Annotated in this window: 92 protein-coding genes, 1 tRNA gene and 1 riboswitch; of the genes, 46 read left to right on the top strand and 47 right to left on the bottom strand. The window is 73.9% G+C overall.

The genetic code is table 11. The features are described 5' to 3' along the window. Positions 1-73: 73 nt before the first annotated feature. The 6 genes from ACLWS4_RS30810 to ACLWS4_RS30785 form a co-directional block, all read right to left on the bottom strand. A complete protein-coding gene (locus ACLWS4_RS30810) occupies positions 74-2,530 on the bottom strand; it encodes a DUF4132 domain-containing protein (protein WP_416875850.1) in 2,457 nt (818 codons plus the stop codon). A gap of 5 nt (positions 2,531-2,535) precedes the next feature. After that, the gene (locus ACLWS4_RS30805; RefSeq protein ID WP_380777072.1) at positions 2,536-2,928 is read right to left on the bottom strand and encodes a hypothetical protein; all 393 of its coding nucleotides are present in this window, start codon (positions 2,926-2,928) and stop codon (positions 2,536-2,538) included. Positions 2,929-3,072: 144 nt separating this feature from the next. Beyond that, positions 3,073-4,269 (bottom strand): ABC transporter permease, encoded by a 1,197-nt coding sequence (locus ACLWS4_RS30800; protein ID WP_416875845.1) that lies wholly within the window; start codon positions 4,267-4,269, stop codon positions 3,073-3,075. Next, a complete protein-coding gene (locus ACLWS4_RS30795) occupies positions 4,266-4,976 on the bottom strand; it encodes an ABC transporter ATP-binding protein (RefSeq protein ID WP_416875844.1) in 711 nt (236 codons plus the stop codon). The genes ACLWS4_RS30800 and ACLWS4_RS30795 overlap by 4 nt, the downstream gene beginning before the upstream one ends. Then, entirely contained in the window at positions 4,973-6,064 is a 1,092-nt protein-coding gene (locus tag ACLWS4_RS30790; RefSeq protein WP_416875843.1) for a peptidoglycan-binding protein, read from the bottom strand. Before ACLWS4_RS30790 ends, ACLWS4_RS30795 begins: the two co-directional genes overlap by 4 nt. Next, the gene (locus ACLWS4_RS30785; protein WP_074003548.1) at positions 6,054-6,557 is read right to left on the bottom strand and encodes a hypothetical protein; all 504 of its coding nucleotides are present in this window, start codon (positions 6,555-6,557) and stop codon (positions 6,054-6,056) included. The genes ACLWS4_RS30790 and ACLWS4_RS30785 overlap by 11 nt, the downstream gene beginning before the upstream one ends. A 162-nt stretch (positions 6,558-6,719) precedes the next feature. On the opposite strand from ACLWS4_RS30785, the gene ACLWS4_RS30780 reads away from it, so the two are divergent. Continuing rightward, a complete protein-coding gene (locus ACLWS4_RS30780; protein WP_049650922.1) occupies positions 6,720-7,385 on the top strand; it encodes a response regulator transcription factor in 666 nt (221 codons plus the stop codon). A gap of 122 nt (positions 7,386-7,507) precedes the next feature. Beyond that, positions 7,508-8,698: an ATP-binding protein gene (locus ACLWS4_RS30775; protein WP_416875842.1), complete on the top strand. Its 1,191-nt coding sequence runs from the start codon at positions 7,508-7,510 to the stop codon at positions 8,696-8,698. A gap of 58 nt (positions 8,699-8,756) precedes the next feature. Here ACLWS4_RS30775 and ACLWS4_RS30770 read toward each other — a convergent pair whose 3' ends face one another. Continuing rightward, a complete protein-coding gene (locus ACLWS4_RS30770) occupies positions 8,757-10,529 on the bottom strand; it encodes a DUF4157 domain-containing protein (protein ID WP_416875841.1) in 1,773 nt (590 codons plus the stop codon). Between the two features lie 315 nt (positions 10,530-10,844). Between ACLWS4_RS30770 and ACLWS4_RS30765 the strand changes: the two genes are divergently transcribed. The 4 genes from ACLWS4_RS30765 (at position 10,845) to ACLWS4_RS30750 (ending at position 14,710) form a co-directional block, all read left to right on the top strand. Continuing rightward, positions 10,845-11,252 carry an archease gene (locus tag ACLWS4_RS30765; protein WP_234348327.1) on the top strand — a complete coding sequence of 136 codons (408 nt, stop codon included), beginning with the start codon at positions 10,845-10,847 and terminating at the stop codon, positions 11,250-11,252. Between the two features lie 49 nt (positions 11,253-11,301). Beyond that, positions 11,302-12,729, top strand: coding sequence for an RtcB family protein (locus tag ACLWS4_RS30760; RefSeq protein ID WP_416875840.1), 1,428 nt, complete (start codon positions 11,302-11,304; stop codon positions 12,727-12,729). Between the two features lie 155 nt (positions 12,730-12,884). Next, positions 12,885-13,880, top strand: a complete 996-nt coding sequence (locus tag ACLWS4_RS30755) for an ABC transporter ATP-binding protein (protein ID WP_181970457.1) — start codon at positions 12,885-12,887, stop codon at positions 13,878-13,880. After that, positions 13,877-14,710, top strand: a complete 834-nt coding sequence (locus ACLWS4_RS30750; protein WP_380741677.1) for an ABC transporter permease subunit — start codon at positions 13,877-13,879, stop codon at positions 14,708-14,710. The genes ACLWS4_RS30755 and ACLWS4_RS30750 overlap by 4 nt, the downstream gene beginning before the upstream one ends. Positions 14,711-14,764: 54 nt before the next feature. Here ACLWS4_RS30750 and ACLWS4_RS30745 read toward each other — a convergent pair whose 3' ends face one another. Then, entirely contained in the window at positions 14,765-15,676 is a 912-nt protein-coding gene (locus ACLWS4_RS30745) for a LysR family transcriptional regulator (protein WP_074003542.1), read from the bottom strand. Between the two features lie 238 nt (positions 15,677-15,914). On the opposite strand from ACLWS4_RS30745, the gene ACLWS4_RS30740 reads away from it, so the two are divergent. After that, positions 15,915-16,595 carry a type 1 glutamine amidotransferase domain-containing protein gene (locus ACLWS4_RS30740; RefSeq protein ID WP_416875839.1) on the top strand — a complete coding sequence of 227 codons (681 nt, stop codon included), beginning with the start codon at positions 15,915-15,917 and terminating at the stop codon, positions 16,593-16,595. A 168-nt stretch (positions 16,596-16,763) separates the two neighbouring features. Here the strand turns inward: ACLWS4_RS30740 and ACLWS4_RS30735 are convergent, their stop codons facing one another. Further along, complete coding sequence (locus tag ACLWS4_RS30735) at positions 16,764-18,305, bottom strand: carboxylesterase/lipase family protein (RefSeq protein ID WP_049652502.1); 1,542 nt, start codon at positions 18,303-18,305, stop codon at positions 16,764-16,766. Between the two features lie 128 nt (positions 18,306-18,433). Between ACLWS4_RS30735 and ACLWS4_RS30730 the strand changes: the two genes are divergently transcribed. From ACLWS4_RS30730 to ACLWS4_RS30700, 7 genes are all read left to right on the top strand, one after another. Continuing rightward, positions 18,434-19,072 (top strand): TetR/AcrR family transcriptional regulator, encoded by a 639-nt coding sequence (locus tag ACLWS4_RS30730; RefSeq protein ID WP_387971324.1) that lies wholly within the window; start codon positions 18,434-18,436, stop codon positions 19,070-19,072. Between the two features lie 91 nt (positions 19,073-19,163). After that, positions 19,164-20,261 carry a TIGR03617 family F420-dependent LLM class oxidoreductase gene (locus ACLWS4_RS30725; protein WP_416875838.1) on the top strand — a complete coding sequence of 366 codons (1,098 nt, stop codon included), beginning with the start codon at positions 19,164-19,166 and terminating at the stop codon, positions 20,259-20,261. 233 nt (positions 20,262-20,494) lie between these two features. After that, positions 20,495-20,989 (top strand): hypothetical protein, encoded by a 495-nt coding sequence (locus ACLWS4_RS30720; RefSeq protein ID WP_388049743.1) that lies wholly within the window; start codon positions 20,495-20,497, stop codon positions 20,987-20,989. Next, entirely contained in the window at positions 20,986-22,821 is a 1,836-nt protein-coding gene (locus ACLWS4_RS30715) for a GMC family oxidoreductase (protein ID WP_416875837.1), read from the top strand. Before ACLWS4_RS30720 ends, ACLWS4_RS30715 begins: the two co-directional genes overlap by 4 nt. Beyond that, positions 22,818-23,660, top strand: coding sequence for a hypothetical protein (locus tag ACLWS4_RS30710; RefSeq protein ID WP_049652491.1), 843 nt, complete (start codon positions 22,818-22,820; stop codon positions 23,658-23,660). The genes ACLWS4_RS30715 and ACLWS4_RS30710 overlap by 4 nt, the downstream gene beginning before the upstream one ends. Next, positions 23,657-24,358, top strand: a complete 702-nt coding sequence (locus ACLWS4_RS30705; RefSeq protein WP_416875836.1) for a DUF402 domain-containing protein — start codon at positions 23,657-23,659, stop codon at positions 24,356-24,358. Before ACLWS4_RS30710 ends, ACLWS4_RS30705 begins: the two co-directional genes overlap by 4 nt. Positions 24,359-24,426: 68 nt before the next feature. Then, positions 24,427-24,864: a hypothetical protein gene (locus ACLWS4_RS30700; protein ID WP_416875835.1), complete on the top strand. Its 438-nt coding sequence runs from the start codon at positions 24,427-24,429 to the stop codon at positions 24,862-24,864. On the opposite strand, the gene ACLWS4_RS30695 is transcribed toward ACLWS4_RS30700, so the two are convergent. From ACLWS4_RS30695 to ACLWS4_RS30670, 6 genes are all read right to left on the bottom strand, one after another. Further along, the gene (locus tag ACLWS4_RS30695) at positions 24,830-25,879 is read right to left on the bottom strand and encodes a bile acid:sodium symporter family protein (protein WP_416875834.1); all 1,050 of its coding nucleotides are present in this window, start codon (positions 25,877-25,879) and stop codon (positions 24,830-24,832) included. The two genes, ACLWS4_RS30700 and ACLWS4_RS30695, sit on opposite strands and share 35 nt — an antisense overlap. Before the next feature lie 92 nt (positions 25,880-25,971). Then, complete coding sequence (locus ACLWS4_RS30690) at positions 25,972-26,319, bottom strand: hypothetical protein (RefSeq protein WP_416875833.1); 348 nt, start codon at positions 26,317-26,319, stop codon at positions 25,972-25,974. After that, the gene (locus ACLWS4_RS30685; RefSeq protein WP_416875849.1) at positions 26,316-27,131 is read right to left on the bottom strand and encodes an isocitrate lyase/PEP mutase family protein; all 816 of its coding nucleotides are present in this window, start codon (positions 27,129-27,131) and stop codon (positions 26,316-26,318) included. Before ACLWS4_RS30685 ends, ACLWS4_RS30690 begins: the two co-directional genes overlap by 4 nt. 343 nt (positions 27,132-27,474) lie before the next feature. After that, the gene (locus ACLWS4_RS30680) at positions 27,475-28,431 is read right to left on the bottom strand and encodes a PhzF family phenazine biosynthesis protein (protein ID WP_416875832.1); all 957 of its coding nucleotides are present in this window, start codon (positions 28,429-28,431) and stop codon (positions 27,475-27,477) included. 807 nt (positions 28,432-29,238) lie between these two features. Further along, the gene (locus tag ACLWS4_RS30675; RefSeq protein ID WP_416875831.1) at positions 29,239-30,111 is read right to left on the bottom strand and encodes a class I SAM-dependent methyltransferase; all 873 of its coding nucleotides are present in this window, start codon (positions 30,109-30,111) and stop codon (positions 29,239-29,241) included. 364 nt (positions 30,112-30,475) lie between these two features. Then, positions 30,476-31,030 (bottom strand): PadR family transcriptional regulator, encoded by a 555-nt coding sequence (locus tag ACLWS4_RS30670; RefSeq protein ID WP_416875830.1) that lies wholly within the window; start codon positions 31,028-31,030, stop codon positions 30,476-30,478. A gap of 183 nt (positions 31,031-31,213) precedes the next feature. Between ACLWS4_RS30670 and ACLWS4_RS30665 the strand changes: the two genes are divergently transcribed. Together ACLWS4_RS30665 and ACLWS4_RS30660 are read left to right on the top strand one after the other, a co-directional pair. Further along, positions 31,214-32,620, top strand: a complete 1,407-nt coding sequence (locus tag ACLWS4_RS30665) for an MATE family efflux transporter (RefSeq protein ID WP_416875829.1) — start codon at positions 31,214-31,216, stop codon at positions 32,618-32,620. Continuing rightward, positions 32,571-33,098, top strand: a complete 528-nt coding sequence (locus ACLWS4_RS30660) for a DinB family protein (RefSeq protein WP_416875828.1) — start codon at positions 32,571-32,573, stop codon at positions 33,096-33,098. The genes ACLWS4_RS30665 and ACLWS4_RS30660 overlap by 50 nt, the downstream gene beginning before the upstream one ends. Before the next feature lie 32 nt (positions 33,099-33,130). On the opposite strand, the gene ACLWS4_RS30655 is transcribed toward ACLWS4_RS30660, so the two are convergent. Then, positions 33,131-34,621: an MFS transporter gene (locus tag ACLWS4_RS30655; protein ID WP_416875827.1), complete on the bottom strand. Its 1,491-nt coding sequence runs from the start codon at positions 34,619-34,621 to the stop codon at positions 33,131-33,133. Continuing rightward, entirely contained in the window at positions 34,618-35,208 is a 591-nt protein-coding gene (locus tag ACLWS4_RS30650) for a TetR/AcrR family transcriptional regulator (RefSeq protein WP_416875826.1), read from the bottom strand. The genes ACLWS4_RS30655 and ACLWS4_RS30650 overlap by 4 nt, the downstream gene beginning before the upstream one ends. A 75-nt stretch (positions 35,209-35,283) precedes the next feature. On the opposite strand from ACLWS4_RS30650, the gene ACLWS4_RS30645 reads away from it, so the two are divergent. Next, positions 35,284-35,448 (top strand): hypothetical protein, encoded by a 165-nt coding sequence (locus tag ACLWS4_RS30645; protein ID WP_416875825.1) that lies wholly within the window; start codon positions 35,284-35,286, stop codon positions 35,446-35,448. 54 nt (positions 35,449-35,502) lie between these two features. Here the strand turns inward: ACLWS4_RS30645 and ACLWS4_RS30640 are convergent, their stop codons facing one another. After that, positions 35,503-35,679 carry an antitoxin gene (locus ACLWS4_RS30640; protein WP_049656309.1) on the bottom strand — a complete coding sequence of 59 codons (177 nt, stop codon included), beginning with the start codon at positions 35,677-35,679 and terminating at the stop codon, positions 35,503-35,505. 153 nt (positions 35,680-35,832) lie between these two features. On the opposite strand from ACLWS4_RS30640, the gene ACLWS4_RS30635 reads away from it, so the two are divergent. Continuing rightward, positions 35,833-37,488: a M28 family peptidase gene (locus ACLWS4_RS30635; RefSeq protein WP_416875824.1), complete on the top strand. Its 1,656-nt coding sequence runs from the start codon at positions 35,833-35,835 to the stop codon at positions 37,486-37,488. Between the two features lie 266 nt (positions 37,489-37,754). After that, positions 37,755-39,161 carry a dihydrolipoyl dehydrogenase gene (lpdA, locus tag ACLWS4_RS30630; RefSeq protein WP_074003526.1) on the top strand — a complete coding sequence of 469 codons (1,407 nt, stop codon included), beginning with the start codon at positions 37,755-37,757 and terminating at the stop codon, positions 39,159-39,161. Positions 39,162-39,268: 107 nt separating this feature from the next. Here the strand turns inward: lpdA and ACLWS4_RS30625 are convergent, their stop codons facing one another. Together ACLWS4_RS30625 and ACLWS4_RS30620 are read right to left on the bottom strand one after the other, a co-directional pair. Then, the gene (locus ACLWS4_RS30625; protein ID WP_416875823.1) at positions 39,269-40,018 is read right to left on the bottom strand and encodes a sigma 54 modulation/S30EA ribosomal C-terminal domain-containing protein; all 750 of its coding nucleotides are present in this window, start codon (positions 40,016-40,018) and stop codon (positions 39,269-39,271) included. Between the two features lie 282 nt (positions 40,019-40,300). After that, positions 40,301-41,566, bottom strand: coding sequence for an AI-2E family transporter (locus ACLWS4_RS30620; RefSeq protein WP_416875822.1), 1,266 nt, complete (start codon positions 41,564-41,566; stop codon positions 40,301-40,303). Positions 41,567-41,824: 258 nt separating this feature from the next. On the opposite strand from ACLWS4_RS30620, the gene ACLWS4_RS30615 reads away from it, so the two are divergent. Next, a complete protein-coding gene (locus tag ACLWS4_RS30615; protein ID WP_074003523.1) occupies positions 41,825-42,061 on the top strand; it encodes a DUF6296 family protein in 237 nt (78 codons plus the stop codon). Between the two features lie 146 nt (positions 42,062-42,207). Here ACLWS4_RS30615 and ACLWS4_RS30610 read toward each other — a convergent pair whose 3' ends face one another. Together ACLWS4_RS30610 and ACLWS4_RS30605 are read right to left on the bottom strand one after the other, a co-directional pair. Further along, positions 42,208-42,432: a hypothetical protein gene (locus ACLWS4_RS30610; protein ID WP_049656887.1), complete on the bottom strand. Its 225-nt coding sequence runs from the start codon at positions 42,430-42,432 to the stop codon at positions 42,208-42,210. A gap of 137 nt (positions 42,433-42,569) precedes the next feature. Next, complete coding sequence (locus ACLWS4_RS30605; protein WP_416875821.1) at positions 42,570-43,055, bottom strand: DUF6343 family protein; 486 nt, start codon at positions 43,053-43,055, stop codon at positions 42,570-42,572. Between the two features lie 250 nt (positions 43,056-43,305). On the opposite strand from ACLWS4_RS30605, the gene ACLWS4_RS30600 reads away from it, so the two are divergent. Next, positions 43,306-45,297: a LamG-like jellyroll fold domain-containing protein gene (locus tag ACLWS4_RS30600; RefSeq protein ID WP_416875820.1), complete on the top strand. Its 1,992-nt coding sequence runs from the start codon at positions 43,306-43,308 to the stop codon at positions 45,295-45,297. A gap of 147 nt (positions 45,298-45,444) precedes the next feature. Here ACLWS4_RS30600 and ACLWS4_RS30595 read toward each other — a convergent pair whose 3' ends face one another. Beyond that, the gene (locus ACLWS4_RS30595; protein WP_049656883.1) at positions 45,445-46,155 is read right to left on the bottom strand and encodes a TetR/AcrR family transcriptional regulator C-terminal domain-containing protein; all 711 of its coding nucleotides are present in this window, start codon (positions 46,153-46,155) and stop codon (positions 45,445-45,447) included. 85 nt (positions 46,156-46,240) lie between these two features. Here ACLWS4_RS30595 and ACLWS4_RS30590 point away from each other — a divergent pair, with 85 nt between their 5' ends. Then, entirely contained in the window at positions 46,241-47,644 is a 1,404-nt protein-coding gene (locus ACLWS4_RS30590) for an FAD-dependent monooxygenase (protein WP_416875848.1), read from the top strand. Between the two features lie 108 nt (positions 47,645-47,752). Here the strand turns inward: ACLWS4_RS30590 and ACLWS4_RS30585 are convergent, their stop codons facing one another. Together ACLWS4_RS30585 and ACLWS4_RS30580 are read right to left on the bottom strand one after the other, a co-directional pair. Next, the gene (locus ACLWS4_RS30585; protein WP_388046683.1) at positions 47,753-47,926 is read right to left on the bottom strand and encodes a CsbD family protein; all 174 of its coding nucleotides are present in this window, start codon (positions 47,924-47,926) and stop codon (positions 47,753-47,755) included. Between the two features lie 131 nt (positions 47,927-48,057). Next, positions 48,058-48,696, bottom strand: a complete 639-nt coding sequence (locus ACLWS4_RS30580; RefSeq protein ID WP_416875819.1) for an SRPBCC family protein — start codon at positions 48,694-48,696, stop codon at positions 48,058-48,060. Positions 48,697-48,873: 177 nt separating this feature from the next. Between ACLWS4_RS30580 and ACLWS4_RS30575 the strand changes: the two genes are divergently transcribed. The 3 genes from ACLWS4_RS30575 (at position 48,874) to ACLWS4_RS30565 (ending at position 51,633) form a co-directional block, all read left to right on the top strand. Next, the gene (locus tag ACLWS4_RS30575) at positions 48,874-49,536 is read left to right on the top strand and encodes a TetR/AcrR family transcriptional regulator (RefSeq protein ID WP_416875818.1); all 663 of its coding nucleotides are present in this window, start codon (positions 48,874-48,876) and stop codon (positions 49,534-49,536) included. A gap of 250 nt (positions 49,537-49,786) precedes the next feature. Continuing rightward, the gene (locus tag ACLWS4_RS30570; protein ID WP_074003516.1) at positions 49,787-51,310 is read left to right on the top strand and encodes a threonine/serine ThrE exporter family protein; all 1,524 of its coding nucleotides are present in this window, start codon (positions 49,787-49,789) and stop codon (positions 51,308-51,310) included. Positions 51,311-51,477: 167 nt separating this feature from the next. Next, positions 51,478-51,633: a DUF6131 family protein gene (locus tag ACLWS4_RS30565; protein ID WP_143204583.1), complete on the top strand. Its 156-nt coding sequence runs from the start codon at positions 51,478-51,480 to the stop codon at positions 51,631-51,633. Between the two features lie 75 nt (positions 51,634-51,708). Here the strand turns inward: ACLWS4_RS30565 and ACLWS4_RS30560 are convergent, their stop codons facing one another. Beyond that, positions 51,709-52,050, bottom strand: a complete 342-nt coding sequence (locus ACLWS4_RS30560) for a hypothetical protein (RefSeq protein ID WP_416875817.1) — start codon at positions 52,048-52,050, stop codon at positions 51,709-51,711. A 229-nt stretch (positions 52,051-52,279) separates the two neighbouring features. Between ACLWS4_RS30560 and ACLWS4_RS30555 the strand changes: the two genes are divergently transcribed. Next, complete coding sequence (locus ACLWS4_RS30555) at positions 52,280-52,921, top strand: L-threonylcarbamoyladenylate synthase (RefSeq protein ID WP_049660133.1); 642 nt, start codon at positions 52,280-52,282, stop codon at positions 52,919-52,921. Between the two features lie 314 nt (positions 52,922-53,235). Here the strand turns inward: ACLWS4_RS30555 and ACLWS4_RS30550 are convergent, their stop codons facing one another. Together ACLWS4_RS30550 and ACLWS4_RS30545 are read right to left on the bottom strand one after the other, a co-directional pair. After that, a complete protein-coding gene (locus tag ACLWS4_RS30550; RefSeq protein ID WP_416875816.1) occupies positions 53,236-55,722 on the bottom strand; it encodes a trypsin-like peptidase domain-containing protein in 2,487 nt (828 codons plus the stop codon). Between the two features lie 4 nt (positions 55,723-55,726). Then, on the bottom strand, positions 55,727-56,104 hold the full coding sequence (locus tag ACLWS4_RS30545; RefSeq protein WP_388046689.1) for a CU044_2847 family protein: 378 nt from the start codon (positions 56,102-56,104) through the stop codon (positions 55,727-55,729). Positions 56,105-56,526: 422 nt separating this feature from the next. On the opposite strand from ACLWS4_RS30545, the gene ctaD reads away from it, so the two are divergent. After that, positions 56,527-58,242, top strand: coding sequence for a cytochrome c oxidase subunit I (gene ctaD, locus ACLWS4_RS30540; RefSeq protein ID WP_416875815.1), 1,716 nt, complete (start codon positions 56,527-56,529; stop codon positions 58,240-58,242). After that, positions 58,239-58,634 (top strand): cytochrome c oxidase subunit 4, encoded by a 396-nt coding sequence (locus tag ACLWS4_RS30535; RefSeq protein ID WP_049660513.1) that lies wholly within the window; start codon positions 58,239-58,241, stop codon positions 58,632-58,634. Before ctaD ends, ACLWS4_RS30535 begins: the two co-directional genes overlap by 4 nt. On the opposite strand, the gene ACLWS4_RS30530 is transcribed toward ACLWS4_RS30535, so the two are convergent. Beyond that, complete coding sequence (locus ACLWS4_RS30530; RefSeq protein WP_416875814.1) at positions 58,600-60,309, bottom strand: cytochrome b; 1,710 nt, start codon at positions 60,307-60,309, stop codon at positions 58,600-58,602. The two genes, ACLWS4_RS30535 and ACLWS4_RS30530, sit on opposite strands and share 35 nt — an antisense overlap. A 360-nt stretch (positions 60,310-60,669) precedes the next feature. Here ACLWS4_RS30530 and ACLWS4_RS30525 point away from each other — a divergent pair, with 360 nt between their 5' ends. Continuing rightward, positions 60,670-61,869 carry an enoyl-[acyl-carrier-protein] reductase FabV gene (locus tag ACLWS4_RS30525; protein WP_416875813.1) on the top strand — a complete coding sequence of 400 codons (1,200 nt, stop codon included), beginning with the start codon at positions 60,670-60,672 and terminating at the stop codon, positions 61,867-61,869. A 41-nt stretch (positions 61,870-61,910) separates the two neighbouring features. Here ACLWS4_RS30525 and ACLWS4_RS30520 read toward each other — a convergent pair whose 3' ends face one another. The 6 genes from ACLWS4_RS30520 to ACLWS4_RS30495 all read right to left on the bottom strand — a co-directional run bounded on the left by ACLWS4_RS30520 (position 61,911) and on the right by ACLWS4_RS30495 (position 67,798). Further along, a complete protein-coding gene (locus tag ACLWS4_RS30520; protein WP_380777122.1) occupies positions 61,911-62,360 on the bottom strand; it encodes a MarR family winged helix-turn-helix transcriptional regulator in 450 nt (149 codons plus the stop codon). Then, positions 62,357-64,204 carry an MFS transporter gene (locus tag ACLWS4_RS30515; protein WP_416875812.1) on the bottom strand — a complete coding sequence of 616 codons (1,848 nt, stop codon included), beginning with the start codon at positions 64,202-64,204 and terminating at the stop codon, positions 62,357-62,359. The genes ACLWS4_RS30520 and ACLWS4_RS30515 overlap by 4 nt, the downstream gene beginning before the upstream one ends. 161 nt (positions 64,205-64,365) lie before the next feature. Then, positions 64,366-64,953, bottom strand: coding sequence for a hypothetical protein (locus ACLWS4_RS30510; RefSeq protein ID WP_416875811.1), 588 nt, complete (start codon positions 64,951-64,953; stop codon positions 64,366-64,368). Positions 64,954-65,102: 149 nt separating this feature from the next. Next, positions 65,103-66,311: an NAD(P)/FAD-dependent oxidoreductase gene (locus ACLWS4_RS30505; RefSeq protein WP_416875810.1), complete on the bottom strand. Its 1,209-nt coding sequence runs from the start codon at positions 66,309-66,311 to the stop codon at positions 65,103-65,105. After that, positions 66,308-66,505: a ferredoxin gene (locus ACLWS4_RS30500; protein ID WP_049654383.1), complete on the bottom strand. Its 198-nt coding sequence runs from the start codon at positions 66,503-66,505 to the stop codon at positions 66,308-66,310. Before ACLWS4_RS30500 ends, ACLWS4_RS30505 begins: the two co-directional genes overlap by 4 nt. A gap of 93 nt (positions 66,506-66,598) precedes the next feature. After that, positions 66,599-67,798 carry a cytochrome P450 gene (locus ACLWS4_RS30495; protein WP_416875809.1) on the bottom strand — a complete coding sequence of 400 codons (1,200 nt, stop codon included), beginning with the start codon at positions 67,796-67,798 and terminating at the stop codon, positions 66,599-66,601. Between the two features lie 190 nt (positions 67,799-67,988). Here ACLWS4_RS30495 and ACLWS4_RS30490 point away from each other — a divergent pair, with 190 nt between their 5' ends. Both ACLWS4_RS30490 and ACLWS4_RS30485 read left to right on the top strand, forming a co-directional pair. Next, positions 67,989-68,594: a MarR family winged helix-turn-helix transcriptional regulator gene (locus ACLWS4_RS30490; protein WP_380742468.1), complete on the top strand. Its 606-nt coding sequence runs from the start codon at positions 67,989-67,991 to the stop codon at positions 68,592-68,594. Positions 68,595-68,625: 31 nt separating this feature from the next. Next, positions 68,626-70,059, top strand: coding sequence for a PTS transporter subunit EIIC (locus ACLWS4_RS30485; protein ID WP_416875808.1), 1,434 nt, complete (start codon positions 68,626-68,628; stop codon positions 70,057-70,059). 42 nt (positions 70,060-70,101) lie between these two features. Here the strand turns inward: ACLWS4_RS30485 and ACLWS4_RS30480 are convergent, their stop codons facing one another. Together ACLWS4_RS30480 and hcp are read right to left on the bottom strand one after the other, a co-directional pair. After that, positions 70,102-71,133 carry an FAD-binding oxidoreductase gene (locus ACLWS4_RS30480; protein ID WP_416875807.1) on the bottom strand — a complete coding sequence of 344 codons (1,032 nt, stop codon included), beginning with the start codon at positions 71,131-71,133 and terminating at the stop codon, positions 70,102-70,104. After that, positions 71,130-72,800 (bottom strand): hydroxylamine reductase, encoded by a 1,671-nt coding sequence (hcp, locus tag ACLWS4_RS30475; RefSeq protein ID WP_416875806.1) that lies wholly within the window; start codon positions 72,798-72,800, stop codon positions 71,130-71,132. The genes ACLWS4_RS30480 and hcp overlap by 4 nt, the downstream gene beginning before the upstream one ends. A gap of 330 nt (positions 72,801-73,130) precedes the next feature. Between hcp and ACLWS4_RS30470 the strand changes: the two genes are divergently transcribed. The 4 genes from ACLWS4_RS30470 (at position 73,131) to ACLWS4_RS30455 (ending at position 79,955) form a co-directional block, all read left to right on the top strand. Then, the gene (locus tag ACLWS4_RS30470) at positions 73,131-76,232 is read left to right on the top strand and encodes a SpaA isopeptide-forming pilin-related protein (protein WP_416875805.1); all 3,102 of its coding nucleotides are present in this window, start codon (positions 73,131-73,133) and stop codon (positions 76,230-76,232) included. Positions 76,233-76,331: 99 nt separating this feature from the next. Continuing rightward, positions 76,332-76,688: an ArsR/SmtB family transcription factor gene (locus tag ACLWS4_RS30465; protein WP_049654374.1), complete on the top strand. Its 357-nt coding sequence runs from the start codon at positions 76,332-76,334 to the stop codon at positions 76,686-76,688. Between the two features lie 168 nt (positions 76,689-76,856). Then, positions 76,857-78,146 carry an MFS transporter gene (locus tag ACLWS4_RS30460; RefSeq protein ID WP_416875804.1) on the top strand — a complete coding sequence of 430 codons (1,290 nt, stop codon included), beginning with the start codon at positions 76,857-76,859 and terminating at the stop codon, positions 78,144-78,146. Positions 78,147-78,302: 156 nt separating this feature from the next. Further along, positions 78,303-79,955 carry a phospholipase D-like domain-containing protein gene (locus ACLWS4_RS30455; protein WP_416875803.1) on the top strand — a complete coding sequence of 551 codons (1,653 nt, stop codon included), beginning with the start codon at positions 78,303-78,305 and terminating at the stop codon, positions 79,953-79,955. A 148-nt stretch (positions 79,956-80,103) separates the two neighbouring features. Here ACLWS4_RS30455 and ACLWS4_RS30450 read toward each other — a convergent pair whose 3' ends face one another. The 3 genes from ACLWS4_RS30450 to ACLWS4_RS30440 all read right to left on the bottom strand — a co-directional run bounded on the left by ACLWS4_RS30450 (position 80,104) and on the right by ACLWS4_RS30440 (position 81,968). Further along, a complete protein-coding gene (locus ACLWS4_RS30450) occupies positions 80,104-80,457 on the bottom strand; it encodes an antibiotic biosynthesis monooxygenase family protein (protein ID WP_380781778.1) in 354 nt (117 codons plus the stop codon). A gap of 131 nt (positions 80,458-80,588) precedes the next feature. After that, complete coding sequence (locus tag ACLWS4_RS30445) at positions 80,589-80,894, bottom strand: GNAT family N-acetyltransferase (RefSeq protein ID WP_049653355.1); 306 nt, start codon at positions 80,892-80,894, stop codon at positions 80,589-80,591. A 129-nt stretch (positions 80,895-81,023) separates the two neighbouring features. After that, positions 81,024-81,968, bottom strand: a complete 945-nt coding sequence (locus tag ACLWS4_RS30440) for an alpha/beta fold hydrolase (RefSeq protein ID WP_416875802.1) — start codon at positions 81,966-81,968, stop codon at positions 81,024-81,026. Between the two features lie 144 nt (positions 81,969-82,112). On the opposite strand from ACLWS4_RS30440, the gene ACLWS4_RS30435 reads away from it, so the two are divergent. Next, positions 82,113-82,724 (top strand): TetR/AcrR family transcriptional regulator, encoded by a 612-nt coding sequence (locus ACLWS4_RS30435; protein ID WP_416875801.1) that lies wholly within the window; start codon positions 82,113-82,115, stop codon positions 82,722-82,724. Positions 82,725-82,799: 75 nt separating this feature from the next. Here ACLWS4_RS30435 and ACLWS4_RS30430 read toward each other — a convergent pair whose 3' ends face one another. From ACLWS4_RS30430 to ACLWS4_RS30405, 6 genes are all read right to left on the bottom strand, one after another. Further along, positions 82,800-83,624: a carbohydrate ABC transporter permease gene (locus tag ACLWS4_RS30430; RefSeq protein WP_053112138.1), complete on the bottom strand. Its 825-nt coding sequence runs from the start codon at positions 83,622-83,624 to the stop codon at positions 82,800-82,802. Next, complete coding sequence (locus tag ACLWS4_RS30425; protein WP_416875800.1) at positions 83,621-84,532, bottom strand: carbohydrate ABC transporter permease; 912 nt, start codon at positions 84,530-84,532, stop codon at positions 83,621-83,623. Before ACLWS4_RS30425 ends, ACLWS4_RS30430 begins: the two co-directional genes overlap by 4 nt. Continuing rightward, the gene (locus tag ACLWS4_RS30420; protein WP_416875799.1) at positions 84,522-85,814 is read right to left on the bottom strand and encodes an extracellular solute-binding protein; all 1,293 of its coding nucleotides are present in this window, start codon (positions 85,812-85,814) and stop codon (positions 84,522-84,524) included. Before ACLWS4_RS30420 ends, ACLWS4_RS30425 begins: the two co-directional genes overlap by 11 nt. A 274-nt stretch (positions 85,815-86,088) precedes the next feature. Next, entirely contained in the window at positions 86,089-86,955 is an 867-nt protein-coding gene (locus tag ACLWS4_RS30415; RefSeq protein WP_416875798.1) for an alpha/beta fold hydrolase, read from the bottom strand. 20 nt (positions 86,956-86,975) lie between these two features. Continuing rightward, positions 86,976-88,139, bottom strand: a complete 1,164-nt coding sequence (locus tag ACLWS4_RS30410) for a glycosyltransferase family 4 protein (protein ID WP_416875847.1) — start codon at positions 88,137-88,139, stop codon at positions 86,976-86,978. A 62-nt stretch (positions 88,140-88,201) separates the two neighbouring features. Then, positions 88,202-89,293 carry a fatty acid desaturase family protein gene (locus tag ACLWS4_RS30405; RefSeq protein ID WP_416875797.1) on the bottom strand — a complete coding sequence of 364 codons (1,092 nt, stop codon included), beginning with the start codon at positions 89,291-89,293 and terminating at the stop codon, positions 88,202-88,204. Between the two features lie 370 nt (positions 89,294-89,663). Here ACLWS4_RS30405 and ACLWS4_RS30400 point away from each other — a divergent pair, with 370 nt between their 5' ends. From ACLWS4_RS30400 to ACLWS4_RS30390, 3 genes are all read left to right on the top strand, one after another. Continuing rightward, positions 89,664-90,818: an inorganic phosphate transporter gene (locus tag ACLWS4_RS30400; RefSeq protein WP_380742430.1), complete on the top strand. Its 1,155-nt coding sequence runs from the start codon at positions 89,664-89,666 to the stop codon at positions 90,816-90,818. Then, positions 90,815-91,087: a hypothetical protein gene (locus tag ACLWS4_RS30395; RefSeq protein ID WP_416875796.1), complete on the top strand. Its 273-nt coding sequence runs from the start codon at positions 90,815-90,817 to the stop codon at positions 91,085-91,087. Before ACLWS4_RS30400 ends, ACLWS4_RS30395 begins: the two co-directional genes overlap by 4 nt. 261 nt (positions 91,088-91,348) lie before the next feature. Then, on the top strand, positions 91,349-92,008 hold the full coding sequence (locus tag ACLWS4_RS30390) for a polysaccharide deacetylase family protein (RefSeq protein ID WP_380776043.1): 660 nt from the start codon (positions 91,349-91,351) through the stop codon (positions 92,006-92,008). A 7-nt stretch (positions 92,009-92,015) separates the two neighbouring features. Here the strand turns inward: ACLWS4_RS30390 and ACLWS4_RS30385 are convergent, their stop codons facing one another. Then, positions 92,016-92,828, bottom strand: a complete 813-nt coding sequence (locus ACLWS4_RS30385) for a hypothetical protein (protein WP_375877506.1) — start codon at positions 92,826-92,828, stop codon at positions 92,016-92,018. Positions 92,829-93,034: 206 nt separating this feature from the next. On the opposite strand from ACLWS4_RS30385, the gene ACLWS4_RS30380 reads away from it, so the two are divergent. The 7 genes from ACLWS4_RS30380 to ACLWS4_RS30350 all read left to right on the top strand — a co-directional run. Beyond that, positions 93,035-93,105 (top strand) — tRNA-Cys (locus tag ACLWS4_RS30380). A 117-nt stretch (positions 93,106-93,222) separates the two neighbouring features. Beyond that, positions 93,223-94,266, top strand: a complete 1,044-nt coding sequence (locus ACLWS4_RS30375) for an alcohol dehydrogenase catalytic domain-containing protein (protein ID WP_416875795.1) — start codon at positions 93,223-93,225, stop codon at positions 94,264-94,266. Between the two features lie 126 nt (positions 94,267-94,392). After that, positions 94,393-94,584, top strand: a riboswitch (cobalamin riboswitch). 209 nt (positions 94,585-94,793) lie between these two features. Beyond that, on the top strand, positions 94,794-96,293 hold the full coding sequence (locus ACLWS4_RS30370) for a CoA-acylating methylmalonate-semialdehyde dehydrogenase (protein ID WP_074003487.1): 1,500 nt from the start codon (positions 94,794-94,796) through the stop codon (positions 96,291-96,293). Between the two features lie 8 nt (positions 96,294-96,301). Next, on the top strand, positions 96,302-97,444 hold the full coding sequence (locus ACLWS4_RS30365; protein ID WP_117486425.1) for an acyl-CoA dehydrogenase family protein: 1,143 nt from the start codon (positions 96,302-96,304) through the stop codon (positions 97,442-97,444). Then, complete coding sequence (locus ACLWS4_RS30360) at positions 97,444-98,508, top strand: enoyl-CoA hydratase/isomerase family protein (protein WP_416875846.1); 1,065 nt, start codon at positions 97,444-97,446, stop codon at positions 98,506-98,508. The genes ACLWS4_RS30365 and ACLWS4_RS30360 overlap by 1 nt, the downstream gene beginning before the upstream one ends. Then, a complete protein-coding gene (gene mmsB / locus ACLWS4_RS30355) occupies positions 98,505-99,392 on the top strand; it encodes a 3-hydroxyisobutyrate dehydrogenase (protein ID WP_416875794.1) in 888 nt (295 codons plus the stop codon). The genes ACLWS4_RS30360 and mmsB overlap by 4 nt, the downstream gene beginning before the upstream one ends. Beyond that, positions 99,389-99,799, top strand: a 411-nt coding sequence (locus ACLWS4_RS30350) for an enoyl-CoA hydratase-related protein (protein WP_416875793.1), incomplete at its 3' end; no start/stop codon positions are given. The genes mmsB and ACLWS4_RS30350, both read left to right, overlap by 4 nt.

Below are 99,799 nucleotides of genomic sequence, written 5' to 3'. Positions count from 1 at the left end.
CACCTCCGCGCCTCGATGATCTGGGTCGACGACCTCCTGCGAGACGCCGACTGATCGCAACCTCACACAGGCCCTAGAGCTGGCTCAGGATCGTCGGGTCCGTGATCTTCGTGTCCTCGGCCAGCATCATCGCCTTGCTGAGGATCACGGCCAGCAGGCGGTCGCCCTCGAAGGGGAGGTAGCCGGTCTGCGGGGCGGCCGCGGCGGACTTCGGGACGATGCACAGGTACTGGTCGTTCGGCGTCATCAGGATGTTCCCCGAGCCGAGGTGGATCTTGTACGTGTGGCGCTCGCCCTTCACGTGGAGGAAGCGGCCCTCAAGGGTGCAGCGGTCGGCTATCGCCAGCCGGGGCACGAGCCGCTCCAGCAGCATGCGGCGCGTCTCGGCACCCTGGCCGAGCTCACCGAAGCCGTACGACCTCCAGTAGTCCCTGAAGCGGCCCTCCGGTCCGCCGTCCTGCCAGGCCGGGTCGTTGCCGATGCTGGCCACGCCCACGAACAGGTCCACGTCGCGCAGGACTTCGGACAGCACGAGCGGCGGGACCTCGGCGAGCTGGACGGGCTTCACCGGCCCGGCGCCGGCCTCCGGCCACATGCGGTACTCACTGCCGTAGCAGTCCGCCGCGTTCTCCGGCGCGTCGATCGGGTAGAAGCGGACCTGGTCGGTGGCCAGACGCAGGTAACTGCCCGACTCGGTGGTGTCGTCCCCGTACTCGTCGCCTTCCCCGTGGATCCAGTACTCGGCGCGCAACCCCCACTGCGGCAGCGCACGGGTGGCGGGCGGGGCCGAGTCGTCGACCATCAGGCGCAGCTTGTTGCGCCACCCCCGGGCCGACGTCAGGGAGTGGAACTGGTGCTGGCGCAGGACGTGCGCGGCGAAACGGTTGGAGTACGTCCCTGTCGCGCGCTCGGCGTCGGTCAGCAGGTACACCTCGCGGTGGGCCTGCTTGAACGGCTGGGTGATCTCGTGCCGCTCCAGCCAGTCACGCCAGGCCACGACCTGGGCGGGCTCGTGGCCCACCGGGTGCCAGAGCCGGACCTCGGCCCCTTCGCGCACCGGGTCGTCGGTGAGGGTGCGCAGCTCGCCGTCCGCGAATCCGACGGTCGTGCCGTCGACCGTCCACAGCAGCCGTCGGGCCAGGGTGCCGACCAGGGGGTGGTCGAGGTACCGCTCGCGCCAGGCGGTGTACGGCCAGGTGCGGCGGCCGAGGAACTGCCGGTCCAGACGCTCGCTCTGGGCGGAGAGCATCTTGTCGATGTCCTTGACCGCTGTCTTCAGCTCCTTGAGCTGCTCGGCGTGGTCGCGCTTGACGGCGGCGGGCACGCTCTTGACCTCCTTGCCCGCGGCGTTGCGCCAGCCGAGGAACACCCTGGTGCCCCGGACCTCCAGGACCGCCGTGGCCTCGCCCAGACGCGGCTCGGCCCGGCCGACCCCGGTCAGCCCGTAGGCGGGGACGGCGATCTCCTCGACCTCCTCGCGGGACAGGCCCAGCGCCTCGGCCCGGGTCCGGAGCGCGGTGTCGAGCAGCTTGAGCGTGCCCTTGTACGTCACGCGGGTGGCCAGGCGGGCGAGTTCGGCGAGGGCCGCTTCGCCGTCGATGCGGGAGAGCGCGGTCGTGGCGGCGTTGGCGACCTTCGGGTTGCGCGGGCCGAGCCCGGGGATCTTCCTGAGGGAGGTCTCGACCAGCGCGCCGAGGGCGCGGGCGGTGTCCGGATGGGCCGGCAGCAGGGCGAGCATCCAGGTCAGTCCGCGCAGGGCGTTGGCGTTGTACGGGTCGTAGGCGCTGTGTCCGTCGGACCCGAGGAGTTCATGGTTCAGCGCGAAGGTGCGGCGGCCGACGAGGGCGAGCCAGGGCAGCAGGGTGGTCCGGACGCGGTCGGCACCGAGGGGGAGGATCAGGCGTTCGGCCCGCTGCTCCCACGGGCGGGAGGGCTTGGCGGCTGTGGCGGTCGTCGCGTGCCGCAGGAGTGCCTGCCAGTCGGGGTCGTCCAGGGTGTCCCGCAGGGCCTGCTCGGCCCATTCCTCACCGACGTTGAGGACGGGCTCGGTGAGCGTGCCGGCGAACTCGACGAGCGGCTTCCTGCCGTAGGTGTCCAGGGCCGAGCGCCGGTAGACGGCCACGACCTCGGGAGTGAGGGGGCGGCCGGCCCCGAGCTCGGCCTTGGCGAGGAGCAGGTGACGGCCGCTGTGCACCACGGAGTTCTCGTGGCCGAGCTCGTCGAGCTTCTCCGTGCGCTCCGCCGTGAGCCGGTCGCCGGGCAGACCGTGCGCGACGACAGCCAGCAGGATGAGAACGTTCCCGCGGGCGACCGGGCCGGCCTCGGCCGAGTGGTACTGCCCGACCAGCGCGTCGGCGAGCGCGGTCCGGGCCTCGGACGGCAGCGCGCGCAACTCGGCGAAGGCGCCGTCCCACCGTCCCTCCCAGTAGCCGCTGTGCCTCCCTGTTCCCAGCTTCAGCAGCTCGACGGCGAGGTCATCCGCCTCTCCTGCGTACTGCCGGACCAGCTCCGTGATCTCCTGGAAGTCCATCACCGTCATCCCCCCACCAGCGGAACGAGCTTCAGGAACGTGACCTCGGTGCCGAGGCCGAGCTCGACCTCCTCCTCCGCGTCGGTGACCTGGCGTTCCCCCACCAGCACCAGGAAGCCGTTGCCCGCGAACGCCCGGAGCGCCAGCTCGCTCTGCGCCTCCGGATCGATCCGGCGCGGTGTGCGCAGCGCGTACCCGTTCAGCACCCGCTCGGCATCGTGCGGCCGCACCAGCCCCTGGAACACCTGCGGTGCCTTCGCGTTGTACTCGGCGACCTCCTGGAACACCCTGCGCCGGATCAGCTCACGCACGGTGAGCCTCTCCTCGAGAACCTCCAGCCCCCACCCGTCGCTCCGGTCCCCAGCCGTCGTCTCGTCGACGAACATCACGATTGCCATGCCGTGAACAGTACGGGCCCACCCTGACACTGACGTCCGGCAGAGTGGCGCGGGATTGCTGGAGCCGGGCCACCCGTGCCCTGGCCGGCAGGCCGTGGACCGGCGGGTGGGGCGCCCGGAGGGGTGCCCCACCCGTGCGGCCCGCTAGGCGGCGTGGAGGGCGAGGGTCGGGGAGAGGCGGGCGGCCCGGACGGCCGGGTAGAGGCCGGCGACCGTGCCGATGAGCAGGGTGGCGGCGAAGCCCCCGGTGACGGCCCACGGGGGGACCACCCAGGGCAGGCCGCCCGAGGCGGCGAAGGCGTAGGTGGCGGCCGCGCCCAGGGCCACGCCGGCCAGTCCGCCCAGTCCGGAGAGCAGGAGGGACTCGGTCACGAACTGGAGGCGGATCTGGCCCCTGGTGGCGCCCAGGGAGCGGCGCAGTCCGATCTCGTGGCGCCTCTCCAGCACCGAGATGATCATCGTGTTGGCGACCCCGACGCCGCCGACCAGGAGCGCCACCCCGCCCAGCCCGAGCAGGAGGTCGGTGAACGCCCCCTCGGTGGCGGCCTTGGCCTGGAGCGCCGAGGAGGGGTCGGTGACCTGCACGTTGTGCGGGTTCTGCGGATCGACGGTGCGGGGGATCAGCTCGCGGACCGCGCTGACCGTCCGGTCCGTCGACCGTTCGTAGATCTGGGTCGGGTGGCCGTCGAAGCCCAGCAGCGTGCCGGCGCCGTCCCAGCCGACCAGGGCGGCCCGCTCGATCTCGGGAGCCAGCGGCAGCGGGTCGAGGATGCCGATGACGGTGAAGTACCGGCCGCCGATGTGGACCTGCTGGCCGGGGGCGGTGATGCCCAGGCGCTGGGCCGCGACGTGTCCGAGCACCGTCGACGGGTAGCGCCCGTTGGCCTCGTTGAGCCAGGTGCCCGAGCCGACCGCGCCGCGTACGACGTCCAGCAGTCCTTCGGTGGCGGCCTTCACGGTGATGCCGCCGGTCTCGTCGTCGGGGATCTTCTCGCTGCGCCGGACGGACTGCGCCAGGTCACCGGTCGCGCCGACCTGTTCGACCCCGGGGACGCGGCTCAGCATGCCGACCGACTCCTCGGGCAGCTTCACCTTCTCGCCGAACAGCCCCTGGCCGGGGGAGGCCACCAGCAGGTTGGTCCCCAACCGGTCGAGCTGCCGCAGGAGTTGGGCCTTGCTGGAGGAGGAGATGCCGACCACCGCGATCATGGTGGCGATGCCGATGGCGATGCCCAGCGCGGACAGCACCACCCGCAGCGGCCGGGTGCGCAGGCCGGCCGAGCCGACGTGGAGGACGTCACGGGGGCCGAGCCGGGCCGGGGAGAGCCGTGTGCGGCTCATCGCTCCTCACCCCGATCGGCCGGGACGGCGGCGCCGGTGCGCAGGTCCGCCACGACGCGGCCGTCGCGGATCCGGACCTGGCGGGGCAGGCTGTCGGCGATCTCGCCGTCGTGGGTGATCACCGCGATGGTGGCACCGTCGGCGTTGAGGTCGTGCAGCAGCTCCATCACCGCTTCGCTCGAGGCGGAGTCCAGCGCGCCGGTCGGCTCGTCGGCCAGCAGCAGGTCCGGCTCGCCGACCACCGCCCGGGCGATCGCCACCCGCTGCCGCTGGCCGCCCGACAGCTCGTGCGGCCGGTGGTGCATGCGGTCCGCGAGCCCGACCCGTTCCAGGGCCAGGGCCGCGCGCCTGCGGCGCTGGGCGCGCGGCAGGCCCGAGTAGAGCAGGCCCTCGGCGACGTTGTCCCGGGCGCTGACCCCGGCCACCAGGTGGAATGACTGGAAGACGAAGCCGATGTGCCGGGCGCGCAGGGCGGACAGCCGGCGGTCGGAGAGGGCGGCGACGTCGTGGCCCGCCAGGGTGACGGATCCGGCGCTGGGCCGGTCCAGGGTGCCGACGATGTGCAGCAGGGTGGACTTGCCCGACCCCGAAGGGCCGACGATGGCGAGCAGTTCGCCGCTTCCGATGCGCAGGTCCACCCCCTGCAGCGCCACGACCCCGCCCGGATACTCCTTGGTGACCTGGTTCAACTCGACCACCGCGCTCATGACGTGGGCACCCCGACCTTCATTCCCTCGGCCAGGCCGGTCCCGCTGACCTCGACCCGGCCCTGTCCGAACATGCCGAGCTCGACCGGGACTTCGCGCACCTTCCCGTTCTCCACGACCTGGATGCCGAAGCCCCCGCCGGTCAGCGCGAGCAGGGCGTTGACCGGTACCGTCAGCACGCCCTCGCGGACCTCGCCCTCGAGCTCGACGGTGACCGGCGCCTGGTCGAAGCCCTCGGCCTGCCCCGGGTCGTCGAAGACCACCCGGGCGGTGATCTTGGCGGGCTTGTCCTGGGAGCCCTGCTCCTTGCCGTCCTCACCGATGGTGCGGTCGACGGAGGCGACCTTGCCCTTGGCCCTGCCGCCGCCGGGCAGAGCGACCTCGACCCGGGTACCGGGCTTGGCGAGGTCGGCCCGGGAGACCTCGATCCTGATCTGCACCTGCCGTTCGGAGCCGGTGGTGGTGAGGACCGGCTTGCCGGGAGCGGCCTGGTCGCCGACGGCCGCGTCGTTCTTCTTGATCCGCACCGGACCGGGCGAGAAGGCGATCTGCTCGGGGCCGATCTCGCCGGTCTGGGCCAGACCGTGGGCCTTCTGCCAGCGCTTGACCGCCTCCACGGTGCCGGGGGTGAACTCCTCGTCCGCGGCCAGCCCCTTGCCGTGGCCCAGGGCGCGGAGGTTCTCCTTCAGCTGTCTGACGTCCGGCCCCTTGTCGCCGGCCTTCAGCGTCCGGTACACGGGGCGCTCGCCGACCATGAGCCGGACCTTCCGGCCGTCGACCTCGTAGAGGACCCCGTCGCGTTCCACCACCGCGCCGGCCTCCGGGAGCCAGGTGAGGGTGCCCGTCACACCGGCGTTGAACCGGCGCTCCTCGGCGTACCCGAGGGTCCCGTCCACCTGGGTCCGGCTGCTCAGGTCCTGTCGTTCCACCGAGCCCGTGCTCGGCGGCAGCCCGTCCGTGCGGTCCGTGCCGGCGCTCGCGCCGCCGCCGGTCTGCGAGAGGGCCGTGACCCCGCCCACCAGCGAGACCGAGGTGACCAGCGCGGCGATCAGGTACGTTCGGCGGCTCCGCCCGCGCTCACTCCGCATTCTGACCACTGCACGCCTTGTTCGCCTTGTCGAACCTGTCCTTGTCGGGGCCCTCCGGGACCTTCATCGCCTGTCCCGACATCGCCGAGTCGCCGTCGAACTTCGGGTCCGGCATGTCCACACCGTTACCGCGCATGCACTGGGCGAACTTGAGCGCCCTGTCCTTGTCGGCCTGGGACATCTTCGCGCCGCCCGCGCCACCGGCTCCACCGCAGGCCTTGAGGGCTTCCGCCATCTTGTCCTGGCCGCCCTCGAGGACCAGGCCCCGCGGGTCCTGGCCCGGCTCCGGCTCCTTCACCTGGGCGCCGTGTTCGCGCAGGCACTTACGGTGCTCGTAGGCCTGGTCCGCCGCCGCGCCCCTGCCCGACGAGTCCGAGCCGGCGCCCCCGCCGGAGCCCGTGGCGCCTCCGCCACAGGCCGCGGTGAACAGCGCCATCCCCGCCACCAGCACGGCCGCCGCGCCGTACCTGTGGTTCCGCATGTGGTTCCGCATGGAATTCCTCCGTGTCCGATTGCGAGTGGCCGGCCACCGCGTCCGATACGTCTCCGATGCCGGGTGACCGACGACGCAGAGGCTGGCACGCACCCGCGTTTCGCCGCTGTCAGCCGAGACCTTTACGGCGACGAAAGGTGGCTTTCAGGTACACCTGATGTCATGCGTGTACTGATCGTGGAGGACGAGGAATTCCTGGCGGACATGATCGCCGAGGGATTGCGGCGCGACGCCCTGGCCGTCGACGTCGTGTACAACGGCGCCGACGCGCTGGAACGGCTTCGCCTCACCGACTACGACGTGCTCGTACTCGACCGCGACCTGCCCGGAGCGCACGGCGACGAGGTGTGCCGGAGCGTCGTCGAGCAGCGGCTGCTGACCCGGGTGCTGATGCTCACCGCCGCCGGCACCGTCCGCGACCGCGTCGACGGCCTGGACCTGGGCGCGGACGACTACCTCACCAAGCCGTTCGCCTACGAGGAACTGCTGGCCCGGGTCCTGGCCCTCGGCCGCCGCACCCACCCCGCCCTTCCGCCGGTCATCGAACGTGCCGGCATCACCCTCGACACCGCCCGCCGCCAGGCCTTCCGGGAGGGCCGCTACCTCGCCCTGTCCCGCAAGGAGTTCGGCGTCCTGGAGGTGCTGATGCAGGCCGAGGGCGCCGTGGTCAGCGGTGAGGACCTGATCGACCAGGTGTGGGAGCGGAACATGGGATACCGCACCAACGCGGTCCGGGTCGCCCTCAGCAAGCTCCGCGCCAAGCTCGGCGAGCCCTCGGTCATCGACACCGTGCCCGGCCACGGCTACCGCATCGGCGTCCCGGCGTGAGGCGCTCCGCCCCGGTCGGCCCGAACCGCCTTCCGCTGCTTCCGCTGCCGGGCAGAGCACGTCGGCGGCTACCGGGCAGAGCACGCCCGCGGCTGCCGGGCGGGGAGCGGGGCCGGCTGACCATGCTCTACGGCGGGCTGCTCGTCCTCGCCGGGGCCATGCTCATCGTCCTGGTCAACTTCCTGGTCCGGGAGGGGCTGTACACCTCGATCAGCACGGCCGTCGCCGTCGAACCGCGACTGGCCACACTGGCGACCCCGGACCCCGCCGCGGCGGCGAAGACCCTCACGGTGGGGACCGCCGCACCCGCGAACGCCCCACCCGGGAGCGCCCCCGCCGGAGCCGACCCCGCCGACGGCGGACAGTCCCACTTCCAGGCCGTCAAGGTCGTCACCCAGGCCGCCGAGCAGGCCGCCCAGAACCAGCTGCTGACCGTCTCCCTGATCGCCCTGGCCGCCTTCGCCGTCATCTCGATGGCACTGGCCTGGTGGATGTCGGGACGGGTGCTGCGCCCGGTGGCGGTGATCACCAACACGGCGCGGCGGCTCTCGGGCGAGAACCTGCACGAGCGGATCGCCCTCGACGCACCCCCGGGCGAACTCAAACAGCTCGCCGACACCTTCGACGACATGCTCGACCGCATGGAGCAACTGGTCGGTGCGCAGCAGCGGTTCGCGGCCAACGCCGCACACGAACTGCGCACTCCGCTCGCGGTGCAGCGGGCCGCGGCCGAGATCGGGCTGGCCACCGGGGACCCGGCCGCCGTCGCCCGGGTCCGCCGCAAACTGATCGAGGTCTCCGAGAGCAGTGAACGGCTCATCGAGGGCCTGCTGTTGCTGTCCGTCTCCGACCAGAGGCTGGACCACCGCGAACCGGTCGCACTGGACCGGCTGGCCCGCGCGGTGGCCGCCGAGTGCGCCGCCCCGGAGGAAGCCCGGGCGAACGGCGTCACCGTCCGGACCGACACCGCCCCCGTGTCCGTCGACGGTGATCCGGTGCTGCTGGCACACCTGGTACGCAACCTGGTCGGCAACGCCCTGCGCTACAACCACGACGGCGGCCGGGTCGACGTCGACGTGCGCGACGGCGTCCTGGAGGTCGCCAACACCGGCCCCCAGGTGCCGCCGGAGACGGTCCCCTACCTCTTCGAGCCCTTCCGCCGCCTCCAGGAGCGTCGGCACAGCCCGCGTGAGGGCGCGGGCCTGGGCCTGTCCATCGTCGCCTCCATCGCGCGCGCCCACCACGCCACCGTCACCGCCGACCCCGGCAGCACGGGCGGACTGCGCGTCCGGGTCGAGTTCCCCACGGCCTGACCCGGCGGCCAGGGGCACCCGCAGGGCACGCGATCGGCCTCGCCCACCGCCCCGGCGCCTACTGGGCGGTGGGTTCCCGGGTCGCCGTGCGGTAGAAGTTCAGCGAGACCGGTCCCTTCGTGCTGGTCGCCTCCGGGCTCTTGCCCGTCATCTTCCGCTTCTCGGCAGCGTGGTACCGGAGGTCCTCGACGCTGTCCGCCGGCGGGACCGGATTGTCGGCCTCGAAGAGCTGGGAATGTCCCGAGTCGGCCACGACGAAGGTGTCCCCGTGCATGTTGGCCTGGCTCTCGCCCGCGTCGCCGAAGTTCGCTGCCACCAGGATGTGGACGCCTTCGTACGGTTCGTTCCAGAGGCTCTCCGCGGCGTTGTCCGAGCATATTTGGAGGCGGACCTGAACGCCCTTCACCGTGGTCTCGAAGTTCTCCTGCCCGATGGCGAAGAAGCCTTGCTCCATCTCCTCCGGTGAACGGTCCGGAGCTCCTCCCCAGTCCGGCGCCTCGAAACGCTTCGTGTAGGTCTTCGGATCCTGGCCGCCCTGGAAGACACGCGCGTAGTTGTCGAACACGGTCACGTTGCCCGACCCGTCGGGGTCAGGTCCTTGCTCCCAGATCTCCTCCAGCTCCGCTACCGAGTCCTTCGCGTATCCGTTGTCGGCACCCATGTTCTCCTTGAGCCGCTTCCGGCCCTCCTGCTGTTCGGCGCGCGCCTGGTCCGATTCGTGCGCGTCGAGGGAACGTCGGCGGCCGATGGTTCCCGGCACCACCAGGTAGTTGCTGGGCAGGATCGCCAGGCGGTCGGCGAGCCACTCGTCCACGCCGGCCGCCTGGTCCCCGCTCAGGAAGTGGGTGCCCTGGCCGCTGAAGTAGTACTCCGGCGCGGTGAAGATGTACACCTGCTCCGGGTCGTACCGCTTGCTCCATTCGAGGAACGCGGTGTCCAGCGCCTCGCCCAGGAGCTTCTTCTTCTTATCCAGCTCGACGGCCGACCACTGCGCACCCGCTTTCATCACCTTGTCCGTGGGGGCCTGGACACTGGCGATGTGGACACCGGTCCTGTCCGCGCCGATCTCCGTGTCATGGGGATCGAACGTCTCGCGCGCCCACGGCTCGGTGCTCCCGAGGCGCCCGCCGGCGGCCTCCGCGAGGTTCGCCGCGACCTCGCGGTCCTCCTCCGCCGACGCGCGCTGCACCGCTACGTCGGTACGGGTGCCGACGGCGGCTCCGCCCTCGGCCCGCGCCGGCGGATGCACCGACCGCCGCATGACGCGAACGGCGTTGGCCTCGGCCTCGCGTTCGAAGCGGTCGGAGGGGTCGGAGACCTTCACCCCGGTGCCGTCGTCCGTTCCGGCGACGGGGCCTTGGCGCTGCTGGATGACGTGGGTGAGTTCGTGGGCGAGGGTGTGCTTGTCGCCTCCGCCCTCGCCGATGACGACGTGGTGGCCGGAGGTGTAGGCGCGGGCGCCCACGTCCACTGCCGAGGCCCGCGCGGCCGCGTCCGTGTGGATGCGGACGTCCGAGAAGTCCGCGCCGAGCCGGCCTTCCATCTCGGCGCGCGTGCCGTGGTCGAGCGGACGCCCCGGGGAGCGCAGCACGTCCTGGACGGTGGAGCGCTGAACGGCGTGTTCGGTCTGCCCGTGGTCGAATTCGTCGCCCTGCCTGGGCTCTTCCTGAGCCCCTGGCCGTCCGGTCCGGCGGAGCATCCGGACGACCGCCGCGTTGCCGACGCTGCGCTGGAGGGCCAGGAGAGGCGGCGCGCCCCCGATCGCGGGCTTGCTCGCCGGTGGACGGCTGCGCTCGGCCTCATCGGTCTTCGCGCTGTGCTGGGCGTGCATGGTCTCCCTCTCGCACGGCAGGCGGTCACCCTCCTGACTAACAGACGGGCAGGGGCTCCACCAGAGGCGCGAAGGCAGTCCGGGCTGCCTGATCGGGCACGACGCGCTGCCCGTCGCGCAGACACGGCCACCGTTCGGCCGTACGCCATCGCCCTGCGCGAGGGCCTGCTACGGCACCCGGCCTCCGGTGCGGGCCGCACTTGCCCCCGGGTGGGCTGCGGGACGAGGCTGGAGGGGAGAGGGAGACGGGTGCGGGAGGCGTCGTTCGTGGACGGAGACGAGCCTGCCGGCCGGTCCGCCAGCGGGCACCGGAGTGTGCCGCACACGGCCGACCTGCGGGTCGAGGCCTGGGCGCCGACGGCGGAGGGCTGTATCGGCGAGCTGGTGCACGGCGTCGTCGGCAGTTTCGCCGACCTGGCCGGCGCGCGGATCGTCGGCGAGCGCGGCTGCACGGTCCTCGCGGTGAGCGATCCGGACCTGCTGGCGGGCGTCCTGGAGGAGGTCGTCTACCGGATGGACGTCGACGGCGAGCTGCCGGTGGCGGTGGCGGTCGGTCCGATCGAGGGCCTGGACGGCGCCCGTCGGGTGGCGGTCCGGTTCCGGATGGCCGATGCCGCCACGGCCGCCCTGGTCGGCGCCGTGCCGAAGGCCGTCTCACTGCACGACCTGGACCTGAGCGCCGGGCCGGACGGCTGGACCTGCCAGGCCACGGTGGACGTCTGAGACCGGTCCCGGCGCGGTGGGCCGGAGCCGCGGGAGCGGGGTGAGCGAGGTGGAGATCGCACTGACCGAGGCCGGCCGGTACCGCTGGCGGATCGAGCCGCGCCCGCCGATGCGGGTGCCCGGGGTGGTGTTCGCGAGCGCCGCGCTGCTGCCGCAGGCCGCCGGGGACAAGGCGCTGGAGCAGGTGGCGAACGTGGCGACGCTGCCCGGGATCGTCCGCGCCTCCTTCGCGATGCCGGACGTGCACTGGGGCTACGGCTTCCCGATCGGCGGGGTCGCCGCGACCGACGTCGAGCGGGGCGGGGTGGTCTCGCCGGGCGGGGTGGGCTTCGACATCTCCTGCGGGGTCCGGCTGCTGGCGGCCGGGGTCGGCCGGGACGAACTCGACCCGGAGCGGATCGGCCGACTGATGGACCTGCTGGACCGCACCGTCCCGCGCGGCCTGGGCCGGGGCGGCCTGTGGCGGCTCGGCGGACCGGAGGAGCTGGACGAGCTGCTGATCGGCGGCGCCCGCTACGCCGTCGAGCACGGCCACGGCGTGCCGCGCGACCTGGAACGCTGCGAGGACCGTGGCGTGCTGGCCGGCGCGGCTCCCGGGGAGGTGAGCACCCGGGCCGTCGAGCGCGGGCTGCAGCAGGTCGGCAGCCTCGGATCGGCCAACCACTTCCTGGAGGTGCAGGCCGTCGACCGGGTGCACGACCCGCGGACCGCCGCCGCCTTCGGACTGCGGCCGGGCCAGGTCTGCGTCATGATCCACTGCGGTTCGCGCGGCCTCGGCCACCAGATCTGCACCGACCACGTCCGCGCCATGGACCGCGAACTGCACCGCTACCGGATCGAGCTCCCGGACCGCCAGCTCGCCTGCACCCCGGTCGACTCCCCGCGCGGCCGCGCCTACCTGGGCGCCATGACCGCGGCCGCCAACTACGGCCGGGCCAACCGGCAGCTGCTCGCCGAGGCGGCCCGCCGCGCCTTCGCCACCGTGCTCGGCGTCGGGCTGGAGCTGGTCTACGACGTCTCGCACAACCTCGCCAAGCTGGAGACCCACGAGGTCGACGGCGAGTTCCGGACGCTGTGCGTGCACCGCAAGGGCGCCACCCGGGCGCTGCCGCCGGGCGACCCCGACCTGCCCGCCGACCTGGTGGAGGCCGGGCAGCCGGTGCTGGTGCCGGGCACCATGGGCACCGCCTCGTACGTCATGGTCGGCTTGCCCGGCAACGAGGCCTTCCGCTCCGCCTGCCACGGCGCCGGGCGGGTGCTGAGCCGCCACCAGGCGCTGCGCACCGTGCGCGGCGAGCGGTTGAAGTGCGAGCTGGAGGCGCGGGGGATCGCGGTGCGGCCGGCCTCCTGGCGGGCGCTGGCCGAGGAGACCCCCGAGGCGTACAAGGACGTCGACGCGGTGGCCGCCGTGACCGAGGCCGCGGGGCTCGCCCGGCAGGTCGCCCGGCTGGTGCCGCTGGGGGTGTGCAAGGGGTGAGACACCCTCCGTTTCGGCCGCGTCCCTCGACTCGCCCGGCCGGGCGCGCTTGGATGTCGGACGCGTCCGTCACCGGGGCGCGTCCGGCGACGGATCGCATCCCGTCGCTGGAGCCCGTCCGGCACCGTCGGGCGCGTCCCTCACAGGAGGTGGTCATGCCGGGAAGCCCGGATCCAGCCGTCGACCGCCGGGGCACCGGAGGCGGTCCGGTGATCGAACTGCGGGCGCTCACCAAGCGCTACGGCAGTACGGTCGGCATCGAACAGCTGGACGTGTCGGTCGAGGCCGGCGAGGTGTTCGGCCTGCTTGGCCCCAACGGCGCCGGCAAGACCACCACGCTGCGCTGCCTGGTCGGCCTGCTCGGCCCCAGCGACGGGCAGGTGCGGGTGCTCGGCCTGGACCCGGTGGCCGACCACGGCCGGCTCGCCCCCTCGATCGGCTACCTGCCCGGCGAACTGCGGCTCTACCCCGAGCTCACCGGGCAGCAGACCCTCGACCTGCTCGCCGCCCTCCAGGGCGCCCCGGTCCCGCGCCAGCGCGAGCTGTGCGAGCGGTTGAAGCTCTCCCGGGCCGACCTGGCCCGGCCGGTGGGGCAGTACTCGCGCGGCATGAAGCAGAAGCTCGGACTCGTCCAGTCGCTCCAGCACCGGCCGCCGGTGGTGGTGCTGGACGAGCCGAGCGAGGGGCTCGACCCGCTCGTCCAAGAGACCTTCTACGAACTGCTCGCCGAGGAGGCCGCGGCCGGACGGACCGTCCTGCTCTCCAGCCACGTGCTGCCCGAGGTGCAGCGGACCTGCGGCCGGGTCGCCATCGTCCGCCACGGCCGGCTGGTCACCGTCCGCTCGGTGGCCGAGCTGCGCCAGGCCCGGGCCCGCCGGGTCCGGCTGCTCCTCGACGACGGGCGGGGCGCCCGGCCGCTGGGCGCCGCCGAGCGGTGGTCGCCGCGCTGGGACGGCCCGCGGGTGGAGCTGCTGGTGCCGCCGGACGAGGTGGTCGCGGCGGTGCGCAGCCTGCTCGCCGAACTGCCGGTCGCCGACCTGACGGTGGAGGAGGCGGGCCTGGACGAGGCCTTCCTCGACCTCTACCGGTCCGTCGGGGCCGAGGAGCCTTCGACCGGCGGCAGCCGGCCGGAGCGGGAGGAGCGGCCGTGAACCCGGGCACCGTCAACCGCCGCCTCCCGCTGGTCTGGCTCGCCCTGCACCGGCGGCGCCGGATGCTGCTCTCCCTGCTGTTCGGCATGGTCGTCTTCGAGGCCCTGATCGTGGTGATCGCCGGGACCATCCCGCCCGGCGACCTGTTCGGCGGCGGCCGCACCCCGCCCGGCGCGTTCAAGGCCTTCAGCGGTTCCAACGGCGACGTCTCCATCGCCAGTTACCCCGGCCTGCTCGGCGCCGGGCTCACCCACCCGTTCTGGATCGCCCTCCAGCTGACCGTGATCGGCTCGCTCGGCGCCGCCGCCGTCGCGGCCGACGTCGAGTCCGGCACCATCGAGCTGCTGATGACCCGCCCGGTCTCCCGCCGCCGGCTGCTCGCCGAGCGGACCGGCGCCCTGGTCGCCGCCTCGGTGCTGCTCAACGCCGCCGCCACGCTGACCCTCGCGCTCGGGGTGGCCGCCTCCGCGCCGCTGCGCGAGGCCGTCCCGGAGGGCGCGGTGTTCACCGCCGGACTGCTCGGCTGCGCCCTCGCGTTCTGCCTGACCGGACCGGTGCTGGCGGTCTCAGCGGTCAGCCGGCGGCGGGCCCATGTGGTCGGCGCGGCCGTCGCCTTCGGCGCGGTCGGCTTCGCGCTCAACTTCGTCGCGCTGGCCTGGTCCCCGGCCCGGCCGTTGCGCTACCTCAGCCCGTTCCACTACTACGCGCCGGGCGACGTGCTCGGCCACGGCGGGGTGCCGTGGGCGGCGTTCGGCGTGCTGCTCGGGGTGGGGCTGCTCGGGCTGGTGGCGGCCTTCCGGCTGCTGGAACGGCGGGACCTGGCGGTCTGATCCCGGGGCGCGGTGTGGGGCTGGTGGGCGGCCGGTCGGCGGGGGTGCGGCCGGTCAGCCCCAGGTGCGGGCCGCGGCCAGCAGGTGTTCGCGGACCAGGGCCACGTGCGGGTTGGCCGAGCCGGCCGGGCGGCGCACCAGGTAGGCGGTGTTGATCGGCGGATCGGCCGGCTCGTGCAGCAACCGCAGGGCCCCGGAGGCGAGTTCGGCCCGGCACAGGTAGCCGGGCAGCACGCTCCAGCCCGCGCCCGCGGTCACCGCCGAGAGCAGCGCCCGCAGGTCCGGCACGGTGACCGCGGCCCGGGCGTGCAGCCGCCGGTCGAAGACGTGCCGCCAGTAGCGGCGGGCGATCGGCAGGTCCTCGGCGTAGCTGAGCAGCGGTGCCTCGGCCAGCGCGTCGGGCAGCTCCCGGCCGGCCAGCCGCTCGGCCCAGACCGGGGCCGCGACCAGAACGAACTCCTCGTCGGCGAGCGGTTCGGCGAGCAGCGTCCGGCCGCGCGGACGCCGGGTGGCGACCACCAGGTCGTGCTGCCCGGCGCGCAGTTCCGCCAGCAGCGGGTCGGTGAGCCCGCCGGTCACCCGCAGCTGGACGCCCTGCGCGACCAGCGGGGCCAGCTCGGCCAGCAGGACGGTGCCGAGGAACTCGGCCGGCCCGGCCAGGTGCACCGGCTCCGGCGCGCCGCCGCCGCGCCCGTCGGCGAGGCCCGCGAGCCGGTCCAGGGGCCCGGCCAGGCGGGCGGCGAGGTCGTCGGCGTACGGCAGCGGGCTGACCCCGCGGGCCCGGCGTTCGAACAGCTCCCGGCCGAGCCGCTGCTCCAGTGCCCGGATCTGCGCGGTCACCGTGGACTGGGACAGGCCCAGCAGGTGCGCGGCCGCGGTGAAGGAGCCCGCCCGGTGCACGGCGAGGAAGGTCCGCAGCTGGTTGAGGTCCAGCGGGCCGGAGCCGGTGGCCGGGCGATCGCTCATGCCCGTGAGCGTACGGGATTCCGATGGCTCGGCGGTGGGCCCGATGGTGGCCCCGATGGTGGGTTCGGTGCTGAGCTCGGCGACCGGCTCGACGGTCCGGGTGAGGTATCGGAATCCCGATGCCTCGTATCGCGTGGCCCATTGGTTCCCGCGGGCCGGGCGCGTCTAGCGTCGACCGCGTGAGCGCCGCGGCGGACCGTCGTGGCGGAGACCGCGGCACCCCCGGAGGCACACCCCCATGGCCGACATCCTGTTCGTCCTGACCGGTTCGAAGGTCTGGACCCTGAACGACGGCACCGAGCACCCGACCGGCTTCTGGGCGGAGGAGGCGGTCGTCCCGTACCGGGCCTTCGCCGAGGCCGGCCACCGGGTCGCCGTCGCCACCCCCGGCGGTGTCGTCCCGGTCGCGGACCGGGCCAGTCTGACCGACCCGGCGATGGCCGAGGAACTGGCGGGGATCGCCGAGTTCCGGCAGCCGCTGGTGCTGGCCGAGGTCGACCCGGCCGACTACGACGCCGTGTTCTACCCCGGCGGCCACGGCCCGATGGAGGACCTGGCGGTCGACGCCGACTCCGGCCGGCTGCTCACCCGGGTGCTCGCCTCCGGGCGCCCGCTCGGAGTGGTCTGCCACGGCCCGGCCGCGCTGCTCGCCGCGCGGACCGAGGACGGCGGCTCGCCCTTCGCCGGGTACCGGGTGACCGGCTTCACCAACGCCGAGGAGACCCAGGCCGGCCTGGCGGACCGCGCGCCGTGGCTGCTCCAGGACCGGCTGGTCGGGCTCGGCGTGGACTTCGAGGAGGGCGAGCCCTGGGCGCCGCACGCGGTGGTCGACCGCAACCTGGTGACCGGTCAGAACCCGGCCTCCTCGGCCCTGGTGGCGACCGGGCTGCTGCGGCTGCTGAAGGACACGGGGAAGTAGGGGAAGTAGGGGAAGTAGCGGCGGAACGGCCGGTCCGTGCGGTCGCCCGTGCACGGGAGCTGCCTGAACGGGTGAGGAGCCCACGGCGGGTACGGCGCGGGCGGGTGCCCGCGCCGTACGGCCGTCCTCGGTGCCCGCCCTCGGGCTCCCCGCCCGGCCGGGCCGCCGTCAGTGCAGGTCGTAGGCGGTGAGGGGGTGCCCCGCCCAGATCCGGCGGGCGGCCTGTTCCGGGTAGCGGACGGTCTCCGAGCGGGCGTCCAGGACGCGGGTGAGCTGCTGGTCCGGATCGAAGGCGGGCCACCCCGGGTCGCCGGTGGTGGCGAACCGGACCCAGGCCCGGCGCAGCTCCGCCGACACCCGGACGGCCTCCGGCGGGGGCGGGTCGCCGAGCGACTGCCGCGCCGTCGGGCTGTCCAGGCTGCCGAACGCGAGCGGTACGTCCAGGCCGTGGCAGGCGCCGAGGACGCCGCCGAGGGCGGGGGCGGGCAGGGCGAGCTCGAAGAGGTACGAGGTGCCGCCGGCGGCCGCGTTGGCCTCGGCCAGCCGGAGGGACGGCACCCGGAACAGGGCGTCGGAGCCGACGGCTTCGAGGAGTTCGGAGGGCGTCGCGCCGGGGAGGGCGGACCGGTAGGCGTCCGGGCCGCCCGGCGTCGGCGCGAACGCCTTCAGCATGCGCCGCGCCTCCTCCTCGGTGAAGCCGCCGTGTCGGCCGCTGAGGACGCTGAACAGCCGGAACTCGTCCCGGGTGTGACCGACCAGCAGGTCCACGCCGGCGGTCAGCGCCGACCACGGGGAGCCCGGCAGGACCTCGCCGTCGACCACCGGGACGGTGGCGATGCCGCTCCGTGCCAGTCGGCCCCAGCGTGCGACGTGGTCCGGCAGCGCGGCATTCAGCTCGGTGACCGCCGAGGCCAGGCGCCAGGGGTGCACCTCGGCCAGCGCGGCGGCGGTGGGGACGGTGCCGAGCAGTTTCGCGAGCTCGGCGGTGACCTCGGCGGCCAGCGCGGGGGTGCAGTGGTTGCCCGGCACCGAGTGGGCGACGGCCCGCCGGAACAGGCCGCGGGCCGGGTCCATCGCCAGCAGGGCGGCGACCGAGCCGGCGCCCGCGGACTGCCCGGCGACGGTCACCCGGGCCGGGTCCCCGCCGAACCGGGCGATGTTGCGCCGCACCCAGTGCAGGGCGGCGATCTGGTCGAGGAAGGCCCGGTTGGCCGGGGCGCCCTCCAGCAGGGCGAAGCCCTCGGCGCCCACGCGGTAGTTGACGGCCACCACGACCAGCCCGGCGGAGGCCAGGGCGGTCGGGTCGTACAGCGGGTCGCCGGCGGTGCCGGACATGAACCCGCCGCCGTGGATCCAGACCAGGACCGGCAGCCCGGCCGCGCCCGGATCGGGCGTGCAGACGTCGAGCGTCAGCCAGTCGGTGTCCTCGGACGACTCGCCGGACCCGGCGGGCATCGGCCCGGACTGGGGGACGACGGGGCCGAAGGCGACGGCCTCGCGGACGCCGTCCCACGGCTCGGGGGCGGCGGGGGCGGCGAAGCGGAGGGCTCCGACGGGCGGCTGGGCGTAGCGGATGCCGCGGAAGACGGCGAGTTCCCGGCCGCCCCGCTGCTCGTGGTGCTGCTCCGAGTGCTGTTCCGGCTCGCGCCGCGGCTCCCAGCGGCCGCGGACGAGTCCTTCGGTGGTGCGGATGACGGGCTGCTCCGACATGTGGACGCTCCTCCCTCGGAAGGCTTCCCACGTTATAGGTCAGATGTATTATGTCAAGCGTATGGAAAAGATCCCGCAGGGTCCGCGGCCTCCGCAGCCCGCGGGGAGAATCCGAGGAGCCGCCGCCTATGCCCAAGCAGGTCGACCACCGGGAACGCCGCGAGACGATCGCCCGCGCGCTGTGGCGGGTCGTGGAGCGGCGCGGCGCCACGCACCTGACGATGCGCGAGGTCGCCCAGGAGGCGGGCATCTCGCTCGGGCAGCTCCAGCACTACTTCGGCTCCCGGGCGCAGATGCTCACCTTCGCGATGGACTTCGCCGGCGAGCAGAGCGGGCTGCGGGTCGGCCGGGCACTGGCGGAGCTCGGCGAGCGGCCGCACCCGCGCGACGTGCTGCGGGCGATGCTGGTCGAGCTGCTGCCCCTGCACGCCGACGCGCGGGCGACCAGCCGGATGAGCGCCGCCTACGTGCTGGAGGCGCTGCACGACGAGGAGGTCCACGCGCGGGCGCGCGGCGGACTGCTCCAGGGGCGGGCGATGGTCGAGCGGATCGTCCGGCAGGCGATCGCCGACGGGCAGCTCGCGGCCGACCGCGACCCGGTGGTGGAGACGGACCTGCTGCTCGCGCTCACCGGGTTCACCACGCTGCTGGAGCTGGACGTGGTCGAGCCCGCCGCCGTGCTCACGGCCGTCGACCGGCACCTGGACCGGCTGTTCGCGGCGCCGGGTGGTGCGGGCGGTGCGGGCGGTGCCGTCGGCGGTCGGTGAGGGGGCGGCGGTCGGTCCGGGCCCGGGGGCCCGGGGCGGGGCGTGGCAGGCTACCCGGGTAGCACCGCCGCCCGCGACCAGGAGCACCGCCATGGACCGACCCGCCGCCCTCCGACCCGCCGCCCTCCGACCCGCCGCCCTGCGCCTCGACGCCACCGCCTCCGGACACCCGGCGGGCATCCTGGACGCCGCCGAGCGGGCCGAACGCCGGGGCATGGACCGGCTGGTGGTCGCCGAGACCGCGTACGACCCGTTCCTCCAGCTCGCCCGGGCGGCGGACCGGACCGAGTCGATCGAGCTGGCCACCGGCATCGCGGTGGCCTTCGCGCGGACCCCGATGACGCTCGCCTACCAGGCCTGGGGGCTGCACGCGGCCTCCGGCGGACGGGCCGTCATCGGGCTGGGCTCGCAGGTCAAGCCGCACATCGAGAAGCGCTTCGGGATGCCCTGGGACCGCCCGGCCGCCCGGATGCGCGAGTACGTGCACGCGGTGCGGGCGATCTGGCACAGCTGGCAGACCGGCGAACGGCTGCGCTTCCGGGGCGAGTTCTACACCCACACGGTGATGACGCCGGTGTTCTCGCCGGATCCGGTCCCGTCCGGGGTGCCGCGCATCCTGTTGGCGGGCGTCGGGCCGCTGATGACCCGGACCGCCGGGGCGGTGGCCGACGGCTTCCTGAGCCACCCGTTCTCCTCCACCGCCTACCTGGCCGAGCAGGTGCTGCCGGGCCTGACCGAGGAACGGGCCCGGGCCGAGGCGGAGGGCGCTGCGTGGACGGAGCGGCCGTTCGAGATCGTCGGCAACGTGCTCACCGCCACCGGCCGCACCGAGGAGGAGCTGGCGGCCAACCGGGCCGCCACCCGCGAGCGGCTCGCGTTCTACGCCTCCACGCCGGCCTACCGCCCGGTGCTGGCGCAGCACGGCTGGGAGGGGCTCCAGGAGGAGCTGCACACCCACTCGGTTCGCGGGCGCTGGGCGGAGATGGCCGCGCTGATCGACGACGAGGTGTTCGACGCCTTCGCGGTCTGCGGTCCGGTCGAGGAGGTCGCGGGGGAGATCCACCGCCGCTACGCGGGGCTGGTCACCCGGCTGTCCGTCAGCCTCCCCGAGGACGCCGACCCGGAGCTGGGCCTGGACGTCCTGGCGGCGGTGCGGGCGCTGGGCCGACCGGAAGCGGACGCCGGATGATCGGGATGGACGGCCGACCGGGCACAGGGTGATGAAGTCCGGGCAGATTCGTGCAACGCGTTTCCGGTGGTGAGGGCGGGCGGCAGGATCGCGGTGGCAGGCAGGGCCGTCCCCGCGAGGACCGGCGGCCCCGGACCTGCCGCGTTGTGCGGGGCCTGTCGTGCCGTACGGACCGTTGCGCCGTACGGCCTGTCATGCCTCGGCCACCCGTTGCCGATCGTGGGGGTGTCCGCGTGTCCGTGTCCGACAACCGTCCGGCCGACTACGACCTGGCGGAGCGCTGGGACCCGGGAGCGAAGGCGTACGTCGACGCCCTGGCAGACCCGGACGAGTTCCTCCGCGTCTGCGCCGAGCTGACCGGCTTCGACGTGCCCGAGCTGCGCTCCACCGGCATGGCGGACGAGCACCACCGCACCACGCTGGCCCACCGGGTCCGCGACGAGCACGCCCTGGTCCACCTCTGGTACGTCGGCGCCTGGCCCGGCGAGGCGCCCTCCTCCGCCCGCGCCCACGACCAGGGGCTGGTCTGGCGGACCTTCCACGCCGTCCCGCCCGGCGCCGCCGCCCCCGGGCACGGCAGCTGGGCCGGCGCGCCCCGGGGCGCCGAGGTTCCGGGCCCCGAGGTCCGGGGAGGGGCGGAGATCCTGGGCGGGGCCGGGACATCGGGAGGCACCGCATCGCGGGGCACCGGGGCAGTGGCACCGGAGAACGGCGGTGAGGGCCGGTGACCGCCCGTTGGGACGCCGTCGTGGTCGGCGCGGGCTTCGCCGGGACACTGGTCGCCCACCGCCTGGGCGCACAGGGCTGGCGGGTCCTCGTCCTGGAGGCCGGACGGGCCGCGCCCACCGGCGCCGAGGCCGCCACCGCCCACCGCGCGGCCGGCGGCGGACCGCCCACCTCGCCCTACCCGCACAGCCCCGAGGCGCCGTCACCCGACGTCACCGACCTCACCGGGAACCCGGACGGCGGCTTCACCGCCACCGGCCACCTCCGCCAGTACGGGCCGCTGCCCTACGCCAGCGGCTACCTGCGCGCCAACGGCGGCACCGGGCTGCTCTGGACCGGACTCACCCCGCGCATGCACCCCGAGGACTTCCGCACCGGCGACCTCGGCCACGGCCGCAACTGGCCGATCGGCTACCACGACCTGGAACCCCACTACCGCGAGGCCGAACGGGAACTCGGCGTCGCCGCCGACGCCGAGGAGCAGCGCCGTGCCGTCGGACTGCCCATCCCGGACGGCTACGACTTCCCGATGCGGGCCATCCCGGCCAGCTACCTCGACCGGCAGCTGGCCCGGGCCCTCGACGGCCGGACCGTCCGCGACCCCGCCGTACGCGGCCCCGCCCGGCTCGCTGTCACCGCCACCCCGCACGCCCGCAACGGTGTGCCGACCAGGCCCGGCTCCGCCGACGGGCCGCTCTGCGCGGGCAGTTCCAGCTGTGTCCCGGCCTGCCCGAGCGGCGCCAAGTACACCCCGATGCGTACCCAGGCCCGCTGGGCGGCCGGGGTCGAACTGCGCACGGAGGCCGTCGTCAGCCGGGTGCTGGCCGACCCGGAGACCGGGCGGGCCCGGGAAGTCGAGTACCTCGCGGGCGGCATGACCCACCGGGTGACGGCGGACCTGGTCGTCCTCGCCGCGCACGCGATCGAGAACGCCCGGCTGCTGCTCCTCTCCGGTCTGGCCGACCGCAGCGACCAGGTCGGCCGGAACCTGATGGACCACCCGGCCCTGCTCACCTGGGGGCTGATGCCCCGACCGGTCGGCCCCTACCGGGGGCCCGGCTCCACCAGCGGCCTGGAGGCGTTCCGCTTCGGGCCCGGGCGGGACCGCCGGGCACCGTTCCGGATCGAGATCGGCAACTGGGGCTGGTCCTGGGCGGGCGGCGCGCCGGAGGCCGAGGCGGCGTCGCTGCTCGCGGCGGGCCTCCGGGGCAAGGAGCTCCGGGAGCGGCTCGGCGACCGGCTGGGCCGTCAGTTCTCGCTCCAGTTCGAGCTGGAGCAGCCCGCCGACCCGGCCAACCGGGTCACCCTCGACCGGGACCGGCGCGACCCGCTCGGCCTGCCGAGCCCGGCCATCCGCTACGACGTCTCCGAGTACGTCCGCGAGGGCATGGCCTCGGCCCGGGCCGTCTCCGACCAGCTGTTCGCGCTGCTCGGCGCCGAGGACCACACCGCCTACCCGGCGGCCGGATGGCCGGGACGGCTCGAACACCGGGGAACCGTCCACGGCTACCGGGGCGCCGGCCACGCCGGTGGCACCCACATCATGGGCGACTCGCCCGCCAACTCGGTGGTCGACCACTGGCAGCGGTGCTGGGAGCACCCCAACCTGTACGCCGTCGGCTGCGGGTCGATGCCCTCCCTCGGCACTTCCAACCCCTCGCTCACCATGGCCGCCCTCGCGCTGCGCAGCGCCGAGCGGATGCACCGCGACCTGCTGGAGCTGCACCGCCCGGCGGCGGTGGCGCCCCCGGCCGCCAGCCGTGTCCCCGTACCGCCCGTGTTCTCACCCGCGTCGTCCCCTTCGCCGTCCTCCTCGTCCTCGGAGCCCTCATGACCGGCCTGCCGCTGCCGCCCGTACCGGAGCCGTACCACCTGCCCTTCCACTACGGTGCGTTGCACAACGTCGGTGTCGACTACCTGGTCGACCGTGCGCGGGCGAGTGAACTGCTCGCCAAGCGCCACCCCGGGCTGAGCGTCGCCGCCTTCGACGGCGGGGCCTGCGTCTCGCTCAACTTCCAGCTCTACTTCGCCCAGTATCCGAACGGCGGCGGCATCACCCAGGAGCTGGAGATCAACCTGATCGCCCACCCGGTCTTCGCCGAGGAGCGGATGCCGGTGGTCAACTACGGCCAGTACGCCCGGGGTTACGACCAGACCAAGCTGCTCGGCATCGCGCGGCTGCACGTGCTCTGCGACAACCCGCTCGCCATCGACGCCGGGCGCCGGCTGTACGCCGAGCCCAAGCACCCGGGCTGGTTCGAGACCACCCTGCCCTCCCTCAACGCGCCCGACGTGCGCGAACGCTGGTCGGTCTCCTGCCGTCGGGCCGCCCTCGGGCCGGACGGGCTGAGCCGCCACGACGAGGAACTCCTCGCCCTGGACGTGAACCTGGTCGGCCTCACCCCCGAGTCCGTCAACAACACCCCGATCACCGGCTACGGCACCGACGACGAGGGCAAGCTGCTGGCCGGACCGCTCAACGTCTACCAGCCCTACCGCTACTACGCGCTGGACGACCGCACCGCCGACCGCGTCCGGCTCGACCTCGGCAACCCCGCCGAGGAGTCCGCCCGCGACCTCGCCCACCTGATCGCCGACGCCCCGGCGGCCGGGGTCTGGACCTACCAGTCCCCGCCGGTCGCCGCCCACAACCGCGCCTACTACGTCCGGTGACGGCCCCGGGCTCGGCTCCCGTCTTCGCCCCGGGCAGCACCGCCGTACGGCGGGACGTCGCCCACGGCCGGGTCTGGTCGGCCATGCCCTACACCGTGCTCGCGGACGACGGCGACGTCTTGACCCTCACCGCCCGCCCGGGGACGGAGAGCCTGGCCCCGGCCAGCTGGACCGTCGCCGCGCACGCCGGAGACGACGCCCTGCGCCTGGACTGCGTCCACGACCTTGCCTCCGGCCGGTGGGAACTCGACCACTGGACCTGGCGCGACACCGTGGTGCTCAGCCGCTTCACCGCCGGAGTGCCGTTCAGCGTGCACCGTTTCCTGACCCCCGACGGCCGGCCGCTGCGCTGGTACGTCAACTTCGAGCGCCCGTACCGCCGGACGGCCATCGGCATCGACACCCTCGACCTCTTCCTGGACCTCGTGATCACCCCCGATCTGTCGTCGTACAGCTGGAAGGACGAGGACGAGTACGCCCAGGCCCGGCGCCTCGGCGTCGTTGACGAGGCCACCCACCGGCAACTGGACCGGGCCCGGGAGCTCGCCCTCGCCCAGCTCCGGGACCGCAGCGGCCCGTTCGCCGCCGACCCGGACGCCTGGACGCTCCCGCCGGAGGGACCGCTGCCCACCCTCCCGGCCACCGCCCTCAGCACCCCCGCCGGCAAGTGGGATGAGGGCGGATCGGCGGACGGTTAGGGTCGCGCCCCTGCACGAAGGACGGCGAGGGGGCAGACACGACGGACACGACGGACACGACGGACGACATGGAGGCGCTCAAGCACCTGCAGGACGGCGGCGACTACCGGCGGCTCGCCGAACGGACCTCGAATCCCGACGTCCTGCGCCGACTGGCCATTGGCGAGTACCCGTTCGTCTGGCACGCGATCGCCGACAACCCGGCCGCCCCCACCGACCTGCTGGCGGCCTTGGCCGGGCGCCGGCAGCAGGTGTGGAACGACAATCGCCTCCTTCGCTTGCTCGCGGCTCACCCCGCCCTCACGGGCGAGGCGTTGGACGGCCTGGTCGATCTCGTCGGGGACCGCCTGCGGGAGGGCGACCGCCCGTACGCGGCCGTCCTGGAGCTGGCCCGCCGACCGGAGCTGTCGGCCGAGCGGCTGCGCCCGCTCGGCCGACAGCCCGGGGCCTCGGCCAGGCTGCGCCGGGGGATCACCCGGGCGCTGGCGGAGCGCCCGGACCGGTGAGCGCGGGCGGGACCGAGCCGGGCGCCGCGCCGCCCGCCGCCGCCCGCGACCAGCGACCGGCGAGGACCGTGCCGACGATCAGCTGGAGCTGGTGGTAGAGCATCAGCGGCAGCACCATCAGCCCGGCTTGCGCTCCGAACAGGACGGTGGCCATCGGCAGGCCGTTGGCCAGGCTCTTCTGCGAACCGCAGAGCACCGCCGCCACGGTGGCCGACCGGTCGAGCCCCAGCAGCCGGGCACCGAGCCCGGTGGCCGCCAGGGCGGCGGCGAGCAGGGCGAGCAGTACCGCGAGGAGCCCGAGCAGTGCCAGCGGGGTGGCCAGGCCCCAGATGCCCTGGGACACCGCCGCGCTGAACGCCGTGTAGACGACCAGCAGGATCGAGCCGCGATCCACCGGCGTGAGCACCCGTTTGTGCCGGGACAGCGGACCGCCGAGCCACGGCCGCAGCACCTGCCCGAGCAGGAAGGGCGCGAGCAGCTGCAGCCCGATCCGCAGCAGCCCGTCGGCGGACAGCTCGGTGTGCGAACCCAGCAGCCAGGCCGCCAGCACCGGCGTCAGCACCAGGCCCGCCAGGCTGGAGTAGGTGCCGGCACAGATCGCCGCCGGGACGTTGCCTCCGGCGGCGCCGGTGAGCGCCACCGAGGACTGCACCGTCGAGGGCACCAGACAGAGGAACAGCACCCCGGTCTGCAACGGCCCGGTGAGCGGGACGGGCGTGAGCAGCGCGGTGGCCACGCCGAGCAGCGGGAAGAGGACGAAGGTGGTGGCCAGCACCAGCCCGTGCAGCCGCAGGTGGCGCAGCCCGGCCAGGGTCTCGCGGGTGGAGAGCCGGGCGCCGTAGAGGAAGAACAGCAGCGCCACCGCGAGGTCGCAGGCCACTTCGGCGACCCGTGCCGAGGCACCGGAGGCCGGGAACAGCGCGGCCAGCCCGACCGTCCCGGCCAGCGCCGCCATGTACGGGTCCAGCCAGCGCGGCAGAAGCCTTCGGGAGCGGGGCCCGGAGCCGCGTTGCATCTGCGCCCGTACCTCGAGCGCCTTTGCCCCGCGGGGCCGCTCCCCGCGCGCCCGGAGCCCTGGTGGCTGCTCCGGGCGCGCCAGGCCGTCGGTCACGGGCCGCCTCCCGTCACCGGGCGGAGGGCGGGCCCGGAGGAGGATCCCGGGCCGAGCAGGCCGCCCACCAGCGAGCCGGCGCCGTCGTGGTCGCTGCCCGCGGAGCCGCTGCCGTTCTGGAGGTTGGCCGTCCGGTCGATCTCCAGCCAGGAGTCGGCGTTCGAGTTGTCCACGACCGTGATCAGCCCGCCGCCGGCGGCCGCGGGCGCCGCGGCCCCCGCGAGCAGGGCGCAGGCCCCGGCCAGCCCCAGCGCGGTGGCCCGCAGGGCGGCGGCCGCCGAGGGTTGGGCCGACGAGGGCCGGGCGGGCGAGGGCCGGGCCGGCCTGAGCTGCCCGGCCCTCATGCCGTCACCGCCATCAGCCCCCTGGGGCGCGCGATGTTCCGCTCCAGCAGCTCGGTGGACTCCCGCACGCCGACCTGCTCACGCCCCCCGGACGGGGTGGGCAGCCGCCCGTCGGCGCTCTTCAGCTCGGACAGCGCCTCGTCCATCGCCCGGTGCGCGGCGAACAGGCACGGGGTGCTGTAGATGGCCACGTCCACCCCCAGGGCCGACAGCTCCGAGAGCGACAGCCGGGGCGACTTGCCGCCCGCGATCTGGTTGAACAGCAGCGGCTTGTCGCCGACCACCCGGCGGATCCGGCGGATCCACTCCTCGCTGCGCACGCCGTCCACGAGCACCACATCGGCGTCGGTGGCGGCGAGCGCCCGGGCCCGGCGCAGGATGTCGGCCTCCTCGGTGGCGTCGGTGCGCGCGACCACCACCAAGTCCGTCCGGTTGGCGAGGACGAGCTCCAGCTTCTCCAGGTACTCCTCCAGCGGGAGCACCAGCTTGCCGTCCGCGTGCCCGCAGCGGCGCGGCCGCTTCTGGTCTTCCAGGATCACGCCCGACGCGCCGATCCGTTCGAGCTTGCGCACGACGTGGCAGGCCACCTCCGGATCGACGTAGCCGTCGTCGATGTCGACCAGCAGGTGGTGCCGGGGGAAGGCCCCGCGCAGCCGTTCGACGAAGCCCACCATGTCGGGCCAGGCGATGAAACCGATGTCCGGCAGCCCGTAGTAGGAGGCCGCGAAGCCGAAGCCGGAGACGAACATGCCGTCGTAGTGCTCGGCCGCGATGGAGGCCGAGTACATGTCGTAGACGCCGATCAGCGGCATCGCCCCCGGGCCCGCGATCTCCGCGCGCAGCCGCTGCCCGGGGCTGTCCGTTGCCGTGTTTCCGTGGAACAAGGTCTTCTCCTCACTGGGGATGACTTTGCCTGAACTTGGTGCTTACCAGACCGAACTGAGGTGTCATCACTATGCGCTCTTTAAGGTTCCGTGGGCAAATCTTTAAGTGAGATTCACTCGCGAGAGTGAAGAAATGTCGAAGATATGAAAGATGCTGATATGCATATCGGCTAAATGCTGTGACGCTCCAGCAGGGTGGCCGGGGTCGGCGCCCCGGAGGCAGGGCTGTCGGAGTCGACTGCCGTCACGTGAATCGCCGGGCGAGCGGTTCTCAGGCCCGGTCGACCATTTTGCCTGTCATGAGCTGCCCTTTCAGCAAGGTGCGTACCCCGCCGCCGACGCTTGCGAATATGCCCCCATCGGCATTCCTGCGGACTTCCACCCGCAATCTGGAGAAGCCGAGTTCGGTGGTGCCCTGGACGATGTCGAACACCAGGGGCTTGTCGATCGGCCCCGTGTGCGCCAGCCATCCGGCCATTGCCAGTGCGGCCGAGCCTGTGGCGGGATCTTCCGCGCAAACCGGCTCGGGAACGAAGACCCGAGCGCGGACTTCGGGCAGTTGCGGAACGAACACTGCCACCCCGAAGACGCCGGCCAGTCCGGGCATCCTCTCGGCGAGCGCCGCAACCCTGTGCGGCAGGGCCTCGGCCGACTCCAGATCGGCGGCGCTCACCGGGAGGCAGGCGAACCCGAGCCCGGCCGATGCCAATCTCACGGGCCCTGCTGCCGCGTCCGGAGCGAGCCCAACCGCTTCGCATACGAGATCCGGAACGACGGGCGGACCCACCTGGCAGGCCCGTTCCTCCAGTACGGCACTTTCCCCTGTCGGCCCCACCTGCGCGTGAACGATTCCGCCCCGAGTGCGCAGCGCCACCCGGCCGGGCTGGGCCAGGCCCTGCCGCACCGCCACTGCGGCTGCTCCCACGAGGGGATGACCTGCGAAGTCCAGCTCGACGTAGGGGGTGAAGATCCGCACCTCCACCTCTCCTTCGTCATCCCGGCGCAGGAAGACGGTTTCGGGCATGGCCAGGCGGGCCGCCAGGCGTTGCATCAGCGCATCGTCACATGAGGCAGCGCACGTGACCACTCCGAGTGGCCCTCCGGTCAGCGGCTCATTCCCGAATACTTCGACCAGTTCGAATTTCACGCACCCGTCATCGCCGGAGACGGTCGAGTTGTCGCTCGCGAGTGTGGGGAGCGCAGGGGTGCCGGCGGAGTGGGTCGTCATCGCGGTTCTCTTTTCGAGTGGCTCTGCTGTCGTCGGCTGGGCTGTCGTCCGTGGCTGCCGGGGTCGACATTGAGCATGGTGATCATCGGACCGGCGGGGTCGGTTCGTGGAGGACGGCCGAGGCGAGTGCCGAGTCCAGGGCGCCCAGGTCTGCACGCGCGGATCCGTGCGTGCGTCAGGGCTCCTCATGGATTGGACGTTATATCCAGCCTGGACTAAGTGTCCACCAGAGTTGCCTTCTCGCGAACGGTCCAGTGCGAGAGCAGGATCGATCACGGGGTGCCGGACCCCTGCCGGCAAGCCCCTCCGAAGTGCGCCGACCGATCCGGACCCGCCGAGCGCGGACGTCCGCACCGCCCACTCCGCGCGTCCACCCTCGAAGGGCACACCGTGGCCCGCAAGGGCAAGGACAGCGGTCGACCGCCCGTCATCACCGACGACACGGTGCACACCGTCCTGCGGCGCCGCGCGGGCGGCGGTCGGTCGAACAGATCCAGCCCGGCCTGATCATCCCCGCCAGCAAGCGGAAGGGGCGGAACCCCTCCGTCGCGAGCATCTACCGGGCGCCGGCCGAGCACGCCAAGCGCGAGGTGTGCCCCGAAGCCGTCGAACAGGCCCACATCGACTTCGCCGTCCTCCAGGTCGGCCAAGTCCCCGGTGCCCGCCTCGCTGTCCCGGGCCGAGTGCCGCTTTGACTGCAGAGCACTGTTTCTCGCTTCGCCGTGGCTTCGGGGGAACAGGGCCGTGTACGGGGCGAAGCCGGCGCCGGGGCCCGGCCGGTGAGGTGCGGGCCCCGGCGCGTGAGGGTCAGGCGCGCGGGAGCGGGGGTGCGGCGCGGCGTTCGCGCAGTGTCCGGAGCATCCGGCGGGTGGCCTTGGTCGCGACCGGGGGCAGGAGCTCCAGGGCGAGCCGCCGTGAGGTGGAGCGCTGGATCGGGCCCTTGACCTGGTAGTTGAGGCGCATCACCCGGGCGCCGGCGATGGTGTCCTCGTCGACGGTGTACCCCTCGGCCGGCCAGTCGCGCTCCCGCAGGACGGCCTGGGCGGCCGCCGCGTCGCCCCAGGTGCCGTAGAACTTCATCGGGGTGAGCAGGACCGGCCGTAGTCCGCCGGTGAAGACCGCCTCCCAGACCGCGGCGGAGACGCCCGGGGTGTGCTCGGAGCGGTAGTCGTCCAGGGCGACCACGCCGTTCTCGCCGAGCGCGGCCCGGGCCACCGCGATGTCCCCGGCGACGTGCTCGTAGAGGTGGGAGGCGTCGACGTGGACGAAGCGGCAGCTGTCCGCCCGGACGCGGCCGTCGGCCAGCACCGAGGTCGGGGCCTGCACTATCTCGGGCAGCTCGCCGTGGAAGGCGAGGTAGTTGGCCTCGAAGGCGCTGCGGGTGAGGGTCTTGCGGTAGGACATGTTCATCTCGGCGGCGTTGTCGGCGTCGCCCGCCTCGGAGTCGAACAAGTCGCAGACCGTCAGCTGCTCACCCGGCTGCAGGTGGTCGCCGAGCAGGACGGCGCTGCGGCCGAGGTAGCTGCCGAGCTCCAGGATGTCGCCGGTGACGCCGGCCGCGGTCTGGGCGGACAGCAGGTGGCTGAAGGCGGCCCGGTCGAGGCTGAAGAACCAGCCGGGAATGTCGTCCCGCTTCAGCGGCGCGGAGTGGACTGCGGCCTCGACCGCGGTCTCGGACATGGGCACGGCGGCCTCCAGGGGGACGGCGGGGCGCGGTGGCGGGTCACGCCCGCGGAGGGGGACGCCGAGGACGTGAGGCGGATCATCATAGCGACGCCGGGGCGGGGGAGAGCCAGATGCGGAACGGCCTAAATCCGGCTCTTCGCTCTGCCGTTCGGCAGGGGTTCACGCCTTCGTTTCGCTCCCGAATCGCCTGGTCGGCCTGGGCCCTCTCTTTCGGATCATGCCGGGCGCACGACGTCGGAGCACGCACCTCGCCGCGTTGTCGTCGGTCGCCGATGCTCCGCATGGACTCCCTCCTCCGCCTTGCGATGCACGCACTCCGACGCCGCACGCTGATCCGACGTGATCCGAAAGAGAGGACCTAGCCTTCCGAGAGCTCCGCCCCGCCCGGCCGTTCCAGCTCCGCGACGGTCTCGGACAGCCAGGCCCGCTCGGCCGCCGTGGAGGCCCGGGCGACGAGCAGCATCCCGCGCCGGAAGGGGTTCGGCTCGCGCTCGGCGGTCACCGGCTGCCCCGTCCCGTCGTAGAAGAAGCTGCTCGGGGCGTTCAGGAAGGCCAGTCGGCGGCGGAGCACGGCGGCCTGCCGGGTCGGGTCGGCGAGATGGTGCAGGAACGTGGTGACGGTGAAGAAGCGGATCTGGTCGGTGATCTCGGCCTGCTCCGGGTCGGCCAGTCGGCGCAGCAGTTCGGCCCGCCCTTGCGCCGTCAGCTCCAGCGTCTGCCGCGGTGCGGCGCCGCTGCCCGGTTCGGTGCGGCGGTGCAGCAGTCCGGCCTTCTCCAGCCGGGCGATGGCGGGGTAGAGCGCGCCGTCGCTCACCGGTCGGACATGACCGGTCAGTCCGGTGATCCGGGACTTGAGCTCGTAGCCGTGAAGCGGCTGGTCGTACAGGAAACCGAGGATCGCGAGCGTCAACACGGCTGGAGCCCTTCGGTCGGAGTGCGCCCTGTGGAGTCGTCATGTTACCTCTTGTCGATGTGCCTCGAAACGATGTATCTCTATTCGAGGCGGGTCGAGAGGGCCGCAGCCGATCGAGGAGAGCCGAGGCGGGCCGGGGCTGGCCCGGTCACGTACGAGCACCACAGGGGAAGGGGAAAGGGCATGCGCGGCCAGTTGCGCCGACTCAGGGCATTGGCGGTACCCGTCTACGCGGAACTGCTGTCCGGGGTGATCGCCTCGGTGATCGGGGCCCTCTGGGTGGCCGGTCTCGGCGGGGCCGCGGTCGCCGCCGTCACCCTGGCCGGCACCGTCGAGAACCTGCTGCTCGGCCTGGTCCTGGTGGTCGCCTCCGGCACCAGCGTCAGGCTCTCCCACGCCCTCGGTGCCGGCGACCACGCCGAAGCCGCCCGGACCACCCGCGCGGCCTGGCGGCTCTGTGCCGCTGTCAGTGTGGCGCTCGCCGTCCCCGGCTTCCTGCTGCGCGACCGGCTGGCAGGCGCCTTCCTGGACGGCGAAGCCGCCGAACAGGCCGCCGGTTACCTCGCCGTCGCGTTCCCGGCCTTCGCGCTCTTCGTCGGCCAGCGCGTCGCCGACGAGCTGTTCAAGGGCGCGGGCGACACCCGCACCCCGATGCGGATCGCCCTGCTCTCCAACGCGCTGCTGCTCCTCCTCGACCCCCTGCTGATCCTCGGCCCGGGGCCGCTGCCCGCCCTCGGCGTGCCGGGCGCCGCCCTGGCCCTGGTCCTCTCCCGGGCGATCGCCCTCGCCGTCACCCTGCGAGTGCGGCGCGGGCGGCGACTGCGGAAGCCGGTGAGACGCGAGGAACCGCGGCCGCAGGACCCCGGCGGCACCGGGGGAGCGGGCGCGGCGGCGGTACGGATCCTGCGCGCGGGCGCACCGTTCGGTCTGGACTTCACCGCCCGGATGGCCGTCGGAACCGCCCAACTCGGCCTGGTCGCGGGCTTCGGCGTCGCGGCGGTGGCCGGCTACGGCCTCGGCTACCGCGTCCTGCTCGTCGCCACCATGGCCTTCTACGCGCTGCGCCAGGCCGCCGCGATCGAGGCGGCACGGCTGACCGGTGCGGGAGAGGTCGCCGCGCTGCACACCCTGCGCCGCGCCACCGGACGCCTCGCCGCGCTGCTCGGTGGGGTGGCGGCGGTGCTCGCCGTCACGCTCGCCGTGCCGCTGACCGCGCTCTTCACCGAGGACCGGGCGGTGGCCGCGGAGTCCGTCGGCTTCCTGCGCTCGGCGGCCCTCTACCTGCTGCCGTACGCGTTGGTGGTGGCGGTCGGCGGAGTGCACCAGGCGGCGGGCGCCGGGCGCCCGCTGGTGGTCTCCGTCCTGCTCGGTCTCGGGACCCAACTCGCCGCCTCGGCGGCCCTGTCCGGGCCGCTGGGGGTGTCGGGGGTGTGGCTCGGGCCTGCGGTGGGCGCGGCCGTGCAGCTCGCGCTGCTCGCCACACTGACACGGTCGCGGAGTCCGCGCGGGACTGTCGGTGGTGTGTGCCAGGGTGGGGGCCATGGCACACACCCCGGACGGGCGGCCGATCCCGCCCCCGCACACCGATGAACGCACCACGCTGGAGAACTGGTTGGACTTCCAGCGGGCCACGCTCGCCCGGAAGGCCGACGGCCTCGACGACCACCAGGTGCGGCTGGCGTCCGTCCCACCGTCCACGATGACCCTGCTGGGCCTGGTTCAGCACCTCGCCGAGGTCGAACGCACCTGGTACCAGCGGGTGTTCGCCGGGCAGGACGTCCCGCCGGTGTACGGCGCGGACAACGCCGACGGCTACGGGCTGGACCCGGCGCGCGGGATGGCCGAGGCGCTGCGGGACTGGCAGACGGAGGTCGACCGGGGCCGGGAGCTGACTGCGGACAAGCCGCTGGAGGCGGCCGGCCCGCTCTCCCCGCAGATCGCCGCGGTGATCGGCGCGGACAGCGTCTCGCTGCGCTGGATCCTGGTGCACCTGATCGAGGAGTACGCCCGCCACAACGGCCACGCCGACCTGCTCAGGGAGTCCGTCGACGGCGCCACCGGGGTGTGAACCAAACCGGGGTCTGACGGCACGGGCGTTGCTCAGCGCCGGCCGGCGGACTCCGGCCGCGCGCCCGACGCCGGACCGGCGGCCCGGCCGACAGCCCCACCGGCCGTCGGTCCGGCCGCCCGTCCGGTCAGCCGCGCGGCGACCAGCGTCCCCGCGCCGGCCACCGCCGCCATGGTCAGCGCGGACGGCGCGAGCGCCGCGCCGGGGTCCGTACGGCCGGCGGCGGCGGTGGCCAGGGCGATGCCCAGCGCCGGGCCGATGTTCAGCACGGTCTGCTGCAGGCCGCCCGCGACCCCGGCCCGGGCGGCGGCCGCGCCCCGGACCACCATCGTGGTGGCGGTGGCCATCACCGCACCGAAGCCGGTGCCGAGCAGCGCGAAGCAGCCGCCGATCGCGAGCGTCCCGGTGCCGGTGCCGGTGCCGAGAAGTGCCGTGAGCAGCGCTCCCGTGGTGATCAGGGCCATTCCCGGCAGCACCACCGCCCGCTCGCCGTGACGTTTCGCCAGCCAGGCGGAACCGGGCGCCGCGAGGATCATCGTCACCACGAGCGGCACCGCCCGCAGGGCGCTCCGCAGGGGGTCGAGCCCGAGCACGTCCTGGAGGTAGTAGGTGGCCGGGAAGAGCGTTCCCTGGAGCGCGGCGGAGGCGGCGAGCAGGACGACCAGGGGTGGCGCGACGGCCGTAGAGCGGAGCAGCGCGGGCGGCAGCAGAGGGTTGGTGGTCCGGCGTTCGTGGCGTACCAGGACGAGGGCGAGGACTCCGGCCACGGTGAGGCCGAGCAGCGGAACGAGCGGTCGGCCGGTGTCCGGCAGCGTCACCAGGCTCTGCACCAGAAGGGCCAGCGCGAGTGCGAGCAGGGCCGCGCCGGGCAGGTCGAGCCGGCTGCCGTGCGGGCCGTCGTGCTCGCTGCCGTGCCGGTTGCCGCGCCCGGCGGCCGGGGAGCGGGTGCCGGGCGATCCGGCTCCGGCCGGTACCGCGAGGGCCGCGAGGAGGGCGGCCGCGGCGGGCAGCAGGCCCAGCAGGAAGACCGACCGCCAGCCGAGGTGCGCGGTCAGTGCGCCGCCGACCAGCGGTCCGGCCGCCGCCGCGAGCCCGATGGCGGCGGTGCGGATCGCGATCGGGCCGGCCAGGCGGTCGGCGGGCCAGGCGGCCCGCAGCATGCCCAGGGTGGCCGGTTGCAGCAGCGCGCCGGCCGCGCCCTGCAGGACGCGCAGCGCGACGACCCAGCCGATGCCGGGGGCGACGGCGATCCCGAGCGAGGCGGCGGCGAAGCCGGTCACGCCGAGCGCGAAGACCCGCCGGTGCCCGTACCGGTCGCCGAGGCGGCCGGCGAAGACCAGCAGGGCGGCGACGGTGACCAGATAGCCGGTGCTGGCCCACTGGACGGCGGCGACGGAGGCGTGCAGGTCGTGCTGGAGGGCCGGCCGGGCGACGGTCAGCGCGGTGCCGTCGACGGCGACCAGGACGGCGCCAGTGATGCTCGCGGCCAGGATGAGCCCCCGGTGGTGCCGTGGCGGGTTCACCGGGCGGAGGGGCCGAGGTGGGCGTCCAGCGTGGCGCGCAGCAGTGGCTCGACGGAGTCGTCGCCGGTGATGAGGCGCAGGCTGCCCCAGGTGCGCAGTTGGGCGAGGCCGTGCAGGTTGGACCAGAGGGCGGCGGTGGCGGCGGCAGGATCGTCGGACTGCGGGTGCACCTCGGTGACCAGGCCGACGAAGGTGAGGAACAGCGGCAGGGTGGTGCGGCGGAGTTCGATGCCGCTGCCCTCCAGCAGGTCGTGACGGAACATCAGCTCGAACATGCCGGGGTTGGCGGCCGCGAAGCCGAGGTAGGCGCGGGCGAGCGCGTCGAGGCGGGTGCGAGCGACGGCGCCGGTGGCGGCGGTGAGGGCGTCGGCGCCCGCGAGGGTGTCGGTGAGCCTGCCGAAGCCCTGCTGGGCGATGGCGGCGAGGAGTTCGCGGTGGGTGGGGAAGTAGCGGCGGGGCGCGCCGTGCGAGACCCCGGCGCGGCGGGCGATCTCGCGCAGGCCGAGCGCCTGGACGCCGCCCTCGGCCACCAACTCGACGCCGGCGGCCACCAGTCGGGCCCGCAGGTCCTGCTCCTGTTCGGTCATGAGGACACTGTCTACCAGCTGCGCGTAGACAGTGTCTACTCGCGGCCGCACCGATGCCCGGGCAGAATCGATCGCGTGACCGATCACGTGGACGAAGGCGGCGAGCCGGCCTGCTGGCTGGACCGGGTGTGCCCGGAGTGCGGACGGCTGCGCGAGCGGACCGGCCCGGGCAGCTGCGAGAACTGCGGCGCGGACGGCACGGACGGTGCGGACGCGCAGGACGACGGGTCAGGCAACTGAGACCGACCCCGGCCCGGCCGGGGTCAGCCGGGCCGGCGCCCCGCGGAGCCGCCGCTACTGGGGCGGCTGGTCGCGGAACTGGTTCTTGAGCTGCTCCTGGGCGGCGTCGACCTGCCCGCTGTACTTGCCCTCGGTGCGCTGGTCGACGGCGTCGCCCGCCTTGTCGACGGCCTTGTCGGCCTGGTCCTCGTGGCCCTTCAGCAGGCTCTTGAGCTTATCCATCATGGACATCTGGTCACACTCCTGGATGAGACGCCCCCACCCCTCCAATATCGCCGCGTGCGCTGCGGTCCGCATCCCGCAAGGTGTGCGTAAAGGCTTGGCAACGGGATTCCGATCATGTCCAATCATGACCCTCACGGCCCGTCGGAAGGAGTCGCCCTGATGCTGCGCACCCGTCGCTCCACCTCGCCGCTCGACCGTTCCACCCCGCTCGACCGTTCCACCCCGTACGACCGCACCACCTCCCCAGGACGCCCGCGAACCGCCGTCACCCGGCGGAGTGCGGGCGCCGCCCTGACCGTCGCCGCCCTGGTCGCCCCGCTGCTGCTGGCCGGCGCCGGCAGCGCCTCGGCCGACCCGGACCCGGCGCGCAAGGGCGCCAAGCTGGCCTCCCGGCTGGTCGAGGCGAGCAGCGCCCGGGACGCCCGGGCCACGCTGGCCGCGCTCCAGCTGATCGCGGACCGCAACGGCGGTACCCGGCCGGCCGGTTCGAAGGGGCACGACCAGTCCGCGCAGTACGTCTACGAGCAGGCGCGGCGGGCCGGACTCAACGTGTCCAAGCAGGAGTTCGTCTACACCTACTTCGAGGCCCGCTCCGAGCACCTCGACGTGGTCTCCCCGAAGGCCGAGTCGGTGCCGGTGATCGCCATGACGTACTCGGTGAGCGGTCCGGAGGCGGGCCTGACCGCGGACCTGGCGGTCGCTCCGGTCGGTGCCACCACCGGCTGCACGCCCGCCGACTACCCGGCGGGCGCCTTCACCGGCAAGATCGCCCTGATCCGGCGCGGCGGGTGTAGTTTCGCCGAGAAGCAGGCCGCCGCGGCCGGCGCGGGGGCGGCCGGGGCGATCATCTACAACAACACCGAGGGCAGCCTCAACGGGACGCTCAGCGAGCCGACGGCGGGAAGGATCCCGACCGGCGGGATCACCGAGGCCGCGGGCGAGGCGCTGGCCGCCCAGGCCGCCGCCGGGCCCGTCCGGGTGACCCTGGACATCCGCACCTTCATGGAGCAGCGCAAGACCTGGAACGTCATCGCCGAGACCCGCGGCGGCGACCCGAACCACACCGTGATGGTCGGCGCGCACCTCGACTCCGTCCCCGAGGGGCCGGGCATCAACGACAACGGCTCCGGCACGGCCGGAATCCTGGAGGTCGCGAAGAACCTCAGCGTCCACCCGGTGAAGAACAAGGTCAGGTTCGCCTGGTGGTCGGCCGAGGAGTTCGGCCTCAAGGGCGCCGAGAAGTACGTGACCTCCCTCTCCGACGCGGAGAAGAAGAAGATCAGCCTCTACCTCAACTTCGACATGATCGCGTCCCCCAACTACGCGCAGTTCGTCTACAACGGCTCCGGCAGCGCCGGCGGGGACGCGGGCCCCGAGGGCTCGGCCCAGCTGGAGCGGGACATCAACGGCTACCTGGAGGGCCGGGGCCTGCCGCACGACCCGACCGCCTTCGACGGCCGCTCCGACTACGGTCCGTTCATCGACGCGGGCATCCCGGCCGGTGGTACCGACACCGGTGCCGAGAAGGTCAAGTCCCCGGAGCAGGCGGCCCGTTACGGCGGCACGGCCGGCGTCGCGTACGACCCGTGCTACCACAAGGCCTGCGACAACCTGGGCAACATCGACATGGGCGCCTTCGACGTCAACGTCGACGTGATCGCGAACGCCGTCGGCACCTACGCCTGGGACCTCTCCTCGCTGCACCGGCCCGTCCCGGCCCAGCGCCCGGCTGCGAAGGCGGCGCCCGGCGCCGGCGCGGGCGCGACGGGTATCGGCGGCACCAACGGCGACCGCTCCCACGGCGTGGCGGCCTGACGCCCGGGTGGGCCCACCGCCACCCCTGGCCGGCGGGCCCACCCGACCGCCGTACGCGACTGCTCCATCCGGGACCTCCCTCCGTCATCGCCCCTGGTGGCCACGGGTGCCGTCACCGTAGCGGAGAGCACTGACAAATCCGGCCGCGGGCCGGTACGGTGCCGCGCGGGGCGCATCCGCCGAGACCCGGTGGGTGCGCCGAGCACGGTCCTGACACCATGGGACCGAGATCACGACACCGTGACACCCTCGGAGGAGTCAGCAACATGAGCACGCACTACGACGTCGTCGTCCTCGGCGCGGGCCCGGGCGGCTACACCGCCGCCGTCCGTTCGGCCCAGCTGGGGCTGAAGGTCGCGGTCATCGAGGCCAAGTACTGGGGCGGCGTCTGCCTCAACGTCGGCTGCATCCCCTCCAAGGCCCTGCTGCGCAACGCCGAGCTCGCCCACATCTTCACCAAGGAGGCCAAGACCTTCGGCATCAAGGTCGAGGGCCAGGTGACCTTCGACTTCGGCGAGGCCTTCCGGCGCAGCCGGTCGGTGGCCGACGGCCGGGTCAAGGGCGTCCACTACCTGATGAAGAAGAACGGCATCACCGAGTACGACGGCTGGGGCACCTTCGTCGACGACCACACCCTCCAGGTGGCGCTCAGCGGCGGCGGCTTCGACGTCGTCACCTTCGACCACTGCGTCATCGCCGCCGGTGCCACCACCCGCCTGCTGCCCGGCACCAGCCTGAGCGACCGCGTGGTCACCTACGAGGAGCAGATCCTCACCGAGCAGCTGCCGGAGAGCATCATCATCGCGGGCGCCGGCGCGATCGGCGTCGAGTTCGCCTACGTGCTGCACAACTACGGCGTGAAGGTCACCATCGTCGAGTTCCTGGACCGCGTGGTGCCGCTGGAGGACGTCGAGGTCTCCACCGAACTGGCCAAGCAGTACCGCAAGCTGGGCATCGAGGTGCTGACCTCCACCCGGGTCGAGTCGATCGACGACAGCGACCCGAACGCCAAGGTGCGGGTCACCGTCACCAAGGACGGGCAGCAGCAGGTGCTGGAGGCCGACAAGGTGCTCCAGGCGATCGGCTTCGCGCCGAGGGTCAACGGCTACGGCCTGGAGAACACCGGGGTCAAGCTCACCGACCGCAACGCCATCGCGGTGGACGGCCGCGGCCGCACCAGCGTCGAGCACATCTTCGCGATCGGCGACGTGACCGCCAAGCTGATGCTCGCGCACGCCGCCGAGACGATGGCCGTGATCGCCGCCGAGACCATCGGCGGGGCGGAGACCATGGAGGTCGACTTCGCCATGATCCCGCGCGCCACCTACTGCCAGCCGCAGATCGCCTCCTTCGGCTACACCGAGGCGCAGGCCCGCGACCTGGGCTACGACGTCAAGGTCGCCAAGTTCCCGTTCACCGCCAACGGCAAGGCGCACGGGCTCGGCCACCCGATCGGCTTCGTCAAGGTCATCAGCGACAGCACCCACGGCGAGCTGCTCGGCGCCCACCTGATCGGCCCCGAGGTCACGGAACTGCTGCCGGAGCTGACGCTGGCCCAGCAGTGGGACCTGACCGTCCACGAGGTCGCCCGCAACGTGCACGCCCACCCGACCCTGGGCGAGGCGGTCAAGGAGGCCATCCACGGCCTCGCCGGTCACATGATCAACATGTGACGCGCCCTCCCCGAGCGCACGCCGCGCCCCCGTCGAGCGACCGCTCGGCGGGGGCGCGGCGCGGTTCCGCCCAAGGGCCAGGGGTGCTGGAAAGGGCCCCGTGGCCGTCAGGCGTGCCCGCCGATCAGGCCGAGCCGGCCGTCGAAGCGGCGGTAGAGCACCCGGCCCCGGCCGCTGACCGGGTGGGCGAAGAACAGGAACGGCAGCTCCGCGCCCGCCAGCCGGTTGACGGCCTGTGCCTCCGTCAGCCGGGGCGCGCCGTGCGGGCTGAGGGTGATCGGCGAGGTCCGGCGGCCGGGCGGACCGGCGGGGACGGTACGGGCGAGGCGGTAGCCGGTCGGCCCGACCCGGTAGACCACGGCGTCGGTCTCGGTCGCCGGATCGGTGAACAGGTGGATGTCGTAGTCCATCGCGTCCATGGTCCGGGCGGCGGCCGCCGGCGAGCACCACACCAGCGAGGGCTCCTTGCGGCGGACCACCCGGAGCTCGCGGACGGCCCCGCCGCCCGGCCCGCCGCCGCCCGGCCCACCGGAGTCCGGCGCACGGTGGCCCGGCCAGGGGCGCGGCGCCCAGGCCCCGGTGACGGCCCTGATCCTGCCGCGCAGCGCGTCACTCACCCGGTCGATGGAGTCGCCCAGCCCGGCCGCGGCCTCCTGGACGCGGATCCGCCGACCGTCCACCTCGGCGTTCACCTGCGCCAGCACGCCCCCGGCGACGGCCGCGAGCCGGACCCGCAGGGCCTCCACCAGCGTCCCCACCCCCGGAGCCGCCGCCGCGGCGGCCACCCGGGCCCGCGTCTCGGCCAGGACCTCGCCGGTCAGCCCCTCGAACGCCCTCACCGTGACCAACTCGCCCATCCCCAGGCCCTTCCACTCCCAGCCGGCGCATACCGGCGACCAGGATCCCGGGCCCCCGGCCGCGCGGCCAGGGCCCAACGGCCCCACTGCGGGGGGCCGGGCGGACCAGCCGGGCGGTGGGGAGGGCGACCCGTGTCGCAGGTGAACGGGACGGGAGAGGCACCGTGCCCGGGCTGGTAGGCGCCGGCACGGGGGAGCGCGGCGCGCGGCCGGCGTCGGCTGCTGACGGCGGACCGGGAGCCCGACGACGAGCCGGGCCTGTGACGAACAGGCGCCGCGCCCTCACTCGCCGGGCCGGCCGCCCCCGCCCGGCTCCGGGCGCCGACCCCGGTCCGCTCCGTGGCCGGGCCGGTCGCCCGCCGCAGCGGCCTGCGCCCCCGGGAGGCCGGGCGTGCCGCGGGTGCGAAGCTCGCCGCGCACCGCCCAGCCGACCGACACCACCGGCACCGCCACCACCGCGCCCAGGACCCCCGCCAGCACCGCGCCGCCGGCCACCGACACCGCGATCACCACAGGGTGGATGCGGACGGACCAGCTGAGCACCAGCGGATGCAGCAGATGCCCCTCGATCTGGCCGATGACCACGATCAGCGCGAGCACCAGCAGCGCGATCACCGGCCCCCGGGCGGCGAGCGCGACCACGGCGGCGACCGCCAGGGCGATCGGGGAACCGATCAGCGGGATGAGGGTCGCCGCGAACTCCAGCACCATCAGCGGCAGGACCAGCGGCACCCGCAGGATCGCCAGCGCGATGCCCACCAGCACCGCGTTGGAGGCTGCCACGATCAGCACGCCCCGGGTGTAGCCGGCGAAGGTGAGCCAGGCGGCGCGGCCGGCGCGGTCCCAGGCCGAACGGCTCCGGACCGGCAGCTGCCGCTGCGCCCAGGTCCACATCCGGTCGCCGGAGTGCAGGAAGAACACCGAGCAGAACACCGCGAGCGCCAGCCCGGTGACCAGCTCGACGATTCGGCCGGCGCCGCTCAGCGCGGTGCTGAGCAGGGTGGAGCGGTGGGCCGAGATGAACGCGCCGATCTTGGCCCGCAGGTCGGTGACGGTGCCGGGCCGCAGGTGGAAGGGGGCGCCGGTGAGCCAGTGGTCGATCCGGGAGAGGCCGCCGCGCAGCTCGTTGCCCAGCCGGCCCCACTCGTCGGCGACGGTGGTGCCGACCAGCGCCAGCACCCCGCCGACGACCGCGAGGGCGCAGAGGAGGACGACCAGGACGGCGAGCGAGCGCGGCATGCCGCGGGCCAGCAGGTCGACCGGCGGGCGCAGCACGGAGGTGATCACCAGCGCCACGAACAGTGCGACGACCGGCAGTTCGAGCCGGGCGAGGACGTCGACGACCAGGTAGGCGGCGAGCCCGAGCAGCACCAGCCGCCAGGTGTAGCCGGCCGTCGTCCGCAGTCCGGAGGGGACGTGCTCCCCGGACGGATACGGGTCGGGGCCCGGGCCCGGAGCCCCCGTCCGGGTCCGGCGCGCCGACACCCGGGGGCGGCGGCTGCCCAGCGGCACGGGCCGCCGGTCCGGTCCGGCGCCGTTCACTCCCACGGGCGGTCTCCTCGGGCTCGGCCGGGTGTCGTCCTCTCACGTCACGATGACCCATACCGCGACGGTTCGCCCTGCGGCGCCGCCGGGTCCCGTCACCCGGACAGCGGCATGCCGGCCGCGTCGCTGTGCGGGCGCACCGGGCCCGGGCAGACACGGGAACGGCGCCGGTCGCCCCGGGAAGGGCAATGGTCCTCCGTGTACAAGCGGCCGGATGAGGGGAGAATCCATGGCGCAGGGAGGGGGGAGAAGGAGGCCGAGATGAAAAGCCTCACCCGCCGCTACGCGGTGACGCTCCCCGGCCCGATCGGCGGGCACGCTCCACCGTCCGTCGTCGTCGTGTACGAGACGCAGGCCGTCGGTCCCGGCGGGGGCCTGGTCTGGGAGAGCTCGGACGGCGACCTTCGGGTGGAGATCACCGGCGGGGTGGCCACCGTCCTGGCGGCTCCCGCGATCGGCAGTCGGCACCCCTGCCTGATGGCGGTACCGCTGCCGTGAGCACCTCGTCGTGAACCGTGAGCACGTCGTCGTGAACACGTGGGCCGTGAGCGCGTGGTCGTGGGCAGGCGGCCGTGCGCACACGGCCACGACGCGTGTCGAGAGGAAGAGGAAGGCGACGGAGGGCGGAGGTCGCAACGACAAGGTCACCGAGCGCTGGCGGCCAAGGCCTCGCGCACGGTGACCAGGCAGGGGTCGCAGTACCGGTCCGGCCCGGCCGCACCGGCGCCGTCGCCCACCGGGACGACACGCTGGGAGGGCTCCAGGAACCGCCCGCACAGCGAGGAGCTCGCGTCGTCCTTGGCCACCACGTGCCACACCACGGCGGGTGGGGAGACCGCCGGGTCGTGCTCGGCCCACATCTCGTACACGGCGCTACCTCCGGATCGCTGGGGGCTCGGTGACTCCATGCAAACCCGCGGTCTGCCGAACGGCCACCGGGCCAGACCCGGTGGGATGGTTGAGGCGCCGGTGACGGTTGGGCGGGCGACGGTCGGGGGCCGCACGCTCAGTCCCGCCGGTCGGGGCCCGGGTGTCCTGGAGGCCCCGGAGGCCTGATTCCTGTGGCCGTGGTCCCCGAGTCTGTGCTCCCCGGGCCGCCCGCCCGGTCGCGGCCCTGGCCGGCGGCCAGGCGGCGCCGGATCACCAGCAGGTCGAGCGCGGTGATGCCGGCGAACCCGGCGCACAGGGCGGCGAAGAATGCGTAGGTCCCCTGGTTGGGCGCGGGGCCCGGGCCGGCCAGCGCGGCCAGCACGGCGAACGCCACCGCCCCGCCGAGGAACAGGACGAGGAAGACCCGGGAGAGCACCCGCCGCAGCTCCAGGTCCGATCGGGCGGTCACCGGCTCGGTGCCCCGGCGCACCGTCTCCTGCGGCCGGAGCTGGGGCATCGTCCGGCCGGGGCCCTGCGGGGTGTGCGGGAAGTCGTGGCGCTCGCCGCTCCGGCGGCGGGCCCCGCCCGCGTGCGGCAGGTCTGGGCTGGGTCGTACGGCCATGACGGCCCCCGAACGGATTCGGCCGGTTGTGTTCCGTCGGCGCGCCTACCCGGTTCCGGCGCCGGCACACGCCCGCGGGGCACCCGCCCGCACCGGCCCGCCGATGCCCACCGTCGCCCGCCGCCGCCCGCCGCCCGGGCCCCGAAGCCCGGCGGATTCGGCCGCTGTTCACCGGGGCATGGCCCGCCCGATGATCTCCGACCAGTCCCGGTCCCTACCGTCAGGGCCCACACCACTTCCGGGAGCGAACATGCACGACAACCAGGCGACCGAGCACGAGTGCGGCTGCCCGCGGACGGCCGACCTCGACGGGGAGGGGCCGGCCGCGGACAGTCGGCGCCGGTTCCTGCGCGGGGCCGGTCTGCTGGGCGCGGGGGTCGGCACCGCCGGGCTCGGTCTGCTCGGCGCGGTGCCGGCGCAGGCGGCCGGGCCCGAGGCGGCGGGCGCTGCGGGTGCGGCCGTGAAGGCGCCCAAGAAGGGCAAGGGGAAGGGGCGGTGGCAGCCCGACCCGGACGCCCGGCAGTTCACCGTCGTGGTCATGCCGGACACCCAGTACCTGTTCGACCAGGACCGGATCCACCCGGCGCCGCTGGAGGCCTCGGTCCGCTACGTGCTGGACGGCGGGGTCAACCGGGAGGACGGGACGGACGACAACATCGTCTTCCTGGCCCACCTCGGCGACGTCACCGAGAACGGCCTGGCCGTCGAGTACGCCGCCGTCACCAAGGTGTTCGGCCTGCTGGACGACGCGGGCGCCGCCTACGGCGTGCTCGCGGGCAACCACGACGTCCGCTCCTCGACCGACGACCAGCGCGGCACCACCCCGTACCTGGAGACCTTCGGCAAGGCCAGGGCCGCCCGCACCTCCGGCTACCGCGGCTCCAGCCCGGACGGCTACAACACCTGCCACGTGTTCCGGGCGGCGGGCCGCGACTGGATGGTGCTCTCGCTGGACTGGCGGCTCTCCGACGCGGGCTTCGCCTGGGCGAACGGGGTGATCGCGGCGAACCCCAAGCTTCCGGTGATCCTGACCACCCACGACCTGGCGCACGCCGACGACGGCGGCCGCGCCGAGCTGTCCGACAACGGGAAGCGGCTCTGGGAGCGGCTGATCGACGGCAACGACCAGATCTTCCTGACCGTCAACGGGCACTACTGGCCGCCCGGGCGCACCGTGCTGCGGAACAGGGCCGGCCACGACGTGCACGTCCACATCACCAACTACCAGGACCGCTACTACGGCGGCGCGGCGATGATCCGGGCGTACCGCTTCGACCTCGACCGCGGCACCGTCGACGTGTCGACCTTCTCGCCGTGGATCCAGCAGATCGCGGCCGAGGAGCGCAACGCGCTGGCGGCCCAGCACGTCGAGCTGACCTCGGACGTGGACCGCTTCTCGCTCGCGATCGACTTCGAGTGCCGCTTCGCCGGCTTCGCGCCCGTCCCGCAGCGCCCGGCGCGCCGGGCGGGGGAGCTGCTGGTCCGCGACACGGTGGCCTACTGGCGGTTCGACAACGGCGGCGCGGACGGTGCGGCCGTCGCCCCGCAGCAGGTCGTCAAGGACCTGAGCGGGCAGGGCAACGACCTGCTCTGGCAGAGCGCCCCCGGCACGCCCGACGGCGCGCTCAGCTGGTCCGCCGAGCACCACCCGGACCAGCCGGGCCACGGCAGCCTGCTGTTCAGGGGCACCCGCTCGCCGGTCCGCGGCGGCTACCTGCAGACGGTGCCCACCGCGCCGGTGAACCGGGAGACCTTCGAGCGCGGGTTCACCGTCGAGGCCTTCTTCAAGCTGCCCGCCGACTGGGACTCCGCGCAGAGCCGCTGGTCCGCCCTGCTCAGCCGCTGGGGGACGAGCGGAGAGGCGGGCAGGAGCGGGCCCGGGACGGACGCCGACGAGCCGGTCGCGACGCTCAGCGTCTCCGAGGCGCCGGCCCTCCAGTGGTGCGTCTACCCGCTCAACCAGACCGGGGCGTCCACCTGTTGGGGCCACCAGCTGCCGCTGGACCACTGGTGGCACGTCGCGGTGGTCAACGACGGGAAGCTCAGCCGGATGTACGTCGACGGCTGCGAGGTGGCGCGCAACCCGGCGACGCCCGCGGTCGGGCTGACCACGCTGGGACGGCCGTGGATGCTGGGCGGCTACGCGTACGCGGGGGTGCTGGACAAGGTCTTCCACGGGTACATCGGGGACGTCCGGATCGTGAAGCGGGCGCTGCGGGTGGGCGAGTTCATGACCGCCTGACCCGCGCTCCCGCGCGGCACGGACACCGCCGGGCCCTGCTACGGGCCCGGCGGTGCGGTCGTTTCCGGGACGGCGAAACGGCGAACGGCGAACCGGCGAACCGGTGAAACGTCGAACGGCCGACGGCGGACGACCGCGCCGGAGCCGTCAGCCGAGCAGGGTGGCCTCGACCCCGGCGAGCACCGCTGCCAGGCCCTGCTCGAAGCCCTCGTCGAAGTCCTGGAACATCACCCGGCCCGATTCGGCGGCCAGCGGGTGGGCGGCCAGGCGCTCGGCGCGGGCGTCCAGGTCGTAGCCCTCCTCGCCGTCGAAGGGGTTGGGGCCCATCGCCTGCTCCTCGATGACGTAGCCGATGGTGTAGCTGTAGGCGGTCTGCCAGGCCCGGGCGGCGGCCACCGGGGTGAACCCGGACTCGACCAGCAGGCGCAGCCAGGTGTCCAGTTCGGCCGCGTAGCCGGTGTCGGTGAACCGGGAGCCGCTGTAGACCTTCGCGCCGTCGCGGTAGCGCAGCAGCTCGGCGCGCAGGGTGCGCATGGTCCTCAGGTAGGTCTCCCGCCAGTCGCCCGGGGCCGGGGCGCGACCGGCCCCGTCGGCCCCGCTGGCCGCGTCGGCCCCGTCCGCCCCGGCGCCCGCGTCCGCCGCCGCCCGGGCCGTCATGCGGCGCATCATCTCGGTCGCCATCTCGTCCAGCAGCGCCTGCTTGTCCTTGAAGTGCCAGTACAGCGCGGGCGCCTTGACGTCGAGCCGGGCGGCGATGGCGCGCAGCGTCAGGCCGTCCAGGCCGGCCTCGTTCAGCAGGTCCAGCGCGGTGTCGACGACCTGGCCGCGGTCGAGCTTGGGGGTTCTCTGGGGGGTCACGGTTGACAGTTTAACGCCGTTAAGTGCACGCTGTCGGCAACGGCTACTTAACAACGTTAAGGAGGTTGTCGTGGCTTCTCACGGCATGCACACGGATGTCCTGGTCATCGGCGCCGGGCCCACCGGACTGGCCCTGGCGCTCGACCTCGCCCGGCACGGCGTCGCCGCGCTGGTGGTCGAGCGCGGCGCCGAACTCTTCCCCGGCTCGCGCGGCAAGGGCCTCCAGCCGCGCACGCTGGAGGTGCTCGACGACTTCGGCGTGCTCGACCGGGTCCGCGCGGTCGCCGGGCACTACCCGCCCAACCTGTTCTGGCGGGACGGTGAACCGCAGGGCGAGCGCCGGATGTTCGACCCGACCGAGCCCTCCGAGGCCGAGCCGTACACCGAGGCGCTGATGCTGCCCCAGTGGCGCACCCAGCAGGTGCTGTACGGGCGGCTGCGCGAGCTGGGCGGCGAGGTCGCGTTCGGCCGGGAGCTGGTCGGCCTGGCGCAGGACGAGGAGGGCGTGACCGCCGAGTTCGCTACCGGCGGCCCGGTCCGGGCGCGGTACGTCGTCGCGGCGGACGGCGGCCGCTCGACGGTGCGGCGACTGCTCGGCATCGGGATGACCGGCGAGACCGTCGACCCGGACCCGATGCTGGTCGCGGACGTCCGGATCGACGGGCTGGACCGCGAGCACTGGCACGTGTTCGGCTCCGAGGAGGGGATGCTGGCGATCTGCCCGCTCGGCGGCACCGAGGACTTCCAGCTGGTCGCCCAGTTCCCGGAGGGGACGGCCGTCGACCTCACCCTCGACGGGCTGCGCACGGTGGTCGCGGCCCGCTCCCACCTGGCCGCCGAGCAGGTCACCGAACTGCGCTGGATCTCCGAGTTCCGCCCGCGCGCCGCGCTCGCCGACCGCTTCCGCGCGGGCCGGGTCTTCCTGGCGGGCGACGCCGCGCACGTCCACTCGCCGGCCGGCGGGCAGGGCCTGAACACCAGCGTCCAGGACGCCTACAACCTGGGCTGGAAGCTGGCCGCGGTGCTGACCGGGCGAGCGGGGGAGGGACTGCTCGACAGCTACCAGGAGGAGCGCCGCGGCAACGCGGCCGCGATGCTGGAACTGTCCACCCGGGTCCACCGCGGCGAGCAGCGCCGCGGCCGGGCGACTCAGCAACTCGACCTCGGCTACCGGGAGTCCGCGCTCTCGATGGAGACCCGCCAGGACCTCCCGGCGGACGCGCTGCGGGCCGGCGACCGCGCCCCGGACGGCCACCGGGGCGGCATCCGGCTGTTCGACGCCTTCCGCGGCCCGCACTGGACGTTGCTCACCGTCGGAACGGACACCCCGCTGCCCGCCGTCGCCGCCCCGGTGGTCCGCATCCCGGCCTACGAGGCGTACGGCGCCGGGGTGTTCCTGGTCCGGCCGGACGGCTACCTCGGGTGGGCCGGCGCTACCGCCGACGGCCTCGCGGCCTACGCGGAGCGGCAGGGGCTACTCGCCCCCTGAGGGGCTCCGGGGGTCCGTGCCCGGGCCGGCCGGCCCCGCCGGTGCGCCGGGCGCGGTGGAAGCGCGGACACCCGGCGGCCGTCCGGGGACGACCGGCCGGGTGCCGGATCAGTGCTTGCCCGCGTCCTTGACCTTCTCCACGGCCTGTTTCAGGTCGCTCTTCGCCTGCTGGGCCTTGCCCTTGAGCTCGGTCGAACGGTCGCCGGTGGCCTTCCCGGCCGCTTCCTTGGCCTTGCCGCCGGCCTTCTCCGCCATGTTGCGCAGCTTCTCCTCGGTACCCACGGCGGGTGCCTCCTCTCGTCGACGGGGCGAAGGTCCGCCCCGGGCGGCGTCTGCCCGGGGCGCGGGCTTCCATGCGCAAGGCCCGCGAGTCGGTCCGTCGGGACAGGTCCGGCGAGTCGGTCCGGCCGGTCCTACCGGGTGCGGGCCTCGGCGGCGGTCTTCAGGTCGTGCAGCCAGCCTTCGAGGCCCTGGCGGAGGATGTCGGTGGCGGCGGGGACGTTCGCGTCGACCTGGGGACCGGTGTGGGTCTCCTCGGTGCGCACCAGGACGCCGCCGGGGACCTCGGTGAAGTTCCACACGTGGACGCCGTCGATCCGCAGCCCGGTCGCGACCGCAGGGCCGGTCCAGCGGATGCAGGCGCCGGGCCGCAGCTGCCGGACGGTGGAGGTGATCTCCAGGACGGGGTCGGCCGAGGCGGGGTTCGGGGGCAGCGGGGTGGTCCAGTGGAACGCCGACCCCGGCCGCAGTGGGCCGCCGTCGTGGAGCTCGGCGCTCCGCACCGGCGCCTGCCAGTCGGGCCAGCGCGCCACGTCGGTCTGGAGCCGCCAGACCGTCCGCAGCGGTGCGTGGACCACGGTCTCGGTCCGGTAGCGGACGCGGGCGTCGGGGTCGACGCCCGCCCCGCCGCAGGTGAGCGAGGAGCCGGGGCGGTGGGCGGTGGCGGCCCCGGCCGGCGGGGCGGCGGCGCCGAGCAGCCCGAGGGCGAGCGGGAGGGTCAGCAGGGCGGTGCGGATGCCGGTGCCGCGGGTGGAGCTGCGCGTGGCGGACATGGAAATCCCCATTCACTGGTCGGCCGTCGGGACGGCTCGGACGCCTTGCGAGCTAGATGCTCACGCCTTCGTTAGAAGTTGTAACTCCGCGAGGGCCGGGGCGTCAACAGGTTCCGTGATACCTTCTAACGGAAGTGTGAGCATGTAGTCGGGCGATACGGGGAGCGGGCGAGGGCCATGGTGAGGACGGGTGCGGACACCCCGCGCGAGCGCTACCGGGCCCAGGTGCGCGACGAGGTCAAGGCGCACGCCTGGGAGCAGATCGCCACGGCGGGCGCCTCGGCGCTCTCCGTCAACGCGATCGCCAAGCGGATGGGCATGAGCGGCCCCGCGCTCTACCGCTACTTCGCCGGCCGCGACGAGCTGATCACCGAGCTCGTCCGGGACGCGTACCGCAGCCTCGCCGACACCCTCGGCGCGGCCGCCGCCGAGGGCGCCGACCTGGCCGGGCTCGCCCACGCCCTGCGCGACTGGGCGCTGGTCGACCCCCAGCGGTACTTCCTGGTCTACGGCACCCCCGTGCCCGGCTACCGCGCGCCCGAGGACACCACCGCCATCGCCGACGAGGTCATGAGGACCCTGGTCGACGCCTGCGCGGCGCTCGCCCCGGCCGGAGCGGACACCCCGGAGGCGCCGTTCACCACCCACCTGCTGGGCCACCGGGACTGGGCGGGCGAGCAGCCGGCCCCGCCCGAGGTGCTCCACCGCTTCCTGGCCTTCTGGACCCGCCTGCACGGCGTGCTGTCCCTGGAGCTCGCCGGACACTTCACCGGCATGGGCTTCCGGCCCGGGCTGCTCTTCGAGGCCGAGCTGGAGAGCCTGCTGACGCCGCGGTTCTGACCCGGCCGCCTCCCGGTCGCCGCCTGTCCGCCGTTGTCGCGCGGCCACGCCCCGTCGGTGCCACCGCGGCCCCGGGGCCCGGCCGGCCCCCGCCTCCGAGGTCGGCACGCGCGGGGTGCTGGGGCGTGTACGGCCGGTCGTGCTCCGGTTCGTACGGGTGTGCCGGGTGTGGCGCGTTCGCCGCAGCGTCACTCCGGGTAGTTGAAGGGCTGCACGGTGTTGGCGGAGGGGGTGGGGTCAGGGAGTCGCGATGACGGAACACGAGCAGCTCGGTGCGCCCGCCGGCCCGGAAGGACACCCCACCCGGCCCGAACGGGTGCCGCCCCAGGCCCCCGCGTCCGGGAAGCGCGGGGCGGGCGCCCGGCCCGGACCGGACGGTGACGGCACCGCGGTTCCCTGGCCCGACCTGATGCTGCCGCTGCTGCGAACCCCCACGGCCGACCGGCGGCCCGCGCCGGAGGGGGCCGGTGCGGACCCGCCGACGGGCGTCGAGCCGGCCCGGGTGCTGGACCTCGCGCTGCTGGTCGGCGAGCTGCTGCTGGCCAGCGGCGAGGCGGCGGAGGACGTCGAGGCCGCGATGCTCGCCGTCGCCCACGCCTACCGGGTCCAGCCCTGCGACCCGCAGGTGACCTTCACCCGGGTGGCGATCTCCTACCAGCCCGGCCCGTCGGAGCCCTCGCTGACCGCCGAGTGCTCGGTGCGCCGCCCGGCCGTCGACTACGCGCGGCTGGCCCTGGTGTTCCGGCTGGTCACCGAGATCGCCGTGGGCGGGATGGCCGTCCCCGAGGCGCACGGCCGCCTGGTGGCGGCCCGCCGTCGCCGCCGCCGGTACTCCGGCCGGCTGTTCGTGCTCTCCTGCGGTGGGATGGCCGGGGCCGCCACGCTGCTGATCGGCGGCCGGGCCGACGCCCGGGCCTGGCTGGTGTTCGCCAGCGCCGTCGTCGCCGCGCTGGTGGGCGAGCGCTTCTCGGCCCTGGTGGCGCGCCACGACCTCCCGGCGTTCTACCAGTTCGTGGTGGCGGCGGTGCCCGCCGCCGTGATCGGCATCCTGCTCTCGTTCAACGGTCTGCACCTGCGCGGATCGGTGGTGATCACCGGCGGGCTGTTCGCGGTGCTGCCGGGGTGGCCCATGGTGGCGGCGGCCCAGGACGGCCTGGCGGGCTTCTACCTCACCGCCGCCGCCCGGCTGCTCGAAGCGCTCTACCTGATGACCGGCGTGGTGGTCGGCGTGATGACGGTGCTCTACGTCGGCGTCAACAACGGCGCCGACCTCGCCGCCCAGGACGTCCCGCCCGGGGCGGTCAACCCCCCGCTGCAGCTCGCCGCCGCGGTGCTGCTCACCCTGGCGTTCGCGGTGCTGCTGAACACCGAGCCGGCCACGCTGCCGGCGGTCCTGCTGAACAGCGCGGCCGGCTGGACCACGTACGGGGTGCTGGTGAACGCGGGCGGCGAGCCGATCCTGGCCACCGGTCTGGCCGCCGGGCTGGTGGGCCTGTCCGGCCAGCTCATGGCGCGCTGCCGGGGCAGCTCGGCGCTGCCGCACATCACCGCCGCCCTGGGGCCGCTGTTGCCCGGCTCGGTGCTGTACTTCGGGATGCTGGCCTTCGTCCGGGGCGAGCCCGAGATCGGGCTGAGCGGCATCGGGCGGGCCGCCGCGATGGCGATGGCCCTCGCCATCGGCGTCAACCTGGGCCGCGAGCTGGCCCGGCTCTTCCTGCCCGCGCCCCGGGTGGCCGCCCCGCCCCGCCGGCAGGGCGGCCGCCACCGGCGCTGACGGGGGAGCGGCGGGGCGGTTTGCCCGGGTCGCGGCGAGGTAGACGCGGGGGGTGTGGAGACGGGCCGGGCAGGACCGGCCCCGATCCCCGGGGACGACCGCTGCGGCCGGTTCGGGCCGACCGGGCCGCCCCCGCCGACAGCCACCCACCAACCCGGGAGACCCTCGTGATACTCCTCGGCGTCATCCTGCTCATCATCGGCTTCGTCACCGGAATCTCGATCCTGTGGACCATCGGCATCGTGCTGGCCGTCGTCGGCCTGGTCCTGTGGCTCGCCGGAACGCTCGGGCACGCCGTCGGCGGCCGCCGCCACTACTACTGACCGGGCCTGCGCCCTGTTCACCGCCGTGCGCCACCCGTTCGACGCCCCGGGCCCGGCAGGCTTGGGGACGGTCGTTCAGGGACGGTCCTCGTGCAGCCCGCAGAGCCAGGCCAGTGCCCGGTGGACGCCGAGGACGTAGGTGTGGTCCGCCCCCTGGGTGCGGACGAGGTGGAGGCGGACGGCGGCGGCCTGGCACTCGGCCAGCAGCTGGGCGAGGCACGGGCCGATGGAGCCGGCCGTGGCGGCGACGGTGACCGGGGCCGCGACCTGGGCGCCGGCGGCCCACCGGTAGGCGCCGAGCACGCCGTGCTCGAAGCCGGTCCAGGGCCGGGGCCGCCGGTTGACCTTGTCGATCGCGGCGAACACCTCGTCCAGCGGACGCACTCCCACGGCCGGGACCGTCTCGTCACTGGTCATGTGCGCAACCTACGTCCGCCCGCCACCGGCCGCCCCCGGGGAAGGCGGCCCGGTACGGCGGCACTGTCCCGAGCCACCCGGGCGGCCGAGGAGCCCCGCACACCGCGACCCCGGGGCGTGGCCGGGCGGTGGGAGCGGGACGGGTAGGCTGACCAGGTCGTGTCCGGCCGGAGAGGTGGCCGGGCCGGAGGAACGGGGCGGGCCGGCGGCCCGCCGGTGGAGACCCCTGATGACTCGTCGTTTTGACTGTTCGGACCCGTCGGAGCGCGCGGCCGGGCTGCGCGAGGCCGTGGCCGCGGTGCGCCGTGGTGAACTCGTCGTCCTGCCCACGGACACCGTGTACGGCGTGGGCGCGGACGCCTTCGCACCGCGGGCCGTCGACCGCCTGCTGCGTGCCAAGGGCCGGGGACGGAACATGCCCTCGCCGGTGCTGGTCGGCTCCCCGGAGGCGCTGGACGGGCTGGTCGAGGTGACGGAGCGCGCGCGGGACCTGGTCAAGGAGTTCTGGCCGGGCGGGCTGACCGTGGTCGCCCGCCACCTGGACTCGGTCGAGCTGGACCTCGGCGAGACCAACGGGACGGTCGCGGTGCGGATGCCCGCGCACCCGGTCGCCATCGAACTGCTCAACGCCACCGGGCCGTTGGCCGTCTCCAGCGCGAACCTGACCGGGCACGACTCGCCGCAGGACTGCGACGCCGCCCAGGGCATGCTCGGCGACTCGGTGGCCGTCTACCTCGACGGGGGCCCGACCGCGGCCGCCGTGCCCTCCTCGATCGTGGACATCACCGGCGAGGTGCCGGTCCTGCTGCGGGCGGGCGCGATCGGCGCCGAGCGCCTGCGCGAGGTGGTCCCCGACCTGCGGGAGCGCTGAGCCCGGACCCCCCGGAACGCTGACCGACGTCCCGCACCCCGATCCGCGGAAGGTCATCCGACCCAATGCGGCTGGCCGATCTGGCGGTTTGGCGGTCTGACCAGCTATTTTTCTGCCTGAGCATGCGTCAGGGCCGATCCCCTGGTTACGTCGGTCCGGTGGCGTTGCGGCTGGTCAGGCCAGGATCGGAAGGTGGGGCGGGTTGCAGAGCTTGGTGCTCTGCGGGAGCGGGGACCGGATGATCGGCTCCGGCGGGTGGCCGAAGGCTGCGCCGGAGGCGGAGCGCGTGGGAGGGCGGTCGTCGGGCGGACGGTTCATGGGAGACAGACCGGCCCATAGGGCACGCCTAGGTATTTGTTTTTCTCTTCGCTTGTGAGGTCGCGGCCGACGGCCTTACAGATCGCGCTGATCGCGTCCTTCGCTGCGACGTCGGGGTCCTCACCGCTGCGGAGGGCGGCGCCGGCCCCCGCTGTGGGGTTGGTGCGGTCGGCGGCTTTCGCAAGGGCGGCGCCGGCCCTCACCGTGGGGTCGAACCGGTAGGCGGCGATCGCGAGGAGGGCAGCGAGATTGGGTTGGGTGGCCATCAGCAAATCGGAGTCGTTAACAAGACTGTCGGACATAACCAGTTGGGCGGACTCCGCAGCCCCCACGTCAGCCCTCTTCGTCGCCCGCCGCTCCGCGACATACGCCGAGACAAGCATCACGAGAGCGAGAGCGAGGACGAGGGCGGTGCCCAGGGCCGTCTTGAGGCGCCGACTGAGTCGGGCGGCGGCTCGTTGGCGGCGGCGTCCGGCGGTGAGGAAGTCGTCGAGGTCGGCGGACAGCGGGCGGTGGCTCGCCAGGTCGGTGCCTTCGGCGAGGAGGGTTCCGGTGGGCAGGTCCTGGGGGTTGCGGTGTTCCTTCCAGCGCTCGTACTGGTCGCGGGCGCGGCGAAACCAGTCGAGGAAGCGGGCGTCCTCCCGGAGCCATTCGCGCAGGGTGTGCCAGTCGCGGATGAGCGCGTCGTGGACCAGTTCGGCCACTGCGGTCCCTTCCGCGTCCGGCGCGCCGACCGGCCGTGCGTCGTCGTGGAGCCGGTCGGTGGTGACGATGCGGTGCCGGGAGAGGACGGCCAGGACCTCGTCCACGGCCCGCCGCGCGTCGGGGGTCTTGTCCTCGGCGGCCATGGCGCGCAGGTCGCTGATCGGGAGCTGCTGGCGTGCGGCCGGGATGTTCAGGGAGGAGTCGGCGGGGCGGACCAGGGCGGTGAGGATTCTGCGGGCGATGGCCTGCTGGTCCTCGTCGAGTTCGCGCAGGGCGGTTTCGCACCAGTCGGTGAGGGCGCCGGTGACGTTGCCGATGCGGTGGTAGGCGTCGTGGGTGAGGCGGCCGTCGTGCTCCAGGCGGCGTTCCCACAACCGGGTGAGGGCGACTTCGAGCAGGGGGAGCACGGTGACGGGTGCACCGCCAGTGGTGGCGGTGCCGCGGTTCAGCCTCAGGACATCAGTGATGATCTGTTCGGCGAGGCCCGGCTCGAAGGCCGTGTCCAGGTCGCGGGCGGGGCCGGTGACGATCGCATCCAGGTCCGCCGCGCTCAAGGTGGCCGGGACGTTGAGGAGACCGCTGGCCCGCTGGGCAGTGTCCAGCAGGTCCGGGGCGAGTGCGGACAGCCGGGAGTAGAAGTCGTCGCGCATCACGAGGACCACGCTCAGGGCCGCGTCGGAACGGATCGCGGCGGTGATCCGGCCCAGGGCCTCCAAGGCCGCAGGCTCTCCGGACGGTGCGAGGAGCTCCTCGAACTGGTCGATGACCAGCACGATCCGGGGCGGGCCCGGGACCGAAGCGGCTGCCCTGTCGGCGAAGTCCGGCTCGCCGGTGCCGTCCGCCCCGGCATCCTCGCTCCCGGGCAGGCCCGCGCGGGTGAGGGCATCCGACAGGTCCGGGCCCGGCCGCGTGAGCACCTGGCACCAGCGGTCACTGCCCGGCAGCCGCCCCTCGGCCAGCGCGGGCAGCACCCCAGCCTGAACCAGGGAGGACTTCCCCGACCCGGACGGGCCGAGCAGCAGCACCACCCGCCGTCCGCCGGCCAGGCCTTCCATGACCCGGTCCACCGCGTCCTCGCGGCCCCGGAACCATTGGGCGTGTTCGGCGGTGAACGGCTCCAGCGCCCGGTACGGTGACACGTCCTGCTCGCTGAGCGCGGGCCATGCCTCGCGCAGGACGGAGGTGGGGGTGACGTAGGCAATTTCCTGGCCCCGGTGGTGGCCGTCGGGGGGTGCGATCGAGGTGAGCATCCCCACCACCAGACCGGTCGTCTCGTCCAGGACCGGCCCGCCGCTGAACCCCTGGGTGAGGTCGTTGGCGTCGGTCAGCTGCAGCAGCTCACCGACCTTGTCGGCGGGGGGCAGGATTCCGCCCGCGGTGGCGAAGCCGAAGTGCCCGCCCGGCGGCGCCTGCACCGGGAACCCGAAGGAGCGCACCCGGTGCCCCCGGGCGCCCGCCGCCGACCCCAGCGGCAGCGGCGCCGCCCCCATCGGGTGGTCCAGGCGCACCAGGGCGACGTCCTGCTCGTTCGGATCGCGCCACGTGTCCAGCACCCGGCCGCTCACCTCCGGGGCGTCGTGCGCGCGCGGGAAGGCCAGCGTCACCGTCGAACCGGGGCCGTAACGGCCGTCCTGCAGGACGTGCGCGCACGTGATCAGCAGGTCGTCGGCAACCAGGAAACCTGCGCCCACCACCAGATCGTCCTCGCCGCGGACCTGCGCGACGGCCGCCGCCAGGCCGTCCGCCGCACCGGCCGCCGTCCCCCGTCCTACCGCCATCCCCTCAGGCCTCCGGCTCGTCTTCGCCCTCGGGAGCGTCGGCCCTGCGAGCCGCAGCCCCGTCGCCCTGGTCCTTGCGCCACGTCACACGCACTGTCAGATGGCATTTGGCCGCGGTCTTCGTGATCACCACCCCGGCCGCAGCGGAGAGGTCGACCCCGAACTCCACTTCCACCTCCGCCGGCCCCGCCTCCCGCAACCGCGCCAGCACCGTACGCGCCAGGCCGGTCACCGGTTCCAGCGCCGCCCCAAGACTCTCCGGAAGCTCCCGCACCGCGTCGCCAACCCGGCCTGCCTTCACCGGCCCCGCCACGGTCTCCTCTGCCTCAACGAGGACCGAACCCCCGCCGTCCAACGGCACCCGCACCAACTGGTGTCCCACGACAACCCTCCCCAAGCGCCGCCCCACGACGGCCAGGCCCACACCGTAGTACGCGCACCGACACATGGTGAAACCTCGAACTCCCCGACAAGTAGCCATGATTGGAGGAACCTGACCTGCCGCCCGAACGGCAGCACGACCACCAGGTCATGGGGCCACCCGTGAACACCGACCTGGGAAACGATCTCCATGTCACGGGGAAGGGAGCCGCTGAACCCTGCACGAAACCCAACGTCACAGGATTCTGTCGGTTGACCAGGGAGCGCCGCGCCCGGTCGACGGGCCGTACCGCGTGGCGCCCCGGCGGCCCGGGCCGCCGCCGCTAGGGTCGGCGATGGCGTGCGAGGGCGGGCCCTCCGCCGGGCCGGGGAGGGGGTCGGCGCCGCGACCGGGGGCGTCACCGGCTCCGCTGCGGAGGTTCCATGAACGCTTCGTCCACCGCGCCGCCCCCCGCGCGGGACCGCACCCGGGTGAGGGTCCGGCAGGGCAGCACGCTGCTGCGCTGGCTGTTCACCACGGACCACAAGGTCATCGGGAACCTCTACCTGGCGACGGCCTTCGGCTTCTTCCTGGTCGGGGGCGTGCTCGCGCTGCTGATGCGGGCCCAGCTGCTGGGGCCGGACACCGGGCTGCTGTCGAACGAGCGGTACAACCAGCTGTTCACCATGCACGGCACGATCATGCTGCTGCTGTTCGCCACCCCGACCTTCGCCGGGTTCGCCAACGCGATCATGCCCCTGCAGATCGGCTCGCCGGACGTCGCCTTCCCCCGGCTGAACGCCTTCACCTACTGGGCGTTCCTGCTGGGCGGGCTGACGGTGCTGAGCGGCTTCCTCACCACCGGGGGCGCGCCCTCCTTCGGCTGGTTCGCCTACGCGCCGCTGAACGGCCCGCTGTTCTCGCCGGGGGCGGGCGGGGACCTGTGGGCGTTCGGCCTGGTGGTGGCCGGCCTCGGCACCATCCTGGGCGCGGTCAACTTCATCACCACCATCACCTGCCTGCGGGCGCCGGGCATGACGCTGTTCCGGATGCCGGTCTTCACCTGGAACGTGCTGTTCACCTCGGTCATGGTGCTGCTGGCCTTCCCGGTGCTGACCGCCGCGCTGCTCTGCCTGGAGGCGGACCGCAAGTTCGGCGCGCACGCCTTCGACGCGGCGAACGGCGGGGCGCTGCTGTGGCAGCACCTGTTCTGGTTCTTCGGCCACCCGGAGGTGTACATCGTCGCGCTGCCGTTCTTCGGCGTCATCAGCGAGATCATCCCGGTGTTCAGCCGCAAACCGCTGTTCGGCTACCACGGGATGGTCGGCGCGACCATCGCCATCACCGCGCTGTCCATGTCGGTGTGGGCGCACCACATGTTCGCCACCGGCCAGGTGCTGCTGCCGTTCTTCGCGATGATGTCCTTCCTCATCGCGGTGCCCACCGGGGTGAAGTTCTTCAACTGGGTCGGGACGATGTGGAACGGCTCGCTCTCCTTCGAGACCCCGATGCTCTGGTCGGTCGGCTTCCTGGTGACCTTCCTGTTCGGCGGGCTGAGCGGGGTGCTGCTGGCGGCGCCGCCGATCGACTTCCACGTCACCGACAGCTACTTCGTGGTGGCCCACCTGCACTACGTGCTGTTCGGGACGGTCGTCTTCGCGACCTTCGCGGGCTTCTACTTCTGGTGGCCGAAGCTCACCGGGAAGATGCTCGACGAGAAGCTGGGGAAGGCGCACTTCTGGATCCTGTTCACCGGGTTCCAGACCACCTTCCTGGTGATGCACTGGCTGGGCGCCCAGGGGATGCCGCGCCGCTACGCGAGCTACCTGGCGGTGGACGACTTCACGGCCCTGAACGTGTGCGCCTCGATCGGCTCGTTCCTGCTCGGGGTCTCCAACCTGCCGTTCTTCTACAACGTCTGGCGGACCACCAGGTACGGCGAGAAGGTCGCCGAGGACGACCCGTGGGGCTGGGGCCGGTCGCTGGAGTGGGCCACCTCCAGCCCGCCGCCGCCGCACAACTTCCACGCGCTGCCCCGGATCCGCTCGGAGTCGCCGGCCTTCGACCTGCACCATCCGGAGGTGTCCGCGGCGGAGTCGCCGACCGGCGCGTCCGGTGCGCCGTACGGCCGTACCGGCGGACGGGGGAGCGGGCGGTGAAGGCGGAGGGGTGGCTGTTCGCGGTGATGACCGCGTTCTTCGCGGTGACCGGGCTGGTCTACGGCCTCTGGGCCCGGGAGCCGGCCGGCAAGGCGATCCTGACGGTGGCGTTCCTGATGTCCGGTCTGGTCGCGCTGTTCTGGTTCGTCCAGTACCGGCGGTCGGGCGGCGGCCGGGCGCAGGACCGCGAGGAGGCCGAGATCGCGGAGGCCGCCGGGCCGGTGGGGTTCTTCCCGGCCCGCAGCGGCTACCCGGTCCTCGCGGCGGTCGGCGTGACGGTCTTCGCCCTGGGGCTGGTGTTCGCCCGCTGGCTGATCGTCGTCGGCGCCCTGGTGCTCGCGCTCGCCGTCGCCGGCTTCATCTTCCAGTACCGCGACCACGGCGCGGGCTGAGCCGGCGCAGCAGCCGCCGGAGCGGGCCGCCCGGGCCCGCCCCGGGCGCCGGGACGGCCGGGGGAGCGGGGTGGGCCGGGGCGGTGAGGACGGCCGCCATCCGCTCCGACTCCCTTGCGGTGGCTGGCAGTTCGACCCGGTCGCGGTGGAACCAGGAGCTCGCGGCGGCGCGCACCCGCTCGTGCCGTGGCGCCCCCTGCGGGGCGGTGACCGGCTCCGCCGCGGCGCGCGCCAGCAGCACGTACCGCTCGGCCTCGGGCAGCGGGCGGCGGTGGCCGGAGAAGCCGCCGTCGTGGGCCTGGTCGATCCGGCCGGTCTCGTCGCCGTCCAGCAGCCGGTCGCGGTCCCGGGCCTGGAGGGCCAGGCAGAGGCGCCGGGTGAGCAGGAAGACCACCGGCGGCAGCACGACCAGCGCCGTCCGCAGCACCACGGTGAGCGCGTTGACGTCGAGCCCGAAGGTGTACGCGATCACGTCGTTGCCGCCGGCGACCAGCAGCACCGCGTAGACGGTGATCCCGGCGGTGCCCAGCGCGGTGCGGGTGGGCCTGTTGCGCGGGCGGTCGCACAGGTGGTGCTCGCCGGTGCCGGGGTCGAGCCACCGTTCCACGAAGGGGTAGGCGTACAGCGCCGCGAACAGCAGGCCAGGCACCACCAGGGCGGGCAGCAGCACGTTCCAGGACAGGGTGTGCCCGAGCACCCTGGTCTCCGCGGCCGGCATCAGCCGCAGCGCCCCCTCGATGAAGCCGATGTACCAGTCCGGCTGCGCGCCCGTGCCGACCACGTCGGGGCGGTAGGAGCCGTACCGCCAGACCGGGTTGACCTCGGCGAGGAACGCCGAGAGCGCCATCACGCCGCCCACCGCGAACAGCAGGCCCGTCGTGCGGGTCAGGAACTGGGGGAAGAACGGCATCCCCACCACGTTGCGGTTGGTACGGCCGGGGGCGGCCCAGTGGGTGTGCTTCAGCACCACCACCAGCGTCAGGTGCGCCCCGACCAGGGCCAGCAGCAGGCCGGGGACCAGCAGGACGTGCACGGTGAACAGTCGGGGGATGACGTCGTGCCCGGGGAACTCGCCGCCGAAGGCGAACAGGGTGAGGTACGTGCCGACCAGCGGCACCGAGAGCAGCACGCCCTCGGCGATCCGCAGGCCGGTGCCGGAGAGGGTGTCGTCGGGCAGCGAGTAGCCGGAGAACCCCTCCAGCAGCGCCAGGTTGAACAGCGTCACCCCGATCACCCAGTTGAGCTCGCGCGGGCGGCGGAACGCCCCGGTGAAGAACACCCGCAGCAGGTGCGCGCCGATCGCCGAGGCGAACAACAGGGCCGACCAGTGGTGGATCTGACGAATCATCAGTCCACCCCGCACCTCGAAGCTGATCCGCAGGGTCGACGCGTACGCCTCGGACACCCGGACGCCGTCGAGCGGCAGGTAGGCGCCCTGGTAGACGACCTCGTTCATGCTCGGCCGGAAGAAGAAGGTCAGGTAGACGCCGGTCAGCAGCAGCACCACGAAGCTGTACAGCGCGAGTTCGCCGAGCAGGAACGACCAGTGGTCCGGGAAGACCTTGCGCAGCAGCTCCCGGCCCGCCTCCGTGACCGGCAGCCGCCCGTCCAGGCGGGCCGTGACGCGCTCGCCGGCGGACGGCTGGTGCCCGTTCGAAGCCCTGGTTTCGTCCACGGCAGGAACCTAGTGGGCCGTACGGCGCGCGGGGCGGCCGAGCGCGGTCGGCGGCGGCAGAGCACTCCAACGGCGGAACGGGCGGCCGTTGCGGTGAGCCGCCCGGGACAGCAGCACGGCCGGCACGGTGCGACCAGGGAACGTCACCGACCGGAGGGACCTCGTGGAGATCGACCGGGGGACCTCGTGGACCGCCCAGCGGGATAGCCCAAGCGGGGCGCCCGCCGCAATGACGACCCCCGACAACCGCGGGCCGCAACTTCCGTGACGGCATGGCAAGGGCGGCGCCCGCCGACGCGGATAGGCTCCGGACGACCGACACCTTGATCACGATCTCCGGATCGGAGAGGGCGCCACCGCGTGAGCATCCAGCAGATCACCCCCAAGCAGCGGGGCTACCTGATCGTCAACTCCCACCCGGCCGGCAGCGAGGCCACCGTCGACCGCCAGTGGCGGCGCATCGAGCCCGCGGCCGCGACCGGCCGGGCCCCGGTCGTCCTGGTCCTCGGCGCCAGCGCCGGGTACGGCCAGGCGATCCTGCTCGCCGGGCTGCGCCGCCACGGCGTCCGCGGGATCGGCGTCGCCTACGAGGGCGCCGCCACCGAGCGGCGCACCGCCACCGCCGGCTGGTACCGCACCGCCGCGACCTCCGCCCTGGCCGAGGGCAGCGGGGGCGACGTCACCTTCCTCAACGCCGACGCCTACGCCGACGCCACCCGCGCCGAGGTGCTCAAGCTGCTCGCCGAGCGGTACGGCCCGGTCGACCACCTCGTCTACTCGCTGGCCTCGCCCCGGCGCACCGACCCGGCCACCGGCGAGGTCCACCACTCGGTGATCAAGCCGATCGGCTCCCCGTACACCTCGCCGTCCCTGCTCTTCGACGACGGGGCCCCGCAGGTCGGCACCGTCGACCTCGCCCCGGCCGACGAGGCCGAGCGGGCGGCGACCGTCAAGGTGATGGGCGGCGAGGACTGGGGGCTGTGGGTGCGGGCGCTGGCCGAGGCGGACCTGCTCGCCCCCGGCTTCACCACCGTGGCCCTGTCCTACGTCGGCTCCGAGATCACCGCGCCGGTCTACCGGCAGGGCACGATCGGCGCCGCCAAGGAGCACCTGGAGGCCACCGCCCGGGAGCTGCAGACCGGGGTGCTCGCCGACCGCGGCCGGGCGTTCACCGTCGTCGCCGGCGCGGCCGTCACCCAGGCGTCCACCGCCATCCCCTCCATCGCCCTCTACACCTCGCTGCTGCGCAACGTCCTCGGCGAGGACGGCTGGCGCACGACCGACGACCAGGCCGTGGACCTGTGGGAGCAGCTGACCGGCGCGAAGGAACCCGCCCTGGACGACCGGGGCCGCATCCGCCTGGACGGCTGGGAGCTCGACCCCGCCGTGCAGGACCGGGTGCGGGAGCTGTGGGCCGACCCGGAGGCCGCGCTGGCCGCCGACCCGGCCGGGGCCGCCTGGTTCTACAACCAGTTCCGGCAGCTGTACGGCTGGGACGTCCCCGACGTCGACTACACCGTCGGGGTGGAGACCTCGGTGCCCTGGCCGGGGCAGCGGTAGCGGTCCGGCCGTCGGTGGACCGGGGCCGTCGCGGACCCGGGTCAGGGGGCGCCGGGTTCGTCGAGCAGCAGCTCCAAGAGGGGCAGCGCCGCCTCCAGGGCGCGGCACTGCTCGGGGCTGAGCCGGGCGCTGCGGCGGGCCAGCAGGGCGGTGCGCTCGCGGCGGATCCGGGCCAGCGTCTCCAGCCCGAGCGGGGTGGGGGCGAGCAGCTGGGAGCGTCCGTCCTGCGGGTCGGGGGTCTTGGCGACCAGCCCGTCGGCGACCAGCGGGGTGACCGTACGGACCATGGACGGCACCGCTACGCCCTCGCGTGCGGCGAGTTCGCCGAGCCGCAGCGGCCCGTGCTGCTCCACCCGGGCCAGGGCGGAGAGCTGGGCGGCGGTGAGGTCCTGGTCGCCGGAGGCGCGGACCAGCTGGCGGTTGAGCCGGCCGATCGCCAGCCGGAGCCGGACGACGGCCTCGGCGGACAGGCCGCCGCCGTCCGCGCTCACGGCCCGGGCTCCTTCGTCGGCGGGGCGGCGGGCCGTGCGGGGGCGGGCGCGGTGGTGGCCGGTGAGGCACCGGAGGGTGAGGCGCCGGACGGGACGGAGCCGGACGGTACGGAGGCCGGACGCGCGGCGGCGGGCCGGGTCCGCTCGCGCACCAGCGAGGCGGCCGCGGCGACCAGCGACATCGCGATCGCCAGCCAGAACACCACCACCAGCCCGTCGTGGAAGGGCCCCGAGATCAGCTGGGGGAAGAACTCCCGACCGGTCAGCGTCCGGACGTTGTCCGCCGGCAGCTGCCCGAGCACCTGCGGGCCCAGCAGCTGCTGGATCGGGTTGTACCCGAGGAAGGCCGCGAACAGAGTGCCCACCGGCGGCAGCGAGGCGATGGCGTGCGCGTCGGCGGCGGGCACGCCCTGGGCGGTCAGTCCGGCGGTGAGCGTGTGCGGCAGCGAGCCCGCCAGGCCGGCCACCATCAGGGAGAAGAAGACGCCGATCGACAGCACCATGCCGGCGTTCTGGAAGGTGGCCCGCATGCCGGAGGCCGCGCCGCGGGCGGCGGCCGGCACGCTGGACATGATCAGCGAGGTGTTGGGGGCGGCGAACAGGCCGCCGCCCAGGCCGTTGACGAACACCAGCAGGGCGAACCACGGGTAGCCGAAGTCGGTGGGCAGCAGGAGCAGCCCGGCGAAGGACAGGGCCATCACCACCAGTCCGCCGGCGGCGAAGAGCCGGGCTCCGGCGCGGTCGGACAGGTAGCCGGCGATCGGTCCGGCGGCCAGGAAGCCGACGGTCAGCGGGACGAGGTAGATCCCGGCCCACAGCGGGGTGTCGGCGTAGTCGTAGCCGTGCAGCGGCAGCCAGATGCCCTGCAGCCAGATGATCAGCATGAACTGCAGCCCGCCGCGGGCGATCGAGCCCAGCAGGGTGGCCGCGTTGCCGCCCGCGAAGACCGGGTCGCGGAAGAGCGAGAGCGGGAACATCGGCTCGGCGGTGCGGGACTCGACCAGGCAGAAGACGGCGAGCAGCGCCATCCCGCCGAACAGTCCGGCCAGCACCCAGGGGTTGGTCCAGCCCATGGTGTGGCCGCCGTACGGCTGGATGCCGTAGGTGATCGCGGCGAGCAGGGCGGTCAGGCCGACGCCGAAGGTGATGTTGCCCCACCAGTCGATCCGGGCGGGCTTGCGCACCCCGGTCTCGCGCAGCGAGCGGTAGGCCCAGACCGTGCCGAGGATGCCGATCGGCACATTGACCCAGAAGATCGACCGCCAGTTCCACTCGGCCAGCAGCCCGCCCAGGACCAGGCCGATGAAGGACCCGGCGATGCCCGCGACGATGTTCACCCCCAGGGCCGTGCCGCGTTGGCGGGCCGGGAAGGCGTCGGTGATGATCGCCGCGGAGTTGGCCATCAGCATCGACCCGCCGACCGCCTGCACGACCCGCCAGCCGATCAGCCACAGGGCCCCGGGCCCGCCGTGCAGCGGGTCGAGGGAGAGCGCCACCGAGGTGAGGGTGAAGATCAGGAAGCCCGCGTTGTAGATCCGCACCCGGCCGTGGATGTCGCCCAGTCTGCCGAGGGTGACCACCAGCACGGCGGTGACCAGCATGTAGCCCATCAGCATCCACAGCAGGTAGCTGACGTTGCCGGGGCGGAGCGGGTCCAGGCCGATGCCGTTGAAGATCGCGGGCAGCGAGATCAGCACGATCGAGGCGTTGACGGTGGCGATCAGGGTGCCGAGCGTGGTGTTGGACAGCGCCACCCACTTGTACCGGGGGTGCTCCGGTGCCACACCGTGGCCGACCGGGTGCGGCCGCCCCGTCCTGTCGCCGTCGGAGAGTCGTGTCGCCACCGCTGCCTCCTGCGGGCCGGCCGGCGGGTCGGCGTGGGGAATTCGATAGCTTCCGCCAACTAACGATAGTCCGGCGGATGTTCGACCGGTAGACCCGGCCGGGGCACGGGGAGCGCGGGGGAGTGCCCGGGGCGCGCCGCCCGTCCGCCCTCCGTCGCCCCTCAGCCCTCGACGGACCGGGAGGGCCCCCGGCGGCCGCCCCGGTCCAGCAGTCGGACGGCGAGCGCGGCCAGCAGCGCGGCGGCCAGCGCGTACACGGGCAGCCAGAGCGTGGTCGTCGCGGAGAGGCAGTCGGCGACGGCGTGCCGGGCCTGTTCGCCCTGGGCGGCGGCGAGCGCGGCGCCGTCCCGGGCGGCCAGGTCGCCGAGGGAGGCCTGGGCCTGCAGCCGGGCGTAGTCGCCCAGGCGGGGGCAGTCGCGGCGGGTGCCCGGCATCGGGAACAGCCAGGACCAGCGCTGCATCGCCGGGGCCAGGGCGAGGGCCACGCACAGTCCGATGACGAGCGTGTAGGCGGCCAGGCTTCGGGCGTAGCCGGCCCCGGTGTCGGTCGCGCGGCTCGGCGGGCGGCTGGAGGAGAGGACCACCGCGAGGAGGGTCAACCCGAGATAGGTGGAGAACCACTGCCAGGAGCCGGAGGAGAGCGAGAAGGCGAGGACGGCGGCCAGCGCGGTGCCCAGGACCCCGGCCCGCGAGGTCGTCCCCGGGGCGGGGGCGGGCCCCCGGGCGGCTCGGTGACTGCGGTCGTCCATGCGCTCTCTCCCCTGGCCGGCGGCGGGCCACCAGTCTCCGGGCGGGGCCGTGCCGGGGCCCTCGCACCATGCCGGTCCGCCCGCCGCCTCGCCCGGTTGGCGGGCGGCGACGGCGGGCGGCACTGGCAGGGCTACGGCGGCGGGGCGGCTCAGGCCTGCTCGGCCTGCTCGGGCGGCCACGGGCCGTGCGCCGCGACCTGGGCGCGCAGCCCGCGCAGCGCCCGGGCGGAGGCGATCCCGACCGCGCCGGTGACCAGGCCGTCCCGGACGCAGACGGCGGCGAAGCGGTGCTCCGCCAGGCTGCCGTCGACCACCTCGAACCGCTCGGCGCCGCCGGGCCGGCCGAACACCTGGACCCGCAGCCCGTACTGGTCGGTCCACAGGTACGGGACCGGCCGGTAGGCCTGCCGTTCGCCGTCCGGGCCGGCCAGCAGGTTCCGGGCCGCGTGCATGGCCTGCTCGGTGGCGTTGGTGCGCTGTTCGAGGCGGTGGTGGCGGCCGGTGCGCGGGTCGGGCCAGGAGGCGGCGTCCCCGGCCGCCCAGACGCCGGGGCCGGCGGCGCAGTAGGCGTCGCAGACCACGCCGTCGTCCAGCGGGACGCCGCTGCCGGCCAGCCACTCGGTGGCCGGTTCGGAGCCGACGGCCATCAGCACGGCGTCGGCGGCCAGTTCGGAGCCGTCGGCGAGCCGGACGCCGACGGCCCGGCCGCGCCGTTCGAGCAGTCCGGTGGCCACGCCCCGGTGCAGCCGCACCCCGTGCTCGCGGTGCAGGCCGGCCAGCAGCGCGGCCGTCTCGGTGCCGAGGACGGCGGCCAGCGGCGTGGCGGTGGAGGTCAGCCAGGTCACCTCGGCGCCGAGCCCGACGGCGGTGGCCGCCGCCTCGGCGCCGAGCAGCCCGCCGCCGACCACCAACAGCCGTACGCCCGCGCGTAGTTCCTCGCGCAGGGTGAGGGCGTCGGCGAGGGTGCGCAGCACGTGCGCCCCGGGCCGCGGCGCGTCGGCGCCCGGGAGCCGGCGCGGGCGGACCCCGGTGGCCACGATGACGGCCTCGCAGCGCACCCGTCCGCCGTCGGAGAGCCGGACGGTCCGCTCCCGGCGGTCCAGCCGTTCGGCCCGGACCCCGAGGCGCAGGTCGAGCCGGAGCTCCTCCAGCGCCTCGGGGCCGCGCAGGGCCAGGCGGTCGGGCTGCCACTCCCCGCCGAGCAGGTGCTTGGACAGCGGCGGCCGGTCGTACGGCGGTTCGGGCTCGGCCCCGATCAGGGTGAGGCGGCCGTCGTAGCCGGCCCGGCGCAGCGCCTCGGCGGCGTGCAGGCCGGCCGCGCCGGCGCCGACCACGGCCACGTCCCGCAGTGCGGTCACGCCTGGTCCAGGGTGATGGCCGAGGCCGGGCAGACCGCGGCGGCGTCCCGGACGGCCTGGTGGAGTTCGGCGGGCGGTCGGGCGTCGAGCAGGACGACGATGCCGTCCTCGTCGCGCTGGTCGAAGACGTCGGGTGCGGCGAGCACGCAGTGCCCGGCGCCGCAGCACTTCTCCTGGTCGATCCGGACGAGCATGGTCTTCCCTTCGGAACGGGCACCCCGGCGGTGTGGACTCCGGTGCGGGGCAGGTGGGTTGGTGTGGTCCTGGGGGCTCCCGGGGAGCCCGGGTCACCAGGTGATCGGCAGCTCGTGGACGCCGTAGATGAGCATCTCGCCGCGGAAGCGGACCTCCTCGAACGGTACGGTCAGGCGCAGTCCGGGCAGTCTGCGCAGGATGGTGGCCAGCGCGATCTGCAACTCCAGCCGGGCGAGCGGCTGCCCCAGGCACTGGTGGGCGCCGAAGCCGAAGGCCAGGTGGCGGCGGGCGTCGCGGGTCAGGTCGAGCTCGTCGCCGTCGGGGAACTCCCGATCGTCCCGGTTGGCGGTGTTGACCATGCAGATGACGCCCTCGCCCGCCGCGATCCGCACGTCGCCCAGGTCGACGTCCTCGGTGGCGACCCGGGTCACGCCGGAGTGCACGATGGTCAGGTAGCGCAGCAGCTCCTCGACCGCGCCGGGCACGGACTCGGGGTGCTCGCGCAGGTGGGCGAGCTGGTCGGGGTTGCGCAGCAGGGCGAGCACGGAGAGCGCGGTCATGTTCGCCGTGGTCTCGTGTCCGGCGATCAGCAGCAGCCGGCCCATGTCGCCGATCTGCTGGGTGCTCAGCTCGCCGCGCTCCACCAGGCGGCTGAGGATGCCGTCGTCGGGGTGGGTGCGCTTGGTCTCGGTGAGTCCGATCAGGTAGTCGACCAGCTTGGCCTGGGCGTCGGCGACGTCCTCGGCGGCGGAGTCGCGGCGCAGCAGGACGCGGCTGCACTCCTGGAAGAAGTCGTGGTCCTGGTAGGGGACGCCGAGCAGCAGGCAGATGACCAGGGACGGCAGCGGCAGGGCGAACTCGTGGACGAGGTCGGCGCCGGAGCGTCCGTCGGTCATCCGGTCCAGCAGGTCGTCGGCGATCCGCTGGATCTCCGGGCGCAGCGCCTCGACCTTCTTGATCATGAACTCGCCGGTCAGCATCCGGCGGAAGTGGGTGTGCTCCGGGGCGTCCATCCGGATGATGGTCGGCCGCCCGGTGTTCAGCTGCCGGGCGCCCGCGCTGATGAACGGGTAGCCGGGCCGGGTGGAGTCGGAGCTGAACCGGGCGTCGGAGAGGACGGCCTTGACGTCCTCGTGACGGGTGACCAGCCAGCTGGTGGAGCCGTCCCACAGGGTGACGCGGCTGACCGGCTCCTCCTGCCGGGCCTGGTCGTACGCGGGCGGCGGGGCGAACGGGCAGGTGCCGCGGGCGGCGGGGTGGGTGAATCGGGGGGTCTTCTCGGCGGTGGCCATCGGTGGATCCCCTTCCGGGAGTCGAGCCGTGGGCACCTAGTTACGTGCCCAAAGCAACTAACTGAAAGTCACGCTAACTCGCGTTCCGTGGTGGCGAAAGGGCGGATCGGGTGACGGCCGAAACTGTCCGAAACCCGGCGCCGCCTCCCCGTCCCGGCCGCCGCCCGGACCGGATCGCTACAGTTCCCCCATGTCGGACGAAGAAGATGCCGAAGACGACCGGACCACCGCCTGCGGGCCGCAGGGCCCGAACGGCCTGGACGGCCTGGAGGACGTCCTGGCCACCCTGGCCTACCTGCTGACACGGTCACAGGAGCACGAGCGCCGCACCGCCAAGGCCGGCATCACCGCCGCCCGCTCGGACGTCTACCTGCTGCGCGCGCTCGCCGAGCGCGCGGAGGCCAGCCGGGTGAGCGACCTGGCCGACCGCCTGATGGTCAAGCCCTCCCACGTCACCCGCCAGATCGACCGCCTCCAGGGCCAGCAGCTGGTGGAACGCAGCCAGGACACGCAGGACCGGCGGGCCCGCCAGGTGGCCATCACCCGCGGCGGACGGGAAGTGCTGGACCGCCTGAAACAGGCCAACATCATCGGGCTCGCCGACGCGCTGGACGGCATCCCCGAGGCGGACGTCGTCACCACCGCCACCGTGCTGCGCCACCTCATCGACCGGTACGTGCACCGGGTGCGCGCCACGGGGGCCGACGACGACCCGCTCCCGGACCGGACGGACGGCGCCGCCGGCGCACCGGCTCCGGCCACGGGGCCCAGAACGGCCGCGTACCAAGGCGGTTGAGCCGGGGGAGCGCCCGGGTACGTCCTCCGGCATGTCGGACGAGAAGAACCGCGCCGTGGCCGAGGCGATCCTCCCGCTGGTCGGCGGCGCCGCCAACATCCGCTCGGTCGCCCACTGCATGACCCGGCTGCGGCTGGGCCTGGCGGACCGCGCCCTGGTCGACACCGAGGCGCTCCGGGCGCTGCCGGAGGTCCTGGGCACGGTCGAGGACGACACCTACCAGATCGTGCTCGGGCCCGCCGCCGTCGCCGGGGTCACCGAGCGGCTGCGCCGGCTCCTGGAACCCCCCGGCCCGGCGGCCGCCCCCACCGCCGAGGACCTCGCCGGGCGCGGCGAGCGCATCCGGGCCCAGGGCCGGGTGCGCAACGCCACCCCGGTGAAGCTGGCGCTGCGCCGGATCGCGAACATCTTCGTCCCGCTGATCCCCGCCCTGATCGGCTGCGGGATCGTCGCCGGCCTCTCCGGGGCGCTCGCCAACCTCGGCTGGGCACCGGCGCTGGTCACCGCCCTGGGCCCGGTCTCCTCCGGGTTCATGTCGCTGATCGCGGTCTTCGTCGGCTACAACACCGCGAAGGAGTTCGGCGGCACGCCCGTGCTCGGCGGCGCGGTGGCCAGCGTGATCGTCTACGCCGGGGTCGCCAAGGTGGAGGCCTTCGGCCACCACCTCACGCCCGGTCAGGGCGGCGTGGTCGGCGCGCTCGGCGCCGCACTGCTGGCCGTCCACCTGGAGCGCTGGACCCGTCGGCTGGTGCCCGCAGCCCTGGACGTCCTGGTCACCCCCACCGTCACCGTCCTGCTCGGCGGGCTGGCCGCGCTGTTCGGCCTGATGTACGTCGCCGGGGAGGTCTCCACCGCCATCGGCCACGCCGCCACCTGGCTGCTCGCCCACGGCGGCCTGCTCGCCGGACTCGTGCTCGGCGGCCTCTTCCTGCCGCTGGTGATGCTCGGCCTGCACCAGGCGCTGATCCCGATCCACACCACCCTGATCCAGCAGCAGGGCTCCACCGTCCTGCTGCCGATCCTCGCCATGGCGGGCGCCGGACAGGTCGGCTGCGCGGTGGCGGTCTACCTGCGGCTGCGCCACAACGCCTCGATCCGGGCCACCATCAGGTCCGCGCTCCCGGCCGGCCTGCTCGGCGTCGGCGAGCCCCTGGTCTACGGTGTCACCCTGCCGCTGGGGCGCCCCTTCGTCACCGCCTGCGTCGGCGGCGCGGCCGGCGGCGCCTTCATCGGGGTGGCCGGACAGCTCGGCGACGCCGTCGGCTCCACCGCCATCGGCCCCTCCGGCTGGGCCCTCTTCCCGCTCCTGGCCGGCCCGCACGGACTCCTCGCGAGCGCCGCCGTCTACGGCGGCGGGCTGCTGACCGGCTACCTCGCGGGCTTCCTCGCCACCTGGTTCTTCGGCTTCACCCGCGAGACCCTCGCCGAGTACAACGCCGTTGCCCCGGAGGGGGGTTCGGAGTAGCCGCCGGGCCGCCGCCGAAGGGGATCGGCGGCGGCCCGGCGGTCAGGTGGCCAGGAAACGCTCCCGGTGGACCTGTTCGGCCGGCACCCCTGCGGAAGCGGCGGTGCGCAGCACGGCGTCGACCAGGGGCGGCGGGCCGCAGACGTACAGGTCCGGTGCGGCGCCGCCGAGTTCGGGCAGGGCGGCGGCGAGCAGGTCGGCCGGGGTGCCGGTCGGGCCGGACCAGTCGGGGCCGGGCCCGCGGACGCAGACCTCGTACCGGAAGCCGGGCAACTCGGCGGCTACGGCGGCGAGTTCGTCCAGTCCGAAGACGTCCCGCGGCTCGTTGACGCCGAGGAACAGCCGGGCGGGTTGCGGATCCCGCCACTCGGCCATCCGGCGGACCATCGCCAGCAGCGGGGCCAGGCCGGTGCCGCTGGCCAGGAACCAGCGCGGCCGCAGGCCGGTCTCGTGCAGGCCGAAGGCGCCCTGCGGGCCGTGCACGGTGAGCCGGTCGCCCGGGCGGGCCCGGTCGGCGAGGTAGCAGGAGAAGTGCCCGCCCTCCCGCAGCCGGACGTAGAACTCCAGCCGGCCCTCCCAGTTGCCGGTGTTGGCGGGGGAGTAGGCGCGCTTCACCTCGCTGCCGGGTGCCTGGAGCTCCATGAACTGCCCCGGGTCGAACTGGCAGTCCGGGTCGTCGAGGCGCAGCTCCAGCCGCACGGTGTCCGGGGTGGCCTGGTCCACCGCCGTGACGGTGGCCGCGCGGACCGGGACGGCGCCGTACAGGACGCGGGCCTGCTCGTACGGCAGGGCGGCGGTCAGCGGACCGCGCGGGAAGGTGCGGCAGAGCAGCACCTCGCCGCGCTCGCGCGCGTCCGGCGGGAGGGCCTGGTCACTGTGCGGCCCGAGGTCGTACGGTCCGTCGGTGACGGAGGCGTGGCAGGAGCCGCAGGTGCCCCGGCGGCAGGAGGCGGGCAGGGCTGCGCCGGCCTCCGCCGCGGCCTCCAGGACGCTGTGGCCGGGGGCGCAGTCGAACTCCAGTCGGCCGCCGTCGCTGGTGGTGAGGGTGACGGGGTGGGCGTGCCCCGCGCTCACGACGCCGTCCGTTCGAGCGCGGCGGCCAGGTCGGCCGCCGGGTCGCCGGCCACCCGCAGGCCGAACCGCTTCACCAGTTCCTCGACCAGGGCGGGGGTCAGGAAGCCGGGCAGCGAGGGGCCGAGGTGGATGTCGCGGATGCCCAGCGCGAGCAGGGTGAGCAGCACCGCGACGGCCTTCTGCTCGGTCCAGGACAGCGCCAGGGTGAGCGGCAGGTCGTTGATGTCGCACTCGAAGGCGTCGGCGAGCGCGGTGGCGATCCGGATGGCGGAGTAGGCGTCGTTGCACTGGCCGAGGTCGAGCAGCCGGGGCAGGCCCGCGATCTCGCCGAAGTCGTGCCGGTTGAAGCGGTACTTGGCGCAGCCGAGGGTGAGCACCACGCTGTCGCGGGGCGCGCCGAGGGCGAGGTCGGTGTAGTAGTCGCGGCCGGGGGTGGGGCCGTCGCAGCCGCCGATCAGGAAGAAGTGCCGGATGTCGCCCTGCCGCACCGCGTGGACGACCTGGTCGGCGACCGCGAGCACGGCGTCCCGGCCGAAGCCGACGGTGACGGCCTCCTCCTCGGCGGCGGTCTCCGGGAACCCGGGCAGGGCGTGGGCGGCCTGGATCAGCGGGCGGAAGTCGTGGTCGGCGAGGTGCCGGACGCCGGGCCAGCCGACCGGTCCGGCGGTGAAGATCCGGCGGCGGTAGGCGGCGTGCGGCTCGATGACGCAGTTGGAGGTCATCAGGACCGGGCCGGGGAAGGCGGCGAAGTCCCGCTGCTGGTCCTGCCAGGCGCCGCCGTAGTTGCCGGCCAGGTGCGGGTGGGCCTTGAGCAGCGGGTAGGCGTGGGCGGGGAGCATCTCGCCGTGGGTGTAGACGTTGATGCCCTGGCCCCTGGTCTGCACCAGGAGGGCCTCCAGGTCCCGCAGGTCGTGGCCGCTGACCAGGACGGCCTTTCCGGCGACCGGGGTGGTGCGGACGGCGGTGGGCCGCTGGGGCCCGTAGGTGCCGGTGTTGGCGGCGTCGAGCAGTTCGATCGCCGCGAGGTTGAGCCGGCCGAGGCCGACGGCGCGTTCCAGCAGCTCGGCGGGGTCGGTCGGCTCGCCGGCCAGGTAGGCGAGGGCGTCCTCGACGCCGCCGAGCACCTCGGCGCTGCGGCGGCCGAGCACGTCGGCGTGGTGGGCGTAGGCGCAGATGCCCTTGAGCGCGTAGAGGTGGAGTGCGCGGAGCCCGACCACCTCGGGCCCGACCAGGGGGAGCCCGATGTCCACCCGGACGCCCGAGGCCTGGCCGACCAGGGCGCCGGGGTCCGCGGCCGGGGCCCAGGCGGCCGGGCCGGTGAGCGTCTCCGGCTGCTGCCCGGCGGCGCGCGCGGCCCGCTCGTACCGGTCCCTGGTCCGGTTCCGGACGCCGACGGCCAGCTGGATCAGGGCGGCGAAGCGGGTGGGGTTGAAGTTGACGTTGGTGAGCGTGGTGAAGAGCGCGTACAGGACGAAGGCCGCCGCCTCGTCGTCCGGGTCGCCGAGGGCGCGAGCCTTGGCGGCGTACTGGGAGATGCCCTTGACCGCGTGGATCAGCAGGTCCTGGAGGTCCGAGGTGGGGGAGTCCTTGCCGCAGTTGCCGATCGGACCGGCGCAGCCGGGGGTGGCGCCGGTGCGGTCGGTCTGTTCGCACTGGTAGCAGAACATGCGGGTCCTCCGGGGACTCGTGGTGTCGTTCGGTGGCGGCGGGCGGACGGGGCCTCGACGAGTCCAGGATGGGGCCGCCGTTGACGGCGCGTCAGGGCCGGAGGGCCCCAATCCGGGGTCGGGAGACCCAGTCGCCCCGGCGTCCGCCGCGTCCGATCGGGTGTACGTGTGCGGCGTTCAGACGAAACGGCTGGCGGGTCGCCGCTGCTCGGGGCTCCGACGAGAACACTCCGAGGGCTGTTGTTCGGTTCATATGAGGAAAGGACTGTGGTGAAGCCCAGTCAGAATCAGGCGACCGCCGTCGGCTGGAGACGAAGGCTCGGCAGGGTCATGGGATCCGCCCTGGCCCTGACGCTCGTCCCCTTCGGCATGTCGCTCATCGCACCGTCGGCCGCCCAGGCGGCCGGCCTGCCGGGCGGCCTGGGGCCCTGCCTGGGCGCGGACTGTCCGGCGACGTTCCCCCCGGTCAACAACGGTCCCTTCGCGGGCCGCGACGCCGGGGTGAACGTCTTCGTCGGCGGCGACTTCAACGTCCGGGGCTCGGCCGCCGAGGCCGAGGGGCACGTGGTGACCCTCGGCAACTTCGACATGAGCAAGGCCGCCGGGGTCAGCTCCGTGTACAACATCGGCATCGTCGGCGTCGGCTCGCGCGTCCCCCCGCCGAACGGCGCGGACTTCCTCACCGCCGGCGGCAACGTCACCGTGGCCCCGGGGCAGTCGCTCCTGGCCGAGGGCGGCGTCGTCCGCTACGCGGGCGCCACCACGGGCACCGTCACCGGCACGAAGGTCCACGACCCGCAGGCCGTGGCCGCCTACGCGCCGCTGCGCGGCGAGCTGCAGACCGCCAGCGCGTGCTACGCCGGGACCGGCACCCCCCGCCCGGCCACCGGAACCGCCGTCAACCAGGGGTACCAGACCCTGTTCACCGGTGACGGCACCTCCGCCCTCCAGGTCTTCAACGTCGACTTCGACATCGTCGGCCGCGGCGGCGGCACCCAGGGGGTCACCTTCGCCGGCATCCCCGCGAACGCGACCGTCCTGGTCAACCTCGTCGGCGACGCCCGCACCATCAACACCTACAGCGGCAGCCTCGCGGACACCGACCCGTGGAACCAGCTGCGCGAGCGCCTGCTGTGGAACTTCCCCACCGCGACGACCGTCACCCTGACCGGCTCGGGGCAGTTCCAGGGCAGCGTGCTGGTCGGCAACCCGGCCAGCACCGCCACCATGAACCTGCCCGGCCTGAACGGACGGTTCTTCACCACCGGCTCGCTGCTGCACAACTCCGGTCTGGGCATGACCGGGACCGAGTTCCACGCCTACCCCTTCAACGGCGACCTCCCGGAGTGCGGCAACCCGCCAGCCCCCACCGGCTCGACCAGCGTGACCAAGGTCGACTCGGCCACCGGGCAGACCCTGGCGGGCGCCACCTTCCAGCTGTGGAAGGAGAGCAACGGCGTCGCCGGCCTGCAGACCACGGGAACCACCCCGGACACCAAGGTCGGCGCCCCCTGCACCACCGGGCGCAACGGTGTCTGCTCCACGGCCGACCTCCCGCTGGGCACCTACTACTGGGAGGAGACGGCGGCGCCGCCCGGGTACGACCTGCCCCAGCCGCCGGTGACGACCGTGGTCCTCGGCACGAACGGGCAGACCGTCCCGGTCACCGTCCAGGACACCACGAGCCCGGTCGTCGAGACCGGGTCCACCAGCGTGACCAAGGTCGACTCCGCCACCTCGCGGCCGCTGGCGGGGGCGACCTTCCAGCTGTGGCACGAGACCAACGGCGTTCCGGGGCTGCAGACCACGGGGGCCAATCCCGACACGGCGGTCGGCTCCCCGTGCGTCACGCCCGCGTCGGGCGTCTGCTCGGCGTCCGGGCTCCCGCTGGGCACGTACTACTGGCAGGAGACGGCGGCGCCGCCCGGGTACGACCTGCCCGGGCTCAACGTGACCACGGTCGTGCTGAACACCAACGGGCAGAGCGCCCCGGTCACCGTCGCCGACACCCCGGCCGCCGCTCCGACCGCCTCGACCAGCGTGACCAAGACCGACTCCGACAGCGGGCAGCCCCTGGCGGGGGCGACCTTCCAGTTGTGGCGTGAGACCAACGGCGTCGCCGGTCTGCAGACGTCCGGGGCGACCCCGGACACGGCGGTCGGCTCCCCGTGCGTCACCCCGGCCTCCGGTGTCTGCTCGGCGTCCGGCCTCCCGCTGGACACCTACTACTGGCAGGAGGTCTCGGCGCCCGACGGGTACGACCTGCCCGACCTCAACGTGAACACCGTCGTGCTGGACGCGAACGGGAAGAACGTCATGGTCACCGTCGCCGACGCCAAGACCATCGCTCCCACCGGGTCCACCTCCGTCACCAAGACCGACGCGGCCACCGGACAGCCGCTGGCGGGGGCGACCTTCCAGCTGTGGCACGAGACCAACGGCGTGGCCGGTCTGCAGACCACGGGGGCCAATCCCGACACGGCGGTCGGCTCCCCGTGCGTCACGCCCGCGTCGGGCGTCTGCTCGGCGTCCGGGCTCCCGCTGGGTACGTACTACTGGCAGGAGACGGCGCCGCCGCCCGGGTACGACCTGCCGCAGTCCGCGGTGACGACCGTCGTCCTCGACACCAACGGGCAGGACATCCAGCTCCCCGTCCAGGACACCCACTCGACCGCCCCCACCGGGTCCACCTCCGTCAAGAAGACCGACGCCGCCACCGGACAGCCCCTGGCGGGCGCCACCTTCCAGCTCTGGCACGAGACCAACGGCGTTCCGGGGCTGCAGGCCACCGGCCCGAATCCGGACACGGCCGTGGGCTCCCCGTGCGTCACGCCCGCGTCGGGTGTCTGCTCGGCGTCCGGGCTCCCGCTGGGCACGTACTACTGGCAGGAGACGGTGCCGCCGCCCGGGTACGACCTGCCGCAGTCCCCGGTGACGACCGTCGTCATCGACCTGGGCCGGCCGAACGTCCAGGTCCCCGTCCAGGACACGCAGACGCCGACCGCCCCGAGCGGGTCCACCTCCGTCAGGAAGGTCGACGCCGACAGCGGGCAGCCGCTGGCGGGCGCCGTTTTCCAGCTGTGGCGGGAGACCAACGGCGTGGCCGGTCTGCAGACCACGGGGGACAACCCCGACACCGCCGTCGGCCCGCCGTGCACGACCCCCGCGTCGGGCGTCTGCTCGGCGGACCACCTCCCGCTGGGCACCTACTACTGGCAGGAGGTCTCCGCACCCGAGGGCTACAACCTGTCGCGGCCCTCGGTGACCAGGGTCGAGCTGACCGGGGACCACGCGTGCGTGACGGTCACGGTCGAGGACAGCAAGTGTCCGCCGCCGCCGTGCCCGCCCACCCCCTGCCCGCCGGGCGACGAGTGGAGCCCGTACGTGCGCTTCACGCCCGTGCCGGGCTTCCTCTGGGGCGCGAACGCCTGACCGCATGACCGGCCCGTGCCCGCCGAAGCCTCCGCGCTTCGGCGGGCACGGGCCCGCCCGGACGGCGCCCCGGACGGCCCAGGGCCCTACGATGGCGCCATGAGCGGGAGCCTTCAGGTGTCAGGTGCGCACCATGCGCAGGAGCGACGGGACGACGAGCGGCTGGAGGCCGCGGCCGGCATCCTGGCGCTGCTCGCGGACCGCACCCGGCTCGCGCTGCTCCAGCGGCTGAGCGCCGGCGAGGCCGACGTGACCACGCTCACCGAGGCGGCCGGAGCCCCCCGGACCTCGGTCAGCCAGCACCTCGGCAAGCTCCGGCTGGCGGGCCTGGTCACCACCCGCAAGGACGGCCGGCGCGTCGTGTACGCGCTGCGCCACGGCCATCTGCGCCGGCTGGTCGACGAGGCGCTGAGCGTCGCCGACCACCAGATCGGCGAGCTCCCGCCGCACGACTGAGCGGATCCGTACCGGCCCGTGCCCTCCGGGGTGCGGGCCGCTTTCCCGGCGCCGCCTTCCCCTCGTCGCCTTCCGGGCCGCTTTTCCGGTCAACATGTGCACATGCGTGCACATGTTGACCTATCCTGGACGTGTCGTCCTACCGCGTCCAGTCCGAGCGGGGTCCTCATGCTCTCCGTGCTGCGCAACCGCACCTATCTGCACCTGTTCGCCGCCCAGATCGTCGCCCTGGTGGGCACCGGCCTCGCCACCGTCGCGCTCGGCCTCCTCGCCTACGACCTCGCCGGGGCGGGCGCCGGATCCGTGCTCGGCACCGCGCTGGCGATCAAGATGCTCGCGTACGTCGGCATCGCCCCGGTGGTCACCGCGCTGGCCCACCGCATCCCGCGCCGGCGGCTGATGGCGGCCTCCGACCTCACCCGGGCCGCCGTCGCCCTCACCCTGCCCTTCGTCACCGAGGTGTGGCAGGTCTACGTCCTGATCTTCGTCCTGCAGTCCGCCTCGGCGGCCTTCACCCCGGCCTTCCAATCGGTGATCCCCGAGGTGCTGCCCGAGGAGCGCGAGTACACCCGCGCCCTGTCGCTGTCCCGGCTCGCGTACGACACCGAGAGCCTGGTCAGCCCGGTACTGGCGGGCGCCCTGCTCGCGCTGATCAGCTACAACTGGCTGTTCTGGGGCACCGCCGCCGGGTTCCTCGCCTCCGCCGCCCTGGTGCTCTCGGCCGTGCTGCCCAAGCCGCTGCGGCCGGAGCCGCTTCGGTCGGTGCGGGAGGGGGCCGGCGACGGCGTCCTCGCCAGGTCCGTCCGCGGCACCCGGCTGTTCCTCGCCGTGCCCCGGCTGCGCGCGATGCTCGCCCTGGACCTGGCGGCGGCCGCCGCCAGCGCCATGGTGATCGTCAACACCGTCGTCTACGTCCGCGGCCAGCTCGGCCGCCCCGCCACCGACGTCCCGATCGCGCTCGGCGCCTACGGGGCCGGGTCGATGGCCGTGGCGCTGCTGCTGCCCCGGGTGCTGGACCGGGTGCCGGACCGGATCGTCATGCTCCCGGCGGCCTTCGGCATCGTCGGGCTCTTCGCCCTGCTCGCCGTGCTCACCGCCGCCGGGCCGGGCGCCTGGCGCTGGCCCGTCCTGCTCACCGTCTGGGCCGTCCTCGGCGCGGCCGGCTCGCTGATCCTCACCCCCACCGGCCGCGTCCTGCGCGACTCGGTGGCCGCCGAGGACCTGCCCGCCGTCTTCTCCGCCCAGTTCTCCCTCTCGCACGGCTGCTGGCTGCTCACCTACCCCCTGGCCGGCTGGCTCGGCGCCACCCTGGGCCTCACCGCGGCCGCTGTCGCCCTCGGTGCCGTCGCCCTGGCCTCCGGCCTGCTGGCCGCCCGCGCCTGGCGCGGGGTGCCGGGGGCGGCGGCCGCGGCCACGGTCGCGGCGAGCGGGAAGCGGGGCGTCGCCGTCACCCGTTGACCGGACGGGCAGCCAGGGGCCGGGGCTCGCGGGGGCCGGTCGAGCCCCCGCACGCTCTTGTCATGCGCAAGTTTGACGGGGTGTTACCAGCAGGTAGTCTCTGGGTGTCTCGTAGGCGAACAGCACGACGCCTGCCACGTTCTGAAGGATCCTCACGTGTACCGACCCGGCTCCCGCCGACCCCGCCGCGCCCTGCGCGGCGCCCTCGCCGCCGTCGCGGCCAGCACCCTGATCACCGTCCTGTCGGCCGCGCCGTCCCACGCCGCCCCCGCCCCCGCACAGGGCGCGGACACCACCCACATCGACGCCGTCGAGCAGGTGCTGCGCCAGGTGTCGCCCGGACTGGAGGGCACCGTCTGGCAGCGCACCGACGGCAACGCCCTGGCCGGCGCCGACCAGGCCGGCGGCCCCGCGAACTGGCTGTTCCAGACGCCCGGTTGCTGGGGCGACGCCACCTGTGCCGACCGGCCCGGCACCCGCGCGCTGCTCGCGAAGATGACCGCCGACGTCTCCGCCGCCACCCGGACCGTCGACGTCTCCAGCCTCGCGCCGTTCCCCGACGGCGGGTTCGAGGACGCCCTGGTCGCCGGGCTCAAGGCCTCGGTCGCCGCCGGGCACCGCCCGGTGGTGCGCATCCTGGTCGGCGCGGCGCCGCTGTACAACGCCAACGTGCTGCCGTCGCGGTACCGGGACGACCTGGTCGCGAAGCTCGGATCGGCCGCCCCGTCGGTCAGCCTCAACATCGCCTCGATGACCTCCTCGCGCACCGCCTTCTCCTGGAACCACTCCAAGCTCCTGGTGGTCGACGGACGCACCGTCCTCACCGGCGGCATCAACGGCTGGAGCAAGGACTACCTCGACACCTCGCACCCCGTCTCGGACGTCGACCTCGCGCTCACCGGCCCCGCCGCGACCTCCGCCGGCCGCTACCTGGACACCCTCTGGGAGTGGACCTGCGGCCGGACCGGCCTCCTCGACAACGCGTGGTTCGCCTCCTCGGACGGCGGCGCCTGCCGCCCGTCGATCGAACGCGAGCTCAACCCGTCCGCGCCCGCCGCCGGGAACGTCCCGGTGATAGCCGTCGGCGGCCTCGGCGTCGGGATCAAGGACGCGGACCCCTCCTCCGGGTACCGGCCCGGTCCCGTCCCCGGGGCGGCGGACGCCAAGTGCGGCCCGCTGACCCTGCACGACAACACCAACGCCGACCGCGACTACGAGACCGTCAACCCCGAGGAGAACGCCCTGCGCGCCCTGGTCGGCAGCGCCCAGCGGCACATCGAGATCTCCCAGCAGGACCTGAACGGCACCTGCCCGCCGATCTCGCACTACGACTCCCGGCTCTACGACACGCTGGCCGCCAAGCTGGCCGCCGGGGTCAAGGTGCGGATCGTGGTCAGCGACCCGGCCAACCGGGGCACCGTGGGCAGCGGGGGCTACTCGCAGATGAAGTCCCTCGCCGAGATCAGCGACGTCCTGAAGGCCCGGCTCACCGCGCTCACCGGCGACCGGGGCAAGGCCGACGCGGCCCTCTGCGGCAACCTCCAGCTCGCCTCCTTCCGTGCGGCCCCCACCGCCACGTGGGCCGACGGGCACCCGTACGCGCTGCACCACAAGCTGGTCGCGGTCGACGACTCGGCCTTCTACATCGGCTCGAAGAACCTGTACCCGGCCTGGCTGCAGGACTTCGGCTACATCGTCGAGAACCGCAACGCGGCCGCGCAGCTCGACCGCGACCTGCTCGGCCCCGAGTGGAAGTACTCGCAGGCCGCCGCGACCGTCGACTGGTCCACCGGGACCTGCCGCGCCTGAGGTCGAGGCCTGAGGTCCGACGCCTGATGGCCGGCCGGCGGGTTCCCTGCTCGGGCCGCCCGGGGCGGGCGCTGCTCATGGCGGCGCCCGCCCCGCTCTGCTCTCACCCGGGGGGCTCCCGCCGTCTCCCGGTCGGGAGTCGCGGGAGCTACGCCCGCACGAACCCGTGGCTGCGCTCCACCTTCGCCACGTGCAGTGTGTAGTTCTGGTACCAGTCGGCCCGCCCGCGCTTCTGCGCGGCGCGGTGCTCGGCGTTGGTCCGCCACTCCGTGAGGGCGTCGGCGTCGCGGAAGTACCCGACGGTGATGCCCAGTCCGCCGGGCGTCTGCGCGTGGTCCATCCCCAGGTACCCGGGGATGTCGTTCACCAGCTCTTCCATGCGGGCGTTGGTCTCGCTGTAGTCGCTCTGGTCCTGCGTCCGGACCGTGGTGAAGACGGCGACGTAGTACGGGGGTTCAAAGGCCTGGACGGGTGCGACGGGTGCTTCGGAGTGATCACTCATGCCGCCACCGTAGGGCGGCACGCGTCCGGTGATCCAGTGTCTTTACCGAACGGTGGGACAAGGGTTCGGGATCTTGACCGAAGCCGTCCGGGCCCTCCCGCGGCGGCCCGGACGGCGCGGTACGCGGCTGCTCAGAGGCCGAAGCGGGCCCGGTGGGTGGCGGGGACCAGGTCGGCGTACTCGGGGTGCTTGGTGATCCAGCCGCGGATGAAGGGGCAGTAGGGGAGGACGGCGAGGTGCTGGTCGCGTGCCGTGTCCAGGGCGGCGCGGGCCAGTCGGCCGGCGAGGCCTCGGCCCTCGAAGCGGGGGTCGATCTCGGTGTGGATGAAGGCGATCTCGTCGCCGGAGCGGTGGTACTCGGCGAAGCCGGCGAGTTCGCCGCCGTCGTGGATCTCGAAGCGGGACTTCTCGGTGTTGTCGGTGACGGTCTGCTCCACGGTTCCTCCTCGGGTGCGGCGGGTCGCCTCGGCGGACGACCGCTGGTGGCCGGCGCCGCTGGGAGCAGCATAGTTGAATCCTCAACATTTGTCTGCCGCGACGCGTGGGGAGGGTGGGTGTGGACGGTCTCAGCCCGAGACGGTCCGCCCGGTGCGGTACGGCGCCAGGAACGCCGTCAGGGCGGAGAGCATCGCCTCCGGGGACTCCTCGGCGGGGTAGTGGCCGCAGTCGGGGAGGACCAGGGTCTCCACGTCGTCGGCGGCCAGCCGCATCGTCGCGCCGACCGAGGCGCCGAGGTTCGCCGCTCCGCCGATCGCCAGGACGGGGAGGGAGAGCCGTCGGGCCGCGCGCTGCCGGTTCTGGGCGATGGTGGTGTCCAGCGCGCGGTAGAACTCGAAGCTGCAGCGCAGCGCCTGCGGATCGGCGGCGAGGATGTCGACGTAGTGCCGGACGGCGTGGTCGGGCAGGGGCTTCGCGGCCTTCGTGGCGAACTGGTGGCCGAAGTAGAGGTGCTCCCGCCCGGCGACCAGCTGCTCGTTGACGCCGGCGAGGCGGTTGAAGGCGAAGTGCCAGAGCCGGTCGTTGGCCTCCTGGCTGCCGAAGAGCGGCGGCGTGGGGGAGAGCCCGGGGATCGCGGCCTCGGCGACGGCCAGGCGTTCGAGCCGGTCGGGGTGGTCCGCGGCCAGGGCGTAGCCGGTCCACATGCCGACGTCGTGTCCGACCGTGGCGAACCGGTGGTGCCCGAGCGCGTCCATGAGCGCCACCAGGTCGCGGGCGAGCGTGCCGGTGTCGAACCCGTCCAGGGGCTTGTCGGACAGTCCGACGCCGCGCGGATCGACGGCGACGACCTGGAAGTCCCGTGCCAGCGCGGGCATCAGGAGGCGCCAGGCGTACCAGGTCTGCGGCCAGCCGGCGAGCAGCAGCAGCGGCGGACCCTCGCCGCCGGTGACGGCGTGCAGGCGCAGGTGCCCGGTGTCGACGTACCGGCTGGTGAAGGTCCGCGCGAATCCGGCCGGGAGGTTCGGCGCCCCGGCGACGGAGCCGGGGCCTTCGGGCGTGGGTGACTGGCTCATGATCTTTCCTTTCGCGGTGCCGGCTGATCTGGCCACTGGCCGTCACGGTAGCCATCCTGGACCGATCGGTCAAAGATTGTTTGACCGATCGGTCCAGGACGCGGGTAGGCTCATGGCAGACGGGTGAAACGGGAGGTTCGTACGGTGTCCGGCCGGAAGCAGTTCGACGTCGGGGAGGCCCTCGACCGGGCCATGCGGGTGTTCTGGCAGCGCGGGTACGCGGACGCCTCACTGGACGCCCTCGGCTCCGCCACCGGCCTCGGCCGGGGCTCCCTCTACGGCACCTTCGGCAGCAAGGACGCCCTGTTCCACCAGTGCCTCGACCGCTACGCGTCGATCTACGGCGCCCGGTACGAGCAGGCGTTCGCCGCTCACCCCGGTGACCCGGTGCGCGCCGTCGAGGCGTTCTTCGACGTCGTCCTGGACCGCATCGCCGACCCGTCGGTGCCCGCCGGGTGCCTCGTCGCCCAGTCCGCCGCGCAGTCGCCGACGCTGACGGAGGAGAGCGGCGCGCGGGTGCGCGGCCTCCTCGACCTGCAGCACCGACGGGTCCGCGCCGCGCTGGCGGACTCCCCGGCCGACGCCCGGACGCTCGACGAGCTCGCCACCTTCGTCGTCGCCGTCAACCAGTCGCTGGCCGTCCTGAGCCGGGCCGGCACCCCGGACGCCGAGCTGCGCTCCGTGGCCCGGCTGGCCTGCGCGACGGTGGCGGACTCCCTCGCCCGGGCGGCCGCCGAGGGCGACGCCGCGAGCTGACGGGTGCCCGGGCCACCGGGCGGGCGACGGTGCCCGACCGGTGGCCCGGCGGCGCGGTCGCCGGCGCGGCGGGGCTCAGCCCTTGACCGCGCCGACGGCGAGGCCGGAGGCGATCCTGCGCTGGACGAGGAGGAAGAAGACCACGACGGGCAGGGCGGTCAGGGTGGCACCGGCCATGAGACCGCCGTAGTCGGTCCCGAAGCTGGTCTGGAAGGAGACCAGCCAGATGCTGACGGTCTGCTTCTCCGGAGTCGACAGCAGGATGTAGACGAGGACGTACTCGTTCCACGCCTGGACGAGGGCGAAGACGGAGGTGGCGACGATGCCGGGTGCGAGCAGCGGGAGCACCACCCGGCGGAACGCGCCGAGCCGGCCGCAGCCGTCGACCATGGCCGCCTCCTCGAGTTCCACGGGGACCCCGGCGATGAAGCCGCGCAGCATCCAGACCGTGAACGGCAGCGTGAACACCAGGTAGGTGAGGACCACGCCGGTGAGGCTGTCGGTCATCCCGACGTCGTTCAGCAGCAGGTAGACCGGGATGATCAGGGCCGTCAGCGGGACCATCTGGACGATGAGGATCACCACGACGAAGGCCTTGCGGCCCGCGAAGCGGAAGCGGGCGAGGGCGAAGGCGGCGAGCGCGCCGACGACCAGCGACACCAGGACGGTGCCGATGCCGATGACGACGCTGGAGCGGACGTTGGCCCAGAAGGTCTCGGTGCCCAGCGCCCGGGCGAAGTTGTCGAGCGTGGGGCGGCCCGGCCAGAACTTCGGTGGCAGGCTCAGGATCTCGGTGGCCGGCCGGAACGCGGTGAGCACCATCCAGTAGACGGGGAAGCCGATCACCGCGGCGACGAGCAGTCCGAGCAGGTCGTGGCCCAGCGACCGCCGTCGCCTCATTCGATCTCTCCCGTCCTGAGCATCTGACGCAGGTGGACGACCGATCCGGCGAGCAGCAGGACGACGGTCACGAGCGCGATCGCGGCCCCGGTGCTGTACCGGTTCACGGCGAAGGACTCGATGAAGGAGTAGACGCCCAGCAGGTAGTACTCCCGCTCGGGCTGGCCGCCGCGCATGAGCCAGATCTGGTTGAAGACGCCGAAGTCCCAGATGGCCGACAGCGTGGTCACCATGACGAGGACCGGTCTGATCACCGGCAGGGTGACGTGCCGGAAGACCTGGAGGGGCCGGGCCCCGTCGAGGACCGCGGACTCCTCCAGTTCGGGCGGGACCTGGGCCAGCGCGGCCCGCAGGGTGATCGCGGCGAACGGCAGCGAGCCCCACACCACGACGGCGACGATGACGGTGAACCCCTGCCAGGGGTTGGTGAACCAGTTGTGGCGGGCCAGGTCGACCCCGGGCAGGTTCGAGAGCAGCCAGTTCACCACGCCGTAGTCGGCGTCGAAGAGCCAGCGGAAGACCGACGAGGCGACCATGACGGGCATGGCCCACACGGTGACCAGCACCCCGGCGATGACGGCGCGCACCCACGGGGAGACCCGGTGCATCAGCCGGGCGGTGAACAGCCCGCAGAGCACGGTGAGGGCGACGCACACCGCGGTGAAGAGCACCGTGCGGCCGACCACCGTCCAGAAGAACCCGTCCCCGAGGATCCTGCGGAACTGGTCCAGCCCGGCCCATGGCGGCGAGGTGCCGCCGAACAGCTGCTCGCGGGTCATGTCCTGGAAGGAGAGGACGACCATGTCCACGAGCGGGTAGCCGAGCACCAGGACGAGGGCGAGGACGGTCGGGCCGATCAGCAGGTACGGCAGCAGCGGACGCCGCCGCCGGACCCGGTCAGCGCTCATTGATCACTTCGTCGATCCGCCGGTCCGCCTCCCGCGCGGCGTCCTGCACCGACGTCTTGCCGTTGGCGATCCGCTCCAGCATCTCGGGCAGGACGTTGGACTTCTCCACCGACGTCCAGCCGGGCGCGAACGGGGTCATCCAGCCCCCGGTCGCCGCGGCCTGGGCGGCGGGGCCGTTGATGCCGCCGGCGGCGACCTCGGTCAGCTGGGTGGTGTTGTTGGGCAGGGTGTTCGCGGCGATCAGCGTCTTCTGCGACTCCCGGTCGGTGAACAGCCTGATCCAGTCGGCGGCCAGGTCCTTGCGCGTCGACTTGGCCGGCACGGCCAGGGTGGAGCCGCCGAGGAAGGGCGGCAGGAGTTTGCCGGACGGGCCGGGGAAGGGGAAGGTGGCGAACTTGTCCTTCAGCTTCGGGTCCCCGCCGGAGCGTTCGTCGGCGGCGGCGCCGGCCTCCCAGGTGTTGCCGTAGAAGACGCCCACGCGGCCCTGGCCGACGACGGCCGGCTGGTCGCCGTTGTCCTTGGCGCGGTCGCCGACGTAGTAGGCGTCGATCAGCCGCTTCCACTCGGTGAGCCCGGCGACGGAGTTGGGCGAGGACAGCGAGGCCTTCCAGCGGTTGCCGTCCTTCACCGCGATCTCGCCGCCCGCGTCCTTCAGGAAGGCCATGGCCGCGTACCAGTAGCGGCCGGGCATGTAGAGGGCGGAGAAGTTCGGGTCCTGGGTGCCGAAGGTGCTCTTCAGCCGGTCGAACGCGGAGAGCAGTTCGGGGTACGTCTTCGGGGCGCCCGGCACACCGGCCTGGGTGAAGTAGTCGGTGCGGTAGACACCGACCCGGGCCCCGACGTAGTAGGGCACGCAGTAGACCTTGCCGTTGTCGCGGCAGGCGTCGGCGAGCGCCGGCAGCCAGGCGTCCGACTGGTCGAAGCGGGCCGGGTCGAGGGTGGCGAAAGCGCCGTTGACGATGTAGTTGGTGGTCTCGCTGTTGCCCATCTCCACCACGTCGGGCACGTTCTTCCCGGCGAGGACGGCGTCCAGCTTCTGGTTCTTCGTCGTCCACTGCTGGTACTGGACGTCGACCCGGACCCCGGGGTGGGCCTTGGCGAAGCGGTCGTTGGTGGACTGGACCAGTTGTGGCCAGTTCTCCTGGGCGTCCACGGCCAGCCACACCGTCAGCTTGCCGCCGGCCCCGGAACCGCTGCCCGAGCCGGAGCCGCCGCATCCGGCCGCGGCCAGGGACAGGAGCAGGGTGAGGACCAGGGGGCGGCAGGACGCGCGAATGGCCATGGGGTCTCCAAGTTCACTGTGGGGGTGACCTTTTGACTACCCATCAGATCAGCTTGCGTCGCGGGGGAGCGGACATTCGGCCGGAAGACGTCCGACTCCGGGCCCGGCGGAGACCCCAACGTTCGGATGGGGCGAGGCCCTTCGCATTCGCACCTCCCAGGTCGACGGGTCATGCGGCAGCGAGCCCGGCCGCCCGGGAGGAACAGTGAACGGCAGGCCGGCGCCTGCTGTGACGACGTATTCAGGACAGATTGGAGTAGACCAATAGCGAGGCTCACCCGCCGGGCGTGCGGCGGGCCTCCGGGAGCAGGGCGCGGAAGGCCGCGGCCACGGCGTCGGGGTGTTCCTGCATGGCGACGTGGCCGACGCCGGGCAGGGTGAGGAGCCGGGCGTCCCGGAAGGCCGTGTAGGACCGGGCCGCCGTACGGAAGGGGACGAGGCGGTCCTCGCGGCCGAAGACGAGCAGGGTGGGGGCGGTGACCCGGCGGGCCTGGTGCCAGGGCGAGGGCTCGCCCGGCAGTCGGAGGTGGGCCCGGACGACGGCGCGCACGCCCTCCACCAACATCTGCTGGTTGTACGGGAGTTCGGCACGGCGCAGGCGCTCGCGCACTTCGGTCGCCCGCTGCTCGGCGTTGACGCGGGACGGGTCGGCGTAGATCAGGCGGTAGAGGTCGTCGAGCTGGCGGTCGGGGCCCCGGGTGGACAGCAGTCGGGCGTACAGGCGGGCGGCGCCCGGCAGGCCCAGCAGGGAGATCCGCAGGGCCTGCGGCGGTGGGAGGGCGGGCAGGACCGGGGAGACGAGGGTCAGGGTGGCGACCAGCTCCGGGCGGTGGGCGGCGAGGTGGAGGGCGGTCAGGCCGCCGAGCGAGTTGCCGACCAGGTGGACGCGGCGGTGCCCGGTGCGGACGAGGTGGCGGGCGACGGCCGCGGCCTGGCGCCCGACGGTGACGAGGCCGTCGGGAGGGGGAGCGGAGCGGCCGAAGCCGGGGAGGTCGAGGGCCAGGCAGTGGACCGACGACCGGAGGCGCTCGATCAGGGCGGCCCAGTTGTGGGTCCAGCCGCCGAGCCCGTGCAGGAACACGGCGGTGTCGGCGTCCGGGTGGGCGCCGGGTACGTACGCGGTGGCGAGCGGCTGGTGCATGACGGGTCCGTTCCTCGGTCTCACCCGCGCCCCGCGGCGGAGGACTCCGCCAGCGCGAGCCGGTAGTGGTCGACGAGCCGGTCGCCGACCGCCTCCCAGCTGCGTTCCACGACCGCGGCCCGGCCCGCCTGGCCGAACGCCCGGCGGAGTTCCGCGTCCCAGGCGAGCCGTTCCACCGCCTCCCGGAACCCGGTGCCCGCGCCGGGCGGGACGAGGAAGCCGGTGCGTCCGGGCTGGACCAGGTCGAGCGGTCCGCCGACGGCGGGGGCGATGACGGGCAGGCCGCTGGCCATCGCCTCCTGGAGGGTCTGGCCGAAGGTCTCGAACGGTCCGGTGTGCGCGAAGACGTCGAACGAGGCGTAGAGCCGGGCGAGTTCGTGCCCGGTGCGGCGGCCCAGGAAGAGCGCGTCCGGCAGCGCGGCGGCCAGTCGGGCGCGGCTGGGGCCGTCGCCGACCACCACCAGCCGTACGCCCGGGAGCCGGGACACCTCGGCCAGCCGCTCGACCTGCTTCTCCGGCGCCAGCCGCCCGACGTAGCCGACCAGCACCTCGCCGGGCCGGCCGAGGCGCCGGCGCAGGGCCTCGTCCCGGTGGCCGGGGTGGAAGCGCACGCAGTCGACGCCGCGCGGCCACAGGTGGACCCGGGGGACCCCGTGGGCCGTCAGGGCGTCGAGCGACGCCCGGGACGGCGCCAGGGTCCGCGCGGCCGCCGTGTGGATGAGCCGCAGCCGGTGCCAGGCCAGCCGGGCCCCGGCGGCTCCGGCGAACGGCAGGTAGGTCCGGGCGTACGCGGCGAGGTCGGTCTGGTAGACGGCGACGACGGGGACGCCCGCGCGCCCGGCCGCCGCCGCTCCGGCCGCCCCGAGGGCGAACGGGCCCGCCAGGTGCACCACATGGGGGCGGTGCTGCTCGACGGCGTCGGCCACCCGGCGCCCGGGGAGGGCGACCCGCACCTCCGGGTAGCCGGGCAGCGGGACGGACGGGACGCGAACCACCCGGTAGCCGTACGCCGACTCGTACGGCTCGCTCGCACTGGCGTTCCCGCTCGTGCGGCGCTGGGCCGCCGGGGCCACCACCAGCGGGACGTGCCCCCGGGCCAGGAGGTGCTCGGCGGTCCGGAGCACGCTGTGGGCCACGCCGTTGACCTGCGGGGCGAAGGACTCGGCGACGATCACCACCCGCAGCCGCTCGCCGCCGGGGGCCGGACCGGCCGCGGCGGGCGCCGCCGGCCCGGGCAGGACCCCGCTCACCGGGCAGCCTCCGCAGGTGCCGTGCTCTTCGTCGCGGCCGCGGCCTCCGGGCGGGCCGGGACGGACCGGCCGACCGCGCGCAGGTCCCGCAGGATCTCCCGGAAACAGGCGGTCAGACCCGCCTCGGCGTACGGCACGCCGATCTCCGCGCAGTAGGCGCGCACGATGCGCGAGGCCGGGCGCAGCGCCGCGACCGGCATGGCCGGGAAGAGGTGGTGCTCGATCTGGAGGCCGAGGCCGCCGAAGAGGAAGTGGACGAACCGGCCGGCCCGCAGGTTGCGGGAGGGCAGCACCTGCCGCCGGAGGTAGTCGGTGCGCTCGGCGCCGGGGCCGGTCATCGGCATGCCCTTGTGGTTGGGGGCGAAGATGCAGCCCAGGTAGACGCCGAACAGTGCCCCGAACAGCGCGGTGAAGGCGAGCGCCTGGAGCGGGGAGAGCACGAGGACGGTCAGGGCCGCCGCGACGGCGTAGTGCAGTACGGCGAGGGTGCGTTCCAGCGCCGGGTACCTGACGGTGCCGCGGGTGAGGGTCAGGCCGGTGGCGACGAGCAGGCCGAGTGCCTGGAGGGACAGCAGCGGGAAGAACAGTGCCGCCTGGTGCCGTGCCACGAACCGCCGCAACCCCCGTGTCCGATCGGCCTGTTGGGCGGTCCGGGCGAAGAGGAGGGAGTCGGCGGCCGGGTCCTGGCCCTCGCGGTTCGGGTGGGCGTGGTGCCGGTTGTGGTCGTCGACCCACCAGCCGTAGCTCATGCCGACCACCAGGTTCCCCAGCACGATGCCCACCAGGTCGGTCGTCCGGCGGTCGGCGAACACCGCGCGGTGCGCGACGTCATGGCCGAGCAGCGCCAACTGGCCCAGTACGAGGGCGAACAGCGGCGCCAGGCCGAGCTGCCACCAGCTCGCGCCGAGCGCCGTGAACCCGGCCAGCAGCCCCGCCAGCGCGGCCAGCAGTGCCGCGCTCCGGCACGCGTAGTACAGCGGGCGCCGACGCAGCAGACCGGCCTGCGCCACGCGCCGGTACAGTTCGGCGAACTCGCCGCGCCGGGCGGTCCCGGTGCTCGGGGGGTCCGGGATGTCCTGAACGGTCATGCCACCAATCCGGTCTCGGGCCGCCCCGGCCGACCGTGTCCGTGCTGCGTGCCTGGGGCTCGAAAGCCCTGAGCCTTCCGTACCCGACCCGTCGGTGTCCCGCGCTGCCGGTGAATGCGACCCGATCGGGCGGGTGGCGGCCACGGGCTGACGGCCCGCCGTTCGGAGGTCGGGAATCCGTACGGGCTGCCGCCGGGGGAGTGGGTTGTGGGGAGGCCGTCGACGCGATCGGGCTCCTGGGGCGGTCCGTCCGGCAGGCGAGGGGGCGCGACCGTATGTTGATCCGACCGGATGGCGGCCCTTCGCCGCGCGGCGCGCCGGGTCGTCGCCGAACCGGGCGTGTCCCGGTACGCGGGCTAGGTTCGGGTCCGTGACCGGCAACGACGCGGTCCTGGCGCTGATGGTCGTCACGGCGCTGGGCTTCGACTTCACCAACGGCTTCCACGACACCGGCAACGCGATGGCGACCTCGATCGTGACCGGCGCCCTCCCGCCGCGCGTCGCGGTCGCCGTCTCGGCGGTGCTCAACCTGGTCGGCGCGTTCCTGTCGACCGCCGTGGCGGCGACCATCGCCAACGGCCTGGTCGCCAGCGGGGAGGTGACCCTGACGGTGGTGTGCGCCGGCCTGACCGGCAGCATCCTGTGGAACCTGGCCACCTGGTTCCTCGGGATCCCCTCCAGCTCCTCGCACGCGCTGATCGGCGGGGTGGTCGGGGCGACGGTGGCGGCGGCCGGGACCTCGGCCGTCAAGTGGCAGGGGCTGGTCTCCAAGGTGATCGTGCCCGCGGCGCTGTCGCCGTTCATCGCCGGCGGGGTGGCGGTGGTCGGCACCCTCCTGGTCTACCGCCTCACCCGGGACGTGCCCGAGGGCCCGCGCGGGCGCGGGTTCCGGCTCGGCCAGATCGGCTCGGCCTCCATGGTGTCGCTCGCCCACGGCACCAACGACGCGCAGAAGACCATGGGCGCCATCACCCTGGCCCTGATCGCCAACGGCACCCTGCAGGCCGGGGCGAAGGCGCCGGACTGGGTGATCGTCTCCTGCGCGCTGGCGATCGCCCTGGGCACCTACATCGGCGGCTGGCGGGTGATCCGCGCGTTGGGCAAGGGGCTGGTGGAGATCGAGCCGCCGCAGGGGATGGCCGCCGAGTCGGCCTCGGCCGCGGTGATCCTCTGCTCCACCGACTTCGGCTACTCGCTCTCCACCACCCACGTGGCCACCGGGTCGATCCTGGGCTCGGGGATCGGGCGGAGCGGTGCCGTGGTGCGCTGGCAGCTCGCCCGCCGGATGGTGGCGGCCTGGCTGCTCACCCTGCCGGCCGCGGCGGGGGTCGGCGCGGTGGCCTACTGGACCGCGAACGGGATCGGCGGGACGACCGGGGTGGCGGTGATCTTCACCGTGCTGGTGCTGGCGTCGGTCGCCTTCTTCGCCGCCTCCCGCTACCCGGCCGTGACGCCGGAGAACGTCAACGCCGCCTGGACCGGTTCGGTGGCCCCGGAGCCCGTCAAGGACGAGGTGAGGTCGTGAACTCCTGGGTCAACCTGGACGCGGTGTGGAAGATCGTCGTGGTGGGCCTGGTCACCGGTGCCGGCCTGCCCGCGCTGTTCGCCCTCGGCCTGCGCCTGCTCAACCCGTCCGCTCCGTCCGGTCCGTCGGACCCGTCCGGCCCGGCCGACGAGGCGGTGGCCGTCCGGCCCACCGCCGGCCCGGTCGGCTCCACCCTGGCCGGACTCATTTTCGCGCTGGTGCTCGCGGCGATCGGCTGGGGCATCTACGTCATCGTCAACCACCGCTGACCGTCCGCCGCCCCGGCCCGGCCCGGGCGGGCCCCGCCGAATTCCGCTCCGGCAACCGGGTGAAATGGTACGGAGTCGCCTGGCGCGAATGGAAGCCGGGCCCGACGCTGCCAGAATGCAATTTCTCCGAGGGCCACCTGAACGGACGGGGCCACTGGACAGCAGGAGCGGAACATGCGACTCGTTCGACCACGCAATAGTTCGGAAAGCGCGCCCGACCTGGATGCGGCGCGTCTCCCGTGGACGTTGATGTACCACTCGGTGACGTCGGCGACCGAGGATCCCTATCTGATCACCGTCGACCCCGCGCGATTCCGCCGCCAGCTGCGCTGGCTGTCCGCGCGCGGACTGCGCGGGGTGTCGGTGGGCGAGCTGATGCGTTCCCACCGGAACGGAACCGCCGCGGGAAAGGTGGGGCTCAGCTTCGACGACGGATACCGCGACTTCGTGGAGGAGGCCCTGCCCGCACTGGCGGAGTACGACTTCACGGCGACGGTCTACGTGGTGGCCGGCCGGCTCGGGGGGTACAACGACTGGGACGAGCAGGGCCCGCGCAAGCCGCTGATGACGGCGGCCCAGGTCCGCGAGGCCGCCGCCGAGGGGGTGGAGATCGGCTCGCACGGGCTGACGCACCGGCGGCTGGCGGGCCTGGGGGCGCGGGATCTGGCGGCCCAGGTCGCCGACAGCCGCCACGTGCTGGAGGACCTCACGGGCCGGTCGGTCGAGGGGTTCTGCTACCCGTACGGTTCGCTCGACGGCGCCGCCGTGGAGGCGGTGGCGCACACCGGGTACGGGTACGGGTGCGCGGTCAGCCCCGGTGTCCACGGCGGGGAGTTCGCGCTTCCCCGATGTTACGTCGGCGACCGGGACGGGCCGCTGCACCTGACCGCGAAGCTGGTGCGCGACCGCTGGCTGCGCTGACGGTCGGTCAGGGGGCGGTGGCGGCCGGCTCCAGGTGCAGCCAGGACTCGTGCCAGAGCAGGGCGCACCGCCGGTCGCAGCCGGTGGCGAGCGGCTCGCCACCGCAGCGCAGGCCGTCGAGGATGAACCAGCGCCCCCCGGTGGGGTGTTGCCACCAGGCGAGGGACCGGTGGCGCAGTTCGAGGGCGCTGTGACGGGTGCCGGTGTGGTGTTCCATCCCCGGCTGGAAGGGGACGCCGTGCAGGCGCCCGTCGGGGTCGAGGGTCGCGCGGATCTCCGCGAGGCCGCGCACGGTCGCCCACAGGGCGACGGGACGGGGGGCGGGGACCGGCGCGGGCGCGGGCTCCAGCCATTCGTCGCGGAACAGCAGGGCGCAGTCCAGCCCGCAGCCCTGGGCGCCGTCGGCGCCGTGGCAGGTGGCGCCGGCCAGGGCGACGGTGCCCGACAGGCGCCGTACCCGGTAGTGGTCGTCGATCATGCGGCGCACGATGCGCTCGACCTGGTAGACACCGCCGCAGAACGACCACTGGCTGCCGGTGAACCACAGGCCGCGGTGGCGGTCCTTGTCGTCGAGGGTGGCGCGCACCGCGGCCTCGTCCTTCACCCGGACCCAGTCCCCCTCGGCGAACCGGGAGGGCCGGCCGGGCGCCGGAACGTCGGCGCGGCGCTCGCGCAGGCCCTCGCGGGCGATCCTGGCGCGGCGCACGACGCCGAGTGGGGGAAGGTCGCGCAGGGGCAGGTTCTTGTACTGGCACCGGTTCGCGGCGGTTCCGCAGAGCGGCTCCGCGGTATGGGTGAACCGTGATTCCTCAACGGCCATCAGTGAAATCCCATCGGGTCGGAGATATCGGCACAGGCTAGCGCACCCGGTCTTTTACGCGCTGGCTCGTCGGACCCTACCGGCGCCATGTCGAAAGAAATAACACTAGACGCACTAAGAGCCCCATGGGGTGAAACATCGCCGTTCCCGGGGAATTCTGGTCAGGGTCCGTGTTCATGTGCGTGTAATGTTTCCATCGTTGTCGGGGTGGAGTGGCCGAGTGGCTAGGCGGCGGCTTGCAGGGCCGTTCAGATGGGTTCGATTCCTATCTCCACCTTTTACTTCCGAGTTCTTTCGAGACATTTCGATCCGTCTCGAAAGGCGCGCCCGGAACAGGACGAGCGGTGCGGTCACCTGGGGCTCCGGGGCACATCACCCGGCGAAGGGATCGCTCATGACCACCTCCCCCAGCGGCTCGGCCGCCGCGCTGCGCGCCGTCCAGGTCGCGGGGCCGGGTGCGGCCCCCGAGCTGGTCGAGGTCCCCTCGCGGGAGCCCGGCCCGGGAGCCGTGCGGATCACCGTGGAGGCGTGCGGGGTCTGCCACTCCGACCTGCTCATCGCCAGCGGCCTGCTGCCCGGCAGCACCTTCCCGATCACCCCGGGGCACGAGATCGCCGGCCGCGTCGACGCCCTCGGCGAGGGCGTGGAGGGCTGGCGGGTCGGCGACCGGGTCGCGGTCGGCTGGTACGGCGGCAGCTGCGGGCACTGCGACGCGTGCCGGGCGGGCGACGGCCTGCACTGCGCACGGGTCGAGATCCCCGGCGTCGCCTATCCGGGCGGGTTCGCCGACTCCGTCGTCGTCCCGGCCGTGGCCCTGGCGGCGGTCCCGGACGAGCTCACCGCGGTCGAGGCGGCGCCGCTGGCCTGCGCGGGGGTGACGGTCTTCAACGCCCTGCGCCGCTCCGCCGCACGGCCCGGGGACACCGTCGCCATCCTGGGGATCGGCGGACTCGGCCACCTGGGCGTCCAGTTCGCCGAGAAGATGGGCTTCCGTACCGTCGCCATCGCCCGCGGCCAGGAGAAGGGGCCGCTCGCGCTCCGGCTCGGCGCCGCCCACTACATCGACAGCACCGCGGGCGATGTCGCCGAGGCCCTACGGCAGTTGGGAGGTGCGAAGGTGGTCCTGTCCACCGTCACCAACGCGCCCGCCGTGGTGGCGACGATCGACGGGATCACCCGTCGGGGCGAGCTCGTCATGGTCGGACTCCCGGCGGAGCCGCTGCAGCTGAGCGCCCTGCAGTTGATCCAGGGCGACCGGAAGGTCTACGCGCACTCCTCGGGCATCGCGGTCGACACCCAGGACACGCTGCGCTTCGCGGCGCGGACGGGGGTGCGGGCCTGGGTCGAGGAGGTGCCGCTGGAGCGGACCGCGGCGGCGGTGGAGAAGATGGCCGCCAACCGGGCCCGCTTCCGCATGGTCGTCACCACCGGCCGCTGAGCGGCGGTCATCGGAGCCGGCCCTCGGAGCCGGTCCCTCGGGGCCGGCTCCCGGCGTGTCCGGGCAGGTGGACGGGGGTGAGCGGCCCTCCGGCGGCGCGGCGCGGGCGCGTACCCCTGGACTTACTAGGACGTCCAACTATATGGTCGACGGCAGGTCCGCGGTGTCAGGGAAGCCGGTGTGAGTCCGGCACGGTCCCGCCACTGTGACCGGGGAGTCCGTCCTCGCAGATGACGGCCACTGGCAGCCAGCCGGGAAGGCCTGAGGGCGTGCGGTGATCCGGGAGTCAGGATACCGGCCGCGGGTGGTTCGTGTTTTCCACGAGGATGGAGACGACACACATGACTCCGGGCTGCTCCCGTTCCACCGCGCCTGGCTGTCCCGTGCCGACGACCGCCGGGGCGCCCGCGTCCTGACGTACCGTCACACCGCCGTACGCCCGTGCCGAGGGGCGCACCACCGTGCGCCCGCCAGCAGGCGGCGGCCTCCATTCCTCCTCTCCCCACCCCTGTCGAGAGAAGGAACCGATGGTCCGAGAACTGACCCACTTCATCGCCGGCAAGCCCACCGCCGGCACCTCCGGCCGCTTCGGCGACGTGTACGACCCCAACACCGGCCGGGTGCAGGCCCGGGTGCCCCTGGCGAGCCGCGCCGAGGTCGAGGCGGTGATCGCCGACGCCGCGCAGGCCCAGCCCGCGTGGGCCGCCTGGAACCCGCAGCGGCGGGCCCGCGTCCTGCTGCGCTTCCTCCAACTCGTCGAGCAGGAGAAGGACGAGCTGGCCCGGCTGCTCTCCGCCGAGCACGGCAAGACCGTGGCCGACGCCCACGGCGACATCCAACGCGGCCTGGAGGTCGTGGAGTTCGCCGCCGGCATCCCGCACCTGCTGAAGGGCGAGTTCAGCGACAACGCCGGGACGGGCATCGACGTGTACTCGATGCGCCAGCCGCTCGGCGTGGTCGCGGGCATCACGCCGTTCAACTTCCCGGCGATGATCCCGCTCTGGAAGGCCGCGCCCGCGCTGGCCTGTGGGAACGCCTTCGTGCTCAAGCCCTCGGAGCGCGACCCCTCGGTGCCGCTGCGGCTGGCCGAGCTGTTCCTGGAGGCCGGGCTGCCGCCGGGCGTGCTCAATGTCGTCAACGGTGACAAGGAGGCCGTGGACACCCTGCTGGAGGACCCGCGCGTCCAGGCGCTCGGCTTCGTCGGCTCCACGCCGGTCGCCCAGTACGTGTACGCCACCGCCGCCGCGCACGGGAAGCGGGCGCAGTGCTTCGGCGGGGCCAAGAACCACCTGATCGTGATGCCGGACGCCGACCTCGACCAGGCGGCGGACGCGCTGATCGGCGCCGGGTACGGCTCGGCCGGGGAGCGCTGCATGGCGATCTCGGTGGCCGTCCCGGTGGGGGAGGCGACGGCGGACGCCCTGGTGGCGAAGCTGGTCGAGCGGATCGGCGCGCTCAAGGTCGGGCGCTCGGACGACCCGGCGGCGGACTTCGGCCCGCTGGTCGGCGCCGACGCGCTGGCGCGGGTGCGCGGCTACCTGGACCTCGGGGTCGAGGAGGGCGCCGAACTCGTCGTCGACGGACGGGACTTCCGGCTGGCGGGGCACGAGGACGGCTACTTCCTCGGTGCCTCGCTGTTCGACCGGGTCACGCCCGGCATGCGGATCTACCGGGAGGAGATCTTCGGGCCGGTGCTCACCGTGGTGCGTGCCGCCGACTACGAGGAGGCGCTGCGGCTGCCCAGCGAGCACGAGTTCGGCAACGGGGTGGCCATCTACACCCGGGACGGCGACACCGCCCGGGACTTCGCCCGGCGGGTGAACACCGGCATGGTCGGGGTCAACGTGCCCATCCCGGTGCCGATCGCCTACCACACCTTCGGCGGCTGGAAGCGCTCCGCGTTCGGGGACCTCAACCAGCACGGGCCGGACTCGATCCGCTTCTACACCCGCACCCGCACCGTCACCTCGCGCTGGCCCTCCGGGGCCAAGGAGGGCGCGAGCTTCACCATCCCGACGATGGGCTGAGGCGCGCCGTGCACACCCATCTGACCGACGACCAGCTCGCCATCGTCGCGACCACCCGGGACTTCGCCCGCGAGCACCTCGCCCCGCACGCCGTCGCGTGGGACCAGGCCAAGCACTTCCCGGTCGACGTCCTGCGCAAGGCCGCCGACCTGGGCCTCGGCGGCGTCTACGTGCGGGAGGAGGCGGGCGGCTCGGAGCTCGGCCGCCAGGACGGCGTGCTCGTCTTCGAGGCGCTGGCGACCGGCTGCCCGTCCATCGCCGGCTACCTGTCGATCCACAACATGGTCGCCTGGATGATCGACCGCTACGGCAGCCCCGCCCAGCGCGCCCGGCTGCTGCCCGGGCTCTGCTCGACGGAGCTGCTCGGCAGCTACTGCCTCACCGAGCCGGGCGCGGGCTCGGACGCCGCCGCGCTGGCCACCCGGGCCCGCCGGCACGGGGACCACTGGGTCCTGGACGGCGTCAAGCAGTTCGTCTCGGGCGCCGGCACCTCGCAGGTGTACGTGGTGATGGCCCGCACCGGCGGCCCGGGGGCCCGGGGCGTCTCCGCGTTCCTGGTGGAGCGGGACGACCCGGGCGTCTCCTTCGGAGCGAACGAGAAGAAGATGGGCTGGAACGCCCAGCCGACCCGGCAGGTGCTGCTGGACGGCGTCCGGCTCCCCGCCGACCGCCTGCTCGGCGGGGAGGGCGAGGGCTTCCGGATCGCCATGAACGGACTGAACGGCGGCCGGCTCGGCATCGCCGCCTGCTCCGTCGGCGGCGCGCAGGACGCCCTGGAGCGGGCCACCCGGCACCTGGCCGACCGGGAGGCGTTCGGGGCCGCGCTGCTGCACGCCCAGGCGCTGCGGTTCCGGCTCGCCGACATGGCCACGGAGCTGGAGGCCGCCAGATCGCTGCTCTGGCGGGCCGCCGCCGCGCTGGACCGGGGCGACCCCCGGGCGCCGGAGCTGTGCGCGATGGCCAAGCGCCACGCCACCGACACCGGCTTCGAGGTGGCCAACCAGGCGCTCCAACTCCACGGCGGCTACGGCTACCTGGCCGAGTACGGCATCGAGAAGATCGTCCGCGACCTGCGGGTGCACCAGATCCTGGAAGGGACCAACGAGATCATGCGCGTCATCGTCGCCCGCGGCCTGACCGGGGCCGCGTGATGGGTACGGACGAGGTGCTCGTCCAGCGCGAGGGCCGGGCGGGTCTGATCGTCCTCAACCGCCCGGCGGCCCTGAACGCCCTCACCCACGGCATGGTGCGGAGGATCTCCGCCGCACTGGACGCGTGGGAGCGGGACGGCGACGTGGAGACCGTCGTGATCACCGGCGCCGGTGAGCGGGCCTTCTGCGCGGGCGGCGACATCGTCGCCATCCACCGCGCCGCCACCGGCGGCGACCCGGGCGCCGTCGAGGAGTTCTGGCGCGACGAGTACCGCCTCAACGCCCGGATCGCCCGCTACCCGAAGCCCTACGTCGCCGTGATGAACGGCATCGTGATGGGCGGCGGGGTCGGCGTCTCCGCCCACGGCAGCGTCCGGATCGTCACGGAGAGCACCCGGGTCGCCCTGCCGGAGGCCGGCATCGGCTTCGTCCCCGACGTCGGCGGCACCTACCTGCTCGCCCTCGCGCCGGGGGAGTCGGGCACCCACCTCGCCCTGACCGCGGGATCCGTCGGCGCCGGGGACGCGCTGCTGTGCGGGCTCGCCGACCACTTCGTGCCCGCCGAGCGGCTGCCCGCACTGCTGGACGACCTGGCCGAACTGCCCGTCCACGACGCCCTGGAACGGAACGTCGGGCCCGCGCCGGCCGGCGTGCTGGACGCGCAGCGCGGATGGATCGACCACTGCTACGCGGCCGGCACCGTGGAGGAGATCCTCGACCGGCTGCGGGAGAGCGGCGAACCCGAGGCCAAGAAGGCCGCCGACCGGATCGCCGCCAACTCCCCGACCGCCGTGAAGGCGACGCTCGCGGCCCTGCGCCGGGCCCGGGCACTCGGCCCGCTGGAGGCCGTCCTCGACCAGGAGTACCGCACCTCCTGCGCGGCGCTCGCCACACCGGACCTCGCCGAGGGCATCCGGGCCCAGGTGATCGACAAGGACCGCACCCCGCGGTGGAGCCCGGCGACCCTGAGCGCCGTCGAACCCGCCGCCGTGGACCGCTACTTCGCCCCGCTCGGCGACCGTGAACTCGGCCTCGCCGCCACCACACCCCTGGAGCGCTGGTGACCCAGACGATCGGATTCATCGGACTCGGCAACATGGGCGGCCCGATGGCCGCCAACCTCGTCAAGGCCGGACACCGGGTGACCGGCTACGACCTGGCCCCGGACGCCCGGGAGCGCGCCGCCGGGAACGGCGTCGCCGTGGCCGCCTCGGCGGCGCAGGCGGTGGCGGCGGCCGGGACGGTCGTCACCATGCTCCCGGCCGGACGCCATGTCCTGGACGCCTACGGTGAGTTGACGGCGGCGGCGCCGAGCGGCGCGCTGTTCGTGGACTGCTCCACCATCGCGGTCGGGGACGCCCGGGTGGCCGCCGACCTCGCCCGGCTCGCCGGGCACCGGGCCGTCGACGCACCGGTCTCCGGCGGCGTGGCCGGCGCCGAGGCGGCCGGCCTGACCTTCATGGTCGGCGCGGACGCCGCCGACTTCGCCGACGCCGAGCCGCTGCTGGCGGCGATGGGCCGGCGGGTCGTCCACTGCGGAGGGTCCGGCGCCGGCCAGGCGGCGAAGATCTGCAACAACATGATCCTCGGCGTCTCCATGATCGCGGTCAGCGAGGCCTTCGTCCTCGGGGAGAGCCTCGGGCTCAGCCACCAGGCCCTGTTCGACGTGGCCTCCACCGCCTCCGGCCAGTGCTGGGCGCTCACCGCCAACTGTCCCGTCCCCGGCCCCGTCCCGGCCAGCCCCGCCAACCGCGACTACGCGGCCGGATTCGCGGCCACCCTGATGGCCAAGGACCTCGGGCTGGCCGCCGACGCCGCCACCGCCTCCGCCGTCCCGGCCGAACTGGGCCGACGGGCCGCCGAGTTGTACGCCGCCTTCGCCCAGGACGAGGGCGCCGGGCTGGACTTCTCCGCCATCATCACCACCCTCCGGGAGGGCGCCGCATGACGTACGGGACGATCCTGGTCGAGCGCAAGGGCCGGGTGGGGCTGATCACACTCGACCGGCCCAAGGCGCTCAACGCGCTCAACACCCGGCTGATGAACGAAGTCGTCGCGGCAGCAACGGAGTTCGACCGGGACTCGGAGATCGGCTGCCTGGTGGTCACCGGCTCGGAGAAGGCCTTCGCGGCCGGCGCCGACATCAAGGAGATGCAGTCGCTCGACTTCGTCGACGCCTACCTCGGCGACTGGTTCGCCGCCTGGGACCGCTTCGGCGCCCTGCGCAAGCCCGTCGTCGCGGCCGTCGCGGGCTACGCGCTGGGCGGCGGCTGCGAGTTGGCCATGCTGTGCGACGTCCTGCTGGCGGCGGACACCGCGAAGTTCGGGCAGCCGGAGATCAAGCTCGGCGTCATC

Origin of the sequence: Kitasatospora sp. SC0581, assembly GCF_048159585.1 — a bacterium.
In the GTDB taxonomy this organism is placed as follows: domain Bacteria; phylum Actinomycetota; class Actinomycetes; order Streptomycetales; family Streptomycetaceae; genus Kitasatospora.
Note: the sequence above shows the minus strand (reverse complement) of the source record. Positions and strands in the feature narration are given on the sequence as shown.

Coding starts and splice junctions, on each gene's coding strand:
- ACLWS4_RS30810 (WP_416875850.1), bottom strand. CDS start 2,530: ATGGACTTCCAGGAGATCACGGAGCTGGTCCGGCAGTACGCAGGAGAG.
- ACLWS4_RS30805 (WP_380777072.1), bottom strand. CDS start 2,928: ATGGCAATCGTGATGTTCGTCGACGAGACGACGGCTGGGGACCGGAGC.
- ACLWS4_RS30800 (WP_416875845.1), bottom strand. CDS start 4,269: ATGAGCCGCACACGGCTCTCCCCGGCCCGGCTCGGCCCCCGTGACGTC.
- ACLWS4_RS30795 (WP_416875844.1), bottom strand. CDS start 4,976: ATGAGCGCGGTGGTCGAGTTGAACCAGGTCACCAAGGAGTATCCGGGC.
- ACLWS4_RS30790 (WP_416875843.1), bottom strand. CDS start 6,064: ATGCGGAGTGAGCGCGGGCGGAGCCGCCGAACGTACCTGATCGCCGCG.
- ACLWS4_RS30785 (WP_074003548.1), bottom strand. CDS start 6,557: ATGCGGAACCACATGCGGAACCACAGGTACGGCGCGGCGGCCGTGCTG.
- ACLWS4_RS30780 (WP_049650922.1), top strand. CDS start 6,720: ATGCGTGTACTGATCGTGGAGGACGAGGAATTCCTGGCGGACATGATC.
- ACLWS4_RS30775 (WP_416875842.1), top strand. CDS start 7,508: ATGCTCTACGGCGGGCTGCTCGTCCTCGCCGGGGCCATGCTCATCGTC.
- ACLWS4_RS30770 (WP_416875841.1), bottom strand. CDS start 10,529: ATGCACGCCCAGCACAGCGCGAAGACCGATGAGGCCGAGCGCAGCCGT.
- ACLWS4_RS30755 (WP_181970457.1), top strand. CDS start 12,885: ATGCCGGGAAGCCCGGATCCAGCCGTCGACCGCCGGGGCACCGGAGGC.
- ACLWS4_RS30745 (WP_074003542.1), bottom strand. CDS start 15,676: ATGAGCGATCGCCCGGCCACCGGCTCCGGCCCGCTGGACCTCAACCAG.
- ACLWS4_RS30740 (WP_416875839.1), top strand. CDS start 15,915: ATGGCCGACATCCTGTTCGTCCTGACCGGTTCGAAGGTCTGGACCCTG.
- ACLWS4_RS30735 (WP_049652502.1), bottom strand. CDS start 18,305: ATGTCGGAGCAGCCCGTCATCCGCACCACCGAAGGACTCGTCCGCGGC.
- ACLWS4_RS30730 (WP_387971324.1), top strand. CDS start 18,434: ATGCCCAAGCAGGTCGACCACCGGGAACGCCGCGAGACGATCGCCCGC.
- ACLWS4_RS30725 (WP_416875838.1), top strand. CDS start 19,164: ATGGACCGACCCGCCGCCCTCCGACCCGCCGCCCTCCGACCCGCCGCC.
- ACLWS4_RS30710 (WP_049652491.1), top strand. CDS start 22,818: ATGACCGGCCTGCCGCTGCCGCCCGTACCGGAGCCGTACCACCTGCCC.
- ACLWS4_RS30700 (WP_416875835.1), top strand. CDS start 24,427: ATGGAGGCGCTCAAGCACCTGCAGGACGGCGGCGACTACCGGCGGCTC.
- ACLWS4_RS30695 (WP_416875834.1), bottom strand. CDS start 25,879: ATGCAACGCGGCTCCGGGCCCCGCTCCCGAAGGCTTCTGCCGCGCTGG.
- ACLWS4_RS30690 (WP_416875833.1), bottom strand. CDS start 26,319: ATGAGGGCCGGGCAGCTCAGGCCGGCCCGGCCCTCGCCCGCCCGGCCC.
- ACLWS4_RS30685 (WP_416875849.1), bottom strand. CDS start 27,131: ATGCCGCTGATCGGCGTCTACGACATGTACTCGGCCTCCATCGCGGCC.
- ACLWS4_RS30680 (WP_416875832.1), bottom strand. CDS start 28,431: ATGACGACCCACTCCGCCGGCACCCCTGCGCTCCCCACACTCGCGAGC.
- ACLWS4_RS30675 (WP_416875831.1), bottom strand. CDS start 30,111: ATGTCCGAGACCGCGGTCGAGGCCGCAGTCCACTCCGCGCCGCTGAAG.
- ACLWS4_RS30665 (WP_416875829.1), top strand. CDS start 31,214: ATGCGCGGCCAGTTGCGCCGACTCAGGGCATTGGCGGTACCCGTCTAC.
- ACLWS4_RS30660 (WP_416875828.1), top strand. CDS start 32,571: ATGGCACACACCCCGGACGGGCGGCCGATCCCGCCCCCGCACACCGAT.
- ACLWS4_RS30650 (WP_416875826.1), bottom strand. CDS start 35,208: ATGACCGAACAGGAGCAGGACCTGCGGGCCCGACTGGTGGCCGCCGGC.
- ACLWS4_RS30640 (WP_049656309.1), bottom strand. CDS start 35,679: ATGTCCATGATGGATAAGCTCAAGAGCCTGCTGAAGGGCCACGAGGAC.
- ACLWS4_RS30635 (WP_416875824.1), top strand. CDS start 35,833: ATGCTGCGCACCCGTCGCTCCACCTCGCCGCTCGACCGTTCCACCCCG.
- lpdA (WP_074003526.1), top strand. CDS start 37,755: ATGAGCACGCACTACGACGTCGTCGTCCTCGGCGCGGGCCCGGGCGGC.
- ACLWS4_RS30625 (WP_416875823.1), bottom strand. CDS start 40,018: ATGGGCGAGTTGGTCACGGTGAGGGCGTTCGAGGGGCTGACCGGCGAG.
- ACLWS4_RS30615 (WP_074003523.1), top strand. CDS start 41,825: ATGAAAAGCCTCACCCGCCGCTACGCGGTGACGCTCCCCGGCCCGATC.
- ACLWS4_RS30605 (WP_416875821.1), bottom strand. CDS start 43,055: ATGGCCGTACGACCCAGCCCAGACCTGCCGCACGCGGGCGGGGCCCGC.
- ACLWS4_RS30600 (WP_416875820.1), top strand. CDS start 43,306: ATGCACGACAACCAGGCGACCGAGCACGAGTGCGGCTGCCCGCGGACG.
- ACLWS4_RS30590 (WP_416875848.1), top strand. CDS start 46,241: ATGCACACGGATGTCCTGGTCATCGGCGCCGGGCCCACCGGACTGGCC.
- ACLWS4_RS30580 (WP_416875819.1), bottom strand. CDS start 48,696: ATGTCCGCCACGCGCAGCTCCACCCGCGGCACCGGCATCCGCACCGCC.
- ACLWS4_RS30575 (WP_416875818.1), top strand. CDS start 48,874: ATGGTGAGGACGGGTGCGGACACCCCGCGCGAGCGCTACCGGGCCCAG.
- ACLWS4_RS30570 (WP_074003516.1), top strand. CDS start 49,787: ATGACGGAACACGAGCAGCTCGGTGCGCCCGCCGGCCCGGAAGGACAC.
- ACLWS4_RS30560 (WP_416875817.1), bottom strand. CDS start 52,050: ATGACCAGTGACGAGACGGTCCCGGCCGTGGGAGTGCGTCCGCTGGAC.
- ACLWS4_RS30555 (WP_049660133.1), top strand. CDS start 52,280: ATGACTCGTCGTTTTGACTGTTCGGACCCGTCGGAGCGCGCGGCCGGG.
- ACLWS4_RS30550 (WP_416875816.1), bottom strand. CDS start 55,722: ATGGCGGTAGGACGGGGGACGGCGGCCGGTGCGGCGGACGGCCTGGCG.
- ctaD (WP_416875815.1), top strand. CDS start 56,527: ATGAACGCTTCGTCCACCGCGCCGCCCCCCGCGCGGGACCGCACCCGG.
- ACLWS4_RS30510 (WP_416875811.1), bottom strand. CDS start 64,953: ATGGACGACCGCAGTCACCGAGCCGCCCGGGGGCCCGCCCCCGCCCCG.
- ACLWS4_RS30500 (WP_049654383.1), bottom strand. CDS start 66,505: ATGCTCGTCCGGATCGACCAGGAGAAGTGCTGCGGCGCCGGGCACTGC.
- ACLWS4_RS30495 (WP_416875809.1), bottom strand. CDS start 67,798: ATGGCCACCGCCGAGAAGACCCCCCGATTCACCCACCCCGCCGCCCGC.
- ACLWS4_RS30490 (WP_380742468.1), top strand. CDS start 67,989: ATGTCGGACGAAGAAGATGCCGAAGACGACCGGACCACCGCCTGCGGG.
- ACLWS4_RS30485 (WP_416875808.1), top strand. CDS start 68,626: ATGTCGGACGAGAAGAACCGCGCCGTGGCCGAGGCGATCCTCCCGCTG.
- hcp (WP_416875806.1), bottom strand. CDS start 72,800: ATGTTCTGCTACCAGTGCGAACAGACCGACCGCACCGGCGCCACCCCC.
- ACLWS4_RS30470 (WP_416875805.1), top strand. CDS start 73,131: ATGGGATCCGCCCTGGCCCTGACGCTCGTCCCCTTCGGCATGTCGCTC.
- ACLWS4_RS30465 (WP_049654374.1), top strand. CDS start 76,332: ATGAGCGGGAGCCTTCAGGTGTCAGGTGCGCACCATGCGCAGGAGCGA.
- ACLWS4_RS30460 (WP_416875804.1), top strand. CDS start 76,857: ATGCTCTCCGTGCTGCGCAACCGCACCTATCTGCACCTGTTCGCCGCC.
- ACLWS4_RS30450 (WP_380781778.1), bottom strand. CDS start 80,457: ATGAGTGATCACTCCGAAGCACCCGTCGCACCCGTCCAGGCCTTTGAA.
- ACLWS4_RS30440 (WP_416875802.1), bottom strand. CDS start 81,968: ATGAGCCAGTCACCCACGCCCGAAGGCCCCGGCTCCGTCGCCGGGGCG.
- ACLWS4_RS30430 (WP_053112138.1), bottom strand. CDS start 83,624: ATGAGGCGACGGCGGTCGCTGGGCCACGACCTGCTCGGACTGCTCGTC.
- ACLWS4_RS30425 (WP_416875800.1), bottom strand. CDS start 84,532: ATGAGCGCTGACCGGGTCCGGCGGCGGCGTCCGCTGCTGCCGTACCTG.
- ACLWS4_RS30420 (WP_416875799.1), bottom strand. CDS start 85,814: ATGGCCATTCGCGCGTCCTGCCGCCCCCTGGTCCTCACCCTGCTCCTG.
- ACLWS4_RS30415 (WP_416875798.1), bottom strand. CDS start 86,955: ATGCACCAGCCGCTCGCCACCGCGTACGTACCCGGCGCCCACCCGGAC.
- ACLWS4_RS30405 (WP_416875797.1), bottom strand. CDS start 89,293: ATGACCGTTCAGGACATCCCGGACCCCCCGAGCACCGGGACCGCCCGG.
- ACLWS4_RS30385 (WP_375877506.1), bottom strand. CDS start 92,828: ATGGCCGTTGAGGAATCACGGTTCACCCATACCGCGGAGCCGCTCTGC.
- ACLWS4_RS30375 (WP_416875795.1), top strand. CDS start 93,223: ATGACCACCTCCCCCAGCGGCTCGGCCGCCGCGCTGCGCGCCGTCCAG.
- ACLWS4_RS30370 (WP_074003487.1), top strand. CDS start 94,794: ATGGTCCGAGAACTGACCCACTTCATCGCCGGCAAGCCCACCGCCGGC.
- ACLWS4_RS30360 (WP_416875846.1), top strand. CDS start 97,444: ATGGGTACGGACGAGGTGCTCGTCCAGCGCGAGGGCCGGGCGGGTCTG.